This window comes from Bacillus songklensis (assembly GCF_042649685.1).
Taxonomy (GTDB): Bacteria; Bacillota; Bacilli; order Bacillales; family Bacillaceae_H; genus Bacillus_BA; species Bacillus_BA songklensis.
The window spans coordinates 480993-569730 of record NZ_JBHRZT010000072.1 but is presented as its reverse complement, the minus strand read 5'-3'; the positions used below and the strand labels follow the sequence as shown (position 1 = coordinate 569730).

The window sequence follows — 88738 nt, the reverse complement described above, 5'->3', positions numbered from 1 at the left end:
ACGATTTTTCTGCATGCGGATTAACAAATCATAAATGGGAATCGACTCGATGACCTCAATAATGGGTTTGACATAAGATCCAACCGTTCTTTTACGGGTTCCTTTTTCATGTACAAAATCCGTTAGGATTTCTTTAATATTAACCAAACCAATGACCTGGTCTTTATCGCCTTCTACAACAACCGGATAACGGGTATGTTTCTCCACCCCTGCGATATTTAAAAAGTCCTCGATGGTGTCGTCCTTTGAAACACTGATGATTTCTGTTCGGGGGACCATAATTTCCCTGGCGGTACGGTCATCGAATTCAAAGATATTATTCACATATTTGAATTCGGATTGATTGATTTCTCCGCTTTCGTAACTCTCCGACAAAATAATGCGAAGCTCTTCTTCACTGAGAGCCACTTCATGTTCAGAGGCAGGCTTTAGCCCGAATAAACCGGCAACGCCACGTGCAGAATGGTTTAAAACCCAAATAAAAGGATACAGTACCTTATAAAATAGAATGATGGGACGAGAAAATAGCAACGTTACTTGCTCTGCCTTCTGAATGGCAACTGTCTTTGGAGCTAATTCACCGACCACTACATTGATGAATGTAACCACTGTGAACGCAATTACAAATGAGAGAATATGAGATAGTGGTTCCCCCATATGCATCTTTTCAAATAGGGGATCTATTAGGCGTGCGACAGTCGGTTCTCCTAACCACCCCATTCCTAACGCAGTAATCGTAATCCCTAATTGACAAGCTGATAGATATTCATCTAAGTTGGACACCACTCTTTTTGCAGCCACAGCATTTTTATTTCCTTCTGCAATCAACTGGTCAATACGCGTGCTTCTTACCCTAATGATGGAAAATTCTGTGGCAACGAAAAAAGCTGTGAGTACGATTAAAATGGCAAATATGATTAAATTTAAAAATTCCAATGAATGTCCTTATTCCGTCCAAACGGATAAGGGAACACCTCCTGCTGAATTAAGAATATGAAGGATTTATGATTAGTCTTTTTACTCTTCTTTACTGTTTCCCTAAAAGATAATCATCATGTATTTGACTAATTGAAGAATCGAAATTAAAGCTGCAGCCACATAGGTTAACGATGTTCCTTATACTTTATTTACTCCTTTCTTTCTCATTATAAATTATTCCATGAGTCAACACTAACTTCTTTGCCCATCAACTGACATTAAACTTAACAGGCAATGTAATGACATGAAAGGAGACACCGGCTGAAAAGAAGATACTCCCAACTTCAATAAAAGACAGGCTCGGAATAAGAATCTGATCAATAAATAACAAAAATGCACGGGAATTTGAAAGCTGGATGCTTTAATCATATCATTCAATTGTATTTGAGAAAGACATATTCTAAATATTTAAGAGTAGGAACTTCTTCTAGTTTGACCGGTGCCCAAGCAGCTCGCAAAGTTTTAGATGAAAATGGTCTTTACAATGTTACCGTCGAAGAGGTGCGGGGACATTTATCGGACCACTATGATCCGAGAGCTAAAGCTGTTAGATTATCTAGTGATAACTATCATGGTACTTCAATTGCCTCGATTTCCGTAGCGCTTCATGAAGTCGGGCATAACCTCCAAGATAGGTACAACTACGCACCTTTACGTTTTAGACATGCATTAGTACCGGTAGCTAATATTGGTTCTAACTTTTCGTTCATTTTAATTTTTTTAGGTGTAATTTTATCATCAGCAAACTTATTGTTGCTTGGTATTGTGGCAATGGCCGCTGCGGTACTATTTCAAGTTGTTACGCTTCCGGTTGAATTCAATGCAAGCTCTAGGGCACTAGATATTATGGTTGGTTCTGGTCTAATCAGAAATGATAAAGAACATGGAGCGAGAAAAGTTTTAAATGCTGCTGCATTAACATATGTGGCTGCAACAGTAGTAGCATTAGCAGAATTGCTTCGTTTTGTCCCAATGTTTACGGGGATGCAAAATGATGAGGACTAACTGTTCTATAAAAAAGGGGCAGGAAAACTATGGATAAAGTTTGTGGTAAATGTAACACCAAGCTCATCAAAGCACATATTAAGGGATTACATGGGGAGTTTGGAGTAAGTAAAAAATCAAGTGGGATATTTGTAGGTTTCAGTTACAGTAAGGCATCTCCTTATGTATGTCCGAATTGCGGGTACGTAGAGTTTTATCTTGAAGAAAAAGAACTCGAAAAGTTTAATAACGAACAATAAAAAAATTTATATAAGGCACTCCTGGCAATTGCGGAAATTTCACGAGAAAATGAACACAAAAAATAGCACTGATCTTTAGCAGTGCTATTTTTTTGCTAATCTTTCACACTTTTAAAAGAACATTGTAAAATAATGTATAATGGTTATGAAGGGAGGTCATTATTATGCCTTTATGGTTACTTGTTGCAGGAGTGTTTGTAGGATTATTAGGGGTGGGAGCTTATATAGATTACAGAGCTAAGAAAAGAACATCCAAATTGCCCCGGAAGAAGGAATGAAAAACGCATCTTCTTCACAACAAATCTATACAGAGCAACCTTTAGACGAAGCAAGAAATAACATGAAGGATAATCATCCGTTTTAAAACATGGAGAGCCCCATGTTTTTTATTTTTATGTAAATGATAGAAATCTACATAAGAAGCCCTTTATAAGCCTGTTCAAGGTGAGAGAACAGAAAAGCGCAAATGGAAGAAGGCCCGATGATAGAGGCTAAAAAATTAAATGGGAATTATATAGCATCCGTTGCAGTGTTTTTTGATATAAATTTTGAATTTTTTGTCTATATATGTTGTTACTCTATTCCATATAGTTATAAAATAGACTTTATATAAGAGTTTAATAGTTATTTACAAAAAAACAAAATCGACAAGGAGACATAGCTATGAAAGACCATACTATTGACATCACCCTGAGCTCAACCAAAAAACAAAAACCGGAGTCTGATCAACTGGTGTTTGGGAGGGTTTTTACAGACCATATGTTCATAATGGATTATACAGAAGGAAAAGGGTGGCATGATCCTCGAATCATTCCTTATCAACCAATCATCTTAGACCCGGCTTCCATGATTTTTCATTATGGACAATCTGTATTTGAAGGATTAAAAGCATACCTAACAAAAGATGAACAAGTTTTATTATTTAGACCTGATAAAAATATGCAAAGATTAAATAAATCGAATGATCGATTATGTATACCGAGAATCGATGAGGAATTGGCATTGGACGCTTTAAAACAATTGATCATGATTGACAGGGATTGGATTCCGGGGGCTGAAGGAACATCTCTTTACATCCGACCGTTCATCATCGCAACAGAACCATTCTTAGGTGTTGCACCTTCAAAGAGTTATCAATTCATCATCATCTTGTCACCTGTTGGTTCTTACTACAAAGAAGGCATCCATCCGGTTAAAATTGCAGTGGAAAGTGAATTTGTCCGTGCAGTATCAGGTGGAACTGGAACAGCGAAGACAGGCGGCAATTATGCCGCAAGCCTGAGAGCTCAAGAAGTCGCAACGGATAAAGGCTATTCTCAAGTTTTATGGCTGGACGGGGTAGAAAAGAAATATATTGAAGAAGTAGGAAGCATGAACATTTTCTTTAAAATCAATGGAGAGGTTATCACTCCATCCTTGAATGGAAGTATTTTAGAAGGTGTAACAAGGAATTCAATCATTCAACTTTTGAAACATTGGAACATCCCTGTTACAGAGCGTAAAATTTCGATGGATGAAATTTATGACGCCTATTCCAACGGTTTGCTGGAGGAAGCGTTTGGAACAGGAACAGCGGCAGTGATTTCACCAATCGGCGAATTCTTCTGGAGAGACGAAAAGCTTGTCATTAACAACGGCCAAACCGGGCAGTTATCCAAGAAATTGTATGATACGTTAACCGGGATTCAAAAAGGGACCGAGCCTGATCCATTTGATTGGGTTGTTGAAGTGAAATAGCTTTTCTGCCTGCTTTATAAAAAAATAATGTACTCTTAATGTCTCAGCCACAACCTGGCTGGGACATTAATGCATCTTTATCGACTTTATAGGAAAAGACATGACATTCGAACTATAGTCGAAAGCAAGGAGGAATATCGAATGGCACAACACCATTTTCATTTAAAAGCAAACTGGCCCGGATTACGAAACGATGTAGGAGAAATAGAGGCAGGTAATCTGAAAGCGAAAGTCTCCATCCCTCCGGAAATGGATGGACCGGGCGTTGGGACCAATCCGGATGAAATGCTGTTGGGAGCGGCGGCAACCTGTTATATTATTACGCTTGCGGCGATGATGGAGCGCAGCGGTTTAGAGAAAACAGACCTGACAATGGAGTCAGAAGGAATTGTGGATGTTACAAAAGGAATCATTACCTACCAAAAAATCATCCATCGCCCGCACATCGTCTTAAACCCGAGCGCAACAGAGAAGGATCGTCAATTAGCATTAAAGCTTGCCGAGAAAGCAGAAACTTCCTGTATGATTTCGCGTGCTGTAAAAGGGAATGTGGAAATTGAGTTGCAAGCGACAGTTATTGTTGCTTCTGAATAAGGGGAAGTGCAGCCAGATATTGCTTTTTAAGAACCCATTAAAGAATGTGGTTGATTTTCATCTTTACAAAAGAGCAGGTTAGCTAAATATAAAAAAAGAATTTTCTTTTTTTTGTGGCTGTTCGTTGCGACCTCTTTTTTTAGGTTATGATAGTATGGAGGACAGGTGCAGGCATAGGAGGTTTTGTCATGTTGAAAGATCGAATGAAACAACATATTGCAGAGGTAATCAAAGTGAAGGAAGAACAACAAGCTCTACAGGGAGAGAATAAGGTGGAGCTTGCCATGTATAAAGAGGAAATGAATTATGTGAAGAAATATGATCTGTTATCAGATGATATAAAAGAGAACATCATTCTAGTAGAGGAAAATCCAATCTCCCGCTTCTCGGATGCCTATATTGAACGAGTACATAAAGAATCAGAAGAGGTTATTGCCAAAGAAACACCTGCCTCTTTTTTAACTCAACCCATTCAGTTCTTGAAACAGCATAAAAATGAGTTTATCTATCTGGAATCTCACTCGTTCGAGATGGTCAAGGCAGACGCTGTTTCTGTAGAGCTTGATGATATATTTGGCTTCTACAATGTCATGCTTGGATTGAAGCTGCAGAAGAAACTTGAAACAACGTTAAAGACATATCTATCAAACAACTTGCACGGGGATGAACTGAAATTTGGTTTAATGTTTAATCAAGGTGACGGCCTATGGGACTTGAATTTTGCGCTGAACTATGTCGAAGGATTTAAAGAAGACATGTCCATAGGAGAGGCGTATAGCTTGATTTACCGTTTTCTATTTAAGTTAGTGGAAGCGGCAGAAGAAGAACAGTAAAGTAAGCAGCTTTTACTAAAACAAGAGGAATTAAAATACAATCGGTTATTCTCGACCCCTTACATGGCGAAAGGGTTTTGGGTTGTTGACAATAAATGACCCTGGAATGGTCAGTTAACCATCGTCAGCTTCAATATAAAAAACACACTTGCCGTACGAGTGTGTTTTAAATCAGTCGGTTTGCTTGGAGTTCTTTTACTTGGAGTTCTTTTCAAAAAAATGAAAACGTTCGTAATTGCCTTAGCAATGATTGCTATAGCAAAGTATCCCAAGAATAGATGGAAGTAATTTGCTCCTCTATGCAATTGAAATAGCTGTAAAGCTGCCAGTACTGGTTTAAAGACAAAAGACAGAAGGGCACTTAGTACTAACATGGATAAATAATAACTCTTTTTGTTATCTAAAGTCCACTGGTACACCAACATGTATGTAACTGGAACAAAAGAAACATCTAGAGCAAAACTTACAGGCAATATAGGTAAAACTGTATATGGATAAAACCATAAAGCCTTACTTGCTCCAAAGGTATCTATATAAGTAAACGCCACATGTACAGTGTAACCAAAGAATCCCAAAAGTAATGCCTTTCTCTTATCCATACGAAAGAATAAAATAATTAAAGGAATCACCAGGAAACCGAGCAGCACCCAAAATTGCGGTGTACCCAAGTCGGAATATTGCTGCCAATAATCGAACCATGAGTTTGTCATTTCGAGTTGTGTTTCTTCTATGTGTTCAATTTTTGATCGTTGTTTAACATCCATATTTTTCCCCTCGCTGTATAGGATTTAAGATTATGTTTCCAATTGGTAGATTATTTAATACCTTTCTTTAAGGTAGCTAAGATAAACAACAAGGCCGTTGAGTCGATCTCAACGGCCTTGTGATTTAATTTAATGCTTTTTTCAACGTTTCTATGTTGCGCTTCATTAAACTTACGTAATCTTCGTTGTTTTTAATATCTTCATCTGTAATAGATTCTAAATTATGAAGTGTTAATGGTTCAGCGTTAAGCTCATTTTTTACAATATCGGCTATTTTTGGCTTAACGTTTTGTTCAAAAATGACGTATTTTACGTTTTTCTCACGTGCATCTTTAATAATGGCCTGTAATTCTTTTTGTGACGGCTCGTTCTCTGGCGAAAGACCTGCAATGCTAATTTGCTCTAAACCGTAACGGTCATGCCAATAGCCGTATGCCGAATGTGCTACCACGATTTCTTTTGTTTTTCCTTTTTGAACCGTGTCACTAAGTTCTTTATCAAGTTGTTCTAATTCACCTTTTAATGTTTCAAAATTTTTCTCGAACGTTTCTTTTTGTTCCGGTTTTAATTCAACAAGTGAATTTTTAATATTTTCAGCGAGTGTGATTGCGCGAATCGGATCTAACCAAACGTGCGGGTCAAAATCGCCGTGGTCATGGTGTTCTTCATCTGATTCATGCTTATGAACGTCTTCGCCATGATCTTCTTCATGGGACTCTTCTTCATGGTCATGACCGCCTTTAATAAAGGTCACACCGTCTGCTGCTTCAACAAATTTCACTTTTTCATTTTTTAATGCTTCTTTTGTTTTATCAACAAATCCTTCTAAGCCAGCTCCGGTGTAGATAAACGCATCTGCTTGGGCAATATTGACCATTGTTTTTTGTGACGGCTCAAATGTATGAGCATCTACGTTAGGCGGATAAATGCTTTCTACTTTTACATAGTCACCGCCAATTTTTTTCGCAAAGTCTTCTAAAGGGAAAATCGTCGTATAAATGGTTAATTGATCGTTTGTTTCTTTTTTGTCATTGCTTTCTGTTGCAGTTTGGCTGCTGCTGCAGCCGGATAAAAACAGTGCTGTTACTAGTACAGCTGTGAAAAATACGGCTAACCTTTTCATATTATTCTCCTTTTCTTTGTAAATATCATTATATTAAACGTAATGATTGCGATTTGACTATTTTATAATAGTTCTTTTTTTTGTAATTGACAAGGTTTTTTTAGTGGCAATCTATGTATGCTATGTTTCCGTCCAGTTTTTCAGCGGCTTTTACGGACAGCGGAATATTGAGAATGGTTGGAGCAATTTTATTGTATTTGGTTTTTTAACCATTTTTTGCTTAAATAGAATAGAAAATAAGAGGGGAGCTGACGTTAAAAGTCCGCTTTACATGTCCTTTTGGCCAGCCCTTTCTCTACTAAGTAAACGGAGTTATGGAAGATTAAAGTATTTCCTCTAATAAATGAGCTAGTTGCTTTGAACGATCTTCGGTTAATTCATAGCCCTCGAGATGAACATCGTCTGGTTTTTTCTGATAGCCTATCACGACATCTTTACCTTCATCCATTATCCAAATGAAATAGTTGTGATTGGATCCATCTTGATAGCTAATTTTCATCTTACAATCTATATTGTCGGCAGATTCTTCATCCAACAGCAATTTCATCTTTTTGGCATGCTCCATACTAGCGGTAAACATCTTCATATCATTTTCTTTGGTAAATGCTCTCGTTATTTTTGTTTTGACAGAGGTAACTTCTATGTTTTTTACTTCTTTTTGTTCGAACATAGTAGGAGTTGCGTTTATCTCTTTTTGAGTTGCTGATGTGGCTGCAGCTGAATTTGAAGACTTAGGCGAATCTGGACTATTTGTACACCCGGCTAAACCTAGAATAAGCAATGATCCCAACACTAAAGAGCTAACCTTGTTGATAGTGTTCTCCTCCTTTTTGTTATTTCTAATTTCTTGAACCATCCTTATATATTGATAACAAAAGCTGGCTTAAAGCCAACCATAATTAAGTTGGATTACTCTATTTTTATGGGGATATCGTATACATATGGCTGAGCAGGTTCAGCAATTTTCTCTATGGATTTGATATTTATGCTGGGAACTGTTGTAGAGTTATAAGTTTCGCTATCTATTGTCCCCCTGATTTTTACCCAAGTATCATTTTTAAGCTCAGCTACATTTCCTTTTGCCATGATACCGTAAACGGAAGCGTCTGCTACACAACAAACTACTCCAAACCTTGCAATCACTACCTGGTCATTAGAAAAACCATTTTCCCTGAAAACAAAGCCAGCCGTCTCTATTTCCTTCCCCGCGAATTCAGGTAAGTTTTCTTCAATAATGTCCAGGATGGGGATATACTTGTCATCGTTCATCATAATCTTCCTTTGGCTCAGCAATGTTTTTTTCAGGGATTCATATTCCTGTTCTGTCATTGATTGCTGTTGCGATTTGTCATTGATGGATCTCGATCGGCTAGCTGAATTTTCCTTCTCTTTTGTGTCTCCTTTAGAGGCCGTATTATCCTCTTTTTTGACCTGATTTATCTTTTGAGCATGGAGAGTCCCAAACTGAATTTGACGCTTTTCTGCGACAGCACTGTTAAGAGTATGATCGGCAAAAAGAAAGCCTGTTATGATGGGAATGATAAAAAGAGAATAATAGAGAAAAGAGCGTAAAGTATTACCTGGAGGATGATGCCCTTCACAACAGCTACACCCCACATCTTTCTGGTTTGCTGAAGTTCCTTTTATGATTTGGAAAATGCCTAGAATGAGCAGCACGATTGCTGTAAAATCCAAAAAAGGTTTCATTTTTGGAGAGATAAAATAGATGATCTGATTGGTCACTAACAATTTAAAGAAAAACAAAGTATAGCCTGCTAATATAATCCCTCTCAAAAAAGTGTGAAATCTTATTATCGATTTAGTCATACACTATTCCTCCCTATAAAACAAAAGCTTGAAGTATCCACACTAGGCCATACACGATGCTAAAAATCAGGAATAGAAAGGCAATCACAAATCGTTTACGAAAGTAGGCGAAAAGCATAAGGGTATTCTTAAGATCAATCATGGGTCCTAATACCAAAAAAGCAATCAAAGAACCTGTTGTAAAGGTACTGGAAAATGAAGAGGCAACAAAAGCATCTGCTTCTGAGCAAAGCGATAATACATAGGCAAATCCCATCATTACCGCGGGAGCTATCGAATCATTTGTCCCAATGGACACTAAAATGTCCCGATTTAAGTAAGTTTGAAATAAGCTTGCAATAAATGATCCTATAATAAGGTACTTACCTGTATCAAAAAACTCTTCACTGGCATGATGGAGGGTTTGTATCCACCTATTCCTTTGATGAGTGTGGTGATGATGAGAAAGAGGCGAATCCTTTACTATATTTTTGTCTTTAAAAATAAAGTAGATCGCTGAACCAATCAGCATAGCGGCTAAAAAAGCCAGTCCCATCCGGTAGTACAAGACAGGAGCATTATGGGGGAAGGCAAAATAAGTTGATAAAAAAACAACTGGATTCAAAATTGGTACGGTCACTAATATTACTATCCCTACATGCAAAGGCAATCCCTTTTTTATTAATCTCCGTACAACGGGAATGATCGCACATTCACAGATTGGAAAAATAATCCCTAATAAAGCGGCTGGCAGCATCGCAAGAAATGCATGTTTTGGTAACATTCTTTGAAGCGTTTTTTCCGAAATAAAAGACTGGATAAGAGCAGAAGCAAAAACACCAAGTAAGATAAACGGGATGGCTTCCATCACAATGCTAAGAAAAATAGTATTTATATTGGCAAAATCAGCAGGAACTTGATTAATGAAGAGAAATTCTTTTACCTGTTTAGCAAAAAAGAAGAGATAGACAAACAGCATAAAAAGAATGACAGCTATTACTTCTTTAAATGTTTCAAAAAAAGATAATTTCACATATAATACCTCCTAAATAAAATGGTTATGATAAGTTGACAATGAATGACCATTCCACAAAACGCAGCAATGACTGATTACTATAAATTTATGCTGCTTCCTGTTTTTCAGTACAAATTAGTAGGGTCAATAGAATGATTGTTACCATTTTACCTGAAGTCGCACGCGGCAAATTCCCGAAGGCCGTATCCATTTTCTTATGGATTCAAAGTGAACTAGTTTATTTTTCCTTATGCTGCAATATCAGCCTCCTAAGTTAATCCTTACCTCTTGATGATGGAGAATCTTCTTCTATATCTCTCCCAATTACATATATTCTAGTAAAGAATAAAGAAAGGATAGAAGAGAAATGAAACCTAAAACTTACATTTTGAATTGGGACTCAAGGTTTAATGTCCTTGTTTTTTTGGTTCCTTTTTGTGTTGTATGCGTGTTTGTTTTGGCCGGCATGCTCTCAACGATGCAAAGAAGTTCTTTGTACTTGCCGTCATATGTCCATGATTCTTTCCATTCAGCTTCGACAGAGTTGTTTATTCGGGTGATGGGATTTGAAAATGCTTATTTCGTTCAAGATAAGCCGAATATAAAAAATGTCTCCTTGTCTTCTGCGGGACTTGAATTAGCGACTAATATCCGTATGGGAGATATCAGGACCCTCATAGGCAATGAATTACCCGGATTTCTTTTATACAAATACGACATCTTAACGGCGGGACAGGGGACTGATTATACAAATACGCCTGTTGAGTCTTCCCCTCCATTGGAGATTCTCCTAAAAGAAAGAGGGATGGCCAAGGAACAACTGGAGCAGTACGAAAGCAATACAGATGCTCCTCCAACCGCTAATCCTCCAAAAGAAAAGAACTTTTATATTTATCATACGCATAGTTGGGAATCTTATTTTCCATTACTAGGGATCACGAATGAACCGGATGCCGATAAGGCTGCAGATTCTAAAACCAATATTACGTTAGTGGGGCAAATGCTGGCTCAAGAACTGGAGAAGAATCAAGTTGGAGCCGTAGTGGACAAGACAAATATAGGACAAGAACTGAAGAAAAAAGGCTGGGGTACATCCAAAGCATACCAAGCGTCCCGAACCATTGTCCAATCTGCCATGAGTCGAGACAAAAACTTAAAATTCTTTTTGGATTTACACAGAGATTCACTTCGAAAGAAGAATACGACAATCAACATCAATGGTACATCGTATGCAAGAGTGGTATTTGTTTTAGGAAAAGAAAATCCTAATTTTGAACAAAACCTTGAATTTGCCAAATCATTGCATGAGGCGTTAAAAGTCAAATATCCCGGCTTAAGTAGAGGGGTACTGGGCAAAGTAGGAAAAGGGGTGAATGGCGTATATAATCAGGATTTAGCCGCCCATTCCATCCTTATCGAGGTTGGTGGAGTGGATAATGATATGGAAGAGTTGAAAAATACAATTAAGGCTCTGGCTACCGTCATTACTGAATACTATCGGGAGGCTGAAAAAGTAAATGCCCCAAATTAAAGAGTTCTACTGCTGGTTGCTCTGGCTCTTTATCTCAACTTTGGGTTCTTCCATTTTTTTACCCTTTCAACTCTTTCTTGTTTTTTTCTGGAGTAATTACGTGCTCCATTGTTTTGGTTAATGAAGGTATTGAAAAAATAAGTCATAAATAAAATGACCTCGCTAACCTAATTAATGCCTTTCCCTGTTATTAAAATCAACCAATTAATGGGTCAGGGCATTGCCGCCTAGGAAGGATGGTTTCATATCATATGTACGAAGGAGAATGGCTCTTCATCCTCGCTTCAACGAAAGCCGGTTTAAAGATTGTATCATACTTTCATCTAAAATCATGATCTTGGATGAGTGCTGGAGATGTTCATTATAAGATGCTAGTAAATCGTGATGAAAATTGACTAAAAGACGAACATAATAAACATTTTCTTGAGAAAACAAATCAGAACGATTGATGAGGACATTTTCATATTTTTCAACCATTCTTCGAGTTCTTTTTATGATTTTTATTGCATCTCTCATTCTATACATTTCGTTTAATTCTTCGATAAATACTTGCAAATCTTGTTTTAAGCATTTGGTAAGCATTACATTAATTTGTTCCGTTTCATGTGGTATTTCTTCAAAAATAAACTGTTTTAACATAATCAAATCAGACTCTATTCTCCCTTTTAAGAAGCTTAAATAAATGCGAAGGGTATTATAGGCATCATACATGGGATTATGCTTTTCACCAATAAAACTTAATCCGTATAAACCTAATGCATTCTCCACTGAAAGGTTGTTCCTTGAAACTCGTTTTGTAAAGATCGCTTGAAAGTCTATATAGCGTTTTTCGATTTTTTTAATCGTAGTAAGAGGGATTTCATGTTTCTCTGCATCCATTTTTAAGCGGGATAAATCACTGGTAGACCATGAGAAAAAGCGAGATTTTTTAACGCCGCCAATCCAGGCTAGAAAATCTTCAAACACTGCTTTAAAGCCACTGGCATCCACCAGGTCAGAATCGCTAATTTTTGTTAATTCTTTGCAAAATTGACTTAGGGGCGCTCGTTTTACAGGTCGAATATAACGGTCAAAATACGAAATTTTTTGTGTCTCAATGTCATATTTCACAGCACCCAGCCGGATTCCTTCCATATCGCTAAAAGGCATTCCTTTATCTGAACACAGCATTTCAAAGTCGAAAAAGACAAATTGCTTTACATCAGCCATCCGCTCTCCTCCTTTCTCCAACAGGCAATTATAAAGGAGAACTGTCGGAAATAAAAGCGTAAATAAATCCCAAAATCATAATGGTACATTCAACAGGCAATAAGTGATAAAATTTCATTAACATATAAATTCACATAAATTTCTGTAAGCCGACTCAAGATGAGAGGATCAAAAGGGGCGAACAGAGGAAAACCCGGTGATAGAGGTAAAAAAGTAAAATAGATGAAGGACCAGACTAAAAAGAGATAGATCAGCCAGCAAGGAGAACATGACTATTTTATGAAACTAATTTCTTGGAACGTTAACGGTATTAGAGCATGTGTACGCAAAGGATTTTTAGACTACTTTAAAGAAATGGATGCAGACATATTCTGCATCCAGGAAACGAAATGTCAAGAAGGACAAATCCATCTGGACTTGGAACCCTACTTTCAATATTGGAATTATGCAATAAAAAAAGGGTATTCCGGTACAGCCATATTTACAAAGAAGAAGCCGTTATCTGTTACATACGGTGTAGGAATGGAAGAGCAGGAACCAGAAGGAAGAATCATCACGTTACAATTTGAGGAATTTTATTTAGTGAATGTATACACTCCCAATTCTCAAAGAGATTTGGCGAGGCTTGACTACAGAATCGTTTGGGAAGATAAGCTTCGCAGCTATCTGAAGGATTTAGATGCCATAAAGCCGGTTATTCTGTGCGGTGATTTAAATGTAGCTCATCACGACATCGACTTAAAAAATCCAAAATCAAATAAAGGAAACTCCGGCTTTACAAAAGAAGAACGAGGAAAGATGACAACATTGCTGGAGTCCGGATTTATAGATGCCTTTCGATACTTATATCCAGATAAGGAAGGCGCCTATACGTGGTGGTCCTATATGAGTAGGGTAAGGGAGAGAAACATAGGGTGGAGAATTGACTATTTTATTGTATCTGAACGGATAAAAGACTCATTAAAAGACGCCCAAATTCATTCAGATGTAATGGGTAGCGACCACTGTCCAGTAGCTCTTGAAATAGCGTTTTGATGTTATTGTGAACCATAAAGTAAAGAAGCTAAATAAGAAATACATAATGTCTATTAACGTAAACAAGTCTTCGCTTATGGCGTTTTCTGTTAGCTGTGTAAAGTATTAAGTTTTTAAAGCTTTGTCTTTGGGAAATTATAAAAGCGCAGATACAAAATCAAATAAAGTTTTCCAAATAGGAAGGCAAGAGGGTTCTTAATGTTCGACTATACAGTGAAAACATCAAAAAGCATAGAAGAAGCCATAACTACTTTAGAAGAAAGTTTAAAGTGTGAGGGGTTTGGAGTATTGTGGAATATTCCTATTTTTTACAGAGCCTTTTATAAAGATATGGAAATAAATTAAGCGCCCATACTCAATCTTAAGTAAGCTTTAGCAGCGTTTTCTCTGGAAACGTTGCTTTTTTTTGTAATTCATTGTTTCAAGAAAACTTCGAGAATTTTAAATAGATAGTTGCTTACTTATATCAAGTATTACTTTACGTATAATTCTAATTAAACTATGTGCTAAATGAAAATATTAAAAATTCTAAAGTCAACAAAAGGAAGCCTTCTAAAAGTTCATGGTTGGGTTACTTGTGATGATATTTGCCATGATTAAATAATAAAAGTAGAGATTGTATTCTTTGCAAAAAGAGATTATAATCATATGGATAAAAGGGTAATAATGTGAAATGTTATCATTTTATCTCTTTTATAAGGATAATGGCGGGTTGGTTATTTAGTATGGCATTGCTAAGTTATTACCCCACCATGGGCAAGACTTTCTGTAAAAGGAAGGTTCCCGTGGTGGGGTTTTTTGCTTTTTAAGCTGAAATCATCAAATATGCTTTTGAAAGCAATGAGAGAAATCTCAAAAACCGAAGTTGGACAAGTATCGCGAAAACCTGTAACCAGCATGATTAATCATTTTAAGAAAGCGGCAAATATTCTAACTGAAATGTAGAACAAACTTAAGGGGAAAATGATTAATCATGTATCTTGGGTAGAGAAGAAATGGATCAATCATTATTTTTAATCTTTTGTGGTGTTCAGTAATGCGGATATCAGTCGTGTCATTGAATTGGGCTTGTTTCTTTCAAAGAATGGAAAAAGGATCGAAAGGTAAGTATTAGTATTAGTATTTGAATAAAGCAGGTTTCATGCATTCTCATATTGGAGGGGTAGTTATGAAGGAACTTCAAAAAATTATTAAATTCTTCCAAATCGTTCTCAACAGTTCTCTTGTTCTACTAGGGATTATGCTTACTTTTTTTATGCTCCGAGAACTGTATTTTATTTTTCAGTATGTCATTGATGATAGCCCAAATGTTCATGATATTTTGCAGGATGTGCTCATTTTCTTTCTTTATTTTGCTTTTATTTCGATCATTGTAAAGTACTTTAAGGAAAATTATCACTTTCCTATTCGTTATCTGTTATATATTGGAATTACTGGAACCATTCGATTTATTATTGTCAATAGCGATCATCCAGAGAGAAATCTGATCCTATCTCTTGTCATTCTCATTTTAATGATTAGTTACACGTTAAATATACGTTCGTCCCGGGATGAAAATAATTAACTTTTGACTACATCCCCGGGTTTCCGATCAACATCTTCACCATTAATAATCTCTCATACCTTCGGTAGTTGCTTATGCTGCTCCACAAAGCTAACCTCCATCCATCCCAAAAGATAATTTGCATCCACCTTACTATAGGTATAGGTAATACCTATTAATCAAACCGGTGTTGACATGTTGAATGAGTAACATAAATTCAATGTGGGATATAGATGTTATACAAGTTAGCAATTACCACTTACTTTATGCATACAGAAAAATAAAAAAGCCAGGATCTCACCCGGCCCAACCAATTAAATCATAACACAGCGGAGTGTTCCTGGTGAAAAAACCTGAAACGATTGAGATTAATGTAAACGAAAGAGACAATATAGATCTAAATTACGGTTATCCGATTTCTTTCATTAGCATTGATATTAATAATGCGACTAAGAATAGTCTTATTCTATTTATCATTTTCATAGGGCTTATTATTCCACTTTTCCATTTTTTCTCGAAAGATACTAGCTCAGAAAAAATGTCTAAAGAAGAAAAACAAGAAGTTAAAGAGTGGTCTAGACACATGTCAGTAGGATTCCAAATACTATTTTTGTCGTTCATTTCCACAGGGGCTTTTAATTTGTATCGAAGGTCTAGCCATTTTGATGTCACGTTCAATGTATTATTTGCTTGGGAGAAAATTTTAGTTACTTTTTTAATTCTTCTGGCCTTTCTCTTTGTCGCTCAAAAATATGCTCAATTACTTTGGAACACTATCATCCTCTTGATTTTCTTGTTTCCTCTGCTTGGATATACTTTTGCTTCATTGAAAAGTTCTTATTATGTTGCAGAACACGAAAAGCAAAGATACGCAGTATTAACTACATATAAAGAAAAATTTTTAATTGCACCAGTTAATTTTGAAACAAAGACAATTACACCTGAGTATTCTCTAATTGAGGCTAAAACACAATTAGGATCTAAGCCTAGTAAAAAAGAGAAGGATTCTGAAGAACAACTGATTTTCACCCATATTATTACAGGAAAGCTAACTTTAGAAAAACCAAAAACAGCAGAAAAGCTCTTGGAAGAAGGTAAAGAGAAAGAAAAAGAACAGAAAAAAGAAGCTGAGAAAAGAAAGAAACTAATAGAGGATAAAATTACAGCCTGCTTAAAAGAGCAAGTAACGTTGTTGAGCGCCAATCAGATTGCCGAGCTCATCGGAGAAAAGTCCACGGAAGTTTTACGAGTGTTAAACGAGCTAAGTAAAACAAACAAGGCTGAGTTAGTTGTAACCCTTAAAGAAACAGATCCAACAGTGGAATAATTTCAATAAGATACGTTTTTGCTATATCCCTAAAGGATTCTGTACCGTCTAGATAAGCGTGAACAGCAGCTAATTTCGTCTCTAAAGAATATTTTGTCATAAAAAAATGCACCTCCAATTGTTAGTTGTGTCTAACAATTGGGGTGCAGTCCAATCTGGCTGACCTTATAATACGAACGGGGGCTTGAGTTTAAGAATGGGAGTTTGCTGCGGCAACTCTTTTTCTTGTTGAAGAAATGGGGCAGTATTCCTTTTTAAAGAAATGCCATCCGTAGCTGTAGAAGGAGGGAACCTTCTTCTCTTATATGTTTTTATAAACCTCAACAGAACCTGTGGTCAATTTTATTTGCCCATGAAACTGACCACATTTTTGACCAAGCCATTAATTCTTTTCATGAAACGATACTGCGGACTGTCGCAGAGAAACATGCTGAGGAAAATGTTATAGATTTTTTAGATCTTCTTGCTCAACATGTAATTCAATCAAATTTCCATCCGGATCAGCGCAAAATATTTGCGCAAAACCGCTTATACTATTTGGTTTTTCAAGAATTTCTACATTATTCTTTTTTAGCCAGTTTAAGGTTTCGTCATAACTTTCAACTCTAAGTGCAAAATGCCCTTCTCTGCTATTTAAATGTTTGTTTGAGCGAATTGTCTGCGAGCTTGGACACACGATTAAATGAAGTTGCTGTTGTCCTATTTCATACCAAGCTCCTTCAAAATTAAAATCAGGACGTTTTATTTCTTTTAAACATAAGATTTGACTATAGAAATGTTTTGATTTTTCTAAATCTGTCACGTTGAGTCCAACATGATGAAGTTCCTTGTACTTAATCACAATGGTCAGCTCCTTCCTTATTGCCAGTTGAACTTTAATCTCCCATTAAAATATTACCATATATTTCATATGATTTTCTAATCTGTTTAAAATCTGTCTGTTATGGGCTAAGGAAATTAACTATCAAACCTTAATTGGCAAAAAGGGCATAAGAACGTTCATGTTGGCAGATTCAAAAGGATGGCGTATACTGGGAATCGGGTGATGACAATGGAAGCAAAACTAAAAAATTGGATTCAACGCTATCAGAACGCAGGAGATGAGGAAGCTCTTCAGTATTTGCGGGACACGTGCTGGCCCATTGTGGAACCATTAATTCTCGAACTTACCAAGGAGAAAGATCCGGAAATGGAAAATTGCCTACGTCAAAAAGGGATTGAACGTTTTCCATTCATCCTAAGCAAATACCGCCTGGAGGTTCAGCTCCCCATAGAAACTTTTTTACGAAATACCTACCGCTTTTATTTTCAGCAGGTGCTCAGAGGCCAAGACTGACTTTTGATCAAATTACCCAAACAGATGTTGATATAGGGTTAGGAGAGCAGGGGTAGTGAAATAGTAAGTGGAAGTATTGACTAATAAAAAATTTTAAACGGTGATGTTAAAGTTCCGACAACAGGTGAAAAATTAGCCAGCTTTTCGGCAAAATAATCATTTGAAAAGTAAAGAGGTTGTCCCTGAAGTGCACGAAACGCTTAGAGGAGCAGCCATAAAAATTCGCCTTTTTCGTTTATCTAGCTGATGAAATCACTATTTGAGCGAAAGAGGCGTTTTTTTATGCGAATTTTACCGTTGGCCTAAATCAAGACAATAGATTTGGACTCGAAACGGTGCACTAGCATTTTATATTCGTACAAAATGTCACTGTACCTGTTTTCCTTATAGAATCTCCCCACTGGATGCATATTATGGTAAATATTAGTTAAAATAAATGAGAAGTGCATGTAATGATTAGTGTTCTAGTTTTTGAAAGGTGGCCTCCGATTGTCCTATCAACTCGTTAAATGGATACCCAACTTATTTACAATTGGAAATTTATTAAGCGGTATTTTTTCTATTACCTTCAATATGAATGGATATGTGCGACTAGCAGCCATTTTTATTTTTTTAGCAGCTTTTTTGGATTTATTGGATGGAAGAATCGCAAGAAAATTAAAAGTGAATAGTGAGCTCGGGATTGAGTTGGATTCTTTAGCGGATGTGATCAGTTTTGGGGTTGCACCCGCTGTACTATTTCATACACTATCTTCTCATTCCTGGTTAACATCTTTTGCGTTTATGCTTTATCCGACAATGGGAGCTTTGAGATTAGCAAGATTTAGTGCTAATCCTACAATTGGCTATTTCATTGGTATTCCCATTCCTTTTTCAGGACTTATCATGGCTGGTATGGGGATGTTTCTCTACAGCAATCCATACGTAACAATCTTACTCGCTATTTTAATGGTAAGTCCAATACGTGTCAAAAAATTATAAGTAAACAAGCATCAAAAGCAGCAAACAATGCCATCGAGGTATCCATGTGGAAAAACCCTGGAATAGCACTTGCTGCTTGCAGGTCCGTTGCGATTGAAGCATTCTTACAGTGCCTGAATCCTGAATTCAAGGATAAAGTCACAGTTGAAGTGATCTATCGCAGAAGATAGATAGGATAAGCCCCGGAAAACAAAGATTAGAGGTCAAAGAAGAGTTTTATTAGCTAGCGTCTATATACATATAAAGCAATAAGTACTGCCACTAACAGTGAAGCAATAACTTCTTTTAAATTCACTCGTTGATTTTGCGGGTTTGTCAGCCTGTTTAAAAACCAGGCAAACAAGCCCACCAATAAAATAAAGATGAAAGCAAACAGGGGATTTTCGTATGGAAAAGAAAAAACCTTTTTTAAAAAGCTTAATAAACTGAAAATTAAAATGGCAAAGATGCCGGTTAGTATATAGTTAGATGGCATAGGGGCATTCCTTTCTAACTTATTGTTCGGTAGTTTTGAATTGTACACAAAAGACTAATGTTTACGCAAAAATGAGAATAATAATAAATATAATTAATGTAACCGATTTATGGCTTATAGAGATATTTTACAATAACTAGCGGATTTATTCAGCAAAGGGCCTTTTAAATAGGTGACAATCTTTTAAGTCGTATCACTACATATTACCCTTTGTGAGATTATATAGGGTTAGCCGTTTATTCTTGTCGCATGTTGGGGTATCCCATAGGAGGATATATAAAAAGAAGAAGGCTCTTAAACATATAACTTGGTTAATGTTTAAGAGCCCTACCTTTTAGGCGGGTATTCTATTTTCATTTCGGGTCTCTTTTTTTTAAGCGGGGCTTCTATTTTTATTTCAGGTCTATTGTTTTTAGACGGGTATTCTATTTTCATTTTAGGTCTATTGTTTTTAGGTATATAGTTATTTTCCTTTCCATAAGAGGATTTCTTATCCTTATTTGTCAACCTTTCTAATTGCCGAACAGCTAATTTACACTCTTCGTCCGAGATTTGTTTGGTCATTAATAATGAATACAGCATGGCAAATGCAATGGCTGTTGTATCAACTTGAACATTTACAGTAACATCAACATCTGAATTTCCACTACGATCAATGCTTGATTGACTCGTTTGAGTATCAATTGAGGAAATTTTCTCTAGTAAAGATAAATCGCCCAGATTGTGTAAATATTGGTTATTTTTTAGATGTTTTATAGTATGTCCTCCTTTAGAAAATAATAAGAAGGAGAGGGAGGGATTCGTGTGCTCCCTGCCTCCCTTTCATTGCCTGGCTACATCGATTTCGGTTCTTATTTTGTTTTACTTCTTAATCTTCTTGATCTTGCTCCTGCTTCTGTTCTTGATCTTGTTCAGATTCAGAACGTGCACGTACTTTTGCTCTGGAGTCAGAATCAACTTTAATATCAAGGTCGATACGAGAATTTCCACTGTTTTCAATTTCGGCTTTGGCGTTGTTTGTGTTACGATCTTCATTTTTTAAATCATTGTCATTATCTAAATCTGCTCTATTTTTATTGTCCAAATCTACATCCGCTTTTGCTTTGCTGTCTGAATCAGATCTCGAGGAATTTCTAGAACGTTTCCACTCTGACATTGACTCACCTCCTTTTTGCTTTATATCAGTAATATATTCAAGTTAAGTCGAAGTGAATGGACAACCATCCTATTGAATTTGCGGATTTTTGATGAATTAATATAGATTTAATAAAAAATAGAAAACTTGAAAAGGATTTGAATGGATGTAGAAGAATTCTTAGGAATCGTACTAGAAGGAAAGTTTCATTTGCTAAACCAGAAAAGTGAAGGACCTGGTATTTGCCCTCATATAACCTAGATATAAAAGTATGGATTTATTACTTCTAATCCCATATAAAAAGAAACCATTTTGTGAACAAAGCGAGATGTTATCTGCAATAGTTGATTCATCACCGATGTATATGCGATAAAATGGAAAAAGCTCGGGAACCTTTTTCGACCAAGGTTCCTGAGCTTTTTTGTTTCGTTGATAAGAATCATTATGTTAACTTCAGACGCATTTTGTCTTTTAAATGACTCTCGCTCTATATAATATGAGCTTGTTTCAAAAGGAGATGGGTAAGTTACAGGGAGGAAAAGCGGATTTATTCTATACAAAAAACTAATGCAACATAATAGGCTGATATGCTCTCTCTTAAGTAGACAGACGAAAGGTGTCGTGTCATCATCTAAACCGAGATGTTCATGCCGCTCGACCAATATTGTTATGCGTATTTTTGCATATTTGAATACATGTACTCGTACGCTTTTGATTCTTCTATCATTCCTAATTCCCGGTATACCTTGGTCAGCCATTGGACAGGAACCGGATCTGTCGGTTTCAATTCCATCTCCCAGCTAAAGCACTCGACCGCTTTTTCTAATTGGTTCATCTGGTAATAAAGTTTCCCTAAACCTAACTGCTGGTCAGGATCTTCAGTCATTTCCACCATCTTCTTCACTTTCTGTACGGTTGGCAGAGCAAAATTCAGTCGTTCAAATGGTTGCACCCATTCTTTGACAAAGGTGAGGTCATATTTTCTTAGTAATAGCGGTATACATAGCCGCAGCAGTTTCTCCAGTTTTTCAGGATGGGTCTGGTAAATGAGCAGCGCATTCATCTTTTCTATATGAAGCCTGTCGGAGGCTAACGAACTGTTTTCAAGGGCGTCTATGAGTTGTTCATATTGAGATGGGGTAAGAGGTGCTTGCTGCTCCGCTAATAATTGGACAGCTTCGTTATATCGCTGGAGATTCATCCATAAATCGAATAAATCTTCACGCAGCTGCGGAAAAACAGGGCCTCGTGTACATAAATCCTGTAATAGATCAGAAGTCTCCTCCTCTGAAAAATGGCGAGAAAGAAAGGAAAAAAGAACATGATAAGCGTCAGTGTCAGGCTCTTTGGACTGGATGAATTGATCGATGTAAAGGGCCGCCATGTCGATCCATCTGTCTTCTTTGGTCAGGCTCGTTTGAAGAAGGGAAAAGAAGCGTTCATTCTCCCTTTGCTGAAAGTGCAGTTGTTCTGCATAAAGGGGGTCTTTTTCTTGTAGAGTCTGGTCGGGAAGATCATAAAGCTTTGCATACTTCAGGTATTGTATATGATTACATATCTCTTGTGCGAGTTTACTTTCCGGCGCAAAATCCCTTAAAATCCGGATAATTCGATATGCTAAAAATAATTGACCGTTTCTCCGGTATTGATAAAAGGAATTCGTCATAAGTTTGATCAGTTTTTCTTTTTGAATAAAGGAATCAAAGAAAGAAAAGATCATCATTGTTTCTTGAGGAGAATATTGCCGCTGTACGTTTTTCAATAATTGATTGAAGTTCTGGAAAATGAAAGGTTGATTTTTCGTCAGTAAAGCCTTGATCAGCGGATGGGGAAAATGGAAAACGATTCCTTGCTTGAACACCGTTTCGATACGCGACTGCCGATTTAATTGAGAGGCTTTCCGGCCTGTAAGGAATTGATTTTTATAAAAGAACAAATAAAAACATTCACTCTCGGCATTAACGGCTTCAATAATCGTACACACATGATAAATCGCCATGCGATTTATGTGTAGTTGAATCGATTGATTGTCATGAATCACGGTAACGAGTTGTTGGTTTTCCATTTTGCTTGCCCTCCATATTCAAAAGTTTCAATGAGTCAGCTTCATTCTTATTTTACCACTATTTGCGGAAATGAAAAGTGCCCGTCCCTTAGAATAAATTAATTATCAATTATATAACAGGTGTTGACTTTTAAAATGTGTTATAATACAATGAAACTAACAAATAAATAAGGGGAGGTAATAAACATGTTAAGTTTAGAATTTTACCGTCACTTACCAAAAAAGGAATGTCGTGAATGCGGATATGAAATTGAAGAACAACATGAGTCTTATTTATATGAATGTGAACGTTGTATCGGAAAACACGAAGAATCGTGATATGGATTTAGATGGTTATGGATATGAAAGAGACACAACTATGGGTGAATGATTATTTAGACCTGTATCTTTATGCAGGAAGTATTGGTGATACATCATGGCAGCAAGAGATTCTTGAAAAATTGCACGATTTTTATGATGAAATAAAACATAGCATAACAAATATAAAAATTTAAGAATCACCGTTTATAAAACTATAAAACTACGTTTCTATGAACGCAAAAGAGCCCTTTTTTCGTCAAGGGCTCTTTTGCATGTTTTTAGTTCCTCTAATAAGTGTTATATAAATGATCGAGCTATAACTCTGCTGAAAAATTTTCCATCGAATTCCACTGCGGGAAGTGGTGCAGGCCCAAAAATCGCTCGTTAAGTCCTTATCTGTTGGAAGAAGAGGAAGTTCTCATCAAACTTAAGAAATCTACCCGATTTTATCTTGAAATGGCGCAATACAACCCGCAATTGTTGTGATTTTATCGCAATCTGGAGAGTGACATCGAACTTGTAAATGTCAACATTAATATTAAACAGACATCTCTTTTTTGTTACGCAAACGGGGCTCGAAGGCTCAGCAGAGAATAATTACGGAGGAATTGCCAAATCTATAACCAACAGCCTAAAGGAGGGCAGACATGGAAACAAACAGAATAAGAATTTACGAGTCACAAGGATGGCATGTGTCTAAAGATGTGCCAAACAATCCAAATGAATTAGGCTGTGACCACTAGAGATTTTTTATACGTTAAAGGGGAAAGGACGCTACTTTATTGAGGATAATTTGTTAACGAATTCGTTTTTACAAGTGACAGAGATTGCAAGTGAAGTCGGCTATAACAATGTCACTCATTTCCACTGGGTATTTAAAAAAATGGTTGCACGTTACGTCAATCCAGACGATCTTGACTACCTGTGTGAAGGCTGTTCCTGGCTCAGCTATGGAGTGTGTAAAGAGGGGATTGCCAGCCTTAAAGAACAATATCAGGATTCAAAGAGTTGAAAAAGAGGTACATATAAAAAACAAAGGAGCTGTCCCCTAAGCTTAAAATAGACAGCCAGAGACGTTTTTACTGAAAAGACCCGGCCGAAAAATCCTTGGCTTTATGGGATTTCTCTTGCCGGGTCATCCTCTTAACATATGTTTAACCACTCAAACTGATTTTCGTTCGTCATAAGGATAATCCTCATCTAATGAACGCACTGCCAGCGGGTCAAAAAAATTCGCAATTTCCCGTTCGGCGCTTAAGAGAGAATCGGACCCATGGATTACGTTTTCCGATTTCGTGCATGCAAAGTCACCGCGAATCGTACCAGGCAATGCTTCTGCCGGACTTGTTTTTCCAATCATGAGACGGGAAACTTCTATAATGTTTTCTCCTTCCCAAACCATTGCAAAAACAGGGCCTGACGTAATAAAATCAACCAGGTCTCCAAAAAACGGCTTATCTTGATGTTCCATATAATGAGATTCCGCTTTTGCTCGATCAATCGTCATAAGCTCGGCATTCAATAAAGTGAACCCCTTTTGTTCAAAGCGCTTTGCAATTTCCCCAATTAAACCTCGTTTCACACCATCCGGCTTGACCATTATAAATGTACGTTGCATTGGCATATGACCACCTCTTCATAAAGTAAATAATAAAATAGCACGATAAATCTTTAAACATGGCATTACATCATAATTTAACCTAATGTGTAGTATACAGTATGACAAATTTAGACAATTTTATAACACTTGATGATTAGAAGTATGAAGCTGTTATAAAAAATCCTGAAAGCATAACCTCTGTCTTAATACCGCTAGAGGAAGAGAGGACAGCCCCTCAGCTAGAAGAACTGCTGACTGTCGCTTTCTTAGCTTGCGAAGAGAAAACGGGATTGGATGACGACCATTATTATGATTTATACGAGCAATTCAATCCTAACTGGTATATAGAACATGAAATATGATAGATTTAGCAGCGTTAAAAAGGTAAAATAAAACAAAACAGGGTTACAGGAGGATGATTTTATGAGAAAACCAATCGATTTGGGTTATGGAATTTCCTTGATTGATGTGTTTGATTTAGGCAAAGAAAACAGAACAGGTACATATGTCATCCATGAAGAAGACATAACAATCATTGAAACTAGCGCGAGCCCATCCATTCCTTATTTATTAAAAGGGTTGGAAGCTTTAGAGGTAGATACGGCAGAAGTCAAATATATTATTGTCACCCATATTCACCTTGATCACGCGGGCGGTGCAGGGTTATTGCTGGAAAGATGTCCAAACGCCAAAGTAATTGTCCATCCAAAAGGAAAGCGGCATCTTGTGAATCCGTCCAGGTTGATTCAAGGTGCCCGGGCAGTATATGGCCAGCAATTCGACGAATTTTTTAATCCGATTCTGCCGATTCCTGAAGATAGACTAGTAGTGAAAGAGGACGGAGATACACTTCAAATCGGCAAAAATCGAACATTGACCTTCCTTAACACCCCAGGACACGCCAATCATCATTTTTCTATTTACGATCCATACAGCAGCGGCATTTTCACGGGAGATACCGTTGGAGTCTATTATCCGCAATTGCTTTCAAAAGGCTTTGAGTTTTATCTGCCTTCAACTTCACCAAATCAATTTAATCCTCAAGCGATGCTTGAAGCCGCTGACCGCATCGAAAATTTGAACATTGACCGGATTTATTTTGGCCATTACGGCATGTCTGAAAACCCTGACCTCGCATTCAAACAACTAAGATACTGGCTTCCTATATTCGTCGAAACGGGTGAAAGCGTCACAAAAGAACAAGCGGATGCGTCTTTCAAAGAAAAAACAGCTTCCATATCAAAAGGTCTTTTTGCAAAGATAAGCGAATATTTGGCTGAAAAAAATGTGTCCCCAAGCCCTGATGTTGATGAAATCATCCAACTCGATTTAAATGTTTGCGCAATGGGGATTGCGGATTATTTGGAAAAGAAAAAGTAAGAATTCGATCTGGAGATCTCAACAAGATACATAGTTCATTTTTCTCCATCGTAAATAGGATGATTAAAAAGTTTTTATCGGACTTTTTTATCATTTTCCGAAAGAATACTCCCACTTCAAGGAATGTACAGGACGTAGCCCAATGAGTAAGTGGGACTTGTGGCGCGAAAACCAAGTGTCAAAAAACCAAAAACAAGACGGCAAGACCATACGAATTTCGTATCAATCGTAGGGACTACGAGGGTAGCCTGCTAAGAAACTGGTGGATACACTAGTGTTCGCAGGAATCTCTCACTTCAAGCGTTAGCTAAGTGGGAGTAGTTCAAGCTTTTTCCTAATCATAAATATGAGCGGGGAACCAATGATCGTAGGTAAGAACCAGAGAGTCAAAATAGGTATTAGAGTCTAAACGCAAAAAAGAAACCGGCTGGTGTAAAATCAGCTGGTTTCTTTTTTGCAAATTACTAGATGAGACTATGTATAAGGCAGAATTAAAAATTTACTTCAAGAAACTAACTAGAACAATCATGAATCCTTTAAACATGAATATAAAGTTATAAAAAGAATTTTATAGTAGAAATCTTTGGGAAAGGAGGGATGTGTAAGTTGACCCTGGACGAAAGATGTATAACCATTCTAAATTTGTATCGAAATTAATTACTGACCAGTTAGATTGGTTCAACCATTGCCCGCCCAAATTATCCCTGTATTTGTGTTAAGTCCTATTTTAAAGGAAAGTGAAAGGGAAACCCTTTTAAAAAATAGGGAATGTCCCACCCGCAAAATAAGTTGTTGAAAAAGGAGCCATATAAACCATTGCTAAACGAATTGTTGACCCCTGAGACTATTATGATGAAAACTCGTGTTAAGAATTGGGAAGATGGAATTAGAACTGCAGCCTTCCCATTGTTGCAAAATCGGTTCATTACAGAGCAATATGTACAATCAATGATCGAAAATGTAAAAAAATTTGGTCCATATATTGTTATAGTTCCAAAAGTGGCGATCCCGCATGCCAGACCCGATAACGGTGTACTGCAAATCTCCATGAGCTTACTACACCTGGAGGAACCTGTGTATTTTAGTGAGGAAGAAGAACATGCGGTTCATCTGATTTTTGTGTTAGCAGCAATCGATGATGAAACGCATTTAAAGGCATTATCCCAATTGTCAGATCTTCTCATGGAAGAAGAAAATATCAATAAAATTTTACAAACCAAAAATAAACAAGAAATTCTTGTATTGATCGATCAATATTCGAGTAGCTGAAGTATTTTAGGGAGGAATTGCGATGCTGAAAATTGTGACGGTGTGCGGAAATGGAATCGGCAGCAGTTTAATGTTAAAAATGAAAATCGAAGAAATTTGCGAGGAGGAAGGGATTACAGTAGATGTAGAATCTTGTGACTTTGCTGCTGCACAGGGAAAAGAGGCAGATTTCATAATTACGGTAAAAGAATTTGCAACACATTTTGTCAATAAGGATGTTCTAATAGTAAGAAGTTATATGAATAAGAACAAGATTAGAGAAGATGTCCTTCCGGGTCTTAGAAAGAAGTCATAGGGAAAACATCAAGCCAAAGGGGGAAAAGTTATGTCATTATTAAAAGTGATTTCTAATGACATTTTGACTCAGCCTGCATTTTTAATTGGATTAATGTCCTTTATCGGATTAATAGCATTAAAGAAATCCGCAAATAAGATTTTGATAGGGACTCTTAAACCCATCCTTGGTTTCTTAATGTTAGGTGCTGGAGCTGATATTATTGTTGCCAACTTGGACCCGCTAGGAAAAATGATTCAATCCGGGTTCCATTTAAAAGGTGTGGTACCAAATAATGAAGCCATTGTTTCAGTAGCGCAAACCGTTCTTGGAAAAGAAACCATGTTTATAATGGTTGTAGGTTTCATTGCCAATATTCTTGTAGCAAGATTTACAAAATATAAATATATCTTTTTAACAGGTCATCATACATTTTTTATGGCTTGTTTGCTGTCAGCGGTGCTTCAGACTGCAGGTTTAATAGGCGCAGAATTAATTTTAATTGGAGGATTTATACTTGGAGCCTACAGTGCTATCTCTCCAGCTATCGGACAAAGATATACTCTAAAGGTTACCGATGGGGACGAGGTTGCTATGGGACATTTTGGTAGCTTAGGTTACTATTTGTCTGCATGGGTAGGAAAGTACGTTGGTAAACCGGAGCAGAGTACAGAAAAGATAAAGATTCCCGAAAAGTGGGGCTTTTTAAGGGACACAACTGTATCTACCGCTATCACAATGACGTTCTTTTATTTATTGGCAGCAATCGTAGCTGGTCCATCCTTTGTAGGCAATCTTTCCGGCGAAACAAATTATCTGATTTTCGCCATTATGGCTGCTTTAAAATTTTCTGTTGGTGTTGCAGTAGTTTATGCAGGGGTGCGAATGATTTTAGGTGAATTAATCCCTGCATTCCAAGGTATTGCCACGAAAGTCGTTCCCAATGCTGTTCCCGCTGTAGACTGTGCTGTGTTCTTCCCTTATGCACCTACAGCCGTTATTTTAGGGTTTATATCAAGCTTTATAGGGGGCATTGTGGGTATGCTTTTATTGGGATCTTTCGGCCTAGTATTAATTATTCCGGGATTGGTTCCTCATTTCTTCTGTGGTGCGACTGCTGGTATTTACGGAAATGCAACAGGCGGCAGAACGGGTGCAATTGTTGGAGCTTTTGTTAACGGCTTAGCCATTACTTTTTTGCCAGCCCTTCTTTTACCGGTTTTAGGGGATCTTGGTTTCCAAGACACGACATTTGGCGATGCTGATTTCGGGGTTATAGGGATTTTGTTTGGTAAGGCATCGTTGTTTCTGGGGAATATAGGTATTTATTTACTTGTCGCTATACTGGTTTTAATTTTGGCAATCCCTTCCTTTATGAAAACGAAATCCAAGGTGATTAATAATGGATAATCAGTATTGCAAGAGGCTTTCAGAATGAAAGTCGGAGTTTTGACTAGCGGTGGGGATTCCCCTGGTATGAATACGGCAATAAGCGAAATCGTTAAAATTGGTGAAAGTTACCACCATGAAATGATTGGGATATACAGGGGGTATAACGGTCTCTTTAATAAAGAGTATAAAAAACTTCAATATCAAAACATTAGACATGTTTATAAATTGGGAGGAAGCATACTATTTGCGGGAAGAAACGAGGCAATGAAAACATCTGAAGGAATGGAAAGAGCCGTAAATGAAATTAAAAAGCTGGGATTGGATGCATTAATTGTAATTGGTGGAAACGGCTCTATAACCGGAGCTTCGTTACTTAGTCTTCAAGGGATTAATGTTATGGCCTTTCCCGCTTCTATAGATAACGATATTTGGTGTAGTGATTACTCAATCGGATATGATACATGTCTTAATGTTGTAGTAGAAAGTCTCGATAGAATAAGGGATACAGCCATTTCCCACGACAGGGTCCATGTTGTGGAAGTAATGGGGAGAAACTGCGGGCTTATTGGACTAAACAGCGGATATTCATCTAATGCAGAGTGTATATTGATTCCAGAAGAAAAATTAAGTATTTCAGAAGTATGCGAGCAAATCGAATTAAACAAAATGAAGGGTTACTTAGATCAACTTGTCATCGTTGCTGAGGGATACGGTTCTGCAATTGAAATTAGCAAACAAATTACAAGCTTAACAGGGATAAAGACAACCTCTACTGTTTTAGGGCAAATACAAAGAGGAGGGAGTCCTACAGTCTTTGATCGGGCTATGGCACGTAAATTCGGCTTTTTAGCCATGGAAGAAATTGTCCGAAATCATTTTAATAAACTTCTTGTTGCAAAACAAACGGAAGTTTTTTCGATACCTATTTCATATTTTAAAAACAAGCCAAAAGAAATAAATTTAAACTTACTCAAACATAAAGGGTAGAAATGAATGATGGTTTCCTCAAATAATGGGGAGATCATTTATTCTCCGGTCAAACAGCGCCCCTCTTATCATATAAGTCGGGTGCTGTTTCTATGCCATGGGATTATTCATACCCCCACGGGAAATGAAACTTCACTTTTGTAAAAGATGTTCATCACTTAATCGCGGAGAAACTTGCGAATTGTATTTGAAAACAATTCCTCGACAGTTAATGTACGGTTTTGTTCAGTCGGGGAATATTGGATGTATTTTAACTCATAGGTGTAATAGCCCTTATTATATAGGCGCTCTTAATGTTCCCTTATCTTTAGGGCGCGTCTATTCTCATTACGATTCTATACAGGTGCTTCTTACTGGAATAATGGAAGTTTTCAAGTCAAAAAATATATCATAATCGAAATAATAAGGTAAAAACTACTTATAATCATCCATTTCTAACTTCATTTTACAAGCAACTGATGAATCAAAGGAGACTTTTAATGAATCAATTAACGGCTCTTTATCCTCACGCTGTGGAACATACAAAAAAGAAAATTTATGAAGACATCAATCGTTATCTAGAAGATAAAGAAAAGATGCCCTCCTACGAACACTTTCTCATAGATAGGAGACACTATATTGAGCAGATTTGGATCAATGTCTGGTTGAATAAAGTGACAAATGATGTTTCAAGAAGTGAAAAAAAATCCTATCTGAGTGAGATGGGGTATGAGGTAGAAGGTGTGGACCGAAAACTGATTAATCAGTTGTTTCGAAACGAAATGAGAAGCTATCAGCCTTTTGACGTGATGAAATGGTTAGATGAAACATTTGCTAACGATCAAAAGGGATGGGAAGAACGATATCAAAAAGCGAGAAAATATTTTCTTGAACGGGAAAAAGAGAAACAGCTTTTAGAAAAAAGAGCAAGTGTAAAGAAGAAAATTGTAAGCGCTGCTTCAAAAATTCTGAAGCAAGATCATGTTACATTATACCTGTATGTCAGGCACTTCGTTGCTTGCCGATTAGCAAGCGATTTAAAAAAAAAGACAAAATATCGGACCCTTGATACTTTTAGGATTGAGGAAACATTAGAGGGAGAAGACCGCTTTGATCCATCCGATTACACAACAGCAGCGGATTTTTTCCATGAACTGACGGGAGCCATTCATAAAATTTCGCTTCAATGGGAACGAAGGCACTATGAATATGAAACGTATTATTACGTATATGAAAGGCTTATTGCGAATTATCTTTGTGAACTAGTACCGAAATGGGTAATGGAGCAGCTATCACCGACTGTTGTTAGCCAATTTCAAGAAACATACAACGAAGCATTAACCGACTCCATGCTGAACGATATAATTGTTGAACCCTTATTTGAACTTATCAGTGACCATTTCTTGTGCATCCAGGAAGAGTATGTTTCAGATCTCCTTAAACTTGCGGACATACCATTGGAAGTTTCTAGACATAAAGAAATATATGAAAAGGATCTTGCTGAACGGGAACGTAGAAAAGCGGAAGAGTTAGCGGAAATTGAACGTAAAAAAGAAGAAGAAAGACAAATGCTTGAAGATATATTCGGACGCGAATATAGGCCTTCGGCAGGACGAAATATACATTATGTGCTTCACATCGGTGAAACGAATACCGGGAAAACGTATCAGGCGTTGAAACGAATGAAAGAAGCAAGTAGTGGTCTGTACCTGGCACCGCTTCGACTGTTAGCCCTTGAAGTTTATGATAAATTAAATGCAGAGGGCGTTCCCTGTTCATTAAAAACCGGGGAAGAGGAAAAGACGATTGCGGGTGCTAAGCATATATCCTGCACAGTTGAAATGTTTCACGAAAAAGATTTTTATGACGTTGTTGTCATTGATGAAGCTCAAATGATTGCCGATAAGGACAGGGGTTTTTCATGGTATAAAGCAATAACGAAAACGAATGCAAATGAAGTTCACATCATCGGAAGCCGAAACATGAAAAAAATGATACTTCAGTTGTTGGGGAATTCTGATGTCGACATTCACGAGTATAACCGTGATATTCCACTTAAAGTGGAATCAGAGGTATTCAATCTTAACCATACGAAAAGCGGAGACGCACTCGTCTGTTTTTCAAGAAACCGTGTCCTTGAGGTTGCATCCAGCTTGCAAAACAATGGTCGTTCTGTCAGCATGATTTACGGCAGTATGCCGCCAGAAACGAGAAAAAAACAGATGCAGAGGTTCATCAAAGGGGAAACAACCGTGATTGTCTCAACCGATGCCATCGGAATGGGGTTAAACTTGCCAATTCGCCGTATCGTGTTTCTAGAAAATGAGAAATTTGACGGCACGAGAAGACGGAGGTTAACTTCACAAGAAGTCAAACAAATTGCAGGTCGAGCAGGCCGAAAAGGCATCTATAATGTTGGGAAAGTGGCATTTACAAAAGAAATTAACATCATGACACGGCTTCTCACTCAAGAGGATGAATCCATTTCTACGTTTGCCATTGCACCAACCAACGCAGTATTGGAACGCTTTCAAAAGTATTCTCGTACACTCGGGACTTTTTTTGAGCTTTGGGAAAAATTTGAAAGCCCAAAAGGAACAAAAAAAGCGACACTTTCAGAAGAACGTGAACTTTATCATATGATTCGTGATACTGAAATTGAAGCACGCCTTTCCATTATGGATCTTTATGGATTTTTGCATTTGCCATTTTCAACAAACGAGCCCAGGCTTACGGCACAATGGCGAGAAACGATGTTTGCGATTGTAAACAAAAGGGAGTTACCCGAACCGCCCATAAAAAGGGAGAGCCTTGAGGAACTTGAACTCTCCTATAAAGCAGTTGGCCTTCACCTCTTGTTTTTATACCGGTTAGATCAACGAACCGAAGCGATTTACTGGGAGCGTGTACGGGAAGAGATCAGTGATGAGATCCATGAAATCTTAAAGACTGGAGTCAAAAGCCTAAAGAAAAAATGCAGGAAATGCGGGAAAAGTCTTGCGTGGGACTTTTCGTTTCAAATATGCGATGATTGCCATACCGCACGTTATAGAAGAAGGTACCGTGTTTACGATCATAGCGATTAAAAATTCTTGAAAAAGGGTCATATGAAAGATCATCATGACCACCGTACCATTCCATATCAAGACTCATTTTCACTTAGAAGAAAGAGGAAGGTTGGGTTTCCTCTTTCTTTACGGGATGGCTTTGTTAAAGACCCATTTTCTTCTTAAATATAATGTTGAATAAAGTTTTAATTTTATCAAAATCACGGATTATCCATTGACAAATTTTAACATGTTGTTTATCATTTCATATATGAAGTATTTAAAGGTGAGGGATTTATGAATTTTGATAAACTTCGTAATATTTATTTAACAATACGAGATGTGAACAATCTTTCTCAGAAAAATTTTGCCCAGCTACTTGAAAACAAGGGGATTACACCTGTTCAATTCGGCATACTGAATAATCTTTCATGTGATGAAAAAGTCACGATGACCAAACTGTACAAACTTGTCGGTTGCGTTCCAAGTAATATGACTACACTGATCAAACGAATGGTTCGAGACGGATTAGTGGAAACTGCGAAAAACCCTCAGGATCAACGTGAAACTCTTGTGTTTTTAACAAAGAAAGGCGAAACCCTTCGAGAATCTCTTTTTGACTTATATGATTCTTTTTTAAAACAAAATTATGCTGGTCTTACATGTGAAGAGCAGGTAACCCTTTCAGCTTTGCTAAATAAATTAGAAAAAAGTCTAACAAAGGAATAGGCTTTTTTTAATATAAATATATTTCATATATGAATTATTTTTTTTGGGGGTTAATTACTTCATATATGAAATAATTATTTTTAAGGAGGACTGAATCATGAATGAAAATTCAAAGCAGAATGCAGGGAAATCTCTATTATTTTTTCTCTCGATTTGTGCATTTTTTGTAGGGTTGGATTCATTAGTGGTTGCCCCGTTAATTCCGGAAATGATGGCAGCAACATCCATTTCAACATCTAAAGGTGGACTTTTAATAACTGCTTATGCACTGTTTTATGGGCTGTTTGCCCCTTTATTTGGACCAATTTCTGATAGATGGGGAAGAAAAAAGATGATTATTACTGGTATGCTTGTATTTGCATTAGGGACATTTTTAATTGGGATTAGCCATGATTTCTATTTAATGCTGATCTTCCGGGCCCTGACTGGTTTATCAGGGGCAATGATTATGCCAAGTATTTTTGCATTGGTTGGTGATTTGTTTGCTTATGAACGGAGAGGTAGGGCGATGGGGATGATAATGGGGGCTATGATTGGTTCAACGGTTATTGGAGTTCCAATTGGTGCAATTTTTACCCAAATTGGAACCTGGCAATTAACCTTCTATAGTATAGGAATATTAGCTCTCGTGTTAACCGTGATTATGACCCTTAAAATACCCGGAATACCACCTAAAAATCAACTATCCGGCTCTATTCTTAAAACTTATTTAAGGCAATTTAAAGCAGCATTTTCAACCGTTTCTGTCCTTTTTGCTCTTTTGTCAACTTTATTATGGACTATGGGACTTCATGGCATGTTTTCTTATATTGGCGTGTACTATAGGGAAAACTTTCATTTAGTTGTAGGAGAAGTTGGGATCATTATTTTTGCTGCTGGTATGGGAAGTGTTATCGGAAACTTAATTGGAGGTAAACTATCGGATCGTTTAGGTAAGAAGTTTGTTATTATATTTGCAAGTATTTTAGCTTCTATGGGAGTATTGAGCTTTGCTGTTTTTACGAATAACATAATTGCAGCTCTGATTTCTCATGTTTTTTGGAGTTTTTCAATTGGATTGGGGCAATCCTCGCTTACGGTACTTATTTCAGAATTAAATCCCAATGTTAGAGGGACTGTTATGTCTTTAAACAGTTCTGCAATGTATATTGGAATGATGACAGCTTCGGCACTCTCCTCTTTCCTTTTAACATTTGGCGGGTTTTTAATAATTGGAATACTATGCTCAACATCAACCATCTTAGTATTACCTATCATTATTTTTCTTATTAAAGAGCAGGTAATGATAAAACAAACAAAAGATCAGACCTTTTAGAATAAAAATTAATCATATTTTATACAATAAAGTTCATTACGAACCATCTCTTTTATCTAGAATCTACTCAGATCATAATCAGTTCTAGGCACTTCATAATAAAATAATAAAAAGAATTGTCCAAACGAAAACTACTATCCATCGATACCGATACGTGTGATCGCCCCAATGAGTGGTGATATTCAGAAAATAGGGCCTGTTTCAGTGGTTAAAGTATTTTAATCTCTATAATAGAACTATATTTAAGAAAAGAAAGAAGGCAGCTTATGTGGCTTTTGGCAGCGTTGATGACGACCATCAGTTTTGGATTAAGCAACACCATTTTTAAGTGGAGCACCGTACACGGAATGTCGAAAGTAAGTATTCAATTTTTCTTTTATTCTATTGCTTTTTTATTAACCCTCGGTTATGGAGTAGTCACGCAGGCTCTTCATCCTAATTTAATTTCTATTTTTCTAGGTGCGCTTATCGGTATATTAAATGCTAATGGAAATATTCAGATGTCCCGGGCTTTTGAAAAGGGACCGGCCAGTTTGACCTCACCATTGATTGCAGCCAATGCTATCTTTCCTGTCCTGGCTGCAGGGCTTATCTTTCATGAGCACATCTCACTCATTCAATGGATCGGGATTTTATGTATGATGGGCTCTGCAATGGTCATTCAGTATACACCCGGTTCAAAAGGTAATATAAACTACGTACCGTGGATTGTTCGAATCATGCTTGCGGTTCTTTCTTTTGGAATTCTTGGAATTCTAATGAAAACTTCTTCTTATCTCCATATCACTCCCTTAGATATGCTTGTGGCAATGTACGGCGGCGGCAGTATCTATCTAGCTGTTTGGTTCAGGAAAGAAAAAGCGCAATTGCGTGAAGTGAAAATTGGTACTTTTGTTGCTCTATCGAGTGTAGTGGGTTTTAGCTGCTATTTTTACGCTTTACGGACAGGAATGGCCAGTATCGTATTTCCTGTTGTTAGTTTAAACTGTCTAGTAGTTGTTCTTGCAGGTTGTTATATGTTTAAAGAGAGATTAAGGATGTATCAAGTATTTGGCATTCTTTCTGCGTTACTTGGGCTTATCCTTACAAAAATATAGTCTCTTCTCTAACTTAAGGACAATGCCCCCCTTGTAAGTAGTAGTGGTAAAGGGGGGCTTGTCCTTTTTTCTATATGGCTTAGGCTGCCTACTGACGTAGGTAGCCTTTAAGTTGTTGGTACAGCTAAAATGCCAAATAAGTGTGTTCAAGAAGTATGGCTTCACCTTTATAAAAGCTACATGAAGCGACTAGTATTAAACTAAAAAAGCTCACTTGATAAAAAATCCAAAAATTTGTAAGAGATGGTTTGACAAAGAAATACCTCCTTCAATCATAATCTAACACTATGATCTAATGGAGGTATTTGCTTACCGAAGATTTTCTTATCAAGAAAGACTTTTAGTTGCTGTGGTCATTCTTGGATTTTCAATATCTTTGATTTTAGAAAGTCTGTTGCTGCTGTAATTGTTGGGCACATTGTTGAGCGAGTTGCTGAATTTGTTGCAACTGTTGGGCAGCAGTTTGTTCTCTTTGTGCAAAGCCCTGTAATTGCATACCCATTTGAGCACCGTTTTGTCCTTGAGCTTGTTGGAATAGTTGAGCATTTCTCTTAGTTCCAGTCCGTTCGAAAGAGCAATTAGAGAATGAAACAGTTTTGTAAATGGGCCTGAATAGGCATTTTATATTAAGCGGATAATATTTCGTGTAAATCCGAGTATGGGGGTTGCCATATGAGAAATGCTTTTCGCACATGGTCTTTGTTCACCTTGCTGTTTAGCTCAGTTGGTTGCAATATGGACAATAATGCAGCGAATAACAATGATAGAAATGGAGGGCAAGTTTTACAGGAAAACGATAGGGGAAACCGGGAAGGCGGAAACATTCGGATTCTCAACAATGGTTCAAATGGGGACAAGCCGCAAAAAACAGGAAACAAAGAGAATATGAATGATCAGGGATACCATGGACACATTGATAAACGTCCTGGCCAAGGTCCGAAGATTCTTGGAGATGAAGATGGCAAGGGGAGCATTTTTAATGACAAACGTTATATTCATATCCAGCTCCTTGGCATAAATGATTTACACGGGCAACTGAATGTTACACGCCAGGTTGGTGGAAAGCCGGTTGGCCGGGTAGATTATTTGGCCGCTTACCTTAGACAGCGTGAAAGCCAGAATAAAAATACATTATTGGTTCAAGTGGGCGATATGATTGGGGCAAGTCCGCCCATTTCTGCATTGCTGCAGGATGAACCGACTATTAAATTTTTAAATAGCTTAAATTTTGATATTGGAACAGTAGGGAATCACGAATTTGATAAAGGTGTAAAAGAGCTGCAGCGTATTATCCACGGAGGGACACATGAAAAGACTGGTGATTTTGAAGGATCTTCGTTCCCGTGGATTGTGGCAAATGTAGTTAATGAAAAAACCGGCAAAACGATTCTTCCTCCTTATAAGGTAGTAAAAGTCAATGGCATGCCAATTGGTTTTATAGGAGTTGTAACAACTGACACTCCCAACCTGGTCATTCCAAGCAATGTTCAGGGATTGAAATTTACTGATGAAGCGGAAGCCATTAATAAATCAGTAGCCGAACTTAAAAATTCAGGAGTAAGAGCCATTGTCGTGTTAGCTCACAATCCGGGAACATCTAATGTAAACGGGGAACAACCAACAGGAGAAGTAGTGGAGATTGCCAATTCAGTTGATGATGAAGTTGATATCATTTACGGAGGGCACAACCATGCGCACTTGAACTCTGTAGTAGACGGAAAATTACTTGTTCAATCATACTCTTATGGAACAGCATTCTCGGATGTAGATATTGCGATTGATCCTAAAACAAAAGATATTGCCGCAAAAAAGGCGGAAATTGTGACTGTCTACCAGGGTGGTATCGATCCAGATGCAAAAGTTACGCAAATGGTCGAACAGTTTGAAGATCAAGTGAGGCCGATGGTAGAACGGGTAATTGGCCCGGCTGCAAACAATCTAACGGCACAGCAAAATGAAAGCGGTGAATCAGCATTAGGAAATTTAATCGCTGATGCCCAGAGAGCATCTATGAATACTGATTTTGCTTTTATGAATCCTGGGGGTATTCGTGCTGATATCGATAAGGGGGATGTTACGTGGGGAGAATTATACACGGTTCAGCCGTTCGGAAACGATTTGATTAAAATGAATTTAACCGGAAAGCAAATTCGGCAATTGCTTAACCAGCAATGGAGAACGACAGGAACAAACATGCTGCAGATATCAGGTTTGACGTATACATGGGATGACAATCAGCCTATCGGCCAAAAGGTACAAAATATCCTTTTAAAAGATGGAACAGAATTGGATGAAAATAAAACTTATACCGTTACGGGTAATAACTTTATCGCCGGCGGAGGAGACGGATTTACGGTCTTTAGAGAGGGAACAAACCGGGAGACAGGAGCAAAGGACCTCGATGCTCTGGTAAGATTTATCGAAAATCTGTCTAAGCCGTTTAGTTATGAGATCGAGGGACGAATAAACAAAGTGCGATACTAATTCGGAAAAATGCTTGTCCTTACAAGGCTTCCGGACCTTCCCGGAAGCCTTGATTGCGTTCAGCAAGTTTCTCTATACTCCAGTCAGTAAAAGTAAAGCCACATTAAAATAAAAAATACCAGTCACCTCAAATTTTTTAATGATAGCAAAAGAGGAGGTGTGATACTATGGTTAAAGATGCCGCTTAGCTTTTAATCCACACAAAAGATCGTTATGATAGGCAATATAAAAACAATGTAGGTGAAATTTCATTTGGTCAAGTAGTACTAATGCCAAAAGTGCAAAGAAAAGAAAGGGATTGGGATGAAACGATGAAATGTATTTCGATTGATTTAGATGGTACGTTATTGAGTTCTCGACATGAAATATCCGAGGAAAATATGAAAGCCTTAAAAGAATTGCGAGAAGAAGGATATGAAATCATTTTAAACACAGGTCGAGCCTATGCAGATGTGGTGAAAATCAAAGCTATACAAAATATGGAAATGCCCATTTTTTGTGTAAATGGTTCTGTTTTATACTCAAAAACCGGAGAACTTTTATACGAGGCGACTATAGCTATTTCTACATATAAAGAAATATTTTCTGTTTTAAAAAAATTGGGAGTAGGAATTCTCGTATATACTAATTATGGCGGTTTCCCTTCCACTTTGCCTCCATTACATCATAAGAGTAAGGAAGAGCTGGATACTCTTTTTCAAGAATACGATTACGATGAAATTCTAAACAAAGACAACCTTAAAATCTATAAACTAATTGCTTTGGTCCATAACGAGCAACTAGAAAAAATTGAAGAAGTAAAAAAGGCATTATCTGATAAAGTTGATATTTCGACGGCTTCTTCTTTTCCTAATAACGTAGAAATTACTTCAAACGAAGCGCAAAAAGGAAAGGCTTTATTGCGTTACCAACAGATGATGAATCTATCTTTTGAAGAGATTTTTGCTTTCGGAGATGGGGGTAACGATCTCGCCCAATTCGAGGTAGCAACCACTTCAGTTGCGATGGGAAATGCCCCTCTGAATATTCAACAAAAAGCTGATTTAATAACAAAGACAAATGATGAAGATGGATTTGCCTATGCAGTGCGTCATCTTTTAAAATTAATAAAAACACAAGAGGTCATATCCGTGATATGACACTAAACTATGTCCGTTCCGTTAGGCGGAGGACCGTTAGAAACAAGGATTGCGAGATGCAGGTAAAATCGTTGCAGTCGGGGTTCTGGGAGTATCTATCTTAGATGTTGCCATAAATCGAAATGAAATAAGAGGATGGCTCAAAAGGCATGTCTTTTGAGCCATCCTCTTTGTTGTGCAGCAATCGATTAGCCGATTTTTCCTGCGCCAAGGAAAAAATCGGCTTTTTGTTCGTTTATTTCGCTATCCATGGTTGGTATCAAGTGAATTAGCGAAAGAATAATTTATTAACCTTTATAGTGTTATAACAGCAATACGGTACCTTGTCATCGCATTATTGGCAAAATTAGTAATTTTCCTCTATTGAGCCATGATTAATATTTTTTCCGTAAAATATTTCATCCATTTCATGGTGTAGTTTTTTGGTTATTTCTTCTATTTCTTCAGAACTTATCTCTTTTTTTGTATGTCCGAATAAGTAATTATCTAAGTCGAATTCTCGTAGTTTGCATTTAGTGTGAAAAATATTTTCTTGATAGATATTCACGTCAATCATGTCGTATAAGCGTTTCATATCTTCTGGTATGTAGTTTTGGATGGAACTAATATCGTGATCGATAAACAATTTGCGTCCATTAATATCTCGGGTAAAGCCTCGGACGCGATAATCAATCGTCATAATATCTGTATCAAACGAGTGAATAAGATAATTTAGTGCTTTAAGTGGCGAAATTTCTCCGCACGTAGACACATCAATATCGGCTCTGAACGTACTGATACCTTCATTCGGATGGTATTCGGGATAAGTATGAACCGTGATATGACTCTTATCCAATGCCATGACAACAGCTTCAGGAAGAGGGCCAGGTGATTCTTCGAACGATTCGGTTGGTACTTCCACCACGGGTCCCTCCGAAACCAATACGGTCACACTCGCTCCTTGTGGAACGTAATCCTGTTTCGCGACATTTAATACGTGTGCGCCTATAATATCAGATACAGTTTTTAAAATCTTTGTTAATCTCTCTGCATTGTATTGTTCATCTATGTACTCTATGTAGGCTTCACGTTCTTCTTTTGTTTTTGTATAGCAAATGTCATACATATTAAAACTTAATGATTTTGTAAGATTATTAAAGCCATGTAATTGAATACGCTGCTTTGGTGTTAGTTCCATAATTTATTTCCCCTTTTCCCGATGAAGTATCATTTCATACTTAAATATTTTTATGTTACCCATCCTTTCCAATAAAAAACATCCTTACTTTTAAAAAAAGATACTATTCATTAAGTAAAATAGACGGTTATCCGGCCCTTTTTATTTATTTGTTCATTTTTTCGAATGTTTTTTTCTTTAAGTAAAAAAATAACATTGAAACATCCAAAAGCTAAACCAATTTGAAAAGGGTGATCTTATTGAACGAAGCTATTCTCGACTTCACAACTGATGATTTTCGCGAAGAATTTCTCCATTCAATTTTTGATTATTTACATGAAAACGGAATTAATCTTTACAGAATCGAAGATGTTTTGGCACGCTATCAAGAAAATAAAATTGCCCATTCGATTAATATGGCTTTATCGATGGTTATTGAACGTATAGTGGATAACTATTTACTCAGCCAAAACATCTTAAAAGAAGAGCAGTTAGCAACTGAACTAGACAGTGAATTTTCAATCGAGGTTAATCCTTCTACAGGCAAACCTCATATAAGTTCCAAATATAAATTCCTGTACAAAGAGAAAAATCTTAATTTTGTTTTGGATTGTCAATTTGAGCTAGATGAAATGTATGATAATGAAAAACTAGATGAAATGATTGAAAAAATAACAATGGACGTAGAAAACCAACTTTCGAAGTAGATGAACAAAAGAAGAGTTTTACTCTTCTCAGAGCGGGTAGAGGGCACCAATATATTTGAAAACAGAAGATAGTAAGGCTGTATGCAGTCATCATCAAACATTTCACAAAGAGTGAAAAAATTGGAAAAATCATTAAAGCGGCAGCAGCGAAAATTAAGCCGTCAATACAAATCGAAAAAGAATGGAGGTGGAGACTGCTATAAAAACGTACAGAAACAAATGTTCCATGTTCAAAAGCTTCATGTTCGATTAGCGAACATTCGAAGGGAATATGTTAGAGATGTCGTTCATGCCTTGGTGAAAGCCAAGCCGAAGTATATCACGATGGAAGACTTGAACGTGAAAGGAATGATGAAAAATCGTCATTTGTCTGATTCTGTACGCAAGCAAAACTTCTACCGCCTTAAAGAATGGTTAAGGTGCCAATGCAAGAAACATGGAATGGAACTGCGAATGGTCCATCGCTTTTACCCCAGTTCTAAAACATGTTCATGCGGCGGCAGAGGTGTTATATTTGGCAATAATTTTGAATATACGGTCAATAAGGTTATTTGTGATTGTGGAAACGATGAGTTTAACATGGTGTTTTCTATAGATGCCCATCCCACTTATACAAAAAATTATGAATGCAGTGAATGTGGGAATCTGATAGGAACTCAAGTTTACGATTAAAGTCCTTATATATGGACAATGTTCAGCTTTAAAGTTGATATGATACTCCTTTTTTTGAAAAGTTTTATTGCGGCTGGAGAATTTTGTTGCTGATAGGCGAATATCAACAGACAGAGCCTTCATAAAAAAAATCGGGATGCCAAATGACTTCCCGATTTCAGAAATAGCTATTGTACCAGACAACGTCTCCAATTGGTGTTATTACCGGTAGCAGGACATGCTTCGAATAAGTCGCCCTCCTTGTATTGCATCTTCTTTCCGGCTTCTGATTCGTATTCACCTGCTATGGAAACACTTTCCCCAGTTTTAAAAGTACGATCACGGTTTTCCATGTAGATCACCTCCCTGCATTAAGGTTCCCTATTAATGGGAATTTATACCATGAAGATTAGGCCAAAAGCTCTCATACAAAACCCACAGGTAGGAATGTGGCCATTAAGCATCCAGAATACCTACATGAGCATATCTCATTTGACCATCTTCTCCTTTTCGGTTTATTGTTTTAAATTAGCAGGTTGGACAGCAACATGCATCGTCTGATAAGTTATCTTCTTTTTTCTTTTGAAACACTCTTATTAGTTGCTCGAACAGGGGTGTTTTCTTTTGGCGGTAAATGTGCTCATCTCTCCAGGCATGCAACGCACGTCGCTCTATTTCTTTTTGTTTCTCGCTCATAAGGATAACGTATTCATATTCATACATCATAACAATCACGCCCTTTATCAAGATATATTGATTAATGAAGCAAAAAAGATAGTGTCAGAAGTAAATTTAACTCATAGTAGCTCCAAGTCCCTCTAGTTTCTTTTCTAATGAGATCTGCTTTTAAATGGTACCACAGTTTGAATTGTGGCATGTTCTTTCATCATATAGGCAGCCTCCTTTTAATAATGGTTTAAAAATCAACTTTTTTTGATTTAACAAAGAAAAATAAAATCAGCTATAAAGATATAAGTAGTAAAACATATATGTAAATCAAAGATGTTTGATTTATTAACAGTATATACCAAAAAATAAAAATTGCAACAAATTACATCAAAAAAAATTGATAAAATCAGTTTAATCATACATAGAGGGAAGAATGATGAGAATTCGGAAAGCGGTAAAAGGGGATTTGCCAAGCAGCCTAGCCATATATAACGAAGGGATCGTCAATCAGGTCGCCACCTTGGAAACAGGCATAAAAGATGCGACTTATTTGACTTACCAGGTTCATGGTACCAATTCTTGTTAAGGGTGTGGAAATTTCCTTTTGATCGATAGTTTGGAAAAGATAAGAAATACTATGAACAGAAAAAGGTTATAAGCAGTTGTTTATATAAGTAAATTATTATATGATGATAACAGAAATGGGAGGTGTCACGGAGGATGAGGGTAAAAGCAACAGTTGAAGTGGATAAAGCAGCTCAAACCTTAAAGTTGCTGGGCGATAAAACAAGATTAACCATGATGAAAATGTTACAAAGTCATGATTGCTGTGTCTGTGAGTTCGTAGCAGTCTTTAAGACAAGCCAACCAGCGATTAGCCAGCATTTACGTAAACTGCGCGATGCAGAGTTGGTGAAAGAAACTCGTAAGGGACAATGGATTTTCTATTCCATTAATAAAGAAAGCAAATATTATGAGTTTGTTCTAGGTTTACTCGATTATATTCCAAGTCAAGACGATCGTATAAAAGAGCTTGAACAACAGGGATTACGTATTATGTGTGATTAATTGGAGGGTTGAACATTGACATCAGTCATACTGGCATCATTGATTTTTTTAGTGACGCTCGTTCTTGTTATTTGGCAACCGAGAAACCTGTCGATTGGTTGGTCTGCCTGTGGGGGAGCGTTACTGGCACTTCTTGTGGGCGTCGTTGACTTTCAAGATGTTTTCGACGTAACACAAATCGTATGGAATGCCACGTTAGCGTTTATTGCGATTATCGTTATTTCCTTAATCCTCGATGAAATCGGGTTTTTCGAATGGGCTGCTTTACATATGGCAAGAGCGGCCGAGGGAAATGGCATTCGTATGTTTGTATATGTCTCGGTTTTGGGAGCCATTGTGGCGGCATTCTTTGCAAACGATGGAGCAGCGCTCATCCTCACACCGATCGTGCTTGCGATGGTGAGAGCTCTTAATTTCGATGAGAAAAAAGTATTTCCATTTATAATTGCAAGTGGATTTATTGCGGATACAACCTCACTGCCGTTAGTGGTCAGTAACTTGGTTAACATCGTATCAGCAGACTTTTTTGGAATCGAGTTTTCGCAATATGCCTCTCGTATGATTGTGCCGGACCTGTTTTCACTAGTCGCAAGTATTGCGGTATTGTACTTATTTTTTAGAAAAAGCATTCCTAAGCAATATGATTTAGCCCAATTAAAAAAACCGGTCGATGCCATTCAGGATCAAAAAATGTTCCGTTTATCTTGGATTGTTTTAGGCGTATTATTGGTTGGGTACTTTGTAAGTGAATTCTTCAACATTCCCGTATCCATCATAGCCGGCATTGTCGCGATTTTCTTCCTATCAATGGCAAGAAGAAGCCCTGCTGTCCATACGAAACAAGTATTAAAAGGGGCACCTTGGGCAATTGTTTTCTTCTCGATCGGGATGTATGTAGTGGTATATGGACTACGTAACGTAGGTTTAACAAACGTATTGGCTGACATCATTCAAATGGGAATCGATCAAGGATTGTTTGCGGGAACCATGACGATGGGCTTTATCGCTGCGATTCTTTCATCCCTTATGAATAACATGCCTACAGTCATGATTGATGCACTTGCTATCGATGCAACGAATGCAACAGGTACCATGAAAGAAGCGCTTATTTATGCAAATGTGATTGGTTCTGACTTAGGACCGAAAATTACGCCAATTGGTTCATTGGCAACCCTGTTATGGTTACACGTACTATCCTTAAAAGGGGTGAAAATCTCCTGGAGAACCTACTTTAAGACAGGGATTATCTTAACGTTTCCAACTCTGTTTATTACCCTTTTAGGTTTATATTTGTGGTTGTTGTTTATCTAGATCCATTAATTCTTATACCCTCAAAAAAAAAAGGAGACATGCAACATGGCGAAAAAAACAATTTACTTCTTATGTACAGGTAACTCTTGCCGCAGCCAAATGGCTGAAGGTTGGGCAAAAAAACACCTTGGAGATGAGTGGGAGGTACGGAGTGCAGGACTTGAAGCTCACGGATTAAATCCAAATGCTGTAAAAGCAATGAAAGAAGCAGGAATTGATATTTCTAATCAAACATCTGACGTGATTGACCCAGAAATCCTAAACAATGCCCACTTAGTCGTGACACTATGCGGACATGCAGCAGACCACTGCCCGGTAACGCCTCCACACGTTAAACGCGTACATTGGGGATTTGATGACCCTGCGAAATCAGAAGGTACAGAAGAAGAGAAATGGGCATTTTTCCAACGTGTACGTGATGAAATTGGTGATCGTATCAAGAAATTTGCTGAAACAGGCGAGTAACTTTTGACAAATTCGAAAAGACAAAGTCCATGTTCATCAAAGGGGCTTTGTCTTTTTTAATGATCTACATCAAAACCTTTTGAATTCCCTAATTCCCGTTTATCAAGGCATGGGAAGGTTTAAATATTATCCGCCATCCCCCATTTCTATATAATATTCCATTTTTTTAAAAGTAAAAGATTAAAAGAGTGTCATTTTGATGTCGGAATTTTGCTTTTTTTATACAGTCATAAAATTCTGATATTTTCTATATTTTTTATTAATTGGAATAATTTTTGTGAAATATATAGATTCCATAAACAGAGAAAGCGGGATTCGTATGAATCTACAGAGCCGCTTTTATAAACTAAAAGGAGGGTTAGATGAAAAAGAAATTAATGACCACGTTGTCCGCCGCCGTAATGGCAGGAGCATTATTTTCCGGAGCCGTATCAGCAAAAGAAGAAAATTCAAAAAAATCACTTACGGCACTCGGCGATTCAATCACATTTGGTTACAATTTGGAACAACATAACCAACGTGTTTCCAAAGACGCTTTTCCTTTTGTCATGGGAGACTATGCAAATCTTCGTGTTCGGGATTTAGGTGTTCCGGGATGGAAGACGCAAGACTTGTTGAATGCCTTAGAGACAAACGAGAAATTCCGCCAGGCGGTAGCCCATGCAGACTACATCACGCTGGATATCGGAAGCAACGATTTATTGCAGGCGTTTTCCGATTACAATGTTACAGACGATGAAGTTCAAAGCGTGTTAGAGAAATTAAGTAAAATCGCATCAGAAATACGTGAATTGAGCGATGCTCCTGTAGTGGTATATAACATCTACAATCCATTCCAAGTAGATGATCCAAGACACGATATCGGCAATCTTCTGCTAAGGTATAAGGTAAATCCACAGATTGAATCTTTAGTGCACAGTCTTAACCAGGAATTGAACAATATCGTGCTTGCTGATGCCTTTACCGCGTACGGGGAGAAGCAAGCTGAATACGTTCTTCCAAACGACATTCACCCTACTATCGAAGGGCAGAAAGTATTAGCTGAAATTGGATTAAAAGCTTTACATTTAGAGGAATAGAAAAATATAGTGATGTCGAATAACGGGTAATGATAGGACCCGGAAAATACAAAATTGACTGCTTCATGACCTAACATCCGCTTAGTACATCTGTACCGAGCGGGTGTTTTGGAGTTGTTTGTAGATTTTTATGAAAAATGAGGGCAATATATTGATTAATGAAAACAACTCACATCCATTACTAACTGAAAAGCAAAATTGGATGATCAGAAGGATATTTAAAATATTGCCTAACCGCAAGAGATATACCTTTTGCAATATTAGCAGCCATTGTGTAAATAAGATGCAGGTTCGTGTAAAGAAGAGAACATTCTACGGTAGGATCATTTTCCAGGACGACCCCCATCACGCTGCAGTCTCCAATAGGAGGAAGTTTATTACCGAGACCTAAACCCGGCAGCAAAGAACCTTCCCGAACAACAATAGAGTTCACGATTCCTTCTGTACCTAGTACACTATCAATCGCAACAACAAAGCTATTGTTTGGTAAGGTGATACGCGAAAACTCTGGGACAAGGGTTGTGGCATCTAAAGGAAACTGAAGGTTTCCCAGGACCGTTAAGTGATTTGGATATAAGTCGTGAAGTAAGGTTCCAACAAATGGACCAAGGCTGTCGCCGTTTATAAGGTTAGAACCAATACCAACCACATAAATATGCTGTGTACCTTCTGGAATGAGAGAATACAAGGTGTTGCGAATGAATAGCGGTGCTAGTCTATGATTATATGGAATAATTCCCTCAAACATAGTAAGTCTTCCATCCATATCGTATCGGTTAAACATGTTACCTTCACCTCACCAATTTATCCATTGTTCCACTACTCAATATATGAAAACGCTGAACAAGCACGGTTATTTCTTTCTTGGATGCATAATAGATGCTTCAATATTCTTCATTCATACAAAATAATCCTTCCATACTATCGGAACATCGACAATATTGTTTAACAAAGCCGTTTTTTTTATATACTTATCCTATTATTCAGAGGTAACCAAGTCTGAATCAGACATAACTGTATCGGTATATCGAACTGGTCGAAAAGAAATCGAAAAAATACCTCAAGCCATCGGGTTACATCAATTGAAATCGGTGGAAAGAAATTTGAAGGGAAGGATGTTAGAGATATTTTGGGATTAAATTCAACCGATTTTACGTTTGAACGTAAAGGAGAACAGGTAATGGTTACAACTAGGGGATATGGACATGGAGTGGGGATGAGTCAATATGGAGCCAACGGGATGGCTAAGGAAGGAAAGAATTATAGGGATATTGTAAATTATTATTATAGAGACATTGAGATTGACCATGTCGATTCCCTTCAAGATATTGAACAGTTAATCGTGAAAAATAACATAGGTTCCATTAAGTAGAAATTACCTGTTATTTGGCTTGAATTTTCATCCATCCTATAGAAAGGAGGTGAAAACCATGCCAAACAGAAATCAAAATGAATATTAAAATATTTATAAATACAATCGACATCTTTAAAACCACTTTCTTTCAACCAATGAATTTGATCCTCAAGCGTTGCCATTTTATCAAGTTTAGTTCGCTCATAAGCAGCCTCAATTTCTTGTTCAGTTAAATCGCTTGTTTCAATTTTATTTTTCCAGTCATTTTTATATAGCGACTCTATAAAAGGTGTATGACCGAGAATCTGATCGGCATTTATGAATACCCCATCTTGGTTCAGTAAAAAGAAAATTTTATGGTACAGTTTTCTTTTTTCTTCGTCAGATAAATGGTGAATAGAAAGTGAAGATATGATAATATCAAACTTTTCTTCAAATTTATACTCTGTATAATCGGCAATTACATAATGAACATCCTTATGGTTTGTGAATCGCTCCTTGGAGACATCCATCATTTTTTCAGATAAATCGATTAAAGTAATCTGGGCATTTGGATACTTTTCTTTTATGAAAGAAGAAAATAACCCTGTACCTGCACCAATGTCTAGCACAGAAGGAGTTTCATTTTTTATATCAATAATGGATATAGGGACCGAATAGAATAGCTACTATAATGTGAATTATAACGGATTTAGTATATAATGGAAATTAACAAATTTCATTGAAGTTAATAACGAGTAGTTATTGATAATACCAAGATTCCAAACATCTCCATTGGCATCTAGTATTGGGAGAGCCTATAAAATAGCTTTAGGAAAAGAGAAGGATTATTGTGCTGACGGGTTTAGCGGTTGCTGTGACAGCGTCCTTATACAGTTAACGAGGAAGTTTAATCAAATTAGAGGGAAATTAAATCGAACTGTCGTAATAACTTTATTACCACAAATAAGGGGGAGAGAGTTATGAGTCGGAGTATAACATTTGAGGAAAATGAATTAATTATTAGGTTTTCAGGACTAACTGCTTTTGCAGGATTGAAGCAGGAACTAAAGATCCCATATAGCTCTATAAAAAATGTCCAAGCCGGAAATTTCAAATTACATTGGAATGCTTTGCGACTATTCGGTACTTCTATTCCAAGGGGTTACAAAGGAGGGAGGTTCCTGTACAAAGGACAGAAATATTTTTTATCCTATAATGACGTGAATCAAGTCGTTGTCCTTGATTTAGAAGGATATGATTATGATAAGGTTGTGGTGCAAGTAGGAAGCCCTAAGCAAATAAAATCAGCAATCTTAAAGCGTTGTCCGCACCTTGTTTATGAGAAACACCAGTAAAAATACTATTTACTCATTTTATTAATAAGATTATTTCCACATGCCAAAAAAAGATACACAAGCAAAGAAAACTCGAAATTTGACAGAATTTGAAAGTTCTACCCATATGTCGTCTCGCTGCTAGTTTATTAAATAGCCGCAATTTAATATTTGTGTTCCTGCCAAAAAGGATCGCTGGAAAGTATCCAACGACCCTTTTTTATTTATCTATCTTCCTTGTTAGTGTTATCACTATCATCATTATTTTCCGAACTTTTTCCAAGGGAAGGTAGACCGGATAAATATCCCGCATACCCTGGATTTTGGGAACCGGCCATCAGATAAATAAATCCATTTAAATTATCGATCGCTTGTATCCCTGTAACTTCTCCGCCATCAGGAGCAGAAACAATGCGGGACAGCTTCTTCGTGTCAACATTATAAGCCCACCCATAATTATTGTGATGTCCATGACCATCCTCGGCGATAAATAATGTTCTCATTTTTTCAGAGTATGTGATATTGTCAGGATTTGAAATTTTATCTGGATTTGCTGTATTTCCTGCCGCATCTTTCGTAGGAAGATCTTCTCCCAATACGAGTCCAGCCATTTTAGTTGCTACATAGTTACTATCAATCATATCACCGTCACGGTCCTTTTGACCGCTGGCTAAGGAAAGTTCATAAATTCCGCCGGCATTTATTTTAGAAACATGAATATCATCTACAGGATCGGTAGGATTAGCTGTCATTCCGCCGCCAATCGTTGACAGTGTCATATAAACCTTGTTATCAGCTTTGTTAAATTCAACTGTTTCCATTTTATTGAATTCTGAAGTGGCTCCTACTAGAGCACCATAACGGCGTGACTCCAAGAAAGCAGCTGCTTTTTCCATGCCGGGTTTTACTTTTAACCACTCATCTCTTCCGGCGGCTTTCACTCTTTTAAAGCCATTAGCTTTTGCATATTCTGCATCTGCCGTTGTTTCAAAGATGTCACTAAACTTCACCGTTTGAGCTAATTTTTTAATTTCTGCATCGGTTGCATGACCTAATTTGATCCATTCTAAATCAGCGGAACCGCCATTTTTTTCACTCGTTTGCTTCCATTTTGCAGCATACAGTGTCCCTGCTGATAAATCTTTCGCTTTGTCTGCCACATACATGAATGACATAGTATAACCGCCGTCATCACCGTAATAAACCGTACGGTTATCCGGTGCAACCACCACATTTTCGAATGAAAGGCGTCCCATACTATAGTGTTTAACAGCCGTTGATGTTCCGTCTGGATGAACCGTTACCTCTGGAAGGTGGCCGTAAAGATATGGATTACCAATCACCGTATTGTCTTGATAATAGTTCCGGGCAAATTGAGTAACGGAAGACTTTTCAGGATTTGCTTCATGAGCCTTTGCATCCGGATCGTATTCTTCACTTCCTAAATGTGTATTCCAGGGAGACAAGTGGCCTGCACAAGGAGTCCAAATTCCACCGTCAGCTGAAAAATCGATCGGCTTTACATCCGTTACGGTAAGTTCTCCCGTCTCTTTATCTTGTTCTACCGTATTTAACGCCATCGCTTTTGGCATATTCCCGATCGTATTAGACGGCATACCTTCATAATGGTTTACCATATACAACTTCCCGCTTTTCCCGTTTACACTAAGCAGGGTGTTGCTATCTGGTGAAGTGGAAACATAAGGTTTTCCTGCTTCATTTGTAATCACGTTGCCATTTGCATCATAAGCGGCGCCTGCTGTTTTTCCGTTGATCACATCGCCGGGTTGGAACAATGTTTTATATTCCAGCGGAAAAGTCTTTTGAGTACCGTTGTTGTATGTAACGATAGCAGATGCTTCACTGTACATCTTCGAACGTTCTTCCACGGTATCAGGAGCATCCATCCCAACAAATTCCACTTTATCTATGGAGAGAGGTTGGTTAGGGGAAGCAAACGTATTGGATGCTGATGGGAACAAAACAGCTAAACTCAACAAAGGAATCATCATTTTTCTTTTTTTCATTTTTTTACCTCCATTTTTGCTTCAACATGGTAAAGCATGTCTTCTATCATAGAAAATGAATGTTAAGTGGATATGTCAAACATGTAAAGTGAATGTATAAAAAATATAAATTCATCAATGTTGAACATACAGCTTCCGCAACCCCCGAAATAGAAAAGTCTTATATGGAAAACAATATTGAAAAAATTACCATTTGGATTTAAAATAAGATTTGTTAGGCTGGTTAACAGTTAAGTTGAGTAAAGGAGAGACGAGAAGAGATGAGTCGAGTAAATTTGTATGAACAAATTGGGGTAGCAATGACATGCAGGTCTTATGGAGAGTATGAAAGAATGTTTTCTTTGGAGGATTCTTTGCTGAAACGAGGCAAAATTCTAGATGTAGCAGCCGGTGCTTCCTCATTCGTCACCGAGGCTAATAAGAAGGGCTATGATGCCGTGGCCATTGATCCTCTATACAGTCTGACACTGGAAGAAATGACAAAACATGGACAAAAAGAGATGAAAACAGCCACTGAAAAGCTGGCTAAAAATGCTCATCTTTTTGTATGGGAGGATTATAAGGATTTAGATCATCATGACCAAATAAGAGAACAGTCTTTTCAACTTTTTTTTAGAACAATACCGGAAAGATGAAAAGAAAAAACGTTTTATCCCGGGAGCCTTACCATTCCTTCCGTTTAAAGATGGAACTTTTTCTCTCGTGTTATGTAATCATTTTTTATTTTTATATCAGGAACAATTCGACTATCAATTTCACTTGCAGGCTATTCAAGAGATGATAAGAGTAACCAAAAAAGGTGGTATGATTCAGATTTATCCCTTAGTTGGATTTAAAGATGAAGAATACCCTTACTTAGATAAATTATTAGAAACAATTAACGATGAGAGAGTCGTAGCTGAGAAAGTAAAAACAAATTTTCGCTTTCTGCCATCGGCAACGCACGTTTTAACTATTTCTAAATTGTAACCAAATTTTTTGCCGGATTTCCATGACGGGTCCTTTCAGGAGGATGACTCAATAGGTATGTCTTTTTATACCTTTTGAGTCATCCTCTTTGTCGAAATACTCATCTTAAAACAACTTCATTTGCTCTGCCTTAGAAACTGAGTGTTCATCAATGATATACCCCATTGCGCGATAACCCGTTAAACGTTTTTCGTACATTTTCTTTAACATAGCCACGTTTTGGTCTACATAGTCATAGACTCTTACTTCTTGTTTATTATGGTGAGTCCGGTGGAGGCGGCCAACATATTGTTGAAGTATGCCTTTCCAGGAAATGGGCATAGCCAAAAATAACGTATCAAGTCTAGAGTAATCAAACCCTTCACCTATATATTTTCCTGTCGCAATCACCAACAGTTCTTCATCATCGGGAATTTCTGTTAAACTCTGTAATGCTTGCTCACGTTCCTTTTTCTTCATGTTTCCCGAAAGAACAATCATATTTTTAGCAAATCCTTTAAATCCCTTTTTTAACTCTTCAACATGGTCGCCCCTCTCTGTTAATACTAAAGGCGAACGGCCTTCTTCCAGCGCCTGTAATACATCATTAAATAGCAGGAAATTACGTTGATCGCTGATTGCTAACTCGTTGTAAATAGCTTGAATCTTTGTTTGTTCTGTATGCTTTCCTCCACCGATTTGTCCAATTGATTTTTTAGGGATATTTAAAAAAGTAGAAAGTCGTTCTATCCATTGCTGCATAAGTTGTGTGCGATGCACAATAATGAGAGTATTAACTTTCCGTTCGGCGATAAGTGCAGCCGATGTAACAGTTTTCCCAAAACCGGTAGTAGCTGAGAGAATGCCATTATCATGCTTTAAAAGCTCTGAAACAGCATCTTGTTGCTGAGAAGTTAAATGACCATGGAACTCAACATCAATTGGATCACCCTTATATCGTTGATTCACAAAGTCCACCTGGGCAGAGTATTCTTGAAACAGCTCTTCCAAACGGCCCCTACACCCCTTGGCAATACGAGATGGGTTGCTTCATCCATTGCGCAGTTAATGACTTTTGGCATTCCATATGTTGACATCCGCTTCGCTTGAGCCTTATAAAATTCTGGATTATTGAATGACGATAATTCTGCCATCTTGGACAGTAAAAAAGAAGGGAGTGTTTCTTTCAATAGATGAATACCATTTCTAAAGTAGACCGTTAATTGTTTAGGGAGCGGTTTATCAAATTTCATTTCCTTAATCGTATGGGCTTCGTTTTGTTGAATCACTTTTTGTACATCGCTTTTGGTCATTTTTTGAATAGAAGATAGATATACCCAATACAATTTTATTGAAAAGGATGTAGAAATCCAACTCTCCAACTAATTAGTTCCTATATCGTGTGTTATGTAGACCTCCCTTATTTCAAGGGAGGTTTTTTAGAGGCTTTGTTCTTCAACAAAGGGGGGGAGTTTATGAAAGGGGTTGCTTCGACACTTCTCTCTCTCTTATTCAGCGAACGGGGAGGTTAAATAATTTTTTTAGGCAGGGATATGGAAAACATTAGAGAAGAGTATGTAGTCGGCCAAAAAATAATAGAGCGAAGGGTGGATACTATGGGAGTTCAAGCAGAGAAAATTTTTGTTAACTTACCGGTTAAAGACCTGAATAAATCCATAGCCTTTTTTACTAAAATAGGTTTTGAATTTAACGCCCAATTTACCGATGAAAATGCAACATGTATGGTTATCAGTGAGAATATATTTGTCATGTTGTTGGTTGAAGATTTTTTCAAAACTTTTACTAAAAAAGAAATTTCTGATGCAACAAAAAGTACAGAAGTTATTGTGGCATTATCTGCTGAAAGTAAGGAAAAAGTCGATGAGATTGTAAATAAGGCTCTAGCAGCTGGCGGAAAGGCTTCAAATGATCCGTTTGACCAAGGCTTTATGTATGGATGGAGTTTTCAGGATATAGACGGTCATCTTTGGGAGTTAATGTATATGCAAGAAAGTGTAGTCGATCAAGATTAAGTCAAAAGAAAGGCACAATCCTTTAATAAGGACTTGTGCTTTTTTGTATTGAGGGTCATAAAAAGAGCAGCTGAAATTGATTATTCAACTTACAAAGTAGAGTGCTAATAAAATCTCAACTTTAATGAACGAAAGGGGGCGAGAGTTCAAGAGCAGGGGTTGCTGCGGCGATCCTTTTTCTTATTGAACGAACGGGTGGTGATTGCTTAATAAAGTAATATTAAATTATATATATTTACATTTATGGTATTTTATGTAATAATAAAGAGACCGATCGGTTTTGTAATTAAAATTTAGGAGGTTTGTGACTGCATGGGGAAAGGGCTAGATACAAGGAATATGATTATTAGGAAATCAGCAGTGATATTTAATCAACAAGGGTACACCGGTGCCTCCATGTCAGATATTATGAAAGCTACGGGACTGGAAAAAGGGGGAATATATCGGCATTTTAAAAACAAAGATGAGTTAGCAGTAGAAGCATTTGATTATGCCGTAGATGTATTACGAAAGACATTCCGTTCAGCTGCATTTGGTAAAAAAACAGCCGAGGAAAAATTGATATCTGTTCTGTCTGTATATTCTAACATTGCAGAAGAGCCGCCACTTAGCGGAGGCTGCCCTTTGCTAAACACTTCTGTTGATACGGATGATACACATGAGGTTCTGAATGGAAAGGCACGTGAGGCCATGAATGAATGGTTGAAATTTTTAGAATTGATTCTAGAAGAAGGAATTCAATCAGGTGAATTTAGACCTGATATAGATATTAAAGAAGTCTCTATATTCCTCACGTCTGCTTTTGAAGGCAGTATTATGTTGGGGAAATTGTACGACAAAAGCCTCTATGTACAAAAGTATCTAAATCAATTACATCAATACGTTAAATATTGCATCAAGCTATAATTTTTTTAAACGAAAGAGACCAATCGGTTTCTAAAGGGGATGAGGATATATGTTGAAACAACAATGGAATGTAGGGATTTTACTTTTTGAAGAAGTTGATGTGTTAGATTATGCAGGACCATTTGAAGTATTTTCTCTTACTGTATATGAAGATAACGAAGTAGTGACGTTATTAACAAAAGGTTTCGCCAATGAAGAAAAGCCTTTTATTGTCAAAACGATTTCACAAACCGGAGAAATGATTCCTTCCCATAATGGTCTAAAAATCCAACCTGACTTTAGCTTTAAGAGCGTTGATAGAAAGTTTGACATCTTAATTGTACCAGGTGGACCATTGCGCGCAGTTAAAAAAGTTACTAAAAATCACGAGCTACTTAAATGGATTTCAGATTTTTACAAGTCTGGTGGTATGGTTGCATCGGTATGTTCAGGCGCACTTTTGTTGGCGGAAGCAGGTCTTTTATCTGGCAAAAAGGCAACCACACACTCATTTGCAATTGATTATATGAGATCTACTTACCCGGACACTGAAGTAGTGCCAAAAGTTCGTTTTGTGGATCTGGGGAATATTCTTACGTCTGCAGGGGTGTCAGCAGGGATAGATATGAGTCTGCATATCGTTGGAAAATTAATGGGGGAAGATGTCGCTATAAGAACCGCAGCGACAGAAGAATATCCATATGACTGGAAATCACATGGAGTTTATAATAATTAGATGTAGTTGAGTGTCTCTTGATTATAACATGATTCTAATTTGGGCGAAGCAGCGAAAAACTTTGTTTCGCCCAATGTTGAAACAATAAACTGATGCGACCCAGCTCAGCCAATGGATGCGTGTGAGAGTTCCAGAGGCATACGGTTTGGGATTCAGAACAGAAAGTAAAGTAAGAAGTGAAAATAGAAAAATCAATAATATGATTTGGGATTTCTGGAATGTTAATTCATATTCGTTTGCAAATTTACTGCATAACTGTCGTCTTTATTGGTGTTGTAATTATATTATGGCAATCACTCATATAAAAAAATCCCCTTCTTTTTTAAGGGGATTTTTCATTAGTGACCAATATTTTAATCTAAACCCCCCGGTTTATTAAACACAGCAATTCGATCCAATAATGTTGAACTTGCTTGATTTAAACCGAGAATAGTTACATCTATGAAAGATGTAATAATAGCTTTAAATCTACTTTAGATTTTCTAACTGGTTTATAAAAAGAAAGGTGCAAGCCATTACGGGTTACTCCTTGCTATTATGCTTTTATTTCTTCATGACGATTAGATTTTCGCTTTCAATGGAGCAAATGAAAACAGAACCTGATAAAATAACTTAATCGATCTTCAACAATCGGGCGCACTTCTTAAGTAAGAAGGCGTCTTCTTTTATCGAGCCATATAGTTGAATCAGAACTGTACTACATCATTTCTTACCTTCAATTTTCCAAAAATAGTGCAAATGCATTTTTACATATGAAATAATATTGTGTAACCTAAACAAAAGACACTTCTCGATTTCCTTATTGCAGCAAAAAATTTGAGGTGATGGGTATGAAGAACAGCTTCATGATATTGCTTGTAGTGTTATGTATCCCTCTGTCCAGCTGCTCCAGTTCAAGCCATCATAAGGTATATACCCAACCAAGCAACAAAATAGAAGACCAATCTGATAAGGTGACTAAGCCGGAGCATAATAAGGCACACCCTAAGTCCGTTCCGGTTCCACCGCAAGCAAATCCAAAGGAAGAACTTGTCGTTTACAACGGGCCAATCGAGCATATCTTTTTTCATCCACTTATTATTGATCCCGAATTAGCTTTTGATGGGGATGCGATGTCAAAAGGTTATGATGATTATTTTGTCACCGTTAAAGAATTTAAAAAAATGATAGACTCATTGTACCGCAAAAATTTTGTGCTAATTAAAATGTCTGACCTCTTTCAAGAACAGATGATTAATGGAAAAGTAACGTTAACGAAGAAAGAACTGAAACTGCCTAAAAACAAAAAGCCGCTAGTCCTTTCTGTTGATGATTTAAATTACTATCAATATATGAAAGAGAACGGTAATGCGTATAAATTACTAATAGATGAAGACGGGGAACTTGCTACCTATTCAAAGGATAAAAATGGGGCTGAGTTCATTTCTCGAGACCATGAAATCGTTCCGATACTGAATTCTTTTGTGAAGGAGCATCCCGATTTTTCATTTAACGGGGCAAAGGGAATTCTTGCATTAACCGGCTATGAGGGAATACTGGGATACCGTACCCACGAATTAACGAACAAAAGTTATGCTCATGAAAAAGATGAAGCGAAAAGAGTGGTTGATAAACTAAAGAAAGATGGCTGGGAATTTGCATCACATGGTTACGGCCATTTGAATACAAGAAAAGTAAGCCTAAGTACCTTGCGTTCTGATACGGAGAGATGGAAAAAAGAAGTTGAATCACTGATCGGAAAAACAAATATTTATATCTATCCATATGGAAGCAGTGTTTTGCCAGGAGATCCTAAATTTCAAGCTTTAAGAGATTATGGGTTTAGTATCTTTTGTTCAGTAGGGCCAAATCCTTATCTATCGATTTCAAGCCAATATGCAATGATGGATCGGGTGCATATTGATGGAATAGGGTTGAGGCAACAGAAAGATATTATGGCCCGTTTTTTTAATAGTGATGAAGTGATGGACCCTGAACGTAATCAATAGTACTCCGCGTCTGTATTTTTTTAAGAATGATGTTAAACTAAGGATAATGAAGGAGGTGTCTCTTATGAGTATCAATCAACCTCATCCTAAGAAAGTAACATATACTGAATATTTAACATGGCCTGATGAGCCACGTTATGAAATCATTAATGGTATTCCCTATATGCAAGCTGCACCATCACGACAACACCAGCGCATTGTAACCCAACTAACGGGAGAATTATATACCTTTTTAAAAGGAAAGACATGCGAAGTATATACGGCTCCATTTGATGTCAGATTATCTGCTGCAGAAGATGAAGAAGAATACCATGTCGTACAGCCCGACATCAGTGTAGTATGCGACGAAAAAAAATTAGATGATAAAGGATGCAAAGGGGCTCCGGATCTCATCGTAGAAGTTCTATCTCCTTCCACTTGGCAACGAGATCGTATCGAGAAGCTGAACCAATATGAAAAACATGGAGTAAAAGAATATTTACTAATCTATCCGAATGAAAAAATTGTAGAGCAATATATCCTTGAAGAAAACGGTATGTATGGAACACCTTATATTTACAATGAAGAGAATGTATTCTGTTCGAAGATTTTCCCAGAATTCGAACTAGCCATGAGTGATATATTTTCTTAGAGTGAAATCTCGAAAGCCTTGCTGCTATCATAGTGAGGTTTTCTTTTTTGTTTCACATACGAATTCCCCAACAATAAAAGTCCTATAAATATAGAGAAGTGAACTATTTTGTCCTTTAAAAGAGCTAAGAGAAGGAGGAAATCAACTTGTTTGAGGTATATGCGGCGATCCCTTTTTCTTATTCAACGGGAGGTTAGTTGAATAAGAAATTTCAATACAAAAAGAGGTTGATTGCTAGGACCAACCTGATAATATATTAATAAAAAATATATTATCCACTCTGCTGTTCACTTCCAGCAGGAAACGAAACTCCCATAGTTCGCAAAGATTCTTTTGCTTGATTTAAATAGGATTCTGCTTGTTCTTGCCATTTGATAATCACTTTAATAAACGTTTTAAACTCAGGACTTGCATTTTCCTCCATCATTTTTAATCCTTCACGTACTTTTTTATCTTGGTTTTCAGCATTTTTTATACAAGCCACCATTGTTTCTACAATGGATTGCTGTTGCTCACCATTTACTATCCTCTGGGATGAACCTACTGCGGTAACGCGATGATAGGAAGCAGGAACTAGATGATCATGCATCTCGCGATTCCCTTTTAAATCTTTGGTTTTTGGTATATGGAAAAGTTGAGTGCTCATAGCACATACCATTTCTTCAGCATATAAACTTTGGTGTAACAAATTTAAAATATGTTCCCAGTTGTTAACTCGATAAAAATAGTAAGGATACAAAAAATCATCTCCTTTTTCAGAAAGTTAGAACTCCCATCTTTATAGTTATGATTAAGTATCCAAATTAATGTAAATGTATTATCGGATAGTATGCCGAACCGGGATTAGATGACTGTATTGTTTCTGGTTATGCCATTCACCATCTTCCCCATGAAAAGAAAAAAGAATTGTACCGAGAAATTAAACGGAGCATAGCGGCTATAGCAATTGACGGAAAAATAATTGATTTTACCAAGTTAAAAAGAACAAGACAAGGTCAAATAAAAGTGGAAAACAGGCTGCTGTCGCTGTCGCGAGAGAACTGATTGGATTCACTTGGGCAATTGGCTGTTCAGTTGAGAAGAAGAAATCGGATGAAACAAATGTTGCTTAAATTCTTGTGAAACGCGAGAAAACATTTATCTCTTACTTCTATATAAATAAGTGTTGAAGTTTTGGATCGGAGGCAAAACTTCAACTATGTACTAGGTTTCTTTCATGACCGAACGTACGCAGTTAGTCCGGGGCAGCTCCGTGACGGATAGGATTAAAATGCGGTATCCAACCCGTGCATATTCGGCAGTTCCTTTTAATGTATTGGCTCACGATGAATTAGGGGATGTCAATATTGAAAAAGGGGAAAGAACCAATTATAACAGCATCGGAAGTTGAGGGCTCAAGTTATTGGTAAGTTTGAGTTTCTTTCTAGTTTACATAATATATATTATAGGAAGTTAAATAAATAAATCGATTTATTGTCTCAAATATAGAGTATACTTATTAAAATGAGATATTTTAAAATTTGATTCAGACCGCGTATTATATATCCTTTAAGTTTTTTCATTTCTTTACATATTCGTTTATTTGTAATGATAATTGAAATGGTCAACTTGAACATGAACAACCCCGGATAAAATTGATCATGTTTTGTTTACGTAAAATTGCTTACGAATCGCCAACAGTTATCGTTAATATATTTTTTGTGACTTTGTGACTCTGATGTGAAATCCATGATTAATAAAGATTGCATTGCATCTCCTTCTTTGTTTTTACCTAGTTTACATAACACAAAACATGAAAATTCATTCGTATCTACTATTATTTATTTTTTTCACTATTAAATGTTAATACAAAAGGTTAGTGAGATAGGAATCATATACTGGCACCTCCACCCTCCTATTTATTGGCAGAAAATGAACGGAAATAATCAAAATGTTTAACTTTACTTATAGGTAGTCATTAATTGGATTCATCAAACCACTCCTGCCTTTTTAAAAAAATTGAGTCTTACAATTGATGAGCTGAAGCCTTTACCATATTTTTTGTTGAGGATAATAATGGATTAAGTTATAATGAATAGTAAATATAAATTGTAACGTTTATCTATTGAATGATTCCTATGTTAAAGGAGCGATAAATTCATGAATATTACCATTTACTACGGAAACCACGAAGACAAAACCATTCATACGATGGATTGCCATATTGACATTGATGAAGAAGAAATGACCGTTGCACCTGAAGTGCGTTAACTATATTAGTTTACATAATTAATTAAAAATTAAATCATATGAGCGATATCGGATTTGTTCTGAAGTCGCTCTTTTCGTTATGACTTCTTGCTTTTGATTGAGAAAATCAACCGCTCTCTAAAACAAAAACACCATTGGAAAATATGGTGTTTTTGTTTTACATTCAGTTCATTTATCATTTCTAATCGTTATGTGATGACAAATGGCTTTTTTGTTTATCTCTTCGCGTTACATAAACCCACAATGCCAGTAAACCTGCCGGTAAAATGAGGAACGTAACCACTCGATAGCAATCCAAGACCGCCGGCGGAATATCCATCTGCTGAAACAATGCACGGCAGACATGGAATATGATGGCACCTAAGCTCATAAAGAGACCTTTTTTGAGCATTTTCTCCATTTTTTCTCCCTTTCCCCTTTTTGTTTAATCCTTAGACATTGCTCTCGATTATATCATGGAATACAGCCAAAACCATGGTGAAATGGTCCTATTACTAAAAATAAGCCAATTGCAAAAATAATACCCGAAACCAACAAGGTGGTTACGCAATAACCCGTAATATCTCTCGCCCCCAGTCCGGCAATTGCCAGGGCAGACAAAGCCCGGAATGGCTGAGCCATATTCATCCACGCTTCACCATAGGCGATCGCCATAGCTGCGATACCAGCCAGGATCGACTTCAAGCTGTTCAGCAGCCGGCATGATTTTACATACAAAATGGACCATTCGTTTTGAAGGTCCATTTTGTGTTTCGCAATATATTTAGTAACGGTCGAAATCAAATTCTTCCAAAGAATCCATATGGCTTGCAATCATCGCAATGATGGTGCTTGCTTCTTCTTTGCTGAAAATAAAGCTGGATTCATCTTCGATCAATTCATCCTCTGTTGTTACAACACGATTTACGCGTCTAAGGATGCCGTCACCTGTCTCTTGAACAATTCCGAATTGGTATGTGACTTCCACTTCGTCTTCATGGGCATACGCTGTTACCTCAGGAGTTGTCCATTGAACATCGACTTCCTCGAGGATATCATCTTCTGTCGGGTCCTCATCATCCATCACAAGATATTCATCCTCTTCTTCGATATCTTCATCATCATTTAGATAAGCATGGAAGCTTTCGTGGACAGCATCAACGATATCCTCTATATCAGAAAGGATGGTCCTCGATGTTTGTTCAAGCTCTAAATCAAATGTTTCCATATAAAATTCCTCATTATGCGGATCGAAGAACAACGTGCAGAAGTATTCTCTCTCGTCATCTTCCGTTTCTACGAAGAATTCGATTCTAGGATGCTTTGCACCTCGATCAATCGACATGTGGCCTGCTCGATCGTACTTATCACAAATAGACTCCAGATGATCCTGCAATTCCCCGGTAACCCGGTCGAACCATTCTAATGACATAGAGGCATCCCTACCTTTCGATGTTATCGCTTTTATTGTTTCCTGCATTTCGCTTCTTGTACGAGCCATTTTAACCCATATTGATTTTGTTTATCATTTATAATTAAATACTTCATGCAGCAAACTATAAAAAAGTATTGATGAAAGTAGTAACGAAAATCCAATCCGATTAATCTTAAGTATAATTCCAAAGGGTAAAAGTGGGTTTATATGAATAAATAACCAAAAAGCTTAATTGAAACCTCGAATTTTTTGTAATAATATTCTTATATTTGCATAATCAAACGAAATAAATGTGTGGATGAAGTATAACGAAGAATTCCGTCAATGCCCGCTTCACTTACAAAAAAAGAGGATCATCCGTTTGAAGTACTTGTTTTATTTGTAAACTTTAAAAGGTCTATCAGAAGCTGACTGAAGGTACTTAAGTGGTTTTGAATTCTTCCAGGAATACCTTGTTGGATTATCGGATCCGGATGAAATAGAATCCATTTTGGATGCTTACCAAATTGCTGTAGAAGCAGCGCCGGCAGAATAAAAAACAAGACATTCCGTTAGCGGTATAAGGGGTTTTTTATGATGGATAACATTGTAGATGTGATCAATCCAGAAATGAACCAACGGATTAAACAGATAATCGATGGCATGACTTTCACGAAAAACTTTCGATCTGCCACGGCAGAAGAATGGTATATTTTTCTACCCGGCTATAAAGATCCGCGAACAGGCGGTGCTGCCGGAAAAGCAATGATTCATTATCATCTTTACGGCAATAAAGATGTGTTTATTAATACAACGGTCATTTTGGATGACCCTGCATTATTTGATCCCGATATTCACCCTCTGGTTTATGCGGTTGCAGATGAGCTGGTAAACCGGCTGGTTGGCTATGCCGATACCCTGCTGTCTGTTCATGCCGGTGAAAACTCTTTTGATGCGGAATATAAACAGTAATAGCCATGAGCAGCACAAACATGCATGTAAGAAAGGACACCTCTTACATGCATGTTTGCTATTATTTATCATTTTAGCGGAAACCTTCACCATTAGATGATGTCGGTATATGTAAAGCAAGCAGCCTTTTTAGCTCCGCTGCTGTGAGGACCGCTCTGATCTCATCGTGTCATTATTGAACAATTGAGAAAACCCTCTGAAACCGAAAAGCCCCACAAATACTATGCCAAGGATCATTCCGCCATATAAAGCTATTCCTTGTCTCATCACATTGATCACCTCCATCATAATGTTCCCCAAAATAAGGGTAAACATGAGTGAGATGGACAGATTTGGATATAAAGTTAGATGGACAAGAAAGATTAGAAATAATTTCGATTGATATCTCATACACATAACTTGTTCAAAAATAGAAATACTACTTTTGTAACTTTAATTTCAACGAAAGAAGGTATGTAAAATGACAGTTGCATCTCAAGTTAAACAAACATTAGCAGGATTAAAAAGTGCTCAGGCCAGCTTTGAAACATTCGCTTTACAAACAGAGAACCAAAGTGCTAAACAAATGTACCAAAATGCCGCACAACAAACTCAAACAATCGTCGACAGCCTTGAGCCTCGTATCCAAGAAATTGAGCAAGAAGAGCCTCAATACAAACAACAATGATAATGGTTGGCTTATAGCCAACCCTTTTCATATATAGAGACAGAAAAATGTTCCCCCCTTCATTACAGGGATGGAGTCGGGAAAGAAAATTAAATTCATACAAGAAGATAGGAAGAGGTAAAGATGACCATTGCTTCAAGTGTTAATCAATGTCTTTCAACGATTAAAGGAATCGAATCCCAATTATCAAGCCTCGCGTTAAACTCCCAGGATGAAGAGGCAAAAAGAATTTTTCATGAAACGATGTTAATGATGGACGATATCAAACAGGACCTTCAGGCGCGTGTATATGAACTTGAAGCGGAAGAACCGCAGTACAAAAAACCATAATCGTGGAGGTGAAGTGAAATGCCGGAATGGTTAGATGTCATCGTTCGTTCTTTACTGTTTTTTGTCGTTCTCTTTTTGACCACCAAAATATTAGGAAAAAAACAGATTTCAGAACTGACTTTCTTTGAATACGTGTCAGGAATTACGATCGGCAGTATTGCCGGTGAGGTGATCATGGGGCTTGAGAAAAATATTTTTGTCGGGATTTTAGGAATTGTCATGTTTGGTCTCATTACATTTCTAGTTGACTTGCTTGCAATCAAAAGCAAGTCATTCCATGATATAATCGAAGGAAAGAGCCGAGTTTTCATCAAGGATGGAAAGGTATTAGAAGAAAACCTGAAGAAAGAAAGATATAGCATAGATGAGTTAAATGCCTTACTTCGCAAAAAAAATGTGTTTAAAGTTGCTGATGTAGAGTTTGCCGTCTTAGAACCAAAAGGGGATCTTAACGTCCTTTTGAAAAAAGAAAATCAGCCGTTAACGCCAAAAGATTTGCAGATGAAGGTCCCGCAAGAAAAAGAACCTCAAACGGTCATCATGGATGGCTGTATTTTGGATGAAGCCCTGGCGGTTGCGAATAAGACCCGCAAATGGCTGGACATTGAGCTCTCTAAACTAGGGGTTAATCTCAATAACGTCTTTATCGGGCAAGTCGATTCTTATGGAGAATTGACAGTCGATATTTATGATGATCAAATCAAAGTACCGTCCCCTCAACAACGTCCTCTTTTATTAGCCATGCTCAAGAAATGCCAGGCTGACTTGGAGCTTTTCTCTTTAGGGACGGATTCACAGGAAGCAAAAGATATGTACATCAAAAATGCGAAAAAGCTAAGTGAAGCATTAGAACGGCTAACCCCTTATTTAAAGGGCTAAATCAATGGGAAAAGCGCTGAAAACAAACAAAAGTCAGGTAATGGAACCTGACTTTTGTTATGAGGTGGCAAAGAAAGGATACTTTTCAAGAGGGCAAACGATGGTTAATAACCGGTCCTTTGTAAAAAATACAACCAGCAAATCAGTCTATATAAAAGGAGGATAAACCATTATGTTAAAAGAGCAGCAAACCGTTGTATTCGAATCAAAAGACGAAAACGATAACCTCATAGTGGATGGAAAGATCAGTGGTGAATCCGAGGTGCAATATCACGACGATTTAAAGTTGAAAGCTGTTATTGCACTCTTGAACTCGGTGGATCAACAACACTTTCAGGCGTCCGAAAAAACGGATTTATTTAGCTGGTACATGGGGGAAATTGAACAAACACTTCAGGCTATCAGGAAACACAACCGTTTTCAAGGAAATGAATGGCAGTAGCCGGGCACCTTGTATCCTTTATCATAAATGGGATAATGAACATGCCAAGGGTTACATTATCATTGAGGGGGTGAAAAAAATGGCTGAAAAGAAAAAAATCCAGGAAAACATAAATGCTGAACTTGGCGGGATGGGCATTTATGGAACGACAAGTAATGCAGAAGTTGCAGGTTATCAAATGTCGGGTGATATTGAAAACGCCGGCCAGCTCCATAAAGGATTTGCGAAAGAGGAAGGTCACGCAGGAGCCACTGCATCCTTTAAAGATTCTCCGCAAAGGGATTAAGATGGCCTGCCTATGTATCCATATGATTGGCACATAAGAGGAGCTATGTTTTTGGGCTCCTTTTCTTTTCGGTTACACAAAAAGAGAGGCCATTATTAGATGGACAACCTAATAACAACCTCCCTTTAATTAGAAGACTTTTTTTCGGTCTGTCGCAGTAAACGGCACATTGGCCCCATTGCTGTAAAAAAGAGCGGTGCTGTGGTTGACGTAATGGCTGTCTAATCCGGCTTCTTTTAATTGTTCAGGTGTTGCATCTTTTGTCAGCTTATAAATCATGGTCGCGATCATTTCGAGATGGGCAAACTCTTCTGTTCCGATATCCGTTAATAACCCGACGACTTTATCCGGAATGGTATAACGTTGATTTAAATAACGCAGAGCCGCCGCTAATTCTCCGTCAGCACCGCCATATTGCTCAATCAAGTATTTGGCTAATTTTGGATTACAGGGTGAAAACTGTTCCAATCCTCTCGGCTGCCCCCCATGTATAAGTGCGGGGGTGTCACGTAAAATTTCTTTCCCAATGCCGAACAAGGATCGTTCGGACTGTGATAAGGTTTGTAAGATTTTACTTTCATTTCTGAACGAGCCATTTCCTCGGACCTCCTTTGTCGTTAAGTTACCAATCATATGCTTGTCCTTTTTAACAAGCAACCCAAATTCATGTAAAAATTCAAATGTTTCTCAATAGTTATATAGCCTGTCTTTTTTTTGTTAAACTTCTTTCCCCTTTTTTATTTCGTTAAGAAAAGCGGAACGAGTCAAGTATTAGACCTGTTAGAGTAAAAATGAACGAGGATGACTCAAAAGGCATAAAAAACCATACCTTTTGAGTCATCCTCGTGAAAGGACCCGTCATGAAAATCCAGGAAAATCGGAGGATTCCGTGACGGGTCCTTTCAGTAAAGATCAATTTTTATCATTAATTCGAGACTTATGGGACAGCCTCGTTTTGGATTGAGTGCTGCGTCATTCACAAGCTCAGTGTAAGCATATTAGTCTAATTTTGATTTTGTCTATCTTGGCCAGGTGATTGATTCGGCACCATTTCTTCTGCAAACTCGGCGAATACATTTTTGCCCGGTATCGAAACAGCTTGTTGGAAATTATTGAATCTGTTATTTCTTAATCCATTTTGAACGGATCTTCCCATTCCGTTGTTTCGATTTCTCCCTAATCCAAAAGCGGCTGCACTAGCTCCCAGCCCTAATAAAGAAAGCCATACCATCCCCCTATTGTTTCTTCTTCTGCCCAGCATGTTTAAAAATGGTTGGTTTCTTCTTGTATTAAAAAGTCTTATTAACCTTCGAAAATTATTCAACTTTCAGCACTCCTTCTAATAAAAATGATGGAAAGAAAACATCGTTTATCTTCCCTTCCACCTTTCTTATTTTTACACACTGCGTGGTTAATATGTCTCCCAACTTTTTGTCCCAAACTTTCACTCATAATATCTTGTTCACCATCTGGAATTAATAAATGATTCATGCAGAATATAAGAGTATATACTTCAAGAAAAGCTTTCTCTATAATGGGAAAATTGAAGAAAGAATCATGGAATGTATACAGAAAAGTCCTTAAGCCCATTTGTATGGAGGACTATTGGTTAACGGGACCTAAAGGAGGAGAACAGATGGACTTTACTTCCATATTAGTAGGAAACTTGTTTGGCTTAAACATACTGTTTGCCATCGCTGTTGTTTTTTTAGAACGTCGTAATGTAAGTGCCACATGGGCTTGGTTGATGATTTTATTATTTATCCCTATGCTTGGATTTATATTATATTTAATTTTCGGTCAAAATCTAAGTCGAAGAAGAATCTTTAAGTGGGATAAAGAATTTTACCCGCATATACAAAAAGCAGTGTCCGACCAAATGGAATTGTTGGAAAGAAATGCGTCTCAATTTCATGAGCCCCTCATAGAGGAATATAAAGACTTAATCTTTATGCATCTTAGCAATGAGGAAGCTTTCCTGACCCAAAATAATGAAATCGATATTTTTACGGATGGTCGGGAAAAATTCGAATCGTTATTCAAAGACATAGCGGCTGCGACAAATCACATTCATATGCTCTATTATATTATTCGTAATGATGAACTTGGCAAGAAAATAGCGAATGCTTTAGCGGAAAAGGCCCGTGAAGGGGTGAAAGTTCGAATCCTTTATGATGCTAGCGGTTCGAGAGGATTAACTAGAAACTTTATTAGACAAATTCAACTTGCCGGCGGTGAGATAGAGGCCTTTTTTCCTCCGAAAATTCCTTTGTTTAATTTAATGCTCAATTATCGTAATCATCGTAAACTCGTAGTGATTGATGGAAACATCGGATACATTGGGGGATTTAATATTGGAGATGAGTACTTAGGATTAAGTCGTAAGTTTGGGTACTGGCGTGATACACATTTAAGAATTATGGGAGAGACTGTCAACAGTATTCAGGCCCGATTTATGCTTGATTGGAATCAAGCCTCTAAAAATGACATTGTCTTTAAAGATTATTATTATGTGAGTCAAACGAAATATGGGGATGTAGCGATTCAAATTGTCTCTGACGGTCCCGATTCCGAGTCCGAACAAATAAAGAATGGGTATATTAAGATGATCCTATCTGCGAAAAAATACGTATACATTCAAACCCCTTATCTTATTCCGGACGATAGTTTATTGGATGCTTTAAAAATTGCTTCCCTATCAGGTGTGGATGTCAGAATCATGATTCCAAATAAACCGGATCACCCATTTGTATACTGGGTAACCTATTCCAATGCAGGTGAACTTTTAAAAGTGGGAGCAAAGGTTTACATCTATCAAAATGGATTTCTTCATGCCAAAACGATTGTAGTGGATGATAAAATCGCCTCAGTTGGGACAGCAAATATAGACGTAAGAAGTTTTCGTTTAAATTTTGAAGTGAATGCCTTTCTTTATCATTCTAAAACAGCCAGACAATTAGCGATGGCTTTTAAAGAAGACATTCAGCAATCCTCTGAATTAACATTAGATGCTTATCAGCAGCGTTCTTATTATACTCGCTTTAAAGAATCGATTTCACGTTTATTATCTCCCATCCTTTAAACTAGGTACAAACCTACTGTTTATTATTTTATATTCTAATGGCTATAAATGAACGTATGGCTTATATTTTTGTTAGATATTGCATAGAGCCATACGAGCAATCATAAAAAGGAAACGCCTTATTTTTACCCGACTCATCGCGCTTATCTGGTTTCCTAAGTTTTAAAGCTAGGCAAAAGTAAAACCACCCAAGAATTTGTTTCTTCGGGTGGTTAAGACTGCTTCCGCTGTTTTCTCTTTTTTATCTAACATCGAGGTAAGCGTTAGGTTGTGAATCGTAATGTGGGTAAAGCAGCAGGTGAACTGCTGCTCTATTCCATCATGTTGATCTTACTCTACGGCAACCTTTGTCTTTCCTTTCAACCACCATCGGTAAATCAAAAAAACTACAAGAATAAATCCTAAGTATATCGCAAGACCAAGCACAAATGTTTGAACAGAAGTAAACAATTGATTTCCTAAATAGGCATAAACGAACATTCCGGGAATCTGGCCAATGGCGGTGGCAAGAAAAAAAGTTTTAAATGACATCGAACTTAACCCGGAATAGATATGAACTACCATAGGGGGGACGATATGACTAATGCGAGCGATCAATACCGCAATAAAAGCATTCCGATTTACAATTTCATTAAATTTATCTAAGCGTTTAAAGCGGCTTATATATTGTTGGAATTGATTGACAAAGAAATAACGCACCAAAACAAAAATGATGACCGCGTCACTTATCGAGCCAAACCAATTGATGATACTGCCAAGCCAAACGCCATATTTCGCTCCCATCATCCCGGCAAAAACGGTAAATGGAATAATGGGAATTACGCCAAAAAGAGCTGAAAGAAAAAACATGAGAGGAAGTTGTGAGACATCACTTTCCTGCAACCACTTCAATAAAAAATCGCGATAATAAAAGGCTGTAATGAGAACAACTCCATAAATGATGGCAAAAAATAACCCTTTTTTCATCTATCGAAAACTCCTTGCTTCAACACTTGGGATAAAAGGGACTACATACAAACTTGTATTTAGTTAGAAACAAATCGGTTATGACCTTATAGCCTAAATCATTAGGATGAACTTCATCTGCCAATAGGTGCGGCTTATTTAAAAAAGAATCCAGAGGATCAATGGTATGAACACTAAATTGTTTTGCCGTTTCTTCATATAATCGGTTTATCCTTCGAATCAATTTATTGGCTACCTTATATAATTTGTGATCCGGAGTACCGGGATTATAAAGGCTCATTAAGAATACTTGAGTGGTTGGATTCATTTCAGTTGTATTGCGTAATATGTGTCTCAAGTTTTGCTTTAACGTTTGAAACGTACGAACGTATTCTAAAAAGTTAACGTTATTTTGATAAGCACGAATCATATCGATTCCGCCTGTTGTAATCGTAATATGAGTTGCTCTCTTTAAGAAATCGCGTATTTTGGAATCAGTAAGAAATTGAAGCAATTCTCCGCTGCTGCGCCCTGATTTACCAAAATTCATGTATTGGCATTCTTTCGTTTGTTTTATGGCTTGAAAAAAATGGGCCGTAAATGACTGGTCATGTGTAGAAGCTCCCACTCCCTCAGTGAGAGAATCTCCTAGGGCAATATAAAAAACTCGGCTTTCCATTTGATTCTCCTTTTGTACGTAAAAATGATTAATATTCACTTTTACATTTTGTTCATTATTTATTTTTTTATTTATCGTTTTTAAGGGAGTTATTGGGATACTTCATACGATCATTACGTTTATATCGAAAGTTGTTATTTTGCGGAATTTTCAAAAATGTTAATGATAAAGTGCTTTAAATCGATTAACCGAGGCGGTTCATTTATGCGATGTTCTGTTCCGGTTATGATAAGAGGAATCGTTGAATCAAACCTGTGTAAAGAACCGTGGCTTCCACCATCTAAATGAACGGGATAAAACCGGCTTTTAAATTCGTATCTTGGTCGGGTTGTAACCACGATCACAGGAATCTCCTGAGAATACATGGCACCATATAATCTCGAAAGTGCATCAGGATAATCTCCATAATCCACTAGCCTATCGTTGAGACGTAAATCCAGGACTTCCCATTCTCCATTAATTATCCATGTTGAACCATAAATATCATTATATTGTCCATTCGGTTTAAAATAGACCTCCCTGCCTGATCCGCCTTCTTTTACCCGGACCCCTCCATTCTCTTTTGTTGCGATAATATCAATTCGCGATTCCGACAACAATCGACGTGAAATTTGTTCTTCCATTTCCGGCTTCAGGGGATAAATGTAAGCCATACGTTCGTTGTTGCAGACTACAATATCGTGATCTTTCACATCTTCCCCTAATTGAAGAACTTTAAAGCGTTCAAGGAGACTGTCAAGATCAATGTTAAACTCTTTTCCATTTCCGATACGCGTTTGGCCGTGGTCGCTGGTGACCATAAATATATACTGATTGAGTGCTTCATCCCAAGAACTAAATGTATTTAAAATCTGCTGTATGCATTTGTCCACTTGAATCAAGGATTCCTCGGCATGGTTGGGATTTTTCTTATGTACTTGATGATCATTATCCGGAAGGTATACGAGCAAAAATTCCGGGGCATTTCCGGATCGGATAAGTGATTTTGTTGCCGAGATGGCATAAGTATCGTTAATCCCATACACTTGTTTAAATCCTTGTATTTGCTTTGGGATCTCCTGTACATCTGTTTGGACCATTGCCCCTAATGTCATCACATCAGGACCGGAAATATGATCATGAAAGCGAAACCTTGTTGATAGGTTGAGTAAAAAAGGAAGCCGGACGCGATGTTTTTTAACACCCCTGTGAACCATTGCATTAATGGCACCTGATGTTCTTCCTCTCATTGCTAGTTCCTCAAAAATAGTGGACACTTGTTTGCTTAAATGTTTCTCATTGAGGTTGTAAAGAACATTTTTCGCACAATTTGAAAGACCGAGTTTCCTTACACACTTCCAACCGTTTATATAATTAATGATTTCTTTTTCTTCAGGATCAAACCAAATAAGTCCAGGAACCCGATGAACATCAGGATATACACCCGTCACCAATGAGCTATCAACAGAGGCTGTCATAGTAGGAAAACTTGTAATGCAATTAGACCAATATCTTCCCCGATCCACTAAAAACTGAAGTGCTGGAACTGTTCTCTGCTGCATGCAACCTTCCAGTATGCCAGGCATTAATGAATCGACAAGAAATAAAAGAACCTTCTTCATGATTATCTTACCCTTCGTTTTATTAGACAAGTACAGTATGTTACAAAAACAAGGATATTATGAAATGTTTACGACCGCATAATGGGGATAATAAACACAAAAAGAGCGGGTTTATACGGTAACCCGCTCTTTTTGTGTTTTGAGAATAAAACGAGATTGGACGTTTTCCAGCTTTATTTTGCCCAAATTTGGAAATCTCTATACATAAATCCCTAAATACTTTCCATTTCTTCTTTGTTTCTTCGGAACGAAAACCGGTTGAAGAAACCGGGTATGCCATATACCAGGTTTGCTGCCGTACAAGCAACAACATGCCGGCCTGTTTGTAGCGGTCGGGTAGATTGGGAAGAACCCATCATTCGAAGCTTCTCAACTGTAAACCCTTTTTTCGTTAAGGCTTCGTCAAACTCCTTCTGTGCCGCCTGCTTCGCCTTAAACAGCATCATCTGAATCCTGCTGTATACATTGATCGCCCCGTCTCCCGTTGTTTCAATAGGAAGAAAAATTGCTTCCGGGTGAATCTCGGTAATCAATGACTGGACGCCGTCTGAAACGCCTGATGAAGGCATACATCCAAAAGGTTTGACCGAAACGGTCATGTTCACTTTGCGTTTCACTACATTCAAAATGAGCTTGCCGACCTCCATATGCCCCTCTCCACCTCTTAGATGGTTGTTATAGTGATCGTGCGCGACCTTCGCAATCTCATCCATATCAGGCAAATGATAGCCGTGAAGTCCAATGACTCTGGCATACGTTTGAAACATCACTCTTACCGTACGGTCGGCCAACTGCAGCATCCGCAGGCGCAGCTGAGGGTTCTTTCCTTCCAGTCCTTTACGACCGGAATCATCCTGGCGCAAATTCATCCGTTTGAGGGTATCATAACGTCCCTCCCAGATCAAAAATAAAATCCATGCCGTAACGGATTGTACTTCTACTTCGGCCCCTTCTTCCTCCAAAAATTGCTGTAATCGATAGTTGCCGTCTCCCTCCGTTGTCATCGCCCAAAACTCGCCGATAATGCTTACTTTTGGTTTGACGATTGTCCGGTCTACTTTCACCGCTTGCAGTTCTTTGCGGCATCGGTATAAGGCTTTTATGAGCGATTTCCGTTTGCTGAAAGCTTCATGCAAATATTGTTTACAGCGATCAAGAGCCGCATTGGTTGATCCCGCTGTCACTTCATAAGGGCGGATACGATAACCGAGTGCATTCAAAATATCGCCGATGAAAACAGCCTTCAAAAACGTGATAAAAAATGAGCTGTCTAATTTAAGAGCTGACTCTTCACCCGTAGCCTGCTTTAAGCCGCTCTGTTGTTGGAACAGAAGAACCCGGAAACCGTCAAATCCCGCATCCCGCAATGCCTTCCGGTACTCTGTCACATACGTACCAAAGCGGCAGGGACCACAGGAGCCGCTTGTAATGAAAAGATAATTGCGGACAATTTCTTCTTTCGATTTTCCTTCTACGTCCCTTAGGTGAGTAAGATATTTAATCAAATTCCCGACGGTGAAATAGGTCGGATTGCATTGTCCCCGATTCCCAAATTCCTTGCCATAGCGCAATGACTCTGTATCCGGGCACTCCATATGCTTGACATTGTAGCCCAGTCCTTGAAGAGCTCCCTCCACTAAAAAGTCATGTGCCATCGTAAGTCCTCCGAAAAGGATGGTCGTTGAATCTTTGTCTTTGGAAAAAAATTGACGCGGGACAGGATCAAACCACTGATTTTTTGTTTGGTTCAAACCTAACGCCGCTTCTTGTTCCGCTTTAAATCGATTGATTTCTTCTTCGAATATTCGCTCAACATCAGTTTGAACAGTATCTTTAACGCTGGAATTTGCTTTTACAGATTTCACGTTTATATCGACTCCTTTGGATCATTATTCAGATATCGCTTTTCTCTCAGGAGAGCTGTTAAACCGCTCATGAATCGGGCCACGCATCAATTCATGACGTTTTTTCTCAATGAGAAGCTCTAATTCCCTCTTTCTGCGCGCTAAATCTTCCAGGCGCTCTTCATGAAGTCCCAGGCTATGGGCATACGTTTTGACACGAATTTTGATCGAACCGCTTGGCTTATTCGCATCAATATCATGAAGGGCGGAATAAGGCGTTCCAGCTGTTGATATAACCGAGTCAATCAGCCCGTATGTCGGGGCATCATGTCCACATTTAAAGCTGGATAAATCCAATACGGCCACATGTGGATGGCGGGCGGCAAATTTAGCGGCCCACACTTTCTGTACACTATTGGAACTAAAGTTTTCCGGCCATACATCCGTTACTTCCAACGCATATTTCACTCTTTCACTTTCCAAATCTTCTTTAAAGAAGCGGCGCAGCCAGGCTTCGTCTTTCGGAATGGAGCGCATCGAAAGAATCGGATAGCCCAACACTTGAAACTCGTCTAACACGCCATGGTTAAGACCCGGATCTGAATGATAAGGACGACCGATCATCAAAATGGCCAGCTTATTTTCTGCTTCTACCTGCTCCAAAATCATTCTGCCTCTTTCTTGCATTTCAGCATCAAAAAGCTCCATTGCTTTCCAAGCCTCTTCTGCCGCAAAATCACTTTCGTCCTCCGTCATTTGCAGGAAATCCTTAAACGCCTCATATAACTGCTTTTTCAGCATATTCGGCTCCGTGAACGTGACTGCCGGATCAAAATACGTAATTCCCCTTGTCTTGAAAAAGTCCGTTTCTTTTGTAAACGCTGCTTTGATTACGTTTGGAGCCCCCGCCACAATCGGACAGCTCGAGGAGTCCATCACATTGTTCAGATGGGTTGGAATATGGGTAATGCATGGGAAAACGATCGCATGGAGCGGCTTATTTTCGCGATGGTGCTTAAATAACAAATTATGCACATGTGCCTGCGCCACTTTTGATGGATAGCATGGATCGATGGATCCGTACTTTCCTCCCTCCTGCCACATTTCCTCACTCGTATAGTCACTAAATACGATGCCGCGCTCACTGACGCCCAGCGTCTCAAAATAAGTCCGCCAAAAAGGGGCCGTAGACCAAATATTGAGCACTTTTGGAATCCCGATACGAAGCTGTTTCCGCCATTCCATTATCTCGGCTGAAGAATGTTGAAACGGACGGGTATATTTCGCTCTTCTTGTGCCAAGCCAGCCTGATTTTACCTTTACATCCTCAACCATATGCCCTTCTTCCGGCAAAGGAGCGGCATCATAAAAATGCTGAAACATGCGACGCGCTTCATATTCGACGAGATTCGGGTATTGTTTTTTTAACTGATTACGCTCTTTAGTCAACTGTACCATTGCTTCTTTGTCTTCTACCGTTCCCTTTTCACAGCTAAAACCAGAAATATAACGAGCTGTTTGGCCATCAGGGGTAGAAGTGTCAATAAACGTGCGGCTGCAATTGTTCGGACAAAAGTTGCAGCGTGTCGATTCATCATTGCGGGACATATATTGCATACCGATCGCAGCGTCCAGCCCAAGAAACGTAGAATACCCTCTGCGTTTCACGACACGAAGGGTTTCCATCGCCGCTCCGATCGCACCCGCTTCGCCCGTATGCGGGTGGACATACACCTCAGCATCCGGAACCCGTTCTTTAATATAGTCGACTTGCGCTTTGACGGCAGCCAGGTTATGCTGCGTTCCGCCTTGCAGGACAAACTTCCGGCCCAGTTCAGCCATGCGCGGAATTTGGACAACATACTGCCACACATTTTTTGGCAAGACCATGGCTAGTCCCGCTAACAGTTCTTCTTTCGCGTAGCCTTCCTTCTGGAAGTTTACACGGTCCGAATCAAGAAATACGGCACAGCCATAGGAAAATTTCGGACTCAGATTGGCCTTGAATGCTGTTTCGGCATATTCTTGAACAGGAATCCCGAATTGGTCAGCCATTGCCTGCAAAAGCATGCCGTTTCCGGCTGAACATTGGTTGGACAAACGAAAATTGCGGATATCCCCGTTTTTGAGAAAGAGGACTTTAATGTCCTGTCCTCCAATATCACAAATCACATCAATATCACCAAAAAAGTGGACGGCACTCATCATATGGGCGACCGTTTCCACGATGTTCACATCTGCTTTTAATGTTTTTTCCAGAACATCGGCCGCATATCCTGTGGCCCCGAACCCGATGATTTCCAGTTTGGCGCCGGCTGCATGAACTTTATCGTAAATACGTCCGAGAAGCTCTTTCGTATCTTGAATCGGATTTCCTTTAGACAGCTGGTATTCTTTCAACAGAATCGTGCCATTCGTATCGACCAATACGGCCTTCGATGAGGTAGAACCTCCGTCAAGACCAATGGCAGCTCTAATCGTCTGACCCGGTTCAAACGCAGCCGGTATAAACTTCGGAATACTGTATTGGCGGCGAAATTGTTCTAATTCTTCCACGCTTTTCACTAGAGGAGCGCCCGCCTTTTCCCCGAGCTTCGCTTTACGGCCGTGGGTAATAAAAGTCTTTAACTCTTCCAAACCTTTGTAAACGCCTACTCCCTGGGGTTCATGCAAACCATACATAACGGCACCATAAGCCGCATAATACTGGGCATTTTCCGGGATGAAAATCAACTCTTCAAGCGGGATGTCTTTAGGGTAATCGTATCCTCGCTGTTCCCATGATTCCGGAATTCGTTTTCGCCAACATTGCTGCAGAAAAGGCAAATATGTATTGGGCCCTCCTAATAGTAAAACCTTATGCCGCAATGTATTCCCGCGGGTCAATACAGAAAGATTCTGCATGACAATGGCATCCGCCAGTGAACACATAATTTCAGATGACGGAATACTGCTTTTCACCAGATTCACAATGTCTGTTTCAGCAAATACACCGCATTTGGCTGCAACATGATGAAGCTTTGAATCATCAAATGCCAGCTTTGCTACTTCCTCTTCTGGCATTCCGACTTTAATCATGCATTTATCGATCGTGGCACCCGTACCAGAGGCACATTTGTCATTCATGGACGTAATTGCCTGCTTGTCTCCGGTTTCTTCGTTTTCTTTAAAAATAATGATCTTGGCGTCTTGTCCTCCTAGTTCTATGACACTACCAACATCCGGGTGAAGCTGTTCCACCGACATTGTAACCGCATTCACTTCCTGGACAAACTTGGCTCCGATATGCTCAGCAATGGGCCCTCCGCCGGATCCGGTAATAAACACGCGTATATCTTCCTTCTTTACATCGGAAAACTCCTGCCCGATCCGAATTAGAAATTCCTGGACCATTTCAGCCTGTTTCGTATTGTGCCGCTGATAATCAGACCAAAGGATTTCTTTATTATCTGGGTTTACCACTGTAGCCTTGACGGTTGTTGAACCGACGTCAATTCCTATAAACAAGGAATGAAGGCTTTGGATTCCGTCCTCCATAAAGTCACTTCCTCACCATTAAATTACAATTTTTATTATGCTAATTAACTAAACAACATATTCATAGTGAAAACCTTTTTTCTTTTCTTGAACGAACATTCCAGACATTAATGTTTAATATATGTGTATAATTTTATTTCAAAGCAACTAGAAGGTTGGCTATCTGTATCAATCGATAAGTGTTAAAATCCAATCCTTTAAATCCATAATCCGTAAATGTTTTGGCGACGAATTCGTACCGGTTACGATCATCGGCACGAGCGAATCTTGTTTATGCAACCCTCCATGACTGGCACCCCCTACATGGGTTGGAGAGCCTTCGCCTACAAATTCAAAGCCAGGTTTTGCACTTATAACAAGATAGCTTCCTTCATGGGAAGTAAGTGCGCTTTGCAGCCGGCTTAATGCATCAGGATAGGTATCATACAGAATTTCATTGTTTTTTAATGTGAGATCTAAAATCCCTGGATCTCCCATTACAGACCAGGATTGTCCATATTTATCCGTATATTCGCCGTTAGCTTTAAAGTTGAGCTCCCCGGCTTTTGCGCCGGATATCACACTGATGGATTCTCTTTCCTTCCATGCAATCACATCAATCCTGTCGTCATTTTGTAACGTTTTCGCGATGGTGGAAAGCGGTAATTGCTTGGGATTTAATGAATAAACAAATGCCATTCGTTCATTTATGCCAAGGACAATTTGGTCATCGTTTTTTATCCCTTCTTTTAATTTCATAATGCGGTATGGATGAAGTACCTGTTTTAAATCTATTAATGCTTTTTTTCGAACTGTATCGATTGGTGCCTGGCCGCTGTCACCCATCACGATCCAATAATTTTCTTCTAAGGCTTCATCCCAGGACCCATATGTATTGAGTACTTTTTGAAGCTGCTTGTCTATTTTTTTAATCCCTTTTATATCCAGTGGTCCTCTTTTATGAACGCTATGGTCGAGGTCGGGAAAATAAACGATTGTAAAAGCAGGAAGTTTGTTGTTTTGAATAAGATATATTAATTCCCGAGCGGAAAACTTATCATTAAACCCATATTTTTGCCAAAAGTGGTTATTGCGCTTCAATGGATTAAGCCGGAATAAAGCCCCGTAACTAAACAGCTTGGGCCCGTAGATTGCCCGGTTATTACCCAGTGATGTAAAAAACGTTAATAATTTGGGGAGTTTTAAATAATGTTGTGTCCTTGCGCGATAAACGTATGCATTAATGGAAGCAGACGTTTTTCCGTTGTCGGCCAATTCTTCATGAATTGTTTTGATATCTTTGCTTAAATGATCATTGTTTAAATGATAAAGGATATCTTTCATCCAATTTACAAGACCCAGCTTTGTCAGTTCTTTAATATGGGTGCCGTAATTAATGAGACGTTTTTCTTTCTCACTAAACCATACTAATCCGGGAAGTTTATGAATATCAGCATACGTACCGGTTAGAAGGGTGCTGTCGATATTTACGGACATCGTAGGAAAGGAACTTACGACATTCGGAAAATGCCTCCCGTGTTCCATAAAAAAACGCAATGCGGGAACCTTTCCCTTTGTTACAGCTTCTTGCAAAGGTGGATCCATTAAGGAGTCAACAATAAGCATAATGACATGTTTCTTTTTAGCGTGTGTTGCCATGTTTTATCCATCCCTTAGTCGTTTATTTAAATAGAATTTGTTTATTTTAATAAAATAATCATATCCTGAATAAATTAATTGACACTACCATATCGATTTCCGCATCAATCAGAAAAGCAAACCGTCTCTCTGCCGTTTATATCTGTCACCGAATTGATGAATGCATATTCAAAAAATATTCACATTTATAGCATATTATCATGTAATGATAATAACTTTTATCATTACTGATTTAAGGTAAGGAGGAAAAAGATGAATGAGCTTAAAGGCAAAGCGGTGATTGTGACGGGGGCAGGAAGCGGGCTCGGAAAAGAAACGGCTCTTGCCTTTGCGAAAAAAGGGGCGAATGTCATCATATGCGGACGTCGATTTGCAAAACTGGAAAAGGTGGAAAATTCGGTTTCAAAGCCTTCTTATGGAACGATCCTTCCAATCCGTGCCGATGTTTCCGTTGAATCGGATGTCAAAATGCTTGTTCAAGGGGCATACGCCAAGTTTGGTCAAATTGATTTATTAATTAATAATGCCGCCGTATTTGAACAATATGATATAGCGGATACTTCGTTGGATTCATGGGAATATCAGATGAATAATAATGTGACGAGTGTTTTTTTGATGATGAGAGAGTGTTTGCCCATCATGAGAAAACAGCGTTCTGGAAAAATCATTAATATTACATCAGGACTGGCTAGAGAAGGGGCAGCCGGATTTGGAGCTTATTGTGCGAGTAAAGCAGCAATGGAAGCCTTAACATACTCCGTTGATGATGAAGAACACAAACATGGGATCGCCGCATATGTATTTAATCCAGGTTTCATGAAAACGGAATTGCAAGCATTCGGAGAAGACCCTGCCACTGTTGCTCCCTATTTAGTTCAATTGGCAAAAAATACGAATATCCATGAGAAAAGAGTCATTCAAATTGGTGATCTTGTTTCACAATAACAATCCGTTGCCGTCAGCCTAAGCCATCTTAATTTGTCATTTTATATATAAATCCAACTTCATTTTTTAACCTTTGTCACCGGTCCTTCTTCTATTTGCGCCTTTCTGTTTTTTCATCTTGAATGAGCTTACAAAGGATTTATGTAGATTTATATATAAAATTTAACGATAACCCATCTTAGTTCGAATTTAAGATGGGTTTTTTAATGATTTGTTGTTTAATGATCCTAATAAACCTACAAAAAATGTTATTTTTTCCTTTTTTTGTGATTTATTGGTAAATTATCGATTGACAGAACTAAATTCTTATTTATAGTAAGTATTATAATAACTACTAAAAAAGGGGGGGTGTTCATTGCAAACTTTGCTTCAAACAAAATATATCTGAAGTTTATAGAGATAGTAGTCTTTAAGAGGTTAAGAATTGTCTTTCTAAGTTTATAGGGGACCTGGATATCGGCTCATTGCAGCGGAAAGGAATGATAAGAGTGTCAACACACATCATATCGGTCATTGTTAAAAACCAGCCGGGCGTTTTGGCTCAACTATCGGATTTATTCGGTCGTCCAGGCTATAATATCGAAAAAATAAAGGCTAGGAATCATAGAAGCTCCGACCTCACCAAAATTAAAATTGCGGCGACCATCGGAGAAGAACAGCTCGTAAGTATCTTGGAGCAGGTCAGGATGTTATCTCCTGTGGTGGATGTGGATGCGAACGCTCAACGTCGTTTTTCGTTCTGGCTGGTTGCATACTGTTTGTTTATTACTTTGCTTGGCACCAATCTCCCAGCTCCCCTTTACGCCTTGTATCGGGCAGAATGGCAATTATCTTCAGGAATGATGACATTTATGTATGCCCTCTATGCGTTGATTGTAATTCCAACGATTATCACGGTGGGTCAAATATCCAAGCGAATCGGAAGAAAAAGAGTGCTTCTTACAGGTGTTTTCTGTTCAATCTTAGGATCAATTGGGTTTGCTTTATCTCATGGGGTGAATGGGCTACTATTGTCCCGCCTTTTACAAGGTTTGTCGGTTGGGATTTTAAATGGGGTAGCGGTTGATGCAATGACCAGGTTTCATGATCAACAAGATAAAGTGAAAAGTGCATTTATTGCAGCGATTGCTGGAACACTTGGAAATGCCTTGGCCCCTCTTATTTCTGGCTACCTTGGAGAATATGCACCGTATCCGATGCAGCTTTCTTATTTAACGCATATTTCACTTGCCATTGTTGGGATGGTCGGACTATGTTTTATTTTAGAAAAGAAAGCGGTTTCGGAACGCTCATTGCCTATTCAACTTCCGTCCATTCCCAAGGACCTCCAGGAACCTTTCACCTTGTCGGCATCAACATCCTTTCTGTCCTGGGCGATTATGAGTTTGATGTTGTCAGTGATGCCTACATATCTCAATCTTTTTATCAGTACATCAAGTCTTAGTCTATCCGGTACAATGGTCGCTTTAGTTCTTGGATTATCAACCATTCATCAAATCATATTGAAACGTCATCCGTCTTTTCGGATAATTGCAATTGGGAATGTTTTTCTGGTTCTCGGTTTAGCCGGTATGCTCGTTACCTTATTTACAAACTCTTTATTTTTTCTCATTCTAACTACGGTCTTTATTGGATTAGGAAACGGGCCAAGTTATGCGGGTAGTTTGGTATATATCAATCAGGTCTCACCAGATGAAAGGCGTGCGAATATCGTTTCTTCCTTTTTTGTTGTGACATATCTGGGTATCAGTATTCCTGTCCTTACACTTGGCTGTATCGGACAATGGATAGGTCTTGCCCAAGCAATTGAATGGTTTGCCGGCATCATGATCGGGTTGATTGTAATCAATCAATTTTGTTGGATACGTAATCGAAAAAAGCGCGTGTAACGATACCAGTTTACTTTTAGTAAATTCTATATTCGGGATAGAGCCCAAAAAGCCGATAACGAATATCGGCTTTTTTCCATCTTTTCGTAAGTGCTTTTAGGAATACTAAGTTCTTTGATAAAGTCCATTGATTTCCGGATGGATGTTACATTCTCCATGGTTAATCCACCGTTTTAATGACTCGAATTGCCGTTTTGCATCCTGATACCCCAGCTCATACATATAAGTTAATCGCTGTTGATTTCGTTCGATTCCACTTAGCGGGATATCGGTACTTGGTTGGATGACATAGACATTTCCTTTTTGTTCTTCCGATTGAAGATAGGATAATGTTTCGTTATAAAGCAAATAATGCTCATCAAGCAATGAGGACAAATTGGGATGGCTTCGATACACGAACCTTGTAATGGAAGAAAGCCTGCTGCGCTGTTTTTGATAGCCTTTCGGTTTTGTCATGATGACTACGTTTTTTTGAAAGGCATCATATTGCGCTTTTTTTAGAGGAATCGGATCTGCAATTCCCCCATCAAGAAGTTTTTTTTCGTCATACTCCACAGCAGGAGCAATCAGGGGTACTGAACTTGAGGCACGAATAATTTGTAAGATGTCTTTCCCATGTTCCTTCTTGTTGTAATAAACTGCCTTACCTGTATCGCAATCCGTCGTCCCTACCACAAATTGTTCGTTCCCGTTCAACATGGTTTCAAAATCAAACGGTACAATCTTATTCGGAATTTCATCAAATAAAAAGTCCATCCCGAATAGCTGCCGTTTGCGTATGAAATTTCGAAACGATAAATAGCGGGGATCGTTGGCAAGCCCAATGTTCACTTTTTTATTTCTTCCTTTTTGCCGTGATAAGTAGGAGGCTGCCATGCAAGCACCGGCTGATACACCGATCACATATGGAAAAAACAAATTTTGTTCCATAAAAAACTCGAGAACCCCGGCGGTATATAAGCCCTTCATCCCTCCACCTTCTAAAACTAATCCGATATTGTCCATAAAACTCCCTCTTTTGTCTCTTCAAGAAAGGTAAAATAAATATCCACATACCCTCCCGATGATTTTTGTATGTATCGGCTATTTTGTTCGCCACTTCCTTTGGATCTCCGTATGTATCCAGCCTTTTTTCCAAATAGCTCTCAATGCTGCTCATATATGTAAAATAAGGAGATTCCGGTATTAAAGATGATGCGGCAACATGTTTTCCCGTTGACCAAATATTTGTCTTATAGGAACCGGGTTCCATTAATTCTTGGATCTCCACCCTTGATTCAATCCCGATTGTTTTTGCTTCTTGTAATAAATGAACTCCTTTTTCTGTATTTCGCATCGCAGCTACCACCCGGAAGCCTCGATTGGCCAATTCCAGTGATGTCAGCAGCCCGAATCCGTTAGAAGCCCCTGTAATGACGGCAACCCGTTCTTTCATTCCGCTCTCCTCTTCCCATTCTACAATTGATGACATAGACCTGATTGCATTTTATCTTAATTGAACGTTTTTTTAAACCTCTGGTTTATATGAATCCACGTTGATCCATTAAATTGAACGTATATATAAATCCAAATGGTTATAAAGTCATAATTCTACATTTCTAGCTTTCCAACCCTTCTTAACTATGTATAATTGAAGCATAGGCATAAATAGAGGGAGATGTTGGTAAGTGGCTTATATCATAATCATTGTATTGCTGACAATAACTCTACTAACGACTGGTTATATCATTTATCGTCAATCGAGAATATTGAAATTGCAAAAACAGGAGATGCTTCATCGACATGAACATGAAATAGCAGCTACAATCGAGGATTTTCAAGGAAAACAGGCGTTGCTCGAACAACAGTATGAGGAAGAGCGATTCCAATTACAGCAACAGCATTATCTGGAGACAGAACGTTTAAATGGCTCAATCGACCAGTTGAATCAATACATATATGAATTGCAATCGTATTCGCGAAACATCGGGGAAGTAAAAACCCATCAAACGTTGCACGATTTTAAAGAACGTTTGATGAGAGAGGGAAAAATAGAAGAATCAAACATGCTTATTATCCCCAATTCCTTTATCCCCTTTCACTCTGAATACGGCTTAAAAACGCGAAAAATTGATCATCTCGTGCTGTTGCCGACGGGCATCTATGTTGTACAGACGAAATACTGGAAAGGGAAAGTGATACACGGATTAAATACAGAGAATGCAGGTGACTTTTCTTTCCTTTTAGATCTTATCAATGAAAAATCGTACGTCAAATCCAAGGAGCAATCCTTCGTGTTTGTTTCCAGTCATTCGGTCGATGAGCATGATGAATTTACTCCCGTGATTCAAGTGAAAGCCCAGGGAGAACTGACAAAGCAAATAAAATATACATCTCGGATTTTATGTGATTTCTTGAGCAAGAAAATGGGAGTGAAAGCGGATTTTATTACACCGGTTATGTATTTTGGATACCAAAATGGGGATCAGAAAACGCATGGGTTGATCGATCTGTCTGATGATGAATCGGTCATCCGTCTGACAAACGAGAAAGAGTTGTGCGCTTTTTTCGAAGCGGAATTGCAAAAGCCGACCATCTACCATGCGGCTGATTTACTTGAAATCAAATCTTTGATTGAACATGTCCACTATGCGAAAGACACGGTTAATATATAAATCCACGTAAAGAATTTGACATGAGCCAAAAACGCCCATGTCAAATTCTTTACGCATAAGCGGCTGTCCCATAAGTCTCTAATCAATGGCAAAAGTTGATCTTTACTGAAAGGACCCGTCACGGAATCCGCTGATTATGCCGGATTTTCATGACGGGTCCTTTCAGGAGGATGACTCAAAAGGTATGTCTTTTGAGTCATCCTCTTTTGTTTTTAATCGATTGATTTAAAATAATTGACGACTCCCTCACTCATATAAACAGCGGATTGACGCAAAAAATTGCTGTCAGCTAAATATTTGGAGTCATATCGGCCATCAATGAAGCCGAGTTCTACCAATACGGCCGGAACGGTATTTTTCCGCAACACATAAAATTCGTTTTGTTTGATTCCTAAGTTCTTAGTCGGAAGCTTGTCCAGCTGTACTTGAAGAGCATAAGCTAACTTTTTGCTTTCTTCCGGATAAGGATTGACATCCCCTTCGTATAATTGATCGTTGTAGTATGTTTCAGTGCCATTTGCCGTGTGTGATGCTGTTGCGTTTGCGTGAATACTAATGAAAATGTCCGCTCTTCTTGGTGAAGAGAAAGTCGCTCTGTCATTCAGCGTAACGAAGGTATCGGTAGGACGGCTTAAATAGACGGTGGCTCCTCTCTTTTCAAGCTCTGTTTTCAAATAGTAAGACGCCTTTAAATTGATGTCTTTTTCTACTAAAGACCCGTACACAGCACCGCTGTCTGTCCCGCCGTGACCAGCATCTACCACCACTACTCTTTTCTCTAACGGAAGACCTTTTAGTCGATAATACTCCAGGTAGCTTAATGGCGCATAGCCGGTGATGTCTTTATAGTTTATTTTGACCCAGCCTTTTGTGCTTGTAGGTGTAATCTGAACAAGCGCTTTTTCATATAGTGCTCCTGTGATCGTGCTTGTTGTGTTAGGCTGGCTGTACACATTGAGTTTAGTCGTTCCCGCCTTCACTTTCATATACATTGGCGGCCTGAAACTTGGCTGTAGTGTTCTTGCCAGCATCATGCTGTAGTGTTTTCTGCTTATATACTGCTGCGGTTTGAAGGTATTGTCTGTATATCCCGTGACCACACCGTTTGAAGCAAGTGCCTGAATCGGTGAATACGCCCAATGAGTGCTTTTTACATCAGCGAAAGGAATGGTAAAATGTGTCGGATACTTATAAACCCTCTGCAAGATGGCCGACATCTGTCCTCTTGTCAACGACGCATACGGACGAAAGGTTCCATCGTCATAGCCTGATACAATTCCCCTTTTGGCCCCTTCTATTATGTATCGATTGTCGTCATTATTAGCTGGAACATCCTTAAAGGGTGATGTGTTCGTTTGCGAAATATCCCAGTTCAGGGCCCTTCCTAACATCACGACCGCTTGTCCCCGCTTCACATCGCTTTCCGGACGAAATGTCCCATCCGGGTATCCATTAATGATGTCCCTGTCGTACAAGTAAAAGACTTCAGCACCACCCGGCTGTGTTTTATTGAAATCACTAAATTCAGCATGGGCAGAGCCTGAAACATACATTCCCGCGCAAATGCCTAAAGCGGTTAATCCCATAATCTTTTTAGAGAGAGAAAATGTATGCTTCACTTTCTCCAAAAACTTCATTCAATTTAATCCTCCTTCAATCTATCTAAATATTTCCAAGCACCTTCCTCAGAAGAAATGCGCTTTGGAAACAAGATAGTAATTCGTGTAGAGGATTTTCTTTATGGAGGTCTTTTTCATATTTGAGACGAAATATCCATTCAAACTTAATATTCTAGCAAAATGTCTATCTTATTTCACAAAAAACAGAAAGAATTTGTAAATGAGAAGATGTCATTTTAGGAAATAAAGGTTTGTTTTTTTACAGAAATGGAAAATACTACATAAAAAGTGGAAAAGGTGTGGTGTTGATGTTGTTTTTAAGCTGGGATACTGTTTACAATGATAAAAAACGCTTGATTAAACTGTTTGAAAAAGAATATCGAATTGAACCAATCGAAATGTATACCGAAGAAACGGAACAGGAGGTCTTTTACCTTGGTTATCGTTTTAAAAAAGACGGAAAACAAGTTGTCATAAAAGTACCTTTCATCAAAGATAAGGCCGAACGCTTCGCTGCCTATTCGAATAAATGGGAAATGCTGATTAATGAAAAAAATGTGGGGACATATAAAAATGTCAAAGAAGCATTTAAGGTACTGCAGAATGAAGAGAATGCCAGTTAAATCCATTCTTTTGGATGTCACAGCCTTTCCCTTCTTGTTAACTTCATCCAATGATTGGAAATATGATATGATGAAGGAAAAGCTTATTTAAGGAGGCTGCTGTGATGAAGATTCTCTCTATCGGGATGGCCCTTCTCTTTCTATCCGGTTGTACATGGTCGCAAAAGGAGACAGAGTCCCCACCTGCTAGTCACAAAAACCACTCTGGCCGAGAAACGGCACATGTCATGACAACAGAGCCCGAGACATTGATCGAGAAATTGGACATTCCGTGGTCCATCACCAAGCACCATAATGTGATGTACATAAGTCAACGAAAAGGGCCTATCGTGAAGTTTGATGAGGAAACGCGTGCCGTTGACATCCAGAAAATAAAGCTCGCTAAAAGCCTTCATCTCGAAGGTGAAGGCGGTTTTCTCGGATTTGTCCTCTCCCCTGACTTTCCCGATAAACCACAGGCCTTTGCCTATTATACATTCAAGGAAGGAAACACCATTTACAATCGCGTCGTCTTAATGGAGCAAACGGGAAATCAGTGGGTCGAGAAAAAAGAACTGATTTCAAACATTCCTGGAGCAAAACTCCATAACGGCGGGCGCATGAAAATCGGTCCAGACGGAAAGCTGTATGTGACAACAGGTGATGCATTAAGCCCAGATAGTGCGCAAGATCGTTCGAGTCTTGGCGGTAAAATTTTACGAATGAATCTGGACGGTTCCATCCCGAATGATAATCCATTCCCCCAATCGTATATATATTCGTACGGCCACCGAAATCCGCAAGGCCTTGCATGGGACGAACAAGGAACATTATACAGCTCGGAACATGGCCAAAGCGCTCATGATGAAATCAACAAAATCGAACCAGGACAAAATTATGGTTGGCCGGTTATTCAGGGGGATAAAACGGCCAAAGGAATGAAGACACCGTTGTTTCATTCCGGGGATGTGACATGGGCGCCGGCGGGCATGGATTATCATCAAGGAACACTGTATGTCGCTGCACTGGCAGGTTCTCGCATTATGGCATTTGATCTTCAAAAGAAGACGATTGAGACCGTATTTGATAATGGTGGGCGCATGCGGGATTCCTTTATTGACAAGGATCAGCTTTATTTTATCAGCAATAATCGTGACGGTCGCGGTACCCCTGCCGAGAATGATGATCGGCTTTATCGATTGCCATTAAAAAATTAAGTTTCACCTAAAAATACCGCCGATTCCAGATGAATCGGCGGTATTTTTCCTGCTATACTTTTATATATGAGGTGAATATTAATACTCGATTTCATCATAATCTTTCGGCTGAGGAACAGGTTGGCCGGTCTTCTCGCTGGTAATGTGATTGTAGAGCCATTTTATCTCGTCATTCATTTCGTCAGTGGTCTTTTGCTGAGGCTGATTCGATTCTTTTTTCACGATAATAGAACTCCCTTCTTGATGGTCTTAAGATTAATATGCACTTCATTCCCTCTTGCCATTCGAATGGCAGGCACTATAAACCGATCTTGACCCAAAAAACAAAGAGACTCATTCAGATTAGTCTCTTTGTTTTGCCCCGCATGAAGAGAACTCCTTTCTAAAAGGCTAGGTCTTACGCTCTTTTGCTACTGCTCTTTTTATTGATGGCCGATGATGTGGTCAATGATCCCATATTCTTTTGCTTCTTCGGCAGACATGAAATAATCACGTTCTGTATCGTGGGCAATTTTCTCAA

89 protein-coding genes and 6 pseudogenes (1 of these 95 running past the window's edge) are annotated in these 88738 nt (G+C 38.1%); 56 read left to right on the top strand and 39 right to left on the bottom strand.

Going from position 1 to position 88738, the window contains the following annotated elements; all coding sequences use genetic code 11:
* On the bottom strand, nt 1-936 hold a 936-nt coding region (locus tag ACFOU2_RS21745; RefSeq protein WP_377918371.1), incomplete at its 3' end, for a hemolysin family protein.
* Nucleotides 937-1311: 375 nt separating this feature from the next.
* Here ACFOU2_RS21745 and ACFOU2_RS21740 point away from each other — a divergent pair.
* The 5 genes from ACFOU2_RS21740 to ACFOU2_RS21720 all read left to right on the top strand — a co-directional run bounded on the left by ACFOU2_RS21740 (nt 1312) and on the right by ACFOU2_RS21720 (nt 5386).
* Nucleotides 1312-1983, top strand: a complete 672-nt coding sequence (locus tag ACFOU2_RS21740; RefSeq protein WP_377918370.1) for a zinc metallopeptidase — start codon at nt 1312-1314, stop codon at nt 1981-1983.
* Between the two features lie 29 nt (nt 1984-2012).
* Nucleotides 2013-2222 (top strand): hypothetical protein, encoded by a 210-nt coding sequence (locus tag ACFOU2_RS21735; RefSeq protein WP_377918369.1) that lies wholly within the window; start codon nt 2013-2015, stop codon nt 2220-2222.
* 663 nt (nt 2223-2885) lie between these two features.
* Entirely contained in the window at nt 2886-3959 is a 1074-nt protein-coding gene (locus tag ACFOU2_RS21730) for a branched-chain amino acid aminotransferase (protein ID WP_377918368.1), read from the top strand.
* 141 nt (nt 3960-4100) lie between these two features.
* Nucleotides 4101-4553, top strand: a complete 453-nt coding sequence (locus tag ACFOU2_RS21725; RefSeq protein WP_377918367.1) for an OsmC family protein — start codon at nt 4101-4103, stop codon at nt 4551-4553.
* Nucleotides 4554-4741: 188 nt separating this feature from the next.
* On the top strand, nt 4742-5386 hold the full coding sequence (locus ACFOU2_RS21720; RefSeq protein WP_377918366.1) for a branched-chain amino acid aminotransferase: 645 nt from the start codon (nt 4742-4744) through the stop codon (nt 5384-5386).
* 110 nt (nt 5387-5496) lie between these two features.
* On the opposite strand, the gene ACFOU2_RS21715 is transcribed toward ACFOU2_RS21720, so the two are convergent.
* The 5 genes from ACFOU2_RS21715 to ACFOU2_RS21695 all read right to left on the bottom strand — a co-directional run bounded on the left by ACFOU2_RS21715 (nt 5497) and on the right by ACFOU2_RS21695 (nt 10058).
* On the bottom strand, nt 5497-6150 hold the full coding sequence (locus ACFOU2_RS21715) for a CBO0543 family protein (protein ID WP_377918365.1): 654 nt from the start codon (nt 6148-6150) through the stop codon (nt 5497-5499).
* Nucleotides 6151-6274: 124 nt separating this feature from the next.
* On the bottom strand, nt 6275-7273 hold the full coding sequence (locus tag ACFOU2_RS21710) for a metal ABC transporter substrate-binding protein (RefSeq protein WP_377918364.1): 999 nt from the start codon (nt 7271-7273) through the stop codon (nt 6275-6277).
* A 322-nt stretch (nt 7274-7595) separates the two neighbouring features.
* Complete coding sequence (locus tag ACFOU2_RS21705) at nt 7596-8129, bottom strand: hypothetical protein (protein ID WP_377918363.1); 534 nt, start codon at nt 8127-8129, stop codon at nt 7596-7598.
* Nucleotides 8130-8182: 53 nt separating this feature from the next.
* Nucleotides 8183-9100, bottom strand: a complete 918-nt coding sequence (locus ACFOU2_RS21700) for a TIGR03943 family putative permease subunit (protein ID WP_377918362.1) — start codon at nt 9098-9100, stop codon at nt 8183-8185.
* 13 nt (nt 9101-9113) lie between these two features.
* Complete coding sequence (locus ACFOU2_RS21695; protein ID WP_377918699.1) at nt 9114-10058, bottom strand: permease; 945 nt, start codon at nt 10056-10058, stop codon at nt 9114-9116.
* 403 nt (nt 10059-10461) lie between these two features.
* On the opposite strand from ACFOU2_RS21695, the gene spoIIP reads away from it, so the two are divergent.
* Nucleotides 10462-11625: a stage II sporulation protein P gene (gene spoIIP, locus ACFOU2_RS21690; RefSeq protein ID WP_377918361.1), complete on the top strand. Its 1164-nt coding sequence runs from the start codon at nt 10462-10464 to the stop codon at nt 11623-11625.
* Nucleotides 11626-11898: 273 nt separating this feature from the next.
* Here spoIIP and ACFOU2_RS21685 read toward each other — a convergent pair whose 3' ends face one another.
* Nucleotides 11899-12834, bottom strand: a complete 936-nt coding sequence (locus ACFOU2_RS21685; RefSeq protein ID WP_377918360.1) for an exonuclease domain-containing protein — start codon at nt 12832-12834, stop codon at nt 11899-11901.
* Between the two features lie 279 nt (nt 12835-13113).
* Here ACFOU2_RS21685 and ACFOU2_RS21680 point away from each other — a divergent pair, with 279 nt between their 5' ends.
* The 4 genes from ACFOU2_RS21680 to ACFOU2_RS21665 all read left to right on the top strand — a co-directional run bounded on the left by ACFOU2_RS21680 (nt 13114) and on the right by ACFOU2_RS21665 (nt 16739).
* Nucleotides 13114-13869 (top strand): exodeoxyribonuclease III, encoded by a 756-nt coding sequence (locus tag ACFOU2_RS21680; protein ID WP_377918359.1) that lies wholly within the window; start codon nt 13114-13116, stop codon nt 13867-13869.
* Nucleotides 13870-14067: 198 nt separating this feature from the next.
* Nucleotides 14068-14214, top strand: coding sequence for a hypothetical protein (locus ACFOU2_RS21675; protein WP_377918358.1), 147 nt, complete (start codon nt 14068-14070; stop codon nt 14212-14214).
* Between the two features lie 823 nt (nt 14215-15037).
* Nucleotides 15038-15433 carry a phosphate-starvation-inducible protein PsiE gene (locus ACFOU2_RS21670; protein WP_377918357.1) on the top strand — a complete coding sequence of 132 codons (396 nt, stop codon included), beginning with the start codon at nt 15038-15040 and terminating at the stop codon, nt 15431-15433.
* A gap of 322 nt (nt 15434-15755) precedes the next feature.
* A complete protein-coding gene (locus ACFOU2_RS21665; protein ID WP_377918356.1) occupies nt 15756-16739 on the top strand; it encodes a hypothetical protein in 984 nt (327 codons plus the stop codon).
* 442 nt (nt 16740-17181) lie between these two features.
* On the opposite strand, the gene ACFOU2_RS21660 is transcribed toward ACFOU2_RS21665, so the two are convergent.
* On the bottom strand, nt 17182-17580 hold the full coding sequence (locus ACFOU2_RS21660; RefSeq protein ID WP_377918355.1) for a VOC family protein: 399 nt from the start codon (nt 17578-17580) through the stop codon (nt 17182-17184).
* A 210-nt stretch (nt 17581-17790) separates the two neighbouring features.
* On the opposite strand from ACFOU2_RS21660, the gene ACFOU2_RS21655 reads away from it, so the two are divergent.
* Together ACFOU2_RS21655 and pssA are read left to right on the top strand one after the other, a co-directional pair.
* Complete coding sequence (locus ACFOU2_RS21655; protein WP_377918354.1) at nt 17791-18075, top strand: hypothetical protein; 285 nt, start codon at nt 17791-17793, stop codon at nt 18073-18075.
* A gap of 489 nt (nt 18076-18564) precedes the next feature.
* The gene (gene pssA, locus ACFOU2_RS21650) at nt 18565-19056 is read left to right on the top strand and encodes a CDP-diacylglycerol--serine O-phosphatidyltransferase (protein ID WP_377918353.1); all 492 of its coding nucleotides are present in this window, start codon (nt 18565-18567) and stop codon (nt 19054-19056) included.
* 223 nt (nt 19057-19279) lie between these two features.
* Here pssA and ACFOU2_RS21645 read toward each other — a convergent pair whose 3' ends face one another.
* The 3 genes from ACFOU2_RS21645 to ACFOU2_RS21635 all read right to left on the bottom strand — a co-directional run bounded on the left by ACFOU2_RS21645 (nt 19280) and on the right by ACFOU2_RS21635 (nt 22731).
* Nucleotides 19280-19531: a hypothetical protein gene (locus tag ACFOU2_RS21645; protein WP_377918352.1), complete on the bottom strand. Its 252-nt coding sequence runs from the start codon at nt 19529-19531 to the stop codon at nt 19280-19282.
* Nucleotides 19532-20399: 868 nt separating this feature from the next.
* A complete protein-coding gene (locus ACFOU2_RS21640) occupies nt 20400-20687 on the bottom strand; it encodes a hypothetical protein (RefSeq protein ID WP_377918351.1) in 288 nt (95 codons plus the stop codon).
* A 646-nt stretch (nt 20688-21333) separates the two neighbouring features.
* Entirely contained in the window at nt 21334-22731 is a 1398-nt protein-coding gene (locus ACFOU2_RS21635) for a hypothetical protein (RefSeq protein WP_377918350.1), read from the bottom strand.
* A 186-nt stretch (nt 22732-22917) separates the two neighbouring features.
* Here ACFOU2_RS21635 and yhfH point away from each other — a divergent pair, with 186 nt between their 5' ends.
* The 3 genes from yhfH to ACFOU2_RS21620 all read left to right on the top strand — a co-directional run bounded on the left by yhfH (nt 22918) and on the right by ACFOU2_RS21620 (nt 24043).
* Nucleotides 22918-23049, top strand: a complete 132-nt coding sequence (gene yhfH / locus ACFOU2_RS21630) for a protein YhfH (protein WP_377918349.1) — start codon at nt 22918-22920, stop codon at nt 23047-23049.
* Between the two features lie 23 nt (nt 23050-23072).
* Entirely contained in the window at nt 23073-23225 is a 153-nt protein-coding gene (locus ACFOU2_RS21625; protein ID WP_377918348.1) for a hypothetical protein, read from the top strand.
* 599 nt (nt 23226-23824) lie between these two features.
* Complete coding sequence (locus tag ACFOU2_RS21620) at nt 23825-24043, top strand: hypothetical protein (protein ID WP_377918709.1); 219 nt, start codon at nt 23825-23827, stop codon at nt 24041-24043.
* Between the two features lie 150 nt (nt 24044-24193).
* Here the strand turns inward: ACFOU2_RS21620 and ndk are convergent, their stop codons facing one another.
* Entirely contained in the window at nt 24194-24649 is a 456-nt protein-coding gene (gene ndk / locus ACFOU2_RS21615; protein ID WP_377918347.1) for a nucleoside-diphosphate kinase, read from the bottom strand.
* A gap of 405 nt (nt 24650-25054) precedes the next feature.
* On the opposite strand from ndk, the gene ACFOU2_RS21610 reads away from it, so the two are divergent.
* The 11 genes from ACFOU2_RS21610 to ACFOU2_RS21560 all read left to right on the top strand — a co-directional run bounded on the left by ACFOU2_RS21610 (nt 25055) and on the right by ACFOU2_RS21560 (nt 39723).
* Nucleotides 25055-26011, top strand: coding sequence for an MBL fold metallo-hydrolase (locus ACFOU2_RS21610; RefSeq protein ID WP_377918346.1), 957 nt, complete (start codon nt 25055-25057; stop codon nt 26009-26011).
* A gap of 816 nt (nt 26012-26827) precedes the next feature.
* The gene (locus ACFOU2_RS21605; RefSeq protein WP_377918345.1) at nt 26828-27280 is read left to right on the top strand and encodes a PTS sugar transporter subunit IIA; all 453 of its coding nucleotides are present in this window, start codon (nt 26828-26830) and stop codon (nt 27278-27280) included.
* Nucleotides 27281-27302: 22 nt separating this feature from the next.
* A complete protein-coding gene (locus ACFOU2_RS21600; RefSeq protein ID WP_377918344.1) occupies nt 27303-27575 on the top strand; it encodes a PTS sugar transporter subunit IIB in 273 nt (90 codons plus the stop codon).
* 30 nt (nt 27576-27605) lie between these two features.
* Nucleotides 27606-28964, top strand: a complete 1359-nt coding sequence (locus tag ACFOU2_RS21595) for a PTS ascorbate transporter subunit IIC (RefSeq protein WP_377918343.1) — start codon at nt 27606-27608, stop codon at nt 28962-28964.
* A 24-nt stretch (nt 28965-28988) separates the two neighbouring features.
* On the top strand, nt 28989-29933 hold the full coding sequence (locus tag ACFOU2_RS21590) for an ATP-dependent 6-phosphofructokinase (protein WP_377918342.1): 945 nt from the start codon (nt 28989-28991) through the stop codon (nt 29931-29933).
* Nucleotides 29934-30412: 479 nt separating this feature from the next.
* Nucleotides 30413-32998, top strand: a complete 2586-nt coding sequence (locus ACFOU2_RS21585) for a helicase-related protein (RefSeq protein WP_377918341.1) — start codon at nt 30413-30415, stop codon at nt 32996-32998.
* A 258-nt stretch (nt 32999-33256) separates the two neighbouring features.
* Nucleotides 33257-33688, top strand: coding sequence for a MarR family winged helix-turn-helix transcriptional regulator (locus ACFOU2_RS21580; protein ID WP_377918340.1), 432 nt, complete (start codon nt 33257-33259; stop codon nt 33686-33688).
* Nucleotides 33689-33785: 97 nt separating this feature from the next.
* The gene (locus ACFOU2_RS21575) at nt 33786-35003 is read left to right on the top strand and encodes an MFS transporter (protein WP_377918339.1); all 1218 of its coding nucleotides are present in this window, start codon (nt 33786-33788) and stop codon (nt 35001-35003) included.
* A gap of 266 nt (nt 35004-35269) precedes the next feature.
* Nucleotides 35270-36100: an EamA family transporter gene (locus tag ACFOU2_RS21570; protein ID WP_377918338.1), complete on the top strand. Its 831-nt coding sequence runs from the start codon at nt 35270-35272 to the stop codon at nt 36098-36100.
* 672 nt (nt 36101-36772) lie between these two features.
* Nucleotides 36773-38584, top strand: a complete 1812-nt coding sequence (locus tag ACFOU2_RS21565; RefSeq protein ID WP_377918337.1) for a bifunctional metallophosphatase/5'-nucleotidase — start codon at nt 36773-36775, stop codon at nt 38582-38584.
* A gap of 269 nt (nt 38585-38853) precedes the next feature.
* A complete protein-coding gene (locus ACFOU2_RS21560; RefSeq protein WP_377918336.1) occupies nt 38854-39723 on the top strand; it encodes an HAD family hydrolase in 870 nt (289 codons plus the stop codon).
* A gap of 346 nt (nt 39724-40069) precedes the next feature.
* On the opposite strand, the gene speD is transcribed toward ACFOU2_RS21560, so the two are convergent.
* Complete coding sequence (gene speD, locus ACFOU2_RS21555; RefSeq protein ID WP_377918335.1) at nt 40070-40900, bottom strand: adenosylmethionine decarboxylase; 831 nt, start codon at nt 40898-40900, stop codon at nt 40070-40072.
* 239 nt (nt 40901-41139) lie between these two features.
* Here speD and ACFOU2_RS21550 point away from each other — a divergent pair, with 239 nt between their 5' ends.
* Together ACFOU2_RS21550 and ACFOU2_RS21545 are read left to right on the top strand one after the other, a co-directional pair.
* Nucleotides 41140-41586, top strand: a complete 447-nt coding sequence (locus ACFOU2_RS21550) for a hypothetical protein (RefSeq protein WP_377918334.1) — start codon at nt 41140-41142, stop codon at nt 41584-41586.
* Nucleotides 41587-41667: 81 nt separating this feature from the next.
* The gene (locus tag ACFOU2_RS21545) at nt 41668-42258 is read left to right on the top strand and encodes an RNA-guided endonuclease TnpB family protein (protein ID WP_377918333.1); all 591 of its coding nucleotides are present in this window, start codon (nt 41668-41670) and stop codon (nt 42256-42258) included.
* A gap of 167 nt (nt 42259-42425) precedes the next feature.
* Here the strand turns inward: ACFOU2_RS21545 and ACFOU2_RS21540 are convergent, their stop codons facing one another.
* The 3 genes and pseudogenes from ACFOU2_RS21540 to ACFOU2_RS21530 form a co-directional block, all read right to left on the bottom strand.
* Nucleotides 42426-42590 (bottom strand): hypothetical protein, encoded by a 165-nt coding sequence (locus tag ACFOU2_RS21540; RefSeq protein ID WP_377918332.1) that lies wholly within the window; start codon nt 42588-42590, stop codon nt 42426-42428.
* Between the two features lie 175 nt (nt 42591-42765).
* Entirely contained in the window at nt 42766-42963 is a 198-nt protein-coding gene (locus tag ACFOU2_RS21535; protein ID WP_377918331.1) for a hypothetical protein, read from the bottom strand.
* Between the two features lie 31 nt (nt 42964-42994).
* Nucleotides 42995-43108: pseudogene (locus tag ACFOU2_RS21530) on the bottom strand (hypothetical protein); the annotation flags it as partial.
* 234 nt (nt 43109-43342) lie between these two features.
* Between ACFOU2_RS21530 and ACFOU2_RS21525 the strand changes: the two are divergent.
* From ACFOU2_RS21525 to ACFOU2_RS21505, 5 genes are all read left to right on the top strand, one after another.
* Nucleotides 43343-43492 (top strand): hypothetical protein, encoded by a 150-nt coding sequence (locus ACFOU2_RS21525; protein ID WP_377918330.1) that lies wholly within the window; start codon nt 43343-43345, stop codon nt 43490-43492.
* Between the two features lie 134 nt (nt 43493-43626).
* Entirely contained in the window at nt 43627-43974 is a 348-nt protein-coding gene (locus ACFOU2_RS21520) for an ArsR/SmtB family transcription factor (RefSeq protein ID WP_377918329.1), read from the top strand.
* Between the two features lie 15 nt (nt 43975-43989).
* Nucleotides 43990-45285 (top strand): arsenic transporter, encoded by a 1296-nt coding sequence (locus ACFOU2_RS21515; RefSeq protein ID WP_377918328.1) that lies wholly within the window; start codon nt 43990-43992, stop codon nt 45283-45285.
* A 45-nt stretch (nt 45286-45330) separates the two neighbouring features.
* On the top strand, nt 45331-45750 hold the full coding sequence (gene arsC, locus ACFOU2_RS21510; RefSeq protein ID WP_377918327.1) for an arsenate reductase (thioredoxin): 420 nt from the start codon (nt 45331-45333) through the stop codon (nt 45748-45750).
* 362 nt (nt 45751-46112) lie between these two features.
* Nucleotides 46113-46829: an SGNH/GDSL hydrolase family protein gene (locus tag ACFOU2_RS21505; protein WP_377918326.1), complete on the top strand. Its 717-nt coding sequence runs from the start codon at nt 46113-46115 to the stop codon at nt 46827-46829.
* Between the two features lie 181 nt (nt 46830-47010).
* Here the strand turns inward: ACFOU2_RS21505 and yyaC are convergent, their stop codons facing one another.
* Nucleotides 47011-47613: a spore protease YyaC gene (gene yyaC, locus ACFOU2_RS21500; protein ID WP_377918325.1), complete on the bottom strand. Its 603-nt coding sequence runs from the start codon at nt 47611-47613 to the stop codon at nt 47011-47013.
* Nucleotides 47614-47832: 219 nt separating this feature from the next.
* On the opposite strand from yyaC, the gene ACFOU2_RS21495 reads away from it, so the two are divergent.
* Nucleotides 47833-48201 (top strand): SpoIID/LytB domain-containing protein, encoded by a 369-nt coding sequence (locus tag ACFOU2_RS21495; protein ID WP_377918698.1) that lies wholly within the window; start codon nt 47833-47835, stop codon nt 48199-48201.
* Here ACFOU2_RS21495 and ACFOU2_RS21490 read toward each other — a convergent pair.
* Nucleotides 48150-48815, bottom strand: coding sequence for a class I SAM-dependent methyltransferase (locus ACFOU2_RS21490; RefSeq protein WP_377918697.1), 666 nt, complete (start codon nt 48813-48815; stop codon nt 48150-48152). The two genes, ACFOU2_RS21495 and ACFOU2_RS21490, sit on opposite strands and share 52 nt — an antisense overlap.
* A 330-nt stretch (nt 48816-49145) precedes the next feature.
* Between ACFOU2_RS21490 and ACFOU2_RS21485 the strand changes: the two genes are divergently transcribed.
* Nucleotides 49146-49520: a hypothetical protein gene (locus tag ACFOU2_RS21485; RefSeq protein ID WP_377918324.1), complete on the top strand. Its 375-nt coding sequence runs from the start codon at nt 49146-49148 to the stop codon at nt 49518-49520.
* Nucleotides 49521-49723: 203 nt separating this feature from the next.
* On the opposite strand, the gene ACFOU2_RS21480 is transcribed toward ACFOU2_RS21485, so the two are convergent.
* Nucleotides 49724-51526 carry a PhoX family protein gene (locus ACFOU2_RS21480; RefSeq protein WP_377918323.1) on the bottom strand — a complete coding sequence of 601 codons (1803 nt, stop codon included), beginning with the start codon at nt 51524-51526 and terminating at the stop codon, nt 49724-49726.
* A 260-nt stretch (nt 51527-51786) separates the two neighbouring features.
* Between ACFOU2_RS21480 and ACFOU2_RS21475 the strand changes: the two genes are divergently transcribed.
* The 3 genes and pseudogenes from ACFOU2_RS21475 to ACFOU2_RS21465 all read left to right on the top strand — a co-directional run bounded on the left by ACFOU2_RS21475 (nt 51787) and on the right by ACFOU2_RS21465 (nt 52495).
* A complete protein-coding gene (locus ACFOU2_RS21475) occupies nt 51787-52161 on the top strand; it encodes a hypothetical protein (RefSeq protein ID WP_377918322.1) in 375 nt (124 codons plus the stop codon).
* A gap of 16 nt (nt 52162-52177) precedes the next feature.
* Nucleotides 52178-52276: pseudogene (locus ACFOU2_RS21470) on the top strand (hypothetical protein); the annotation flags it as partial.
* 27 nt (nt 52277-52303) lie between these two features.
* Nucleotides 52304-52495 (top strand): hypothetical protein, encoded by a 192-nt coding sequence (locus ACFOU2_RS21465; protein ID WP_377918321.1) that lies wholly within the window; start codon nt 52304-52306, stop codon nt 52493-52495.
* 105 nt (nt 52496-52600) lie between these two features.
* Here ACFOU2_RS21465 and ACFOU2_RS21460 read toward each other — a convergent pair whose 3' ends face one another.
* Together ACFOU2_RS21460 and ACFOU2_RS21455 are read right to left on the bottom strand one after the other, a co-directional pair.
* Entirely contained in the window at nt 52601-53443 is an 843-nt protein-coding gene (locus ACFOU2_RS21460) for a DEAD/DEAH box helicase family protein (RefSeq protein WP_377918320.1), read from the bottom strand.
* Nucleotides 53440-53856 (bottom strand): hypothetical protein, encoded by a 417-nt coding sequence (locus ACFOU2_RS21455; protein ID WP_377918319.1) that lies wholly within the window; start codon nt 53854-53856, stop codon nt 53440-53442. The genes ACFOU2_RS21460 and ACFOU2_RS21455 overlap by 4 nt, the downstream gene beginning before the upstream one ends.
* Nucleotides 53857-54090: 234 nt before the next feature.
* Here ACFOU2_RS21455 and ACFOU2_RS21450 point away from each other — a divergent pair, with 234 nt between their 5' ends.
* The 5 genes from ACFOU2_RS21450 to ACFOU2_RS21430 all read left to right on the top strand — a co-directional run bounded on the left by ACFOU2_RS21450 (nt 54091) and on the right by ACFOU2_RS21430 (nt 58747).
* Nucleotides 54091-54507, top strand: a complete 417-nt coding sequence (locus tag ACFOU2_RS21450) for a VOC family protein (protein ID WP_377918318.1) — start codon at nt 54091-54093, stop codon at nt 54505-54507.
* A gap of 312 nt (nt 54508-54819) precedes the next feature.
* The gene (locus tag ACFOU2_RS21445) at nt 54820-55413 is read left to right on the top strand and encodes a TetR/AcrR family transcriptional regulator (protein ID WP_377918317.1); all 594 of its coding nucleotides are present in this window, start codon (nt 54820-54822) and stop codon (nt 55411-55413) included.
* Between the two features lie 52 nt (nt 55414-55465).
* Nucleotides 55466-56128, top strand: coding sequence for a DJ-1/PfpI family protein (locus ACFOU2_RS21440; protein WP_377918696.1), 663 nt, complete (start codon nt 55466-55468; stop codon nt 56126-56128).
* Nucleotides 56129-56958: 830 nt separating this feature from the next.
* Nucleotides 56959-58116, top strand: a complete 1158-nt coding sequence (locus ACFOU2_RS21435) for a polysaccharide deacetylase family protein (protein ID WP_377918316.1) — start codon at nt 56959-56961, stop codon at nt 58114-58116.
* 64 nt (nt 58117-58180) lie between these two features.
* The gene (locus ACFOU2_RS21430; protein ID WP_377918315.1) at nt 58181-58747 is read left to right on the top strand and encodes a Uma2 family endonuclease; all 567 of its coding nucleotides are present in this window, start codon (nt 58181-58183) and stop codon (nt 58745-58747) included.
* Between the two features lie 271 nt (nt 58748-59018).
* Here ACFOU2_RS21430 and ACFOU2_RS21425 read toward each other — a convergent pair whose 3' ends face one another.
* Nucleotides 59019-59486 (bottom strand): hypothetical protein, encoded by a 468-nt coding sequence (locus ACFOU2_RS21425; protein ID WP_377918314.1) that lies wholly within the window; start codon nt 59484-59486, stop codon nt 59019-59021.
* A 477-nt stretch (nt 59487-59963) separates the two neighbouring features.
* Here ACFOU2_RS21425 and ACFOU2_RS21420 point away from each other — a divergent pair, with 477 nt between their 5' ends.
* Nucleotides 59964-60137, top strand: a complete 174-nt coding sequence (locus tag ACFOU2_RS21420) for a hypothetical protein (RefSeq protein WP_377918313.1) — start codon at nt 59964-59966, stop codon at nt 60135-60137.
* A 1041-nt stretch (nt 60138-61178) separates the two neighbouring features.
* On the opposite strand, the gene ACFOU2_RS21415 is transcribed toward ACFOU2_RS21420, so the two are convergent.
* From ACFOU2_RS21415 to ACFOU2_RS21405, 3 genes and pseudogenes are all read right to left on the bottom strand, one after another.
* A complete protein-coding gene (locus ACFOU2_RS21415) occupies nt 61179-61397 on the bottom strand; it encodes a hypothetical protein (protein WP_377918312.1) in 219 nt (72 codons plus the stop codon).
* Nucleotides 61398-61450: 53 nt separating this feature from the next.
* A pseudogene (locus ACFOU2_RS21410) lies at nt 61451-61703 on the bottom strand (TIGR00366 family protein); the annotation flags it as partial.
* Nucleotides 61704-61760: 57 nt separating this feature from the next.
* The gene (locus ACFOU2_RS21405) at nt 61761-62408 is read right to left on the bottom strand and encodes a hypothetical protein (RefSeq protein WP_377918311.1); all 648 of its coding nucleotides are present in this window, start codon (nt 62406-62408) and stop codon (nt 61761-61763) included.
* A gap of 576 nt (nt 62409-62984) precedes the next feature.
* Between ACFOU2_RS21405 and ACFOU2_RS21400 the strand changes: the two genes are divergently transcribed.
* The 6 genes from ACFOU2_RS21400 to ACFOU2_RS21375 all read left to right on the top strand — a co-directional run bounded on the left by ACFOU2_RS21400 (nt 62985) and on the right by ACFOU2_RS21375 (nt 65966).
* On the top strand, nt 62985-63362 hold the full coding sequence (locus ACFOU2_RS21400; protein WP_377918310.1) for a hypothetical protein: 378 nt from the start codon (nt 62985-62987) through the stop codon (nt 63360-63362).
* A 460-nt stretch (nt 63363-63822) separates the two neighbouring features.
* Nucleotides 63823-64029, top strand: coding sequence for a DUF1657 domain-containing protein (locus ACFOU2_RS21395; protein WP_377918309.1), 207 nt, complete (start codon nt 63823-63825; stop codon nt 64027-64029).
* A gap of 123 nt (nt 64030-64152) precedes the next feature.
* Nucleotides 64153-64359, top strand: a complete 207-nt coding sequence (locus tag ACFOU2_RS21390) for a DUF1657 domain-containing protein (RefSeq protein ID WP_377918308.1) — start codon at nt 64153-64155, stop codon at nt 64357-64359.
* An 18-nt stretch (nt 64360-64377) separates the two neighbouring features.
* On the top strand, nt 64378-65238 hold the full coding sequence (locus ACFOU2_RS21385) for a DUF421 domain-containing protein (protein WP_377918307.1): 861 nt from the start codon (nt 64378-64380) through the stop codon (nt 65236-65238).
* 172 nt (nt 65239-65410) lie between these two features.
* The gene (locus tag ACFOU2_RS21380) at nt 65411-65680 is read left to right on the top strand and encodes a hypothetical protein (protein WP_377918306.1); all 270 of its coding nucleotides are present in this window, start codon (nt 65411-65413) and stop codon (nt 65678-65680) included.
* Between the two features lie 79 nt (nt 65681-65759).
* Complete coding sequence (locus ACFOU2_RS21375) at nt 65760-65966, top strand: hypothetical protein (protein ID WP_377918305.1); 207 nt, start codon at nt 65760-65762, stop codon at nt 65964-65966.
* 150 nt (nt 65967-66116) lie between these two features.
* On the opposite strand, the pseudogene ACFOU2_RS21370 reads toward ACFOU2_RS21375, so the two are convergent.
* From ACFOU2_RS21370 to ACFOU2_RS21360, 3 genes and pseudogenes are all read right to left on the bottom strand, one after another.
* Nucleotides 66117-66434, bottom strand: a pseudogene (locus ACFOU2_RS21370) (manganese catalase family protein); the annotation flags it as partial.
* Nucleotides 66417-66547: pseudogene (locus tag ACFOU2_RS21365) on the bottom strand (spore coat protein CotJA); the annotation flags it as partial. The pseudogenes ACFOU2_RS21365 and ACFOU2_RS21370, both read right to left, overlap by 18 nt.
* A gap of 422 nt (nt 66548-66969) precedes the next feature.
* Nucleotides 66970-67290, bottom strand: coding sequence for a hypothetical protein (locus ACFOU2_RS21360; RefSeq protein WP_377918304.1), 321 nt, complete (start codon nt 67288-67290; stop codon nt 66970-66972).
* Nucleotides 67291-67602: 312 nt separating this feature from the next.
* On the opposite strand from ACFOU2_RS21360, the gene cls reads away from it, so the two are divergent.
* Nucleotides 67603-69048, top strand: a complete 1446-nt coding sequence (cls, locus tag ACFOU2_RS21355) for a cardiolipin synthase (protein ID WP_377918303.1) — start codon at nt 67603-67605, stop codon at nt 69046-69048.
* A gap of 330 nt (nt 69049-69378) precedes the next feature.
* Here cls and ACFOU2_RS21350 read toward each other — a convergent pair whose 3' ends face one another.
* The 6 genes from ACFOU2_RS21350 to ACFOU2_RS21325 all read right to left on the bottom strand — a co-directional run bounded on the left by ACFOU2_RS21350 (nt 69379) and on the right by ACFOU2_RS21325 (nt 79292).
* On the bottom strand, nt 69379-70014 hold the full coding sequence (locus ACFOU2_RS21350; RefSeq protein WP_377918302.1) for a TVP38/TMEM64 family protein: 636 nt from the start codon (nt 70012-70014) through the stop codon (nt 69379-69381).
* 19 nt (nt 70015-70033) lie between these two features.
* The gene (locus ACFOU2_RS21345; RefSeq protein WP_377918301.1) at nt 70034-70672 is read right to left on the bottom strand and encodes a GDSL-type esterase/lipase family protein; all 639 of its coding nucleotides are present in this window, start codon (nt 70670-70672) and stop codon (nt 70034-70036) included.
* A 134-nt stretch (nt 70673-70806) separates the two neighbouring features.
* The gene (locus ACFOU2_RS21340; protein ID WP_377918300.1) at nt 70807-72273 is read right to left on the bottom strand and encodes an alkaline phosphatase family protein; all 1467 of its coding nucleotides are present in this window, start codon (nt 72271-72273) and stop codon (nt 70807-70809) included.
* Between the two features lie 212 nt (nt 72274-72485).
* On the bottom strand, nt 72486-74078 hold the full coding sequence (locus ACFOU2_RS21335) for a 2-hydroxyglutaryl-CoA dehydratase (RefSeq protein ID WP_377918695.1): 1593 nt from the start codon (nt 74076-74078) through the stop codon (nt 72486-72488).
* Nucleotides 74079-74162: 84 nt separating this feature from the next.
* Entirely contained in the window at nt 74163-77654 is a 3492-nt protein-coding gene (locus ACFOU2_RS21330; RefSeq protein WP_377918299.1) for a BadF/BadG/BcrA/BcrD ATPase family protein, read from the bottom strand.
* 168 nt (nt 77655-77822) lie between these two features.
* Nucleotides 77823-79292 carry an alkaline phosphatase family protein gene (locus ACFOU2_RS21325; RefSeq protein WP_377918298.1) on the bottom strand — a complete coding sequence of 490 codons (1470 nt, stop codon included), beginning with the start codon at nt 79290-79292 and terminating at the stop codon, nt 77823-77825.
* Between the two features lie 252 nt (nt 79293-79544).
* Between ACFOU2_RS21325 and ACFOU2_RS21320 the strand changes: the two genes are divergently transcribed.
* A complete protein-coding gene (locus tag ACFOU2_RS21320; RefSeq protein WP_377918297.1) occupies nt 79545-80237 on the top strand; it encodes an SDR family NAD(P)-dependent oxidoreductase in 693 nt (230 codons plus the stop codon).
* A 488-nt stretch (nt 80238-80725) separates the two neighbouring features.
* Nucleotides 80726-82126, top strand: coding sequence for an MFS transporter (locus ACFOU2_RS21315; RefSeq protein WP_377918296.1), 1401 nt, complete (start codon nt 80726-80728; stop codon nt 82124-82126).
* Nucleotides 82127-82231: 105 nt separating this feature from the next.
* Here the strand turns inward: ACFOU2_RS21315 and ACFOU2_RS21310 are convergent, their stop codons facing one another.
* Together ACFOU2_RS21310 and ACFOU2_RS21305 are read right to left on the bottom strand one after the other, a co-directional pair.
* Nucleotides 82232-83131 (bottom strand): patatin-like phospholipase family protein, encoded by a 900-nt coding sequence (locus ACFOU2_RS21310; protein ID WP_377918295.1) that lies wholly within the window; start codon nt 83129-83131, stop codon nt 82232-82234.
* 292 nt (nt 83132-83423) lie between these two features.
* Nucleotides 83424-83561: pseudogene (locus ACFOU2_RS21305) on the bottom strand (SDR family NAD(P)-dependent oxidoreductase); the annotation flags it as partial.
* 232 nt (nt 83562-83793) lie between these two features.
* On the opposite strand from ACFOU2_RS21305, the gene ACFOU2_RS21300 reads away from it, so the two are divergent.
* Nucleotides 83794-84780: a nuclease-related domain-containing protein gene (locus ACFOU2_RS21300; RefSeq protein WP_377918294.1), complete on the top strand. Its 987-nt coding sequence runs from the start codon at nt 83794-83796 to the stop codon at nt 84778-84780.
* Between the two features lie 212 nt (nt 84781-84992).
* On the opposite strand, the gene ACFOU2_RS21295 is transcribed toward ACFOU2_RS21300, so the two are convergent.
* On the bottom strand, nt 84993-86417 hold the full coding sequence (locus tag ACFOU2_RS21295; RefSeq protein ID WP_377918293.1) for an N-acetylmuramoyl-L-alanine amidase: 1425 nt from the start codon (nt 86415-86417) through the stop codon (nt 84993-84995).
* Between the two features lie 290 nt (nt 86418-86707).
* Between ACFOU2_RS21295 and ACFOU2_RS21290 the strand changes: the two genes are divergently transcribed.
* Together ACFOU2_RS21290 and ACFOU2_RS21285 are read left to right on the top strand one after the other, a co-directional pair.
* Nucleotides 86708-87022, top strand: a complete 315-nt coding sequence (locus ACFOU2_RS21290) for a DUF5634 family protein (protein ID WP_377918292.1) — start codon at nt 86708-86710, stop codon at nt 87020-87022.
* Between the two features lie 104 nt (nt 87023-87126).
* Nucleotides 87127-88218, top strand: a complete 1092-nt coding sequence (locus ACFOU2_RS21285; RefSeq protein WP_377918291.1) for a PQQ-dependent sugar dehydrogenase — start codon at nt 87127-87129, stop codon at nt 88216-88218.
* 78 nt (nt 88219-88296) lie between these two features.
* Here the strand turns inward: ACFOU2_RS21285 and ACFOU2_RS21280 are convergent, their stop codons facing one another.
* Nucleotides 88297-88440 (bottom strand): hypothetical protein, encoded by a 144-nt coding sequence (locus tag ACFOU2_RS21280; protein ID WP_377918290.1) that lies wholly within the window; start codon nt 88438-88440, stop codon nt 88297-88299.
* Nucleotides 88441-88640: 200 nt separating this feature from the next.
* Nucleotides 88641-88738, bottom strand: partial view of an ATP-dependent Clp endopeptidase proteolytic subunit ClpP gene (gene clpP, locus ACFOU2_RS21275; protein ID WP_377918289.1) — the final stretch only. Its footprint extends 496 nt past the window's final position; only the last 98 of its 594 coding nucleotides appear in the window; its start codon lies off the right edge, out of view; it ends in the stop codon at nt 88641-88643.

What these genes read in the sequence shown, in the direction of transcription:
- ACFOU2_RS21740 (WP_377918370.1), top strand. Translation starts at nt 1,312, where the DNA reads ATGCACGGGAATTTGAAAGCTGGATGCTTTAATCATATCATTCAATTG.
- ACFOU2_RS21735 (WP_377918369.1), top strand. Translation starts at nt 2,013, where the DNA reads ATGGATAAAGTTTGTGGTAAATGTAACACCAAGCTCATCAAAGCACAT.
- ACFOU2_RS21730 (WP_377918368.1), top strand. Translation starts at nt 2,886, where the DNA reads ATGAAAGACCATACTATTGACATCACCCTGAGCTCAACCAAAAAACAA.
- ACFOU2_RS21725 (WP_377918367.1), top strand. Translation starts at nt 4,101, where the DNA reads ATGGCACAACACCATTTTCATTTAAAAGCAAACTGGCCCGGATTACGA.
- ACFOU2_RS21720 (WP_377918366.1), top strand. Translation starts at nt 4,742, where the DNA reads ATGTTGAAAGATCGAATGAAACAACATATTGCAGAGGTAATCAAAGTG.
- ACFOU2_RS21715 (WP_377918365.1), bottom strand. Translation starts at nt 6,150, where the DNA reads ATGGATGTTAAACAACGATCAAAAATTGAACACATAGAAGAAACACAA.
- ACFOU2_RS21710 (WP_377918364.1), bottom strand. Translation starts at nt 7,273, where the DNA reads ATGAAAAGGTTAGCCGTATTTTTCACAGCTGTACTAGTAACAGCACTG.
- ACFOU2_RS21705 (WP_377918363.1), bottom strand. Translation starts at nt 8,129, where the DNA reads ATGGTTCAAGAAATTAGAAATAACAAAAAGGAGGAGAACACTATCAAC.
- ACFOU2_RS21700 (WP_377918362.1), bottom strand. Translation starts at nt 9,100, where the DNA reads ATGACTAAATCGATAATAAGATTTCACACTTTTTTGAGAGGGATTATA.
- ACFOU2_RS21695 (WP_377918699.1), bottom strand. Translation starts at nt 10,058, where the DNA reads ATGCTGTTTGTCTATCTCTTCTTTTTTGCTAAACAGGTAAAAGAATTT.
- spoIIP (WP_377918361.1), top strand. Translation starts at nt 10,462, where the DNA reads ATGAAACCTAAAACTTACATTTTGAATTGGGACTCAAGGTTTAATGTC.
- ACFOU2_RS21685 (WP_377918360.1), bottom strand. Translation starts at nt 12,834, where the DNA reads ATGGCTGATGTAAAGCAATTTGTCTTTTTCGACTTTGAAATGCTGTGT.
- ACFOU2_RS21680 (WP_377918359.1), top strand. Translation starts at nt 13,114, where the DNA reads ATGAAACTAATTTCTTGGAACGTTAACGGTATTAGAGCATGTGTACGC.
- ACFOU2_RS21675 (WP_377918358.1), top strand. Translation starts at nt 14,068, where the DNA reads ATGTTCGACTATACAGTGAAAACATCAAAAAGCATAGAAGAAGCCATA.
- ACFOU2_RS21670 (WP_377918357.1), top strand. Translation starts at nt 15,038, where the DNA reads ATGAAGGAACTTCAAAAAATTATTAAATTCTTCCAAATCGTTCTCAAC.
- ACFOU2_RS21655 (WP_377918354.1), top strand. Translation starts at nt 17,791, where the DNA reads ATGGAAGCAAAACTAAAAAATTGGATTCAACGCTATCAGAACGCAGGA.
- ACFOU2_RS21645 (WP_377918352.1), bottom strand. Translation starts at nt 19,531, where the DNA reads ATGCCATCTAACTATATACTAACCGGCATCTTTGCCATTTTAATTTTC.
- ACFOU2_RS21640 (WP_377918351.1), bottom strand. Translation starts at nt 20,687, where the DNA reads ATGTCAGAGTGGAAACGTTCTAGAAATTCCTCGAGATCTGATTCAGAC.
- ACFOU2_RS21635 (WP_377918350.1), bottom strand. Translation starts at nt 22,731, where the DNA reads ATGGAAAACCAACAACTCGTTACCGTGATTCATGACAATCAATCGATT.
- yhfH (WP_377918349.1), top strand. Translation starts at nt 22,918, where the DNA reads ATGTTAAGTTTAGAATTTTACCGTCACTTACCAAAAAAGGAATGTCGT.
- ACFOU2_RS21625 (WP_377918348.1), top strand. Translation starts at nt 23,073, where the DNA reads ATGAAAGAGACACAACTATGGGTGAATGATTATTTAGACCTGTATCTT.
- ndk (WP_377918347.1), bottom strand. Translation starts at nt 24,649, where the DNA reads ATGCAACGTACATTTATAATGGTCAAGCCGGATGGTGTGAAACGAGGT.
- ACFOU2_RS21610 (WP_377918346.1), top strand. Translation starts at nt 25,055, where the DNA reads ATGAGAAAACCAATCGATTTGGGTTATGGAATTTCCTTGATTGATGTG.
- ACFOU2_RS21600 (WP_377918344.1), top strand. Translation starts at nt 27,303, where the DNA reads ATGCTGAAAATTGTGACGGTGTGCGGAAATGGAATCGGCAGCAGTTTA.
- ACFOU2_RS21595 (WP_377918343.1), top strand. Translation starts at nt 27,606, where the DNA reads ATGTCATTATTAAAAGTGATTTCTAATGACATTTTGACTCAGCCTGCA.
- ACFOU2_RS21590 (WP_377918342.1), top strand. Translation starts at nt 28,989, where the DNA reads ATGAAAGTCGGAGTTTTGACTAGCGGTGGGGATTCCCCTGGTATGAAT.
- ACFOU2_RS21585 (WP_377918341.1), top strand. Translation starts at nt 30,413, where the DNA reads ATGAATCAATTAACGGCTCTTTATCCTCACGCTGTGGAACATACAAAA.
- ACFOU2_RS21580 (WP_377918340.1), top strand. Translation starts at nt 33,257, where the DNA reads ATGAATTTTGATAAACTTCGTAATATTTATTTAACAATACGAGATGTG.
- ACFOU2_RS21575 (WP_377918339.1), top strand. Translation starts at nt 33,786, where the DNA reads ATGAATGAAAATTCAAAGCAGAATGCAGGGAAATCTCTATTATTTTTT.
- ACFOU2_RS21570 (WP_377918338.1), top strand. Translation starts at nt 35,270, where the DNA reads ATGTGGCTTTTGGCAGCGTTGATGACGACCATCAGTTTTGGATTAAGC.
- ACFOU2_RS21565 (WP_377918337.1), top strand. Translation starts at nt 36,773, where the DNA reads ATGAGAAATGCTTTTCGCACATGGTCTTTGTTCACCTTGCTGTTTAGC.
- ACFOU2_RS21560 (WP_377918336.1), top strand. Translation starts at nt 38,854, where the DNA reads ATGCCAAAAGTGCAAAGAAAAGAAAGGGATTGGGATGAAACGATGAAA.
- speD (WP_377918335.1), bottom strand. Translation starts at nt 40,900, where the DNA reads ATGGAACTAACACCAAAGCAGCGTATTCAATTACATGGCTTTAATAAT.
- ACFOU2_RS21545 (WP_377918333.1), top strand. Translation starts at nt 41,668, where the DNA reads ATGCAGTCATCATCAAACATTTCACAAAGAGTGAAAAAATTGGAAAAA.
- ACFOU2_RS21540 (WP_377918332.1), bottom strand. Translation starts at nt 42,590, where the DNA reads ATGGAAAACCGTGATCGTACTTTTAAAACTGGGGAAAGTGTTTCCATA.
- ACFOU2_RS21535 (WP_377918331.1), bottom strand. Translation starts at nt 42,963, where the DNA reads ATGATGTATGAATATGAATACGTTATCCTTATGAGCGAGAAACAAAAA.
- ACFOU2_RS21525 (WP_377918330.1), top strand. Translation starts at nt 43,343, where the DNA reads ATGAGAATTCGGAAAGCGGTAAAAGGGGATTTGCCAAGCAGCCTAGCC.
- ACFOU2_RS21520 (WP_377918329.1), top strand. Translation starts at nt 43,627, where the DNA reads ATGAGGGTAAAAGCAACAGTTGAAGTGGATAAAGCAGCTCAAACCTTA.
- arsC (WP_377918327.1), top strand. Translation starts at nt 45,331, where the DNA reads ATGGCGAAAAAAACAATTTACTTCTTATGTACAGGTAACTCTTGCCGC.
- ACFOU2_RS21505 (WP_377918326.1), top strand. Translation starts at nt 46,113, where the DNA reads ATGAAAAAGAAATTAATGACCACGTTGTCCGCCGCCGTAATGGCAGGA.
- yyaC (WP_377918325.1), bottom strand. Translation starts at nt 47,613, where the DNA reads ATGTTTAACCGATACGATATGGATGGAAGACTTACTATGTTTGAGGGA.
- ACFOU2_RS21485 (WP_377918324.1), top strand. Translation starts at nt 49,146, where the DNA reads ATGAGTCGGAGTATAACATTTGAGGAAAATGAATTAATTATTAGGTTT.
- ACFOU2_RS21480 (WP_377918323.1), bottom strand. Translation starts at nt 51,526, where the DNA reads ATGAAAAAAAGAAAAATGATGATTCCTTTGTTGAGTTTAGCTGTTTTG.
- ACFOU2_RS21475 (WP_377918322.1), top strand. Translation starts at nt 51,787, where the DNA reads ATGAGTCGAGTAAATTTGTATGAACAAATTGGGGTAGCAATGACATGC.
- ACFOU2_RS21465 (WP_377918321.1), top strand. Translation starts at nt 52,304, where the DNA reads ATGATAAGAGTAACCAAAAAAGGTGGTATGATTCAGATTTATCCCTTA.
- ACFOU2_RS21450 (WP_377918318.1), top strand. Translation starts at nt 54,091, where the DNA reads ATGGGAGTTCAAGCAGAGAAAATTTTTGTTAACTTACCGGTTAAAGAC.
- ACFOU2_RS21445 (WP_377918317.1), top strand. Translation starts at nt 54,820, where the DNA reads ATGGGGAAAGGGCTAGATACAAGGAATATGATTATTAGGAAATCAGCA.
- ACFOU2_RS21435 (WP_377918316.1), top strand. Translation starts at nt 56,959, where the DNA reads ATGAAGAACAGCTTCATGATATTGCTTGTAGTGTTATGTATCCCTCTG.
- ACFOU2_RS21430 (WP_377918315.1), top strand. Translation starts at nt 58,181, where the DNA reads ATGAGTATCAATCAACCTCATCCTAAGAAAGTAACATATACTGAATAT.
- ACFOU2_RS21420 (WP_377918313.1), top strand. Translation starts at nt 59,964, where the DNA reads ATGACCGAACGTACGCAGTTAGTCCGGGGCAGCTCCGTGACGGATAGG.
- ACFOU2_RS21415 (WP_377918312.1), bottom strand. Translation starts at nt 61,397, where the DNA reads ATGGAGAAAATGCTCAAAAAAGGTCTCTTTATGAGCTTAGGTGCCATC.
- ACFOU2_RS21405 (WP_377918311.1), bottom strand. Translation starts at nt 62,408, where the DNA reads ATGTCATTAGAATGGTTCGACCGGGTTACCGGGGAATTGCAGGATCAT.
- ACFOU2_RS21400 (WP_377918310.1), top strand. Translation starts at nt 62,985, where the DNA reads ATGATGGATAACATTGTAGATGTGATCAATCCAGAAATGAACCAACGG.
- ACFOU2_RS21395 (WP_377918309.1), top strand. Translation starts at nt 63,823, where the DNA reads ATGACAGTTGCATCTCAAGTTAAACAAACATTAGCAGGATTAAAAAGT.
- ACFOU2_RS21390 (WP_377918308.1), top strand. Translation starts at nt 64,153, where the DNA reads ATGACCATTGCTTCAAGTGTTAATCAATGTCTTTCAACGATTAAAGGA.
- ACFOU2_RS21385 (WP_377918307.1), top strand. Translation starts at nt 64,378, where the DNA reads ATGCCGGAATGGTTAGATGTCATCGTTCGTTCTTTACTGTTTTTTGTC.
- ACFOU2_RS21380 (WP_377918306.1), top strand. Translation starts at nt 65,411, where the DNA reads ATGTTAAAAGAGCAGCAAACCGTTGTATTCGAATCAAAAGACGAAAAC.
- ACFOU2_RS21375 (WP_377918305.1), top strand. Translation starts at nt 65,760, where the DNA reads ATGGCTGAAAAGAAAAAAATCCAGGAAAACATAAATGCTGAACTTGGC.
- cls (WP_377918303.1), top strand. Translation starts at nt 67,603, where the DNA reads ATGGACTTTACTTCCATATTAGTAGGAAACTTGTTTGGCTTAAACATA.
- ACFOU2_RS21350 (WP_377918302.1), bottom strand. Translation starts at nt 70,014, where the DNA reads ATGAAAAAAGGGTTATTTTTTGCCATCATTTATGGAGTTGTTCTCATT.
- ACFOU2_RS21345 (WP_377918301.1), bottom strand. Translation starts at nt 70,672, where the DNA reads ATGGAAAGCCGAGTTTTTTATATTGCCCTAGGAGATTCTCTCACTGAG.
- ACFOU2_RS21340 (WP_377918300.1), bottom strand. Translation starts at nt 72,273, where the DNA reads ATGAAGAAGGTTCTTTTATTTCTTGTCGATTCATTAATGCCTGGCATA.
- ACFOU2_RS21330 (WP_377918299.1), bottom strand. Translation starts at nt 77,654, where the DNA reads ATGGAGGACGGAATCCAAAGCCTTCATTCCTTGTTTATAGGAATTGAC.
- ACFOU2_RS21325 (WP_377918298.1), bottom strand. Translation starts at nt 79,292, where the DNA reads ATGGCAACACACGCTAAAAAGAAACATGTCATTATGCTTATTGTTGAC.
- ACFOU2_RS21320 (WP_377918297.1), top strand. Translation starts at nt 79,545, where the DNA reads ATGAATGAGCTTAAAGGCAAAGCGGTGATTGTGACGGGGGCAGGAAGC.
- ACFOU2_RS21310 (WP_377918295.1), bottom strand. Translation starts at nt 83,131, where the DNA reads ATGGACAATATCGGATTAGTTTTAGAAGGTGGAGGGATGAAGGGCTTA.
- ACFOU2_RS21295 (WP_377918293.1), bottom strand. Translation starts at nt 86,417, where the DNA reads ATGAAGTTTTTGGAGAAAGTGAAGCATACATTTTCTCTCTCTAAAAAG.
- ACFOU2_RS21290 (WP_377918292.1), top strand. Translation starts at nt 86,708, where the DNA reads ATGTTGTTTTTAAGCTGGGATACTGTTTACAATGATAAAAAACGCTTG.
- ACFOU2_RS21285 (WP_377918291.1), top strand. Translation starts at nt 87,127, where the DNA reads ATGAAGATTCTCTCTATCGGGATGGCCCTTCTCTTTCTATCCGGTTGT.